We start from the raw sequence: 113,471 nt of genomic DNA on the forward strand, positions 1-113,471 counted from the left end.
CGCGCCGGGGACGCCGAACGCCTGGGTGACGCCTTCGCGCTTGAGGATCTCAACGGCCGCTGCGGCGGCGGTCATACGAGGCATGGGAGTGCTCCTGCTTCGGCCGGGCGGATCCAAGCCCACCGGTCGGCTCGGGGCCCCGGACGGCTTGTTTCCGTAATGCGGAAATACTGTTCTGCTATACGGAAGCAATGTAGGTCGGGCTCCGGAGAGCCGTCAAGAGAAGTCCGCGCTGCGGGATCACGGAAGTGGCCGAACACCCTCCCCCGGGGTGGCCGATGGGGGGACGATGGGGCGGAACGACAGGGGGTTGGTTGTGGCCGAGTCGGTACCCGTGCGCTGCCCGGAATGCCTGCGCACCCAGGCGTACGCGGCACCCGTCTTCCCCTGCGCGTGCGGGAGCCCCGTGGCGCCACCCGTGAAGGCGGGCGGGACGGGGGATCCGATCACGCGCCGGAACTGGGCGGACGAATGGGTCACCGTCCGCTGCGGCGCCTGCGGCCGCACGGACGACTGGCCCCACCCGGAACTGGGCTGCACGTGCGGGACGGTCCTGCGGGTCCCGGTTCTCCCGGCTTCCCCGGTGGACGCGGGCGCCGGCGGCGGGCCGGGGGTGGCGGCAGAGGGACCGGGAGGCGACGGCTCCGGGGCTTCCGGTACGGCTCCGGGGACCGGGCGGCGCGGCCGGGAATCGGCGCCGGGTGGCGCCGGCCGAGCCGACCTCCGGGGAGTCTCCGGTGCGGCACCGTCCCGGGCGGTCGAGCGCGGCGCGGAGTGGTTCGGTACGGGTCCCGCCCGGGGACGCGGCGGGGAAGCCGGTACGGGTGGGCGGGGCGCGGACGGCGCTGAGCCGTCCACAGGTACGGGCACGGATCCTGGTTCCGGCCCCGCCGCCGTGTCGGGTTCGGACACCCCGATACCCGGCACCGAAGCGCCCGCGGCCCCTGGCACTCCTTCCACGTCCGGCGCGAACGCGCCCGCGGCTCCCGCGGCCCCTGGCACTCCTTCCACGTCCGGCGCAGGCGCAGCCTCCCCAAGCCCGTCCGGTCAGCCCGGCCCGATCGGGCACCCCGGCCAGTCGGGCCACCCGGGTCACCCCGGTCTCTCCGGCCGAACTCGTCCAGAGGATCCGGGACACCCGGAAGGTCCGGGCCCTCACGATCCCGCCCGCCCCGGCGGTCCGAGCCGCCCCACGGATCCAGGCCACCCCGCCCTCCCCCGCCCCTTCGCCGAGCGCTATCCCCCGCACATACCGCTGCCGCCCACCGCCCCGCGCCCCGCTCCGGCGCGAGGGGCCTTCCGGCCCGTGACGATCCGGACCGCGCGGGACGCCGTCGCCGCGGCCGCCGGGTATCTGCGCTGGCTGGGGTTCCGGGACGTCGTCCAGCCGGAGGAGCGCCCCGCGTCCGGCGTGGACCTGCGGGCGCCGGGGCTCGTCGCGCAGGTCGACCCGAGCACCCGGCCCACGGGGCTGCGGGCCGTCGAGTGCCTGTGGCTCAACGGGCTGAGCGCCTCCGCGGTGAGCGTGTGCTTCTCGCTCGCGGGCTACACACCGGAGGCCCGTTCACGGGCCGCGGAGGTCCATCTCCCGCTGTTCGTCCTGGACCTGACCGGCACGCCGCAGCCGGTGAACAACGCCGCCGACGACCTGGCCGCGAGCGGCATCTAGGGGCCGGCCGCCGCACCTCGACAGAGGAATCCGGCCATTCACGCGTGACGATCACGGTCTCCCGGGCACAACACCCTCGGGGGTGGGTGTCATGCCGACGGGGATGTGGTGGTTCATCGGAGCGGTCTGCGGACAACTGCTGTTCGCCGCCGTGTTGTTGCGAACCCGCAGCCGGGGAAGCGGAGCGCCGGGTACGGACGTCGTGCCGCCGCCGCAGGCCCTGGCGCTGCTGCGGGGCGGGCGGCGGGCGGCCGTCACCGTGGCGCTGGTGGCGCTGCACCAGCGCGGGGCGGTCGCGGCGGGCCGCAAACATACGATTCGGGCCAACGGCGGGCCGGGACGCACCACGGACGCCGTACAGCTCGGGGTGCACCGGGCGCTGCACCGGGCCTTCGCGCTGCGGGACCTCGCGCTGCGTCCCGAGGCGCGGCGGGCGGTGGACACGCTGCGTGCCGAGCTGCGCGCGGCGGGGCTGCTCGAGTCGCCCGCGCGGCTGGGGACGGCCGGGGCGCTGCTCGGCTGCGTACCGCTCACGCTGGGGATCGGGGCGTATGTGACGGCGCCGTCCGGTGCGGCCCTGACCGTGGTGTTCGCCGCGGGCGCGCTGCCGTTGCTGGTGGCGGTGACACTGCTGCGGCTGCCGCCGGCCACGCGGGCGGCGCGGCAGCTGCTCGCCGGCCTGCGCGAGCGGTACCCGCTGCCCGCGCATCGGCGGGAGGTGACGGACGGGCGGCTTGTCCAGCTGTATGTGGCGCTGTACGGCGATCCGGCGCTCGCCATGTTCCTGCCGCGGTTCTCGCGGGAGGGCGGGTTGCTGGACCGGCCCCGGGAGGCGGACAGGAACCGGCCGCCGGCGGATCCGGGTCCAGCCGCCGGGTGACCGTCCGGGGTGAGGCCGCGCCATACTGTCGTATGCGCATCAGAGCGGCCGCCGCGGCCGAACTCCCGCTGCTCCAGGACATCGAACGGGCGGCGGGCGAGCCGTTCCGCTCGCTCGGCATGGCGGCGATCGCCGACGACGACCCGCTGCCCCTGGACGTCCTGGAGTCGTACCGCCTCGCGGGCCGGGCGTGGGTGGCGGTGGACACCGCCGACCGCCCGGTCGCGTACCTCCTCGCCGACCCGGTCGACGGTGCGGCCCACATCGAGCAGGTGTCGGTGCATCCGGACGCCGCGCGCCGGGGCGTGGGCCGGGCGCTGATCGAGCACCTGGCCGCGGCCGCCACGGAACAGGGCCTGGCGGCGCTGACCCTGACGACGTTCACCGAGGTGCCGTGGAACGCCCCGTACTACACGCGCCTCGGCTTCCGCCCGCTCACGGACTCGGACCCGGCACTGACGGAGGGCCTACGCGCCATCTGCCACGCGGAAGCAACCCACGGCCTCACCGCCTGGCCCCGCATCTGCATGCGCCGCGAGGTACGGCACACCTAGGGGCGCCTGAGTGGCGCGCCGTCCGCCCAGGAATCCGGGCGGACGGGCCGGCTCGTCTAGGCGGTGCCCCGTCGCTCCTCCCCGTAGCGCTGGCGCAGTTCCACCTTTCGTACCTTGCCGCTCACCGTCATCGGGAACTCCGTGAGGATCTCCACCCTGCGCGGGATCTTGTAGTGGGCGAGCCGGTCGCGGCAGAAGGCTGTGATGTCGGCGAGGGTGGGGGCGTCGGTCGGGTCGCGGGGGATGACGCAGGCCAGGATCTCCTCGCCGTAGCGGTCGTCGGGGACGCCGACGACCTGGACGTCGGCGATCTTCGGGTGTCCGTAGAGGAACTCCTCGATCTCGCGCGGGTACACGTTCTCGCCGCCGCGGATGATCATGTCCTTGATGCGGCCGACGATCTGCACGTAACCGTCGTCGCGCATCACCGCCAGGTCCCCGGTGTGCATCCAGCGGCCGCTGTCGATCGCCTCGGCGGTCTTCTCCGGTTCGTCCCAGTAGCCCAGCATCACGCTGTAGCCGCGGGTGCACAGCTCCCCCGCCGCGCCCCGCTCCACCGTGAGTCCGCTCGCCGGGTCGACGACCTTCACCTCGACGTGCGGCATGACCCGGCCGACCGTGCCCGTGCGGCGCTCCAGGTCGTCGTCGCGGCGGGTCTGAGTGGAGACGGGCGAGGTCTCCGTCATGCCGTAACAGATCGACACCTCCGCCATGTTCATCTCGGCGACGACCCGCTTCATCACCTCCACCGGGCACGGCGAGCCGGCCATGATGCCGGTGCGCAGGCTGGAGAGGTCGTACGAGGCGAAGTCGGGGAGGTTCAGCTCCGCGATGAACATCGTCGGGACGCCGTAGAGGGAGGTGCAGCGTTCCTGCTGCACCGCGCGGAGGGTGGCCGCGGGGTCGAAGGAGGGCGCGGGGATCACCATGCACGCGCCGTGCGAGGTGGCCGCCAGGTTCCCCATGACCATGCCGAAGCAGTGGTAGAAGGGCACCGGGACGCAGATCCGGTCCTGCTCGGTGTAGGCGATCATCTCGCCGACGAAGTAACCGTTGTTGAGGATGTTGTGGTGGGAGAGCGTGGCGCCCTTCGGGAAGCCCGTCGTCCCCGAGGTGTACTGGATGTTGACGGGCTCGTCGCAGGAGAGGGGTTCCGGGCGCAGCCCTCCGGGCGTACGGGTGAGGAACTCGTCCCAACCGGCGTCTCCGAAGTACACGGCCTCGCGCAGCTCCGGGCAGTCCGCGCGCACTTCATCGACCATCGCCCGGTAGTCGCTCGTCTTGTGGGCGAGCGAGGCGAAGAGGAGGCTGATCCCCGCCTGGCGCAGGACGTACGCCAACTCATGCGCGCGGTACGCGGGGTTGATGTTGACCATGACGGCGCCGATGCGGGCGGTGGCGTACTGGACGAGGACCCACTCGGCGCAGTTCACCGCCCAGATGCCGACCCGGTCGCCCTTGCGGACCCCGCTGCCGAGCAGGGACCCGGCGAGGCGGTCGACGTCCGCGCCGAACCGGGCGTACGTCCAGCGGCGTCCGGTGGCGACGTCGACGAGCGCCTCCCGGTCGGGCCACGCGGCGACGGCCCGGTCGAGGTTGGCGCCGATGGTCTCACCGAGAAGGGCGGTGGTCGACACCCCGTGGGCGTATGACAGGGTCATCCGAGCTCTCCCTCGACGTATTCCTTGCCGCCGCCCTCCGCCGTCAGCCGGCGCAGCTCCACACGCCGGATCTTGCCCGAGACGGTCTTGGGCAGCTCGGCGAACTCGACGCGCCGGATCCGCTTGTACGGGGCGAGCACCGCGCGCGAGTGGGCGAAGAGGGCCTTCGCGGTCTCGTCGTCCGGCTCCCAGCCCGCCGCGAGGACGACGTACGCCTTGGGGACGGCGAGCCGCAGCGGGTCGGGGGCGGGGACGACGGCCGCCTCGGCGACGGCCTCGTGCTCCAGGAGAGCGCTCTCCAGCTCGAAGGGGCTGATCTTGTAGTCGGAGGCCTTGAAGACGTCGTCACTTCGCCCGATATAGAAGATATATCCCTCTTCGTCCCGGGCGCCGATGTCGCCCGTGCGGTAGTAGCCGCCGGCCATCGCCTCCGCCGTCTTCTCGGGGTCGCCGTGGTACCCGGTCATCAGGCCCACCGGGTGGGCCGACAGGTCCAGACAGATCTCGCCCTCCTCCACGTCGGGCCGGCCGCTCACCGGGTCGACGAGGGTGACACGGAAGCCGGGGCTCGGGCGTCCCATGGAACCCTCCTTGAGTCGCTGACCAGGGCTGTTGGAGACCTGGACGGCGGTCTCCGTCTGGCCGAAACCGTCCCGGACGGTGACGCCCCAGGCGCGCCGCACCGACTCGATGACCTCCGGGTTGAGCGGTTCGCCGGCGGCGACGACCTCGCGCGGCGGTGTCTTCAGCCGGCTCAGGTCGGCCTGGATCAGCATCCGCCACACGGTCGGCGGGGCGCAGAAGCTGGTGACGCCGTGGCGCTCCATCTCGCGCAGCAGCCGGGCCGGGTCGAAGCGCGTGTAGTTGTGGATGAAGACGGTCGCCTCCGCGTTCCACGGGGCGAAGAGGTTGGACCAGGCGTGCTTGGCCCACCCCGGCGAGGAGATGTTGAGGTGCACGTCCCCGGGCCTGAGGCCGATCCAGTACATCGTCGAGAGGTGCCCGACCGGGTACGAGGTGTGGGTGTGCTCGACCAGCTTGGGCCGGGCGGTGGTGCCGGAGGTGAAGTACAGCATCAGGGTGTCGTCGGCGAGGGTGACCCCGTCGGGCTCGAACACGTCGGACGCGTGGTCGGCCTGCTCGTACCCCAGCCATTTCACCCCGTCGCCGCCGACCGCGATCCGGGTGTACGCACCGGGGACCTCGTCGAACTTGGCGGTGTCCTCGGCGCGCACGATCACATGGCGGGCGCGGCCCCGGTCGACGCGGTCGCGCAGGTCGGCGGGGCCGAGGAGCGGGGTGGCGGGGATGACGACGGCGCGCAGCTTCATCGCGGCCAGCACGGTCTCCCACAGCTCGACCTGGTTGCCGAGCATCACGATGATCCGGTCCCCGGCGCGGACGCCCTGGGCCCGCAGCCAGTTCGCGACCCGGTTGGAGCGGGCGGACATCGCGGCGAAGGACACCTTCGTCTCGGAGCCGTCCTCCTCGACGAGGTGGAGCGCGGTCCGGTCGTTCCCCTCCGCGATGACGTCGAACCATTCGAGCGCCCAGTTGAACCGCTCGGGCCGGGGCCAGACGAAGCCCTCGTAGGCCGTCTCGTAGTCCTCGCGGTGCTGGAGCAGGAAGTCCCGGGCGGCCCGGAACCTCTCCGTCGCGCCGGTCGCGCTCGTGGGCGTCATGTGTCCTCCTCATTGCGGGACCTGTCCCGGACATCGTGTAATCGGTGGCCCAGGTCTCACTACCCCCGTTCGGGGGTGAAGGAGTGGTTCCGTGCCCGAGCTGTCGGAAGCGGTGGAGTTGCGGACGGCGCTGCTGCGGCTGCGGCGCGGCAGCGGGCTGCCCGTGGTCTTCGGCGGACTGCTCCAGGAGGGCCGCACGCTGCGGATCGCCGAGCTGAGCGGAGCGGTGACGCCGGCGCTTCACGGTCTCGCGGTCTCGGCCGGTTCCGGGCTCGGCGGGAAGTGCCTGGCGCTTTCGCGGCCGTGCGCGGTCACCGACTATCCCTCCGCCCGGCACATCACCCACGAGTACGACGCCCCCGTCTCGGCGGAGGGCCTCCGCTCGGTCATCGCGGTCCCCGTCGTCGTACGGCGCAAGGTGCGCGGCGTGCTGTACGGGGCGCTGCGCGACGCCGTGCCGATCGGGGAGCGGGTCTTCGACGCGGCGATGGCGGCGGCCCGGGACGTGGAGCAGGCGCTCGCGGTACGGGACGAGGTGCGGCGGCTCCTCGCGCCGCCGCCCCCCGGGCCGTCCTGGGAGGAGGTCCGCCAGGCGTACGGGGAGCTGCGCGAACTGGCCCCCAAGGTGGTCGACCCCCGGCTGCGCGAGCGGCTCCTCGCCGTCTGCGGCCGCCTCGAAACGGCCTCCGGCACCGTCCCGGCCGCCCCCGACGTCGCCCTGACCCCGCGCGAGACGGACGTCCTCGCGGCGGTCGCCTCCGGCGCGACGAACGCCACGGCGGCCGAGCGCCTGGGCCTCCGCCCGGAGACGGTGAAGGGCTATCTCCGGTCGGCGATGGGCAAACTCGGCGCCCACACGCGTCTGGAGGCCGTGGTGGCGGCCAGACGGGCGGGGGCGCTGCCGTAGCCGGCCGGGCAGCGGTGGCCGGCTACGGGGGGATCAGGTCGCAGCGGACCAGGCGTCGAAGGCGGAGACGCAGGCGTCCACGAGAGTCGCCGTACGGCCGATCGAGGCGCCCGGGCCCGTGGAGAGGAGCAGGGCGAAGCCGTCGGTGCCGCCGAGCGTGACGCGGCAGTCGAGGCCCGCCGCGGGGGCCGGTGTGCCGGGCGGGGCCGGTACGGAGAGCACCAGTTCGCAGCCGGCGGCCCTCTGCGACAGGGCGGACAGGTCCGCCTCCATCGCCTCGACCAGGGGCAGCGCGCTGTCCTCCAGGGAGCCGGGGCGCAGTGGGAACGCGTGGTCGAGGACGGTCACCCCGATCCCCCGGAGCGTGGTGGCCCGGAGGTGGACGGTCCTGGCGTCGTACACGCCGTGGGTGTGCAGGACGTAGACGGCGACGAGCGCCGCGCGGACGCCGGCGGCGAGGTCGGCCGGTGCCGCCCGCAGCGGCCACTGCCACTCCCGCCCCCGCAGGCGTACGGGTCGCAGCCCCTCCGCCAGCGCGAGGAGCCCGTCGCGCACGGTCTCCCCGAGGAGCCAGGCACCTCCGGCGCCGAGGGAGAACAGCCGGCCCTCCTCGTCCACGGCCATCGGCGCGTCGGCGTCGGTGCGGCCGAACGGGAAGAGCCGGGTGCCGAGGGTGTCGGCGAGCCGGTGCAGCGGCGCGCCGGCGTACCGGGCTTCCTGGGGGTCGACGCGGCAGCCGGTCGCCGCGACCTCGCGGCCGCCGTGGGCGGCGGGTTCCAGCCGGAGGCCGTGGAACTCGCGGAGGGCGCGCTCGGCGGCGGGGAAGAAGGGCCAGGGCCCCAGGCCCGCCGTCTTCAGGACCGCGATCATGGCGGCCTCGCCGGCGTCCCGCCCGGGCTGCCAGCCGGCCCGCGTGAGGACGCGGTCGCCCTCGGCCCCGGGGATCTCCCCGCCCGACAGGGGCTCGACCGCCTCTTGACCGCTCTCGGCCGGCTCAGCCGTCACAGGCTCGGTCGTCACAGGCTCAGCCGTCACAGGCTCGGTCGTCTCGGACTCAGCCGTCTGAGGCTCGGTCGTCCCAGGCTCGGTCGTCGTCATCGCCACCCCTCGCGTCAGGAGTCCTGGAGGACGGTGATGCCCAGCGCCTCCGCCAGGGCCGCGCAGGAGCGGCAGAGGGGGGCCGGTGTGCCGTGCTCGGGGTCGCCGTGGGGGCGTACCCTGCGGGAGACGAGGGCCGCCCCCGAGAAGTGCGCCGGCGCCTCGGCGAGGCTCGTGGCCGTACCGTCCGCGCGCTCGGCGTCGACGGCGTACAGCCGGTCGGAGACGAGCGCGGACTCGGCGCAGTAGCCGAGGAACGGCTCGCGCAGGCCGGGCGGGAGTCCGTCGAAGAACTCCCTTACGGCGGGGTGGAGTCGGGGTTCGCCGTCCCCGGTCAGGTTCGTCTGACTGGTGATCGTCCCCTGGACGAGGAGCGAGGCGGCCGTTCCCGGAACGGTGTCAGACAAAGTAGTCCCGCGCTTCCTGCTGGGGGCCGCGCAGCAGGCAGCTGATGGCCTCGTAGGTGTTCGCTCCCAGGAAATAGGGACCGGTGTGGTGCATGAGGAAGAAACGCCCGGTCTCGTCGATGAGGATCATGGCCCCGTCGAACGACTCGTAGCCGACGGGAAAGAGCTTCTTGCCGAGGTTCGCGGCGAGTTCGGCCACGTCCTCGCCGCTCTCGTCGTAAATCCAGTGCGGGGTGAACCCGACGGAGTCCGGCGGGGTTCCCGGAATCTCCAGGCGCAGTTCGCCGAATTCCCTGACGAAGTCCTGGGCGGCCGGGAAGGGTTCGACCGGGTGGCCTTCCTCGGCGAAACGGTCGGTCACGAAGCTCAGCAGGTCGGGCAGCCGCGCACCGATGTCACGCCCCCGGGACCAGCCCGCCTCGGCGAGGGCCGCCTCGACTTCCTCCGCTGTCATTCTGGGCATTGCGTGCTCTCTCCCGGTGATGCTCGGTGACGCTCTCGGTGACGATCTCAGTGGTGCGCGATGACGCCGGCGAGGGGCAGCATTCTCTCACAGGACCTGCACGGCGGTTTGTACTCGCCGTGCAGCAACTGATCGTCTCCGGGGCGCATGTTGCCGATCTGGACGGAATAGACGAGCGATCCGTCCATGGCCTTCCGTACGTCCTCCGGTGTGACGATGGCCGTCCCGTTCGGATCGAGTTGGTGCAATCGGTCGGAGATCAGCGAGACCTCCGCGCATTTGCCGTGGCCGTTGCCCGCGTTCTGGTCGGCGGCCTTCATGTCGTTCTCCACCCGGTCCAGGATCTGCTTGAGGGCGGGGTGGGTGGACATCGAGGAGTCGCCGGTGGTGGAGCTGCTCGTGTGCGCGGTGAGGGTGCCGTCGTGGAGGAGGGTGCCGGCGCAGGCCGTCTTCAGCCGGTGCTTGCCCTCCGGGTACGGATTGCTGGGCGGCTGGTCCCTGGCGTCGTTGGCGAGACTCCCGGCCTCGTCGACGAGCAGCTTCCGCTGCTCCTCCTCGCTGAGGTGGCCGACGTCCAGCGCGTCACGGCGGTGGTTCTTCATGCCCTTGCCGGTCTGGCCGTGCCAGCCGGGCTGGGGGCTGATCGGGTTGCCCTTGGGGTTGTTCCCGCTGCCGCCGTTGGAGTTGCCGCCCCCGCCGGGCGGCTTGCCTCCGCCCCCGCCGCCGCCTCCGGTCGGGCCCTTGCCTCCCGTACCGCCGCCGGAGCCGTTCCCGGCGTCGTCGCCCTTGCGCTGGCGGGCGATGCGGGCGGCCGTGTCGTCGTCGTTGTTCTTGTGGTCCTTGGAGATCTGCTTGACGGCCCTGGGCAGCGTCTCGCCGATGTGGTCGCCCATGGTCTTGGCGGACTTCACGAGCGCGCCCATGGCCTTCTCGATGACCGGGTCGAGGGCGTCCGCGATGTCGTCCCGGCCCTTGTTGCGGCCCTGGTGCCCCTTCGCCTTGGCGAGCTTTCCCGCGGTCTTGCCGTGGATGGCGAGGCTGACACCGTTCAGCTTGGTGCTGGCCTCGTCGTGCTCGTCGTGCTCGATGTGGAAGCCCTTGCCCTTGGCTCCGCCGCCACCACCGCCTCCGCCGGCGGAGGCGAGGTTCAGCCCCTCCTTGGCGCCCTGCACGCCCTCGTCGAAGCCGTCCTTGCCGGCCTGCTTCGTCTGGTCGAGGTTCACGCCGTCCTGGACGCCGAGCGCGTCCATGCTCACCTGGACGACCAGGTCCGCGGCCATGTTCTCGAGAGCTGCCACGACCGGCTCGGTCATCACCCCGACGATATGACCGACCGCCTCCTCCATCGCGGCCGTGATCAGCTTCAGGAGCTGCTTCTTCGTGAAGGCGATGGCTCCCGCGCCGAGCAGCGCGGAGAGACCTCCGGTGACCGGGATGAGGGCGAGGGCGAGACCCGTCTGGCCGGCCAGGATGCCGAGCTCCGCGACGGCCTTCCACTTCATGGCCTCGATCGCGCCCGCCGCGAGGTCCAGGGCGTCCGCGATCGTGCGGGCCGCGGACACCATGTCCTTGAGATGCTTGTCCTTGACCTTGCCCCAGTGCCCGTTGAGCGCGTCGAGCGCCTCGCCGTGGCCCGAGGACAGCAGGCGCTGCACATGGTTGTTGGCGAGCTGGCCGTCGTCGGCGAGGTCGTCCGCGAACTCGCGGAGCGCGTCCGCCATGTCGCGGTAGGCGTCCTCGTCGACGTTGGGCCAGTTCACCCCCACCAGATCGAGGAGTGTGTCCGCCCAGTCCGGCACCGTGACAGCCATGATCCGTAAATCCCCCCGCGCGTACGGACGTTCGCAGAACGCAAGTGTAAACACGCCGCAGTGACAAGGGAATCGCCACCCACCCACCCGAGGCTCCCGGTCCTGCCCCCGGCGTCTCCGCCGGTCACTCCTCCGCGTGGACGATGTCGTACGGGATGCCCGCCGGCGTCATGAGCCGGAGGGTCCGCTCCGCCTCGGCGGTGAGCGCGGTGCGCTGACCTCGCGTCAGGCGCGTGAAGGGCTCGACGGTGAGCGTGGTGCGGTCCTTCGCCTCGTCGAGGCGCCAGATCCCGGCGAGGAAGCCGTCGAGGAGGAAGACGCGGTGCGCCTGGTTGCCGCTCCAGGTGCGGGAGCGGAACGCGGCGGGGACGACGCGGGTGCGGTCGGCGTGCGAGAGGAGCAGGTTGTCGAACTCGGGGAGGAAACGGTGCGGGGCGGGGGTGTCCTCGTCGGGGCGGGGCGCGCCGGGGAGGTCGAAGAGCTCGGTGCCGCGCTCGTCCTGGAAGACGAGGAGCCCGGGCCGCAGCCGCTCGAACGCCTCGGCGAGCCGCGTCAGACCGCACCAGGTCTGCATGTCCCTGACGGAGGCGGGCCCGAAGGCGCCGAGGTAGCGCAGCACGGTCTCGTCGAGGTCGGCGGCCCGGCCGTCGGCGACTGCGGCGTCATCGGGGTCTGCGGTGTCTGCGGCGGCTGCGCGGCCTGCGGTGTCTGCGGTGTCTGCGGCGTCGGCGGTGTCCGCGAACCAGGTGCCGGTGGTGGTGAGCGCGACCTGGCCGCCACGGCGCCAGAGTCCGCGCGGGGTGACCTGGACGAGGGGCAGGAGGCAGCGGGCGGCGACGGAGAGGGACTGCGGGTCGGCGTCGGGCCACTCCTCGAGGAGCTCCTCGCGCAGTTCCTTGGGGGTACGGGGCCGCTCCTCGACGAGGGCGCGGGAGCGGGCGGCCAGCCGGTCGAGGTCGACGCCGTCGAGCCCGCCGCGCGAGACGAAGAGGGCGAGTTCGCGGTCGATGGCCCCGGCCTGGACGAGCCCGCGCAGGGCGACCGCGTCCGCCGCGGTGTGGGTGTGCACGGTGGAGCGCATGGTCACGATGCGGGCGAGGGCCCGGGACTCCATCAGCGCGGACAACTGCTCGGGCCGGAACCCGTCGAGGCGGGCGGCGAGCGCGTAGTACGGCGGCTTGGGGTTCTGCGCCTGGAGGCCGAGGAGGTGGCCGACGGCCTCCGTGACGCCCATCGGGGCGAGGCTCAGAAGCAGCTGGCGGGCGAGGGTGGCGCGGTTCAGGGCACGGGGGCCGAGCACGGGGCGGGTCGTCTTGAGGGCCATGGCGGGCACGCTACTCGGGCTTGAGGACAGTTACGGTCCGCAAGTCGTCGGTGGGGCGGTGGGCGGATGGCGGTGTCCACGACCCCGGGTCTGGCGTGAAGTACTGAATCCTGGTTCACTTCTTCGACGCGAGGGCATGGCCGCCGGGCCGCCGGCGGGCCGGTGCCGCCACCACCACCGATCCCGGAGGACCCGTCCATGACCGCCACCGCCGACGTCCCGCCGCCGCGGAGCAACCCCACCGCGCGCACCCACGACGTGATCAACCAGGTGCCGCCCCTCGTCGGGCACGACATCGCCGACGACCCCGTCCTCCTCGAGGGCGTACGCCGCGAGGGCGCCGGCTGGTACCTCGACGACCTGCACCGCGTCGGCCGTCTCGCCGGCAGCGAGGAGACCCAGCGCTGGGCGGAGGAGGCGAACCGGTACGAACCCGTGCTCCGCACCCACGACCGCTACGGCAACCGTGTCGACGAGGTCGACTTCCACCCCGCCTACCACTCCCTGATGGACGTCGCGATCCGGGAGGGCCTCGGCGGCGCTCCCTGGGCCGACGACCGGCCCGGCGCCCATGTGGCCCGCGCCGCCGGGTTCATGGTGTGGAGCACCACGGAGGCCGGTCACGGCTGCCCGGTCTCCATGACGTACGCCGTCGTCCCGGCGCTGCGCTCCACGCCCGAACTGGCCAAGGAGTACGAGCCCCTGCTCACCAGCCGGGTGTACGACCCGGGGCTGCGTGCCCCCGCCGGCAAGCGCGGTCTCCTGGCCGGGATGGGCATGACGGAGAAGCAGGGCGGCACCGACGTCCGCGCCAACACCACCACGGCGGTGGAGACGGCGGACGGCACCTGGCGGCTGCGCGGCCACAAGTGGTTCACCAGCGCCCCGATGAACGACCTCTTCCTCGTCCTGGCCCAGGCGCCCGGAGGGCTGTCCTGCTTCCTGGTCCCGCGCGTGCTGCCCGACGGCGGCCGCAACACCTTCCGCATCCAGCGGCTGAAGGACAAGCTCGGCAACCGCAGCAACGCCAGCAGCGAGCCGGAGTTCGACGACACCGTCGCCTGGCTTGTCGGTACGGAGGGCCAGGGAGTGCGGACCATCATCGAGATGGTCACCATGACCCGCCTCGACTGTGTCCTCGGCTCCGCCTCCGGCACCCGCGCCGCGCTCGCCCAGGCCGCCCACCACATCCGCCACCGCTCGGTCCTCGGGGCCAAGCTCATCGACCAGCCGCTGATGCGCAACGTCATCGCCGACCTGGGCGTCGAGTCGGAGGCCGCGACCACCCTGGCCCTGCGGATCGCGGGCGCCGCCGACCGCGCCCAGCGGGGGGACGGCGGTGAGCGGGCGTTCCTGCGGCTCGCCACCGCGGTCGGCAAGTACTGGGTGTGCAAGCGCCAGCCCGCCGCCGTCGCCGAAGCGCTCGAATGCCTGGGCGGCAACGGCTACGACGAGGCCTCCGGCATGCCCCGCCTGTACCGCGAGGCCCCGCTGAACGGGATCTGGGAGGGCTCGGGCAACGTGAACGCCCTCGACGTCCTGCGCGCCCTGACCCGCGAACCGGAGTCCCTCGAGGCCTTCCGTACGGAGGTGGAGAGCGCGTCCGGAGCCGACGCCCGGCTGGACGCCGCCTGGCGCGAGCTGCGCGGCGAACTGGTCCTCACCGAGGACGCCCAGCTGCGTGCACGCCGTCTGGTGGAACGCATGGCGCTCGTCCTGCAGGGTTCGCTCCTCGTACGGCACGCGCCGCACGCCGTGGCCGACGCCTTCTGCTCCTCCCGCCTCGCCGGCGACCGCGGTCTGGCCTTCGGCACGCTGCCCGCCCGCACCGACCTCGGCGGGATCATCGACCGCCTCCCGGCCGCCTGAGAGAAGACGCGCGGCCGTGAGCGATGAGTTTCGAGGAGCCCGGCGGTCTGCCCCGCATGGACACCACGTCACACATGAAGCCGATCGATCTGGGGGCGGCCGCGGAGCGCGTCGCCCGGCTCGCGGAGGGCATCGAGGACAAGCGGCTCGGCGACCCGACGCCCTGCCCGGAGTACGCCGTGCGGGAGCTGCTCGCCCATGTCGCCGGGCTCAGCGTCGCCTTCCGCGACGCGGCCCGCAAGCGGTTCGGGCCGACGACCGGAACGCCGCCCGGCTCGTCCCGTCCGGTACTGGCGGACGACTGGCGGACGGCCCTGCCGAAGGCACTGCACGAGCTGGCCGCCGCCTGGCGGGAGCCGGGCGCCTGGGAGGGGGACACGCAGGCGGGCGGGGTCGACGCCCCGGCCGCCGTCATGGGCCGGATCGCCCTCGACGAGCTGCTGATCCACGGCTGGGACCTGGCGCGGGCGACCGGCCAGGAGTACGAGGTGAGCGAGGAGGAGCTGCTGGTCTCCGAGGCCCTGCTGACTCCGGCCGATGACGCCTCGGGCGAGGCCTTCTTCGGCCCCGTGGTCCCGGTGCCGGACGGCGCGCCGCTCCTGGACCGCGTGATCGGCCTCAGCGGCCGCCGACCCGACTGGCAGCCGGCCTGAGACCTCGGGACCGTCCGACGCGGCCGTTGTCCGCGCCGTGCGTGGGCCGGGCGGCCGACGGCACCGTGGTCGTCGGCCGCCCGGTGGCGGTCAGGTCTGTGCCTCGGGCGTGGTCGTCAGGCTCGGCAGTGGAGCATCTCCAGGGGCGGGTTGGCGTGGAAGTCCGCCCAGTGGTCCGCGCCGAACTCGCGTATGCCCGCTTCCGACACCGTCAGCGGGACCCAGGTCAGCTCGCTGAATCCGGCTGCCCGCAGGGACTTCTCGTAGACCTCGCGGCGCGGGCGGTTGGCGACGAACGAGACCGGCGGGTCGAGGAGCGCCGTCACGCGGACCTGGGGGCCGGTCTCGCCCTCCTCGCCGGTGAGTTCGCTGCGGAAGCCGTACCGGTCCGGGGGCGGTCCGTCGAAGCGGAAGTCGGGCGACTGGTTGAGCACGTAGAGGTCGCCGCCGGGCTTCAGGTTCCGGTGGATGGTGCGGCACATCCGCTCGGCGGTGGCGAGGTCCTTCGCGTACCCGAAGAGCTGCACCGCGAGGGCGATGTCGAACGGCTCGTCGAAGGCCCGCAGTTCGGCCACGTCTCCCACCTCGTAGCGCACTCCCAGGGGATCCTTCGCCTCCAACTCCTCGGCCACGGAGACCATCTCACCGGAGATGTCGACGCCGACGACGTCCGTGGCTCCGCGCCGCTTGAACTCCCTGCTGTAGAAGCCGGTCCCGGAGGCCAGGTCGAGGATCGACCTGCCCCGCACGTCCCCCACCATGGCCAGGAAGCTGGGCACCACCGCGTACTGCTCCAGCGGCAGGGACTTGAACCCCTCGTACGCCTCACCGATCTCGTCGTACTGCTGTACGCCCATCGTGTCGTCCTTCCCCGTACCGCGTCGGGCCGGAGCCCCCGGGCCGCTCCCGGGGCACGCCGTGCCCTGCTGCGGGCAGTCTCGCCGCGGCCCGGCGGACCTTCGTACTGACAGAAGCCACGAAGATGCGGGTTCCGTTCTGGTCGCGCGTACGGGCAGGCGTACGGTTTCAGCCATGATCACCGGTGCGTGCCGCGCACCGGATCCATCGGGCCAAGTCCCGTCCACAGACCGGAGAACCAGCCATGCGTGTCAAAGCCTTCGACCACCTGGTGCTCAATGTGACCGATGTCGACAAGGCGCTCGAGTTCTACACCGGCCCGCTCGGCCTCGCGCCCGAGCGGGTCGAGGAGTGGCGGGCCGGCAAGGTGCCGTTCCCGTCCGTGCGCATCGACGACAGCACCGTCATCGACCTCTTCTCCCGCCCGCGCGGCGAGTCCAACGTCGACCACATCTGTCTGGTCGTCGACCCCGTCGACTGGCAGGAGGTCATCGGCTCCGGGACGTTCGACGTCATCGAGGGGCCCGTCCCCCGCTGGGGTGCGCGCGGCTCGGCGCAGTCCGTCTACGTCAAGGACCCGGACGGCAACACGGTGGAACTGCGCTGGTACCCGCAGGACGCCGACAGCTGAGCCGCCGCCCGGCCCCGATGATCGTCCTCGTGCCATGAAGGGCCGATGACGTGGAAAGAGGGCCGGCGCGTGACGCTGGCGGCGGACCTCAGGGTGGGCGATGCCGTCACCCTGACCGAAGGCTCCCCGGCGGAGGCGGACGTCTCCGCCGGGACGCTGTTCCTGGCGGCGGGGACCGGAGGCACCGTCGAACGGGTCGACCGCCCGGAGCGGATCCCCACCCCGGAGGTACGGGAGTACGAACGGCTCACGTCGCTCCTCGCCGACTTCGGCCACCAGATGCCGCCGGCGAGCAGGCAGCGGCTCGTGGAGCAGGTGGCGTCGCTCGAACCGGCGTGGACCGCGTACGGACAGGAGCGGCCACGGGTGACGCTCCGCGTCCGCCTCGACAACGGGTTCCTCCTGGCGGACGCGCGCGAGGACGCCTTCACCGCAGATTGATAATGGGATCCGTTTTCATATAGCCTCGGTCGCGCCCCCATCGCACCGAGGAGATCCCTGATGGCCGTTCCCAAGCGGAAGATGTCCCGCAGCAACACCCGTCACCGCCGCGCCCAGTGGAAGGCGAGCACCACGCAGCTCGTCCCCTTCACCGTGGACGGCTCGGTGTACCTGGTGCCGCAGCGCCTGCTGAAGGCGTACGAGCGCGGCCTGCTCCGCCCGGAGGGCTGAGCCCTCATGACGCCCACCGACCGGCTGCCCGTGACCGTCCTGTCCGGGTTCCTGGGTGCCGGGAAGACCACCCTCCTCAACCACGTCCTGGGCAATCGCCGAGGACTGCGGGTCGCGGTCATCGTCAACGACATGAGCGAGGTCAACATCGACGCCGCGCTCGTGCGCGGCGGCGAGGCCGCCCTGTCCCGCACCGAGGAGCGGCTGGTCGAGATGACCAACGGGTGCATCTGCTGCACCCTCCGCGACGACCTCCTGGAGGAGGTCGACCGACTGGCCCGTGAGGGCCGCTTCGACCATCTCCTCATCGAGTCGAGCGGCATCTCGGAACCCCTGCCCGTCGCCGCCACCTTCTCCTTCCCCCGCGACGACGGGGCGACCCTCGGCGACCTCGCCCGTCTGGACACGATGGTGACCGTCGTCGACGCCGCGAACTTCCTGCCGGAACTCGACGGCGGGGACGAACTCGCCGAGCGCGGCCTCGCCCCGTACGAGGACGACGAGCGCACGGTCAGCGACCTCCTCGTCGACCAGGTGGAGTTCGCGAACGTCATCGTCCTCAACAAGCTCGACCTGGTCGGGCCCGATGAGGCCCGCCGGCTGCGGGCCACCCTCTCCCGGCTCAACCCGGAGGCACGCGTCGTCCCGGCCGTCCGCGGACAGGTCCCGCTCGAACTCGTCCTGGGCACGGGCCTGTTCGACGTCGAGCGGGCCCAGCAGGCCCCCGGCTGGGTCAAGGAGCTCAACGGCGACCACGTGCCGGAGACCGAGGAGTACGGCATCTCCTCGCTGGTGTTCCGCTCCGAGCTGCCGTTCCACCCCGGGCGGCTCTGGAACTTCGTCACCAAGGCGATGGACAGCGGGACCTTCGGGCGGGTGCTGCGCTCCAAGGGCTTCTTCCGGCTGGCCAGCCGGCCCCGGGTGACCGGACTGTGGTCGCAGGCCGGCGCCGTGGCCCGGTTCGAGCCGTCCGGCGCCCACGGCCCGGACACCGCGCAGGGCCAGGAACTGGTCTTCATCGGCACCGGGCTCCGCGCCGACGCCCTGCGCGCGGCCCTCGACGCCTGCCTCCTCGCGCCCGGCGAAGCCGTACCCGCCCACGACGACTTCCCCGCGTGGGAGACGTACGGCATCGAAGAGGCCTGCGCGCACGAGCCGGCGGCCTGACGGCGGGCCCGACACACTCCGGGCCGGACGGTGGTCGCAGCCACGGCACCGTCCGGCCCGGTACTGTCCCTGCTCGTCCGAGCCGGGCCGCCCGGGCGACCCGGTGGCGCCGAACGAGTGGACTCGCCGGAGGGAGTGCGGGACGGGGGGCCTCCGCCGCCGTGCGCCGGTGGTGATGTGGCCGTCCGCACCCTGACCTGGAAGAGGCGTCCCCCCATGCGACGTACCCCCTACCGAAGACTGTTCGCCGCGACGCTGCTCGTCGCGTCCGTCCTCGCGCCGACGGCATTCGTCCCCGGCGCTCCCGTACACGCCGCCACTGCCGGCCCGCACGGCGAGAGCGACTGCGGACCGGGCGGTCTCGGTCCCGGGCTCACGGCGCGGCTGGACAGGACGATCGAGGACGTCCGCAAGCAGGCGGCCATCCCCGGTGTCGTGGTCGGCCTGTGGATGCCGGGCAAGGGGTGCTACGTCCGCGCGACCGGTGTCGCCGACACCGTCACCCGGAAGCCGATGCCCGTCGACACCTTCGTCAGGATCGGCAGCGAGACCAAGACCTTCACGGTCACCGCGCTGCTCGAACTCGTCGACGAGGGAAAGATCGAGCTCGACGACCCGATCTCCGACTACATCCGGGGCGTCCCCGACGGGGACCGGATCACCCTGCGCCATCTCGCGGAGATGCGCAGCGGCCTCTTCCCGTACACCGCCGACCCCGAGTTCATCCGCGACCTGCAGACCCAGCCGGAGCGCGCCTTCAACCCGTGGGAGGTGCTCTCGTACGGCTACCGGCACCCGAACACCTTCGCGCCGGGCGCGCAGTTCCAGTACTCCAACTCCAACCTGATCCTGCTCGGCCTCGTCATCGAGAAGGTCAGCGGCAAGCGGCTCGCCGGCTTCATCCACGAGCGGGTGCTCCGCCCGGCCCGCCTGCACGACACGCTCTTCCCGAAGGGCGCCGAGTTCCCCGAGCCGCACGCGCGCGGATACACCGACCAGACGCTCAGCGGCGCGGTCGAGGACGTCACGGACTGGAACCCCAGCTGGGCCTGGGCGGCCGGGGCGATGATCTCCAACCTGCACGACCTGCGCCGCTGGGCCGAGATCCTCGCGACCGGAAAGCTGCTGAGCCCGGAGACCCAGGCGCAGCGGCTCAAGACGCTGCCGACCGGCTTCCCCGGGACGAGTTACGGCCTCGGGATCTTCGAGACCAACGGATGGATCGGGCACAACGGCTCGATCCCGGGATACGAGACCGTGACCGTCCATCTGCCCGAGCAGAAGGCCACGCTGGTCATCATGATCAACACGGATGTCACCAGCGGCGGCGAGGAACCGTCCACGCTCCTCGCGCGGGCGATCACTGCGGTCGCCACCCCGGACCACGTCTACGACGGCTCCGCCGTGCCGCGCTGATCCCGAAATGAAGTGAGGCGCGGGAAAGACCCCGCACGAAAAAGTGGCAAGGGGATCAACTCACCTCTTGCCACTCTCAACTTATAGCGCACAGGGGGGCTTGCGGCAAGGCCCCGGTCGTCCCGCAGAATCACTGGTCTCAGCCAGCCCCTGCAGAAATGGGAGTCCCCCTCCGTGCGTGTGCTTTCGTCGGTGGACCAGTCGTACGACACCAGCGCGTTCGACCTTCCCGACCGTCTCTCCCCCAAGGCCGACCCGGCGCTCATCGCCGGTGACGAGCGGCACTTCGCGGCGATCGCGGAGAGCCTCCGCGAGGCGATCGCCGACCTCTCGGAGCGTCTCGCCGCCGCGCGGAAGGCGCCCGGCGGCGCCGGCCGGGAGGCGATGGACCGGGACGCGGAGATCCACCGGCTGACCGGTCGGCTGCGTACCCTGCGCCGCTTCGGCCTGGACCTGTGCCTCGGACGCATCGTCGGCGAGGACGGCGCGGACCCCGTGTACGTCGGCCGTCTCGGCCTCACCGACAGCGCGGGACGCCGGCTGCTCATCGACTGGCGCTCCCCCGCCGCCGAGCCCTTCTTCGCGGCCACCCACGCCAACCCGATGGGCCTGGCGAGCCGCCGCAGGTACCGCTGGAGCGGCGGCCGGATCAGCGACTACTGGGACGAGGTGTTCACCGCCGACGGGCTCGCGGAGCACGCGGCCCTCGACGACCAGTCCGCGTTCATCGCCAGCCTCGGCGGCAGCCGGTCGCCCCGGATGCGCGATGTGCTCTCCACCATCCAGGCCGACCAGGACGCCATCATCCGGGCGGGCTCGCGCGGCACGCTCGTCGTCGACGGCGGCCCTGGTACGGGAAAGACCGTCGTGGCGCTGCACCGCTCCGCGCACCTCCTCTACGCGGACCCGCGCCTCGGCCACCGGCGGGGCGGCGTGCTGTTCGTCGGTCCGCACCAGCCCTATCTGGCGTACGTCGCCGACGTCCTGCCCAGCCTCGGCGAGGAGGGGGTACGGACCTGCACCGTGCGGGACCTCGTCGCCGAGGGCGCGCGGGCGGCGGCCGAGCGCGACCCGGAGGTGGCGCTCCTGAAGTCGTCCGCCGACATGGTGCGGGCGATCGAGGCGGCCGTCAGGTTCTACGAGGAGCCGCCCGCCAAGGGGATGACCGTCTCGACCGACTGGGCCGACGTCCGGCTGACCGCCGACGACTGGGCGGAGGCCTTCGAGGCACCGGAGGCCGGCACTCCGCACAACGAGGCGCGGGAGCAGATCTGGGAGGAGCTGGCCACCCTCCTGCTCGCCAAGCTCGACGGCGAGGTCCCCGAGGACCAGTTCCGCAGGGCGCTGCGGCAGGACGAGGAGCTCGCCGACGCCCTGCACGGCGCCTGGCCGCTGCTCGAGGCGGCCGACCTCGTCGGAGACCTGTGGTCGGTCCCCGCGTACCTGCGGAAGTGCGCTCCCTGGCTGAGCCGCGAGGACGTCCGGAAGCTCCAGCGCGCGGACGCCCAGGCCTGGACGGTGTCCGACCTGCCGCTCCTGGACGCGGCGCGGCAGCGGCTCGGCGACCCGGAGGCGGCGCGGCGCAAGCGGCGGCAGCAGGCCACGGTCGACGCCGAACGGGCGCGCATGGCCGACGTCATCGACAACGTGCTGGCGGCCGACGACGACGGTGAGGGCGCGGTGACGATGCTGCGCGGACAGGACCTCAAGGACAGTCTGGTCGACGAGGCCGCGCTGCCGGGCGCGGAGCCCGACCTGCTCGCCGGGCCGTTCGCGCACATCGTCGTGGACGAGGCGCAGGAACTGACGGACGCGGAGTGGCAGATGCTGCTGCTTCGCTGCCCGTCCCGGAGCTTCACCATCGTCGGGGACCGGGCCCAGGCCCGGCAGGGGTTCACGGAGACCTGGCAGGAGCGGCTCGAGCGGGTCGGTCTCGACCGGATCACCGTGGCGTCCCTGAGCATCAACTACCGCACGCCGGAAGAGGTCATGGCGGAGGCCGAGCCGGCCATCCGGGCCGCGCTCCCGGACGCCAACGTGCCGACGTCCGTCCGCAGCAGCGGCGTCCCCGTCGTCCACGGCTCCGTCGACGAACTCGACTCGGTCCTCGACGACCGGCTCGCCACCCATGCCGAGGGAACGGCCTGTGTCATCGGCGCCCCGTGGTTCCGGCCGGGTGACCGCGTCCGGTCGCTGACGCCCTCGCTGTCGAAGGGCCTCGAGTTCGACCTGGTCGTCCTCGTCGACCCGGAGTCGTTCGGCGAGGGGATCGAGGGGGCGGTCGACCGCTATGTCGCCATGACCCGCGCGACCCGCGAGCTCGTGGTGCTGAGGAGCTCCTGATCGGCAGGACGCCCCCTGGCTGACTCCGTGGGGCGAACCGGTGCCGCGCGTGGGCGCGCCACGGCCGATCCTGCGATCAGATGACGTATCGATGGGTGCATGACTCACATGTGCGAGCCCATCACGGCACCCGTTCCCGGCGACCCCGTCGCTCCCGGTGGGGAGTGCCCCGAGGTCGCGTCGCTCGTCGCGCCGTACCTGCGCATCATCCGTTCGGCACTGCCGCCCGGGGAGGCGGAACGATTCTTCGTACGGGCCCTCGACGCGCACGAGGAGGAGCGGCGCCGGGCGGGGGCGCTCCAGCTCGGCTTCAGCGCGTACCTCTGGGACGGTCTCGGCGAGAGCTGGGGCACGTCCCTGGCGCACACCTCCGCCTGGGAGGCCATGCAGGCGATCCGTCACCTCGTGCGCAAGGCCCCGCGCGCGGATCTCGCCGCGTATCTGCGGCTCGGGCTCGGGCACGACCGCGAGCTCGGCGCCGGGGCCCCGGGCCGGACCCCGGTGCCGGTGGGCGCCTGACGGCGCGTCCGAAACCGGGGGATGTCGGGGCCGGCCCGCTCCCGGACGCCCGGGGCGCGGGCCGGGCCCGGCCCCGTACGGTCGGCCTGCCTGGCGGGCCGACCCGCCGTTACGCGTACTGGGCGATCTGGATCAGGTTCCCGCAGGTGTCGTCCAGGATCGCGACGGTGACCGGGCCCATCTCCACCGGCTCCTGGGTGAAGCGGACTCCGAGTCCGCGCAGCCGCTCGTACTCCGCGCGCACGTCGTCCACGGCGAAGGAGGTGAGCGGGATGCCGGCCTCGACCAGGGCCTTCTTGTACGTCTTGGCGGCGGGGACGGCGGTGTCGGGCTCCAGGACCAGCTCGACGCCGTCGGGGTGCTCCGGCGAGACCACCGTCAGCCAGCGGTACTCGCCGAGGGGCACCTCCGTCTTCTTCACGAAGCCCAGCACGTCGGTGTAGAAGCGCAGCGCCCTTTCCTGGTCGTCGACGAGGAGGCTGGCCAGGTTGATCCTCATGTGTGCTCTCCGGTGAGGTGGGTTCGGTGTGGGGACCACGGAAGGTTCAGCATCCCTCCCGCGCCCGTGACGGCGGGACGCGCCGCGCCCGGGCGCACCGGGGGTCCCGGTCGGTGTGCCGGAGGTACGCGCGCGTAGCGTGATGGCGTCGGCTCCGTCGTCTCTCACACTGGAGATCCGCCTGTGTCCAGCGCTGCACCGACCCGTACCGCTGTCGTGGAATCCCTCATGGACCGCTTCCCCGGGATCCCTCCGGAGGCCGTGTTCAAGGAGGACCTGCTGCGCGGCGGGCTCGCCTTCGATCCCTCGGCACTGAGCGGCAACGAGGGGGGCGAGGTGAAGCCGAAGTCGTACTTCATCTTCTCCTTCGACCACCGCACCCTGCCGGAGCTCGGCGAGGCGGCGCTGAACCGCCCGCCGGAGGAGATCGTGCTCACCGGCGGGCCGTACGGCCTGCGCCGCACGGTGGTGTCGGTACGGGTCAACCCCTCGTCGCCGTACCGGGTGGCGCCCGACACCGACGGGACGCTCGCACTGTTCCTCGACGGGGTCCGGATCGCCGACGTCGGGCTGCCGCCGATGCCGGAGTACTACCGGCACCCGCTGGCGAACGGCAAGTCCGTGATGGAGGTCGCGCCGACGATCCAGTGGGGTTATCTGATCTACCTCACGGTGTTCCGGGTCTGCCAGTACTTCGGCGCCAAGGAGGAGTGCCAGTACTGCGACATCAACCACAACTGGCGCCAGCACAAGGCGGCCGGCCGCCCGTACACCGGGGTGAAGCCGGTCGACGAGGTCCTGGAGGCCCTGGAGATCATCGACCGCCACGACACCGCCCGCACCTCGACCGCGTACACCCTCACCGGCGGGGCGGTCACGTCCCAGGTCGGCGGGAAGGACGAGGCCGACTTCTACGGGCAGTACGCGCGCGCGATCGAGGAGCGTTTCCCCGGCCGCTGGATCGGCAAGGTCGTCGCCCAGGCGCTGCCGAAGGAGGACGTGCGGCGCTTCCACGACTACGGCATCCGGATCTACCACCCGAACTACGAGGTGTGGGACCGCCGGCTCTTCGAGCTGTACTGCCCCGGCAAGGAGCGGTACATCGGCCGGGACGAGTGGCACCGCCGGATCCTGGACTCGGCGGAGGTGTTCGGGCCGCGTAACGTCATCCCGAACTTCGTCGCCGGCGTCGAGATGGCCCGCCCGTCCGGCTTCCTGAGCGTGGACGAGGCGATCGCCTCCACGCGGGAGGGCCTGCGGTTCTTCATGTCGCGCGGGATCACCCCCCGTTTCACCACGTGGTGCCCGGAGCCGACGACCCCGCTCGGCCGCGAGAACCCGGACGGGGCGCCGCTGGAGTACCACCTGCGCCTCCTCGAGGCGTACACGGCGACGCTGGAGGAGTACGGGCTCACGGCGCCGCCCGGGTACGGGCCCGCGGGCCCGGGGCGCGCGGTGTTCTCGGTCAGCTCGTTCATGGACGCGCTCGCCCCCGCGCCGGGTGAGTGACGGACGGCCCGTCACGGCCGGGGCGTGTTCGTCGCGGGCGGTCCGTCTCCCGTGACCGGTCCGTCTCCGGACCCCGCTCCGGCCCCGGATCCCGCCCCGGATCCCGGTCCTTCGCGGGCCACAGGCGTGCCGCGGTCGCGGCTCCGACGAGGGCCACGACGGTGAGGACGGCCGCCGAGGCGGCCGGGCCCGCCGTCGCGGCGAGCCAGCCGGCGAGGGGATAGGCGAGCAGCCAGCAGGCGTGCGAGAGGGAGAAGCGGGCCGCGAAGGCGGCGGGCAGGTCCCCGCTCCGGACGGAGCCGCGCACCACCCGGCCGCCGGGGGTGAGGACCGCCGAGCCCGCGGCGCCGGTGACCAGCCAGACCGCGAGCAGGGCGGGCCAGGACCAGGGGCCCGGCGGGACGGCGAGCCCGAGGGCGAGCAGGCCCAGGGCCCCGGGCAGCACGCAGGCGGCCCGCAGCATGACCGCCCGGTCGCCGCCCCGCTCCAGGAGGCGCGGGAGCAGCAGGGCCACCGCCATCGAGCCGGCCCCGTACGCGCCGAGGGCGAGCGGTACGTCTCCGGCGGGGCGGCCGAGGGTGCCGCGGACCAGGAGCACGGTGTCGACCAGGACCACGGCCCCGGCCGCCGCGACGGCCAGGTCAAGGGCGAGGAGCGCCCGCAGGCGCGGGGTGGCGAGCACGAGCCGGATCCCGGAGGCCGCCTTGGCGTACGACTTCCCCTGGTCTTCGTCGGCGTCCGGGTCCGGGTCCGGGTCCGGCAGGGTGGTCGAGCGGACGAGGAGGGCGGAGGCGAGGAAGCCGACGGCGGTGGCGGTGAAGAGCCAGGTGTAGGGGACGACGGTGAGCAGCGCGGCGGCGAGCAGCGGGCTCGCCAGACTCTCCAGGTCGTAGGCGAGGCGGGCGAGGGAGAGGGCCTCCGTGTAGTCGCGTTCCTCGGGCAGGACCTGCGGGACGGTCGCCTGGAAGGCCGGGGTGAAGGCGGCCGACGCGGCCTGGAGCAGCAGGATCAGCACGTAGACCTGCCAGATCCGGCTGACGAACGGCAGGGCGAGGACGACCGTCGCCCGTGCCAGGTCCATGGAGACGAGCAGGGCCCGCCGGGGCACGCGGCCGGCGAGGGCGCCGACGAGCGGGGCGATCAGGACGTACGCGGCCATCTTGATCGCCAGGGCGGTGCCGAGCACGGCGGCCGCGTTCGCCCCCGCGAGGTCGTACGCGAGGAGGCTGAGCGCGACGGTCGCGAGGCCGGTGCCGGTGAGGGCGACGACCTGGGCGCCGAACAGGCGCTGGTAGGTGGGGTTGCGCAGCACGGACAGCATGAGGACGCCCCCGGTCGGCCCGGTGGACTGCGGACGTCTTCACCCTAGCGGACATGTGCATGAGTGCGCACATGACGATTTCCGGGAGGGTCGGGCGACTGTCTCAGTCGTGCCAGGGCTCCCCGCTGACCTGGTGATCGGCCCGGCTGATCGCCTCGACCACCAGCCGCTTCAGGTGCCCGTCCGGCATCGCGTACACGACCCGGCGCCCGTCCTTGCGGGACTGGACGAGCCCGGCGAGGCGCAGCTTGGCCAGATGCTGGCTGACCGCCGGGCGTGCGGCACCGCACGCCTCCGTCAGGGCGCTCACGTCGGCCTCACCCCGGGTGAGCAGCCACACGAGCTGGAGCCGGGTGGGGTCGGAGAGCAGCCCGAACACCTCCGCCGCCGCCGAGAGTTCGAGCGCTCCGGGCGTCCGCTCGTGCGGACGGGACGCGGCCGGGGGATCTACGCGCTCAGACATGGGCCCATGGTAGGCAGACCGGCCGCCGCCGACCGCCGGCCTGGTGTCCGGCGGAAACCGTACGGCGCGGGGCCGGGCGCCGGGCGGGTCGGACGTCCGCCCGGCGCGGGGCTCGTCGGGGCGGTACGGCGTCGGGCTCCGCGCCCGGCAGGCGTACGGCTCAGGACCCGGGCAGGGCCGTACCGCGTCAGGCCCCACGCCCAGCAGAGCCGTACGGCGTCAGACTCCGCGCCCGGCCGGCGTCGTGAGGCGTCAGGCTTCGCGTCCCGCCTCGGTCGTACGCCCTCAGGTCCCGTTTCGGTCGGGCCCGGGCGGGCTCGGCACCGTACCCAGGAAGCGGATGTGCGGAGGGCCTCCGGGGTCCGGGCGGGTCACGGACGACCGGACGCGGTAGACCTCGGCGATCAGCTCCTCGGTGAGCACGTCCCCCGGGGTGCCGGTGGCCACCACGTGTCCCCCCGCGAGGACCACGAGCCGGTCGCAGTACATCGCCGCCAGGTTCAGGTCGTGCAGCGCGACGACGGCGGTGAGGCGCAGTTCGGCGACGAGGGCCAGGAGGTCCAGCTGGTGCTGGATGTCGAGGTGGTTGGTGGGTTCGTCGAGGAGCAGCTCGCGCGGCTCCTGGGCGAGGGCGCGGGCGATCTGGACGCGCTGGCGTTCGCCGCCGGAGAGGGTGCGCCAGGGCTGCCGGGCCCGGTCGGTGAGGCCGGTGCGTGTGAGCGCGGAGAGGACGGCTGTCTCGTCGGCGGCCGAGGGGGGCGTCCAGGCCCTGCGGTGGGGCACGCGGCCGAGACGGACGACGTCGGTGACGGTCAGGTCGGTCTGGGTGTCGGCCTGTTGCTCGACCGTGGCGAGGCGCCGGGCGACCGTCCGGCGGCCGAGACCGGCCAGCGGGTCGCCGTCGAGGGTGACGACCCCGGAGTCCGGGGCCAGGACGCCCGCGAGGAGGCGCAGGAGGGTCGACTTCCCCGAGCCGTTGGGCCCGAGGAGACCGGTGACCGTGCCGGGGGCGAGGGTGACGCTGACCCCGTCGAGGACGAGGGTGCCGCCCGCGGTGCGCGAGACCCGGTCGGCGCGGAGCCCGAGGCCCGCCCCGGGGGCCGTGCCCGTTTCCGCGACCACGTCGGCGTGCGGGCTCGGGGTCATCGGGCGCTCCTGGTGCGGTACAGGACGAGGACGAAGGCCGGGACGCCGATCAGCGAGGTCACCACGCCCACCGGCACCTCCTGGGGGTCGAGGACCGTACGGGCGAGCGTGTCGGCCCAGACCAGGAACACCGCGCCGGCCAGGGCGGTGACCGGCAGCAGCCGGGCGTGCCCCGGGCCGGCCAGGGCGCGGGCGGCGTGCGGCAGGACCAGGCCGACGAAGCCGATCGCTCCTGCGGCGGAGACCAGGGCGGCGGTCAGGAGGGCGGTGACGCACAGCAGGACGAGCCGTGTCCGGGTGACGGCGACACCGAGCGCGGCGGCGGCCTCCTCGCCGAACGCGAACGCGTCCAGGGTCCTCGCGTACCCGCCGCAGATCAACAGGGCCGCCGCGAGCACCGCGCCGCACACCCCCACGTCACCCCAGCCGGCCCCGCCGAGCGAGCCGAGCAGCCAGAAGAGCACGCCCCGCGTGGTCTCGGCGTCGGCCGCCGTCATCACGACGAAGGAGGTGAGGGCGGAGAAGAGCTGCATCGCGGCGACGCCCGCGAGCACCACCCGGTCCGTCGAGCCGCCGAGGGTGTGGCTGAGCAGCAGGACGAGCGCGAAGGAGAGCACCGCTCCGAGGAACGCCCCTCCGGTGACGGAGAGGACGCCTCCGCCGACGCCGAGGACGACGACGGCGACCGCGCCGGTCGAGGCGCCCGAGGAGACGCCGAGGACGAAGGGGTCGGCGAGCGGATTGCGCAGCAGCGACTGCATCACCGCGCCGCAGACCGCGAGTCCGGCTCCGCAGACGGCGGCGAGGAGGGTGCGGGGCAGCCGGAGCTCCCACACGATGCCGTCCCTGATCGGCGAGACCTCAGGGGCCTCTCCGCCGAGATGGGCGGCGACCACGGACCAGACGTCGCCGACGCCGATGTCCGCCGGGCCGATGGTGATCGCGACGGCCACCGAAACGGCCAGGACGGCGAGGCCGGCCACCGTCCACAACAGCGCCGCGCCCCCTCCGCGTACGACGGCGGCCGCCCGACCGGCCGAGGCGACGCCCGCCGCCTTGCGGGGCGGCGGCACGGTCAGGTCGCGGGGCGGGGTGGGGGCCTCACCGGGCGGGGGCACGGTCACGACGCCGGGCGGGGGTTCGGCCTCACCGGGCGGCGGCACGGTCACGGCGCCGGGCGGGGGTTCGGCCTCACCGGACGGCGGCACGGTCACGGCGCCGGGCGGGTTCGGCGTCACTTCGTGAGACCGTACGTGCGGAGGGCCGCCGCCACCTTCTCGACGCCCTCGACGGTACGGATCGTGGGGTTCATGGCCTGCCCGCTGAGCAGCACGTACCGCTTCTTCCGTACCGCCGTCATGTTCCGGGTGACCGGGTCGGACTCCAGGAACTCGATCTTCTTCGCGGCGCTCTCGGCGGACTGCGAGCGGCGGGTCAGATCGCCGATGACGAGGACGTCGGGGTCGCGGTCGGCGACCGTCTCCCAGTTGATCTGCGGCCACTCCGCGCGCGTGTCGTCGAAGACGTTCTTCGCGCCGAGCGCGCGGGTGACGATGCCGGGCGCGCCGCAACACCCCGCCATGTAGGGCGATTCGGCGTTGGCGAACCAGTAGAGGACCGTGACGTCCCCGAAGTCGCCCCCGGCGGTGGCCTTCGTCACCCGGGACGAGAGCTCCGCGACCAGCTTCTCGCCGCGCTCCGGGACCGCGAACACCCGGGCCAGGTCGCGGATCTCGCCGTACACGGTCTCCATGGTCAGGGGCCGGGTGCGGATGCCGTCGCCGTCGCCGCTGTTGTCCTTGCCGACGCAGTCGGTGGGCGAGAGGTAGGTGGGGACGCCGAGCTCCTCGAACCGCTCGCGGGGAGCCACCCCGCCCTTGCCGAGGGTGTACGCGAAGGACGCGGCGGCGAAGTCGGGTTCGGCGTCGAGCACCTTCTCGAAGGAGGGGTAGCGGTCGGCGAGGCGCGGGACCTTCGCGTTCTGCTTCTCAAGGCCCTTGAGCACGGGGTCGGTCCAGGTGGCGGTGCCCACCATGCGGTCGGCCAGACCGAGGGAGAGCATGATCTCCGCCGTCCCCTGGTCGAGGGCGACGGCCCGCCGCGGCGGCCCCTCGACGGTGACCCGCCGGCCGCAGTTGTCGTCGATCGTCACCGGGTACCCCTGCCGCGGGCCGCCGGACGTGTTCTTCGAGGGCTGTACGGCGGATCCGCCGCCGCAACCGGTCACGGTCAGGAGCAGGGCGCCGGCCAGCAGGAGGGCGGCGGAGCGGGCGGGATGTGCGAAGGGCACGGGAATTTTCCTCTGCGGCCACGGCTCATACGCGGAGCCTGTCGTACGGAGCTCCCCGGCCGACAGCGTGCCTCCGGGGCCGCCAGCAGGTCTTCGGACTCGGGGTCATCCGGACGGAGCGCCTTCCCGGGCCGTCGTGCCGCCCAGTGGCCGATGCTCCGCCCGTCGCCCTCACCGCTGCGCGTCAGTTCCGGTCTCGCACCGGATTCCCTGACCCGTGCGCGTACCCCGTTCGGGTGCGTGCAAAGGTACGACTGGCCTCGGCACAGTACCACCGGCCCGCTCCCCCGCCCGGGGGCGCCACCGGTGGCACGTGTCCGCGCCGTTGGGACGTCAGACGCGCAGTTCCCTCGCCTCGAAGCGGCCGTCACCGAGGACGAGGACGAAGGAGACCTGCTGTCCCTCGGAGAGCGAGTGCTGCTCGCCCTCGATGTCCGCGGCGCTGAAGTAGACCTGTTCCTCGGAGCCCACGGGAAGGACGAATCCGTACCCGCCGGCGCGGTTGAAGGACTGGACGAACCCGTTGCTTCTGCCTTCCACGGCGGCCTCCTCGTCGTCATGGGCGACACGGCCGAGGGGAGAGGGCGCCCGTCCCGGCCGCATCCGCGTCTCAGGGGACTTGTACCCCGTCGGCGCGCTCTTCGCCCGTTGACCATGGCCCGGGCGGACGCTCTTCGGCCCTGGTGTGCGCGCCCCTCCCCCGAGTCTCGTACAATCTTCAACAGAGGCCCGGTGCCGGAGATCCCCCGTGTCCGACACCGGGCCTCACCCTGCCCTCACTCCATCCGTGGTGACTCCACTCCCACGGGCGCCCGAAAGATCCCGTGAGGCGCTGTTTCGTCCGGACGCCATCGGGCAGCAGCACCTCGTGCCACCGGCGGCCACCGGGGCGCGTGCGAGCGACGTCAGGGAGAGGACCATGAGCCACCACGACAGGCACGGCAGCGACCAGGACGCTCACCCCGAGCCTCCGCGGACCACACCGTCCGGCGCGGAGGGCGAGAGCGGTGACGCGGAGGCACGGCGCGAGGCGGAGGAGGCCGTGCTGGGCGGGCCGGAACCCGACGAGGACGACGCGCACGGCAGCACCGCCAAGCGACAGACCCCCGGGCTCGGCCGCGAGGAGCAGCGGAGACCGCACCCGTGAGCCCCACGAGCCCCCTACGTCCTGCCAGTCCCGTGGACGACATGCGTATCTCTCCCGTTCCGGGGAAGTCGCAGGGACGAGACAGAGCTCAGGAGGTGTCGCATGTCCGCCGGTAAGAAGGCGAAGAACGCCGCGCAGACCGCCAAGGGCAAGGCCAAGGAGACCGCCGGCAAGGCTGTGGGCAACGAGAGCCTGGAGATGCAGGGCAAGGCCGAGCAGGTCAAGGGCGATGCGAAGCAGGCGGGTGAGAAGGCCAAGGACGCGTTCAAGCACTGAGGAACGCGAACGGCCGGCGGACCGGGCACCCGGTCCGCCGGCCGTTCGCGTTCCCCGCCCGTGGAGACACCCGAACCACTCTTCCCGTTGCCGCCTGCCCGGCGAACCCCGAAGTCACCCGAAAAGCTCGTACAATACCAATCAGTCGGTTTGATGTCGGCCTGGTGCTACTGGAGCCATCGGTGACGAAACAAGAGCGGGCCGCACGGACCCGCGACGCGCTGATCAGGTCGGCGGCCAGGGAGTTCGACCAGCACGGCTACACCCTCGCCACGCTGACCGCGATCAGCGCGGGAGCCGGCGTGAGCCCCGGCGCGCTCCACTTCCACTTCGAGAACAAGGCGGCCGTCGCCGCCGCCGTCGAGGCCGACGCGTCCACCGCGCTGCGCCGGACCGCCAGGATCGTGTACGGCCGGCGGTCGAACGCCCTGCAGAACCTGGCCGACACCACGCACGCCCTCGCCCGGCTGCTCCGCGAGGACATCGTCGTGCGGGCGGGTTTCCGGCTCAGCTGCTCCCACGGCTGCCGTACGGACCTGAACCTGCGCCAGGAATGGCAGAGCTGTGTGCAGCAACGGCTCGCGGAGGCGGCCGACGAGGGTCTGCTCGCCGCCGGCGCCGGCCGTCAGCAGGACCTGGCCCGCACGATCGTGGCCGCGACCGTCGGTCTTGAGGCCCTCGGCGCGGACAACAGCGCCTGGCTGTCGCCGGCGACCGTCACCGGTCTGTGGCGCACGCTGCTGCCGCTCCTGGCGAGCCCCGAGACGCTCGCCGGCCTGGAACCCGCGGGCAGCCCCTCCGTCACCGGCCGCCGGGTGCCCGCACCGGTCGGCTGAGGCGCGGTCGGCCGAGCGAACCACGCGCCCTCGTGGTGGACGAACCCCGGAGACGCCTCAGAGCGCGCTCCCGCCCGTGACGTCCACGTACTGGCCGGTGATCCAGCGCGCGTCGTCGGAGACGAGGAAGCCCACCACGTCCGCGACGTCGGCCGGTGTCCCGATCCGGCCGAAGACCGAGAGGGCCGCGAGGGCGGCGCTCGCCTCGGGGGTGGCCCTGCGCCGGGCGTTCATGTCGGTCGCGATGTAACCGGGGGCCACCGCGTTGACCGTGATCCCCCGGGGTCCCAGTTCCTTGGCGAGGGCGAGGGTCATCGTGTCGACGGCGCCCTTGGTCATCGCGTACGTGACCGAGTCGGGGAACGCGTGCTTCGTCGCCGCCGAGGAGATGTTGACGATTCGGCCGCCGTCGCGCAGCCGGGCGAGCCCCCGCTGGATGAGGAAGAGCGGGGCCTTCACGTTGATGGTGAAGAGCCGGTCGAAGACCTCGGGGGTCAGTTCGTGGACGCGCCCCGAGCCGCTCGCGCCCGCGTTGTTGACGAGGATGTCGAACTCGGGCCCCGCGTCCCACTCGGCGAGACCGGCCTCCAGGGCCGTGTAGAAGGTGTCGACCGCGTCCGGCGCCTCCAGCTCCGCGCGGAACGGGAACGCCCGGCCGCCCTCCTCCTCGATGGTCTTCACGGTCTCGCGGGCGGCCGCCTCGTCGCGACCGTAGTGCACGGCGACCAGGGCTCCGTCCCTGGCGAGCCGCTGGGCGATGCCCCTTCCGATGCCACGGCTCGCCCCGGTGACGATCGCGGTCCTGCCGGCCAGCGCGGGCATGTCGGCCTCGCCTTCCTTCGTTTCAGGAGTGGTCGAGGAGGCTCCGGTACCACGCCCTGTGGTCCGCGAATCCCTCGGTGAAAGCGGGCCCCGGTGCACAGCCCGGCTCCCGCCAGGGGCGGTCGTCGGCGAACCAGTGGTCGGTGGCAAGCATGTCGAGATGGTGCTGCGCGACGGCATGACCCGCGAGCAGCGTACGGGCCTCCGCCACGTCCACCGCCGGCCCCCGGCGCACGCCCGTCCGGTGGGCGAGCAGGTCCTCCGCTGCCGCGAGGAGTTCGGTGACGGGCACCGGCTCGGGATGGTTCACGTAGTACGGACCGGTGTGGACGCGTGGGGAGAGCCCGGCGCCGAGGAGGGCGCGGGCCAGGCTGTCCACGTCGACGAGCGAGTGCAGCGAGTCACCGCCGGCGAGCGGGCCGGGCAGCGCCGCGAGCAGCCGGACAAGGCCGGGGATCAGCTGCCGGTCGCCCGTGCCGTACACGAGGTGCGGTCGCAGGACGGCGCCGCCCGCGTCGAGGACGTACCGCTCGCCCGCCGCCCGGGTGCGGCTCGTCGCGGAGACCGGGGCGAGCGGCAGGGTGCCGGGGGCGGCGGCCCGGAAGGGGCCGCGGCCGTGGACGGAGGCGGTGCTCAGGGCGACGATCCGGGGCACGCCCGCGCGTACGGCCGCGTCGACCAGGGCCCGGGTGCCCTCGTCGTTGACCGCGCGGGCGAGCTCCGGGTCCCCGCCGATCACCGAGGCGCAGTGGATCAGGACGTCCACGCCCTCGCAGGCACGGCGCAGGGAGGCGGGGTCGCGCAGGTCTCCCCGGACGGCTTCGGTACCGCCCTTCTCCTCCGTGGCGGGCGGCCGGCGGGCGAGCAGGCGTACGTGCGTCGGCCCGGGCAGTGCCGCCGCCGCGGCCGCCACCCGGCTGCCGATGAATCCGGTCGCGCCGGTGATCAGTATGCGAAGGTCCATCGTTCCGGTCCGGTTCAGCCCGCCCGCCGGCTGTCGAGGCCCGCTCCGGCCACCACCAGTTCCGGGGACGGGGAAGTGAGGTCACACACGAAGACCGTCGTGCCGTCCTGCCGGCCCGTGACCCGTACGACGGTCGTCGACTGGTCGGGGGCGGGCGCGACCTCGGCCTCGATCCAGCAGGGGCTGTCGAGTTCGGCGTAGCGCTCGAAGGAGATGTTCATGACGGTGGGCAGGAACACTCCCCCGCCGGCCGTCACCGTCGCGGCCTGCCGGGCGGCTTCGAGGAGCACCATCCCGGGCACGTGGTCGTTGGGGCGGCGGAAGAGCGTGGTGTGGCCGGTGTCGATGCGCAGCTGCCAGGTGTTCGCCCGGGGGCCGGGGCCGAGGACGACGTCCTGCGGCCGGCGGCGGCCGACGAGGTGGGGGGCCACTCCCTGGATCAGTGGCACGGGCCTTCCGAGCGCCTTCATCCGCTCGCCCCGCAGGCGGCGGTAGGCGGGGGTCGAGGTGCAGGCGGCCCGGCCGCCGCCGGTGGCGAGCAGCCGTCGTCCCCGGGTGAGCCGCACGCTGGTGGAGAGGTCCCGCGGCCTGCCGCGGCGGGTGTCGAGCCCGGGGAAGAAGACGTCGACGGTGATGTCCGACGGAAGGCCGTTGACGGCGAGCGCCTCGGAATCGGCGTCGTAGTGGAGGTCCCACATGACGAACTGATCGTCGACGGGTACCCCCAGTTCGGCATGAGCGGCGAGCATGGTCGCCTGGCGTATCGTCTCGGCCACCAAGACGGGGTCGTGCCGGTCGCCTGCCACGGGAGAGAAGAAGGGATGTGACGCGGGCCAGTGAGCGGAGACAGAGAATCGATTCTCCTGCAGCCGCGTCCACCCCGTGGGAAAGATGTCGGCGGGATCGGCCCGGTGTACGAACTCCCCGGGGACGTACGTCGTCGCTCCTCGGCGGTTCTGATCCATGGTTCCCCCTCGTCCCCGCGCACCCTGGGCGGTAAACCCGCCCGGCGTAGAATACGTACAGCCCGGTTTTCTTTTCAATGCTTCGCGTCACACGGCGAACACGGTCAGCGATACAGCAGGAGGCGCCTTGGCACAGCAAGCGCGTGCAATCCGAACCCGGCGGGCGATCCTGGAGTCGGCGGCGGCCGTCTTCGCGGAGCGCGGCTATGAGCGGACGACCATCGGGGAGATCTTGGTGCGCGCCGGGGTGACCAAGGGGGCGCTGTATTTCCACTTTGCTTCCAAGGAAGACCTGGCTCTCGGTGTGCTCGACGCCCAGATGCTCGACGAGCCGCTCACTCCCCAGCCCATCAAGCTCCAGGAGCTGGTGGACCAGGGCTTCCTCCTCGCTCACCGGCTGCAGCGTGACGCGCTGGTGCGCGCGAGCGTCGCCCTGGCCCTCGACAGTGGTGCCACGGGGGTGGACCGGGCCGCTCCGTTCCGGGCGTGGATCGATCAGGTCTCCGAGGTGCTGACGGTCGCGAAGGCCCGCGGGGAGCTCCTCGTCCATGTGAACGTGACGGACACGGCCGAGCTGTTCGCCGGCGCCTTCGCGGGAATCCAGACGATGTCCCAGATTCTTTGCGATCGCAATGATCTGACGCATCGGGTCCTTGTGCTTCTGCGGCATGTTCTGCCGACCATCTGCACCCCCGCCCTGCTGACCGATCTGGAGATCACCGAAGAGCGCGCCCGGCGCCTCGCCACCGAGTACGACGAGCGTCGGCTCCATCGAGGAGAGGGAAACCTCGCGGACATCTCCCGTTAAGAAAACCGACCGTCCGGTCCTCTTCGACCCCTGAAGCGCCCCGTCGCAGAACATGCGACGGGGCGCTCTGGCGTCATGGCACTGAGTGTGTTTTGCTGAGGGTACTCAGTGCCACTAGCGTCTAGGGGAGCTCCACATCATGGGCAAGGACTTCGACCTGTATCGGCCCTCCGAGGAGCACGACATGCTCCGGGAGTCGGTCCGTGCGCTCGCGGAGGCGAAGATCGTGCCGTTCGCCGCGGCGGTGGACGAGGAGGGCCGCTTCCCGCAGGAGGCCCTGGACGCGCTGGTCGCCAACGACCTGCACGCCGTGCACGTCCCGGAGACCTACGGCGGCGCCGGCGCGGACGCCCTCGCCACGGTGATCGTGATCGAGGAGGTCGCGCGCGCGTGCGGCAGCTCCTCGCTGATCCCGGCGGTCAACAAGCTGGGCTCGCTGCCGGTGATCCTCTCCGGCTCCGAGGAGCTCAAGCACCAGTACCTCGGCCCGCTCGCCAAGGGCGACGCGATGTTCTCCTACGCCCTCTCCGAGCCCGACGCGGGTTCGGACGCCGCGGGGATGAAGACGCGCGCGGTGCGCGACGGGGACTTCTGGGTGCTCAACGGCGTGAAGCGGTGGATCACCAACGCCGGCGTCTCCGAGTACTACACGGTGATGGCCGTCACCGACCCCGAGAAGCGCTCCAAGGGCATCAGCGCCTTCGTCGTGGAGAAGTCCGACGAGGGCGTCTCCTTCGGCGCGCCGGAGAAGAAGCTCGGCATCAAGGGCTCTCCGACCCGCGAGGTCTACCTCGACAACGTCCGCATCCCCGCGAGCCGGATGATCGGCGCCGAGGGCACCGGCTTCGCCACCGCGATGAAGACCCTCGACCACACCCGGGTCACCATCGCCGCCCAGGCCATCGGCATCGCCCAGGGCGCCCTCGACTACGCCAAGGGCTACGTCAAGGAGCGCAAGCAGTTCGGCAAGCCCATCGCCGACTTCCAGGGCGTGCAGTTCATGCTCGCCGACATGGCCATGAAGCTCGAGGCCGCCCGTCAGCTCACCTACGCCGCGGCGGCCAAGTCCGAGCGCGTCGACGGCGACCTCACCTTCTTCGGCGCGGCCGCGAAGTGCTTCGCGTCCGACGTCGCCATGGAGGTCACCACCGACGCCGTCCAGCTCCTCGGCGGCTACGGCTACACGCGTGACTACCCCGTCGAGCGCATGATGCGCGACGCCAAGATCACCCAGATCTACGAAGGCACCAACCAGGTCCAGCGGATCGTCATGGCCCGCAACCTCCCCTAACTCCCTGCCCGTTGAAAGGAGACAGGCCGTGACCCTGAAGATCGCTGTCTGTGTGAAGTACGTCCCCGACGCGACCGGCGACCGCGGTTTCGCCGATGACCTGACGACCGACCGCGAGGCCGTCGACGGTCTGCTCTCGGAGCTCGACGAGTACGCCGTCGAGCAGGCGCTGCGGATCTCGGAAGAGGCCGACGACGCCGAGGTCACCGTCGTCACCGTGGGCCCGGACGACGCCAAGGACGCGCTGCGCAAGGCGCTGTCGATGGGTGCCGACAAGGCCGTCCACGTCAACGACGAGGACATCCACGGCTCCGACGTGATCGCCACCTCCGCGATCCTGGCCAAGGCCCTGGAGAAGACCGGCTTCGACCTGGTCGTCTGCGGCATGGCCTCGACCGACGGCACGATGGGCGTGCTGCCCGCGCTGCTCGCCGAGCGTCTCTCCCTGCCCCAGGTGACGCTGCTCTCGGAGCTCTCCGTCGAGGACGGCCTGGTGAAGGGCCGCCGTGACGGCGACGCCGCCACCGAGCACCTGGAGGCCCCGCTGCCGGCCGTCGTCTCGGTCACCGACCAGTCCGGCGAGGCCCGTTACCCCTCCTTCAAGGGGATCATGGCCGCCAAGAAGAAGCCGGTCCAGGAGCTGGACCTGGACGACCTGGACATCGACGCCGACGAGGTGGGCCTCGCCGGGGCCTGGACGCTCGTCGACGCCGTGGCCGCGCGCCCGGCCCGTACGCAGGGCACGATCGTCACCGACGAGGGCGACGGCGGCAAGCAGCTCGCCGCCTTCCTCGCCACCCAGAAGTTCATCTGACCCGCCGCCGGCCAGACACCCACACAGGAGCAACGAATCATGGCTGAGATCCTGGTTCTCGTGGACCACGCCGACGGTGCGGTCCGCAAGCCGGCCCTCGAACTGCTGACCCTCGCCCGCCGCATCGGCGAGCCCACGGCGGTCGTCCTCGGCGCCGGCGAGGCCGCCGCCTCGATCGCCGCCACCGCCGGCGAGTACGGCGCCGCGACCGTGTACGTCGCGGACGGCGCCGAGTTCACCGAGCAGCTCGTCGTGCCGAAGGTCGACGCGCTCACCCAGCTCGCCCAGGAGAAGGGGGCGGCCGCCGTCCTGGTGACCTCCTCCGGCGAGGGCAAGGAGATCGCGGCCCGCGTCGCGCTCCGCCTCGGCTCCGGTCTCATCACCGACGCCGTGGAGCTCGAGGCCGGCGAGGACGGCCCGGTCGCCACCCAGTCGGTCTTCGCCGCCTCGTACCAGGTGAAGTCGCGGGTCTCGCACGGCGTACCGGTCATCACCGTCAAGCCGAACTCCGCCGCCCCGGAGGCCGCTCCGGCCGCCGGCACGGTCGAGAACGTCACCGTGGCCTTCACCGGCAACGCGGCGAAGGTCGTCTCGCGCACCGCGCGCGTCTCCACCGGCCGCCCCGAGCTCACCGAGTCCGCGATCGTGGTCTCCGGCGGTCGTGGTGTCGGCGCGGCCGAGGGCTTCGCGGTCGTCGAGAAGCTGGCCGACTCGCTCGGCGCGGCCGTCGGCGCCTCCCGCGCCGCCGTGGACGCCGGCTGGTACCCGCACGCCAACCAGGTCGGCCAGACCGGCAAGCAGGTCTCGCCGCAGCTGTACGTCGCGGCGGGCATCTCCGGCGCGATCCAGCACCGCGCCGGCATGCAGACGTCGAAGACGATCGTCGCGGTCAACAAGGACGCCGAGGCCCCGATCTTCGACCTGGTGGACTACGGCGTGGTCGGTGACCTCTTCGAGGTGCTGCCGCAGCTGACGGACGAGATCGGCGCCCGCTGACCGTTCCCCTCGCCCGACGAGGAAAAGGGCGGGTGGGTGGCACTCTGTGCCACCCACCCGCCCCTTTCCGCTGTGCCGTGTCAGATCCAGCCGTCGAGCGGGACCTCCTCGCAGAGCCGGACGACCGGCCTGCGGCCGGTCACGCCGACACCCGACGAGAGCTTGACCCGGACGCCGGGGCGCACCGCGTGCAGGGGTCCGTCGACGCGGCAGCGGACCGTGAAGCCCTCCGTCATGTACACCGGCCAGAGGTCGGCATCGGCCGCGGCCACCCCGCGCCGTACGGAGATCACGCCCTCGCCCTCGCTGAGTTGGGGGGTGAGCTCGGTCGACCCGCAGGTCGGACAGAGCAGTCGCTGGAACGTCGTGGTGTGGCACCAGCGGCAGCGCTGGAAGTAGAGCTCGGCGTCGGGGGCCGACTCCTCTGCGGCCCGGACGGCGGTCCCGCTCCTCATTCCCGTGTGGAACACGATGCCTTCTCCTTGCACTCGGCGGCTCGACCGTGCATGGAGCAAAGATATGGCACTGAGTGCCATCAAATAAAGACCTGAGTTCCCTCAATTAGAGATACCGGGAACCCCGGAGGAGATTTCTCCGTCCGCGCTCAGCCCTCGCCGAGGCTCGACTCCACCTCGCGCACCACCCGCCACATGGGGGTGGACCGCTTGGTGATCACCACCACGACGTCCTCGGCCTCCTCGGCCGGCGCGTCCACGACCGCGTCCGGGCTCCAGGTGGCGCGGACGAACTCCAGGGCCCGGTCCACCTCGGCCAGCGGGTCGCCCTCCCCGCCCGAGCGCAGCCAGTGCCGCAGGGCGTGGTTGTGGGCGGCGACCACGGCCGCGGCGGCCACGTTGGCGCGCAGGGTGCCGTCCCTGCGGTCGGCCCAGCGGGTGCGCAGATAGTCGCCGAGGGTCTTCTCGTACCGCCAGACGACCGAGAGTTCGTACGTGCGCAGTCCGGCCACCTCGCGGGTGAGCCGGTAGCGCTGGACGGAGAAGGTGGGGTTCTCGGCGTACATCCGCATGACGAGCCGGGCGGCGCCGCAGACCCGGACCATCGGGTCGTCGGAGTCGGCGCTCGCGGCGAGGAAGCGGGTCATGTCGGCGAGGCACTGTTCGTGGTCGGGGAAGACCACGTCCTCCTTCGACGGGAAGTACCGGAAGAAGGACCTGCGGCCGACGCCCGCGAGCGTGACGATGTCGTCGACCGTGGTCTGCTCGTAGCCCCGCTCGAGGAAGAGCCGGAAGGCGGCGGCGATGAGGGAGTCCCGCATCGCTGGCTTCGTGGAGTTCGTCGACGCTGTTCCCATGGGCCGAACCTAACATTGGGAACGGCTCGGCGCGGCACTAGGTGCCGGAGGAATCCGGCACCGAGTGCCGCTGGGAGGGTACGGAGGCCCAGCTGCCGCGCGGCAGCGGGCTCGTGTGCGGGCGGCGGCCTCAGCGGGCGGTCATGCGGAGGGCGCCGTCCATCCGGATCGTCTCGCCGTTGAGGTAGTCGTGCTCGGCGACCATCGTCACCAGGCGGGCGTACTCCTCCGGGCGGGCGAGGCGCTGCGGGAAGGTGACGCTCGCGGCGAGACCCGCCCTGACGTCCTCCCCGAACCCGGCCATCATCGGGGTGTCGACGATGCCGGGGGCGATGGTGACGACCCGGATGCCGAACTGCGCCAGGTCACGGGCGGCGGTGACGGTCATGCCCGCGACGCCGGCCTTGGACGCGGCGTAGGCGATCTGGCCGACCTGGCCCTCGAAGGCCGCGATCGAGGCGGTGTTGACCACGAGACCGCGCTGACCGTTCTCGTCGGGCTCGTGCCGGGCGATGGCCTCGGCGGCGAGCCGCATCACGTTGAACGTCCCGAGCAGGTTGACGTCCAGCACCGCCCGGAACAGGTCGAGGTCGTGCGGGCCCTTGCGGCCCAGGATGCGGGCGGAGGGGGCGATGCCCGCGCAGTTCACCGCGAGCCGCAGTTCGGCGCCGTCGGTGTCGATCGCGGCGAGGGCCTCGCGGACCTGACGCTCGTCGGTGACGTCGGCGGCGAACAGCCGGACGCCCTCGGGCAGCGTCCCCGCGGCGGCCACCGCCTTGTCGAGGTCGAGGCCGTAGACGCTGGCGCCCCGGGCGGCGAGCGCCGCGGCCGTGGCGGCGCCGAGACCGGAAGCGGCGCCGGTGACGAGAGCGGCGGAGCCGGCGATGTCCATGGAACTCCTCGTTCGTGTCGTGCGGGTGCGACCCTGCCGCCGGGTTGGCCGCCGGACCGGGCGCGTGCCCGCGGAGGACCGCGCGGTCCGCGCGGTCTGCGCCGCCCACCATAGAACCGCAGGCCGCGGCCCCGGAAGCGGAGGCTGTGCCTTCGCGGGGAAGCACGGCCCAGACCCTCCCATCGAAAGTACGACAATCGGCTGAATGCCTCGACGGAAGGCCCGCCGGTCGGCCAAACTGTCCTGAACAGGCCTTCACACAGGCCCCGTTGGCAACAACGGCATCAGGGTTATAGGTACGGGGGGAACATGGCAGGGACCATTCAGCGGTGGACGGGACGCATAGCGGGCACGACGGCCGCGGCGGTGCTGATCGTCGGGGGCACGACGGGCACCTCGTTCGCCATCGAGAACCCGCCCACGGTCGACATCACCGCGAACTTCGGCGTGGTCGCGACCACGCATCCGGACACGGTCGGCTGCAACGGCTACAAGGTGGCCGGGACGGGGACGGCCACCGGCAAGCCGGTCACGGGCACCTGGACGCAGACCGAGGACGCGTGCACCGCGACCGTCGCCGGCAAGTACGAGATCAAGGGCACGGCGATGGTCACCGAACCCGACGGTGACAAGTTCAAGATCAGCTACCACCTCACGGCGCCGCTGACCTCGGACACCATGGTCTATCCGACCGGCACGTTCTCGATCCTGCGCGGCGAGGGCACCTTCGAGGACGCGACCGGCGGCGGTCAGATGAGCGCCCAGGTCAATCTGCTCGACCACGATCACGTCACGGCCCGTCTGACGGGGTACATCCGCTTCTTCTGGCAGGTCTGACCCGAGGCCGAACGGCCACATGGTCGAACGGTCGGACAGCGGCGGGCGACGACACCCTGTCGTCGCCCGCCGCTACGCCTTGCTCACAGGGGCGGTCCGGGTGGCGGCCCGCCGCTGACGCCCTACTTCCCCGCGAGGGAGAGCCCCCGGCTGATGACCAGGCGCTGGATCTGGTTGGTGCCCTCGAAGATCTGGGTGATCTTGGCTTCGCGCATATAGCGCTCGACCGGGAAGTCACGGGTGTAGCCGTAGCCGCCGAGGACCTGGACGGCGTCCGTCGTGACCTTCATCGCCGTGTCGGTGGCGATGAGCTTGGCCGCGCTGGCCTGGCGGCTGAAGGGGCGGCCGAGGTCGCGACGGCGGGCCGCGTCCAGGTAGGTGGCGCGGGCCGCGTCGACGGCGGCGGCCATGTCGGCGAGGAGAAAGCCGAGGCCCTGGTGGTCGACGATCCGGCGGCCGAAGGTGGTGCGCTCGTTGGCGTAGGCGACGGCGGCGTCGAGGGCTGCCTGGGCGAGGCCCGTGGCGCACGCGGCGATGCCGAGCCGGCCGCTGTCGAGGGCACTGAAGGCGATCTGGAGGCCCTGGCCCTCGCTTCCGACGAGCCGGTCGGCTTCGAGGAGCGCTCCGTCCCAGTAGGCGGAGGTGGTCGGCACGGCCTGGAGGCCCATCTTCCGCTCGGGGGCGCCGAAGCTCAGGCCTTCGGTGGCGCCGGGGGCGAGGAAGCAGGAGACGCCGTGGCTGCCGGGCGCGGTACGGGCGAAGAGCGCGTAGAACCCGGCCTTGCCACCGTGGGTGATCCAGGCCTTGGTGCCGGTGACGCGGTAGCCGCCGTCGTCCTGGCGCTCCGCCTTGCAGGTGAGGGCGGCGGCGTCGGAGCCGGCCTGGGGCTCGGAGAGGCTGTAGCCGCCGACGGTCCGGCCCTCCAGCATCGCGGGCAGCCAGCGTTCCTTCTGCTCGGCGGTGCCGAAGGTGTGCAGCGGGTGGCAGGCGAGGGTGTGGACGCTGGTGGCGACGGCGACGGCGGCCCAGCGCGCGGCGAGCTCCTCCAGGACCTGGAGGTAGACCTCGTACGGCTGGCCTCCGCCGCCGTACTCCTCGGGGTAGGGCAGGCCGAGGAGCCCGGCCTCGCCGAGGGTGGCGAAGAGCCCTTCGGGATAGGTCTCGGTGGCCTCGTACTCGTCCACCCGCGGAGAGAGCTCCTTGTCGGCGATCTCCCGGGTGAGGGCGATGAGGTCCGCTGCCTCGGGGGTGGGAAGCAGGCGGTCGACATCCATGGCGACTCCAGCGGCGCGCAAAGTGGTACTGGGGGAGGTACTGCAGTACCGCTTAGCGTAGCGCAGAAGGAGGTCGCCGTAACCCCCCGAAGGGGCGGCCTGGAATACTGTTCGGGTGATCGAGACCCGAGCCGCCGACACCCCGAAACTCACGGGCCGCGGCGCGGCGCGTCGCTCCGCCCTCTTCGAGGAGCTGGTGGCCCTTCTGGTCGGCGAGGGCTTCGCCCGGCTGACGCTCGACGACCTCGCCGCGCGCCTGCACTGTTCGAAGCGGACCCTCTACGGGCTCGCCGGCAGCAAGGAGCAGCTGGTCCGGGCCGCGGTCGTGCACTTCTTCCGGCGCGCCACGGCCCGTGTCGAGGCGGGCCTCGCCGCCGCGACCGATCCGGCGGAGCGCCTCGCCGCCTATCTCCGGGCGGTTTCGGCCGAGCTGGCGCCGGTCTCGCCGCAGTTCTTCGACGACGTCGCCGCGTTCGAGCCGGCGGCGGAGGTGTACGAGCGGAACACGCGCGCGGCGGCCGGCCGGGTGCAGCAGCTCATCGAGGAGGGCGTGCGGGCCGGGGTCTTCCGGGAGGTCCATGTGACCTTCGCGGCCGACGTCATCTCCTCGGTGATGGTCCGCATCCAGCGGCGGCAGGTCGCGTCGGCGACGGGCCTGGCCGACGCCGAGGCGTACGAACAACTGGCCGAGCTGCTCCTCAGCGGCCTCCGCCGGGCCTGAGGGCGAGATCCGGCGGGGTTGCCCCTGCGGGGATGCCCTGACCGGCGCGCCTGCCCGGCCAAGCTGCCGGGCCAGCCGACCGACCTGCCACCCGCGGGCCAACCTGACCGGCCGGGCCCTCCTGACCGGGGCTGCGCCGACAGGCACGCCTGGCCGGATTCCGGCCGCTTTCGATCACCCTGCGCACCTGATCCACTACTGTGTGCCGCGCCAACGACCATCACCCCACCCCAGGGAGACCTCCGCGTGGAGCGCAGCCGTACCGTCCCGAGGATCCGTGCCGTACTCGCCGCCATGGGCGTCACCGCCGCCCTCGCCGCAGCCCCCGCGGCGCAGGCCGCGCCGGCCGAGGAGCCCGCCGCCGCTCCCCCGGCCCCCTGCACCGGGGAGTTCCAGGGCGACAAGCGGCTCGGCCCGAAGCACCTGCCGAAGAAGTGGCAGGAGCCGGTCGGGCCGCTGCTCAACCGCTACCACAGGACCGGGAGGCTCTCGTCCGAGGACTTCCTCAAGAAGTACTGGGAGGGTCCCGCCGACACCGGCGGCTGGAAGTACCCGCCGAACGACGGCTTCGGCGAGGTCAACGGCACCGTCGACAAGGCGCCCGAGCTCCTGACGGAGGGCGAGCGCCTGGACCGTTTCGGCTCCGAGTACGGCTCCTATCTGGCTCCCGCCGGTGACGCGTACGCCGAGCGGGCGCTGCCCCCGCAGAACCTCAACACGCGGGACGCGGCCTTCCCCTGCGACTACCACCTGTACGAGGTGACGCGGTCGTTCGTGGTCTGGGAGGGCTCGATCGCGCCCTGGTTCGAGCAGCCGGGGGGCGGCCGCCAGATCAAACTGGACCCGGCCTTCCTGAACCCGGGCGAGGGTCAGCGACTGAACGTGAAGTGGCTCCTCGACAACGGCTATCTGGTGCGCGTCCCCGCGTGACCGACCGCCGCGCGCTGGAACGGGCACTCCGGGAGACCGGGGTGCCCGCGGCGTACTACTGGATCGAGGGCGTCCACGAACCGGCGCCCACCCCGCCCGACTTCGTCTATCTGCGGACGGGTCCTGGCGGGGCCGGCTGGGAGACCGGGGTGTACGAGCGGGGCGCGTACGAACCGATCGCCACGCACGGCACCGAGGCGGACGCCTGCGCCCACCTCCGGACGCTCCTCGGCGCGTAGGCGTCCCCGCCCGCCCGAGACGCCGCCCGGTACTCGAAGGTCTGCGAGAGTGGAAGGAGCAAGCGTCCCGCGTTCAGACCCTGAAGGCCTCCCGGGCTTAATTCAGGATGTGACTTAAACCTCAAGAGAAGAGCGCCTCCAGGGTCCTGACAGCGGTATGTTGCGGTCAGGACTACTTCACCTGGGGGCCCAGTGACCATGCGGAACGGCCGCACCGTGCGGGACCTGCGACGCGAGAACCGCACCGCCGTCCTCCAACGCCTGTACTTCGACGGGCCGATGAGCCGCTTCTCGCTCGGCCCCGCCACCGGTCTCAGCTCCGGCTCGGTCAGCAACGTGGTCGCGGAGCTCGTCGCGGAGGGCCTGGTCGAGGAGGCCGGGAGCGTCGACTCGGCGGGCGGCCGCCCCCGCACCCTGCTCCGGGTCACCCCGGGCAGCGGCTGCATGATCGGCGTCGACGTCGGCGAGACCCGGGTCAGGATCGAGCTGTTCGACCTCACCCTCACCGAACTCGCGCGGACCGAGCGCCCCCTGGCGGTCGAGGGTCCCCACCCGCACGACCGGTACGAGGTCGGAGTGGTCGTCGGCCATGTCCGGGAGGGCATCGCCGAGGTGCTGCGGACCGCGGACGTGCCCGCGGAGCGCCTCCTCGGTGTCGGCGTGGGCGTGCCGGGGATCGTGGCCCGGGACTCCGGGGACGGCGGCGCGGTCGTTCACGGCCAGACGATCGGCTGGGACGCGGTCCCCTTCGAGCGTCTGCTGCGTGGGGCGGTCGAGCTGCCGGCCGAGGTGCCGTACTGGATCGACAACGGCGCCAAGACGCTCGGGCAGGCGGAGATGTGGTTCGGGGCGGGGCGGGGCGCGCAGAGCGCGGTGATCGTGCTGTTCGGCTCGGGCGTCGGCGCCTGTGTGGTCACCGATCCGCTGGGGCCGGGGCGGGCCGTGGAGTGGGGTCATCTGACGGTACGGGTGCGGGGCCGCCGCTGCCGTTGCGGGGCCCGGGGATGTCTGGAGGCGTACGCGGGCGCGGAAGCCCTCCTGGAACGGTGGCGGGAGGCCGGGGGCCGGCCACCGGCCGGGGCGGACGAGGAGACCGCCCTGACGGCGATGCTCGCCGCCGCGTACCCGGCGGACCCAGCGGCGGCCCCCGACGCGACCGCGCGCACGGTCCTTGAGGAGACGGCCGAGTATCTGGGCGCCGGCTTCGCCGACCTCATCAACCTCTTCCAGCCCGAACGCATCCTCGTCGGCGGCTGGGCCGGCCTCCAGCTCGGCACCCGCTTCCTGGAGACGGTCACCGGATACGCGAGGGAGTACGCCCTGACGTACCCGGCGGGCCGGGTCTCCATCGGCCTGGGCACGCTGGGCCCGGACGCGGTCACGGTCGGCGCGGCGATCCTGCCGCTCGCGGACTTCTTCGCCCGCGGCGGCCGCCGCGCCGAGACGGATCCCCCCGAGGAGCAGCCGGCCTGGGCCTCGACGGTACGGGAGAGGGCGGCGCACTGAGAGGGCGGCGCCGGAACCGCCGTACCGACGGCGTCAGGGGTGCTGCCCGGCCGAGCCCTTCCGTCCGGTCCGACGAGTGCTTTCCCAGGCAGCCGGCGCGGGACGAGCCGCGTCAGCCGCCGTTGCGGAAGACGAGCAGATAGCGCCAGAAGAGGAGCCTGCGGATGCCACAACCGGGCAGCAGCACCCCGGCCTCCCGGCGGATCCGCGGCAGAGGCATGACCGGCTGTCTCACCGGCGCCTTCACCCCTTCCCGACCGGTCGCGGTGGCGCCCGAGGCACGGCGGAGCCCGTCCCGCACGGCGACGGCCGATCCGGCGACCGCGTTGACGGGCACTGCTGCCAGGCTCCAGGCCCGGTCGGTCCAGGTCTTCTCCGGATAGCAGCCCAGGATCACGAGGACACCGCCGGGTGCGAGCGCGTCACGCAGAGCCGCGACCGTGCCGAACGGCATGTGATGCACACTGGCGAGGCACGAGATGAAGTCGTAGTGGCTCTTGGGCAGTTCGACTTCGGTGACGTCCGCGCGCCGGAAACTCGGGCCCCGGTGACCGGAGACCGGCCCGGACAGCGCGCGGGCCTCCGCGATGGCCTCCTCCGACGGATCGATCGCTTCGACGTCCACGCCCAGGCCAGCGAGCCGACGCGCGAACCGGCCGGTCCCGCAGCCGACGTCCAGTGCCGTACGGCAATGCGGCGGCACCTGGCGCAACAGCAGCCGGTGATAGCGGTCGTTGTGGTCGAAGGGCACGGTGCGACCCTGCCACAGCGCGCGCACCCCGCCGACATCGCCCGGGGGGCGGGCGCGCAGCCGCCCGGGCGCAGTCCGACGCCCGCGCGACCGGCGCCGACGAGACGGCGGTGCTCGCCGCCGTACGGGCCGTGCGCTCGATCAGTCGCGCTGAGGGGTCCGTCCCTACGCCACGGAACCTATGCGGCCGTCCGGTGCGCCGGAGCCGTCGTGGTGGATCGGGGTGTGGGCGCCGGTGAGGGAGACGCCGCTGCCGCCGCGACGGTTGGCGACGATCTCGGCGCCGATCGACAGGGCGGTCTCCTCGGGCGTACGGGCGCCGAGGTCGAGGCCGATCGGCGAGCGCAGGCGCGCGAGTTCGAGTTCGGTGACGCCGACCTCGCGGAGGCGCTTGTTGCGGTCCTCGTGGGTGCGGCGGGAGCCCATCGCGCCGATGTAGGCGACGGGGAGCGTCAGGGCGGCCTTGAGGAGGGGGACGTCGAACTTGGCGTCGTGGGTGAGGACGCACAGGACGGTCCGGCCGTCGGTCTCCGTGGACTCCAGATAGCGGTGGGGCCATTCGACGACGATCTCGTCGGCCTCGGGGAAGCGGGCCGGCGTCGCGAAGACGGGCCGCGCGTCGCAGACGGTGACGTGGTAGCCGAGGAACTTGCCGACCCGGACGAGGGCGGCGGCGAAGTCGATGGCTCCGAAGACGATCATGCGGGGGGCGGGGACGGAGGACTCGACCAGGAGGGTCAGCGGCCGTCCGCAGCGGCTGCCGTCCTCACCGATCTCCACGGTGCCGGTGCGGCCCGCGTCGAGCATCGCGCGGGCCTCGGCCGCCGCGGTGCGGTCCAGCTCGGGGTGGCCGCCGAGCCTTCCCTCGTACGCGCCGTCGGGGCGGACCAGGAGGGCCCGGCCCATCAGGTCCTCGGGGCCGGAGACGATCCGGGCCAGAGCCGCCGCCTCCCCCGTGGTGGCGGCGGCGAGCGCGGCGGGGAAGACCCCGCCGCGCACCGGGGTGACGAGGATGTCGATGACACCGCCGCAGGTCAGACCGACCGCGAAGGCGTCCTCGTCGCTGTAGCCGAAGCGCTCGACGACGGTCCTGCCGTCGTCGAGGGCCTGCGTGCACAGGTCGTAGACCGCGCCCTCCACACACCCTCCGGAGACCGAGCCGATCGCGGTGCCCTCGCTGTCGACGGCGAGTGCGGCGCCCGGCTGCCGGGGCGCGCTGCCGCCGACGGCCACCACGGTGGCCACGGCGAAGTCGCGTCCCTGCTCGACCCACCGGTTGAGCTCTTCGGCGATGTCCAGCATCTCGGTTCTCCTCTGGAAGGTGTGGGGAGGGCGGCGGTGGCGGCGTCAGCCGACGCCGAGCCAGCTCTCGAGCGGGTGGATCGCGAAGTACACGACGAAGATCGCGGTGAGGCCCCACATGAAGGCTCCCACCTCGCGGGCCTTGCCCTGCGCCACCTTGATGACGGCGTAGGAGATGACACCGGCCGCGACACCCGTGGTGATCGTGTACGTGAAGGGCATCAGGACCACGGTGAGGAACACCGGGATGGCGACGGAGCGGTCGCTCCAGTCGACGTGCTTGGCGTTCTGCATCATCATCGCGCCGATGACGACCAGGGCGGCGGAGGCGACCTCGGCCGGCACGATCGCGGTGAGCGGGGTGAAGAAGAGGCAGGCCGCGAAGAAGGCGCCGGTGACGACGGAGGACAGACCCGTGCGAGCCCCCTCGCCGACGCCGGTGGCGGACTCGACGAAGACGGTCTGGCCGGAGCCTCCACCGACACCACCGATGACACCGCCGGCGCCGTCGATGAACAGGGCCTTGGAGAGGCCCGGCATGCGGCCCTTGTCGTCGGCGAGGTTCGCCTCGGAGCCGACGCCGATGATGGTGGCCATGGCGTCGAAGAAGCCGGCGAGGACCAGGGTGAAGACGATCATGGTGATCGTGATGTAGCCGACGTCGCCCCAGCCGCTGAAGGACACCTCGCCGATGAGCGAGAAGTCCGGGGCGGAGACGGCGCTGCCCTTGAGCTCCGGCGCGCCGGAGAACCAGGCGCCCGCGCCCTTGGCCGGGATGTCGGCCACGGCGTTGACGATCATGGCGATGACGGTGCCCGCGACGATGCCGATGAGGATGGCGCCGGGGATGTTCCGGGCCTGCAGCGCGAAGATCAGCAGCAGGGTGACGGCGAAGATGAGGACGGGCCAGCCCATGAGCTCACCGGCCGGGCCGAGGGAGACGGGGCCGCCGCCCGGGGCGGGGTTCTCGTGGACGAAGCCGGCCTTGACGAAGCCGATGATCGCGATGAAGAGGCCGATGCCGATGGTGATCGCGTGCTTGATCGCCAGCGGGATCGCGTTCATGATCATCTCACGGAGGCCGGTGACGACCAGGAGACAGATGATCACACCGTAGGCCACACACATGGCCATCGCCTGCGGCCAGGTCATGACGGCGATGACCTGCGAGGAGAGCACACCGGAGACGCTGAGGCCCGCCGCGAGGGCGAGGGGGACCTTGCCCCAGAAGCCCATCAGGAGCGTGGTGACGGCGGCGGCGAGCGCGGTCGCGGTGATGAGGGCGGGCTGACTGAGGACGTTGCCCGCAACGTCCTTGCCGCCGAGGATCAGGGGGTTGAGCAGGAGAATGTACGCCATCGCCATGAAGGTGGTGACGCCGCCGCGGATCTCCGTCGCGACGGTGGATCCTCTCTCCGAGATGTGAAAGTACCGGTCGAGCCAAGAGCGGCCGGCGGGGACGTTGGAGCCGGAGCCCGCGTCCTCCGAAGCGGTCTTGGGCTCCACAGACGACTGGGTCATGGGGCCTACTCCCAAGGTTCAAAGGGGCACCCGCATCAGACTTCGAAGGAGTTCGGATCTGGTTGAAGCTGCGGGATTTGGGATGCTGCGTGGGCTGCACGACCCGGGGGACGGCCCGAGACGAACGAAATGAATCGGTACTGCGGTACTGCCGGTGATGCGGGTGCTGACGGCGTTACCGGGAGCTGCCGGTGGTGCCGGGGGGTTACTCCGGGCGGTGCGGGCGGGGGAAGTGTGACGTTCCTGGGGAGGCACGTACCGCCCGGAGAGTTCCTAGAGGGTGCCGGTGAGCGCCTCGGGGCGGACCGGCGTCTTGTTGAGCTCCAGGCCCGTCGCGTTCCGGATCGCCGCGAGGACGGCCGGGGTGGACGACAGGGTCGGGGCCTCACCGATGCCCCGCACGCCGTACGGCGCGTTGGGGTCGGCAAGCTCGAGGTAGTCGACCGGGATGGTCGGCGTGTCGAGGATCGTGGGGATCAGGTAGTCCGTGAAGGAGGGGTTGCGCACCTTCGCGGTCTTCGGGTCGACGATGATCTCCTCCATCACCGCGACGCCCAGGCCCTGGGTGGTGCCGCCCTGGATCTGGCCGACGACGGAGAGCGGGTTGACCGCCTTGCCGACGTCCTGGGCACAGGCCAGTTCGATGACCTTGACCAGGCCGAGCTCGGTGTCGACCTCCACCACCGCGCGGTGCGCGGCGAAGGCGTACTGGACGTGGCCGTCGCCCTGGCCCGTGACGAGGTCGAAGGCCTGCGTGGGGCGGTGCCGCCACTCCTCCTCGACCTCCACTGCCTGGTCCTCGAGGACGTCCACGATGGTGGCGAGGGCCTCGCCGCCGTCGGTGACGACCTTGCCGCCCTCCAGGAGGAGTTCGGCGGTGGCCCAGGCCGGGTGGTACGAGCCGAACTTGCGCCGGCCGAGCTCCAGGACGCGCTCGCGGACGAGCTCGCAGGAGTTCTTGATGGCGCCGCCGGTCATGTACGTCTGGCGGCCCGCGGAGGTCGAACCGGCCGAGCCGACCTGGGTGTCGGCGGGGACGATGGTGACCTGCTGGACGCCGAGCTCCGTGCGGGCGATCTGGGCGTGGATGGTGACACCGCCCTGGCCGACCTCGGCCGCCGCGGTGTGGACCGTCGCGACCGGCTCGCCGTTGATGACCTCCATGCGGATCCTGGCGGTCGAGTAGTCGTCGAAGCCCTCGGAGAAGCCGACGTTCTTGATGCCGACGGCGTAGCCGACACCGCGGACGACGCCCTCGCCGTGGGAGGTGTTGGAAAGACCGCCCGGCAGCGCGCGGACGTCCGCGCCCTCGCCGGCGGTCTCCCACTGGCGCTCCGGCGGCATCGGACGGGCCTTGACGATGCGCAGCAGCTCGGCGACCGGGGCCGGCGAGTCCACGACCTGGCCGGTCGGCATGATCGTGCCCTGCTCCATGGCGTTGAGCTGGCGCAGTTCCACCGGGTCCATGCCCAGCTTCGCCGCGAGCTTGTCCATCTGGGCCTCGTAGGCGAAGCACGCCTGGACCGCGCCGAAGCCGCGCATGGCGCCGCAGGGCGGGTTGTTGGTGTAGAGGCCGACCGCCTCGATCTCGACGTCCTCGACGACGTACGGACCGACGGAGAGGGAGGCGGCGTTGCCGACGACCGAGGCCGTTGACGACGCGTAGGCGCCGCCGTCGAGCACGATCTTGCACTTCAGGTGGGTGAGCTTGCCGTCCTTGGTGGCGCCGTGCTCGTAGTAGAGCTTCGCCGGGTGCCGGTGGACGTGCCCGAAGAAGGACTCGTAGCGGTTGTAGACCATCTTCACCGGCTTGCCCGTGCGCAGGGCGAGGACGGAGGCGAGGATCTGCATCGAGATGTCCTCGCGGCCGCCGAACGCGCCGCCGACGCCGGCCATGGTCATGCGGACCTTCTCCTCGGGCAGGCCGAGGCAGGGGGCGATCTGCTTGAGGTCCGAGTGCAGCCACTGGGTGGCGACGTACAGGTCGACGCCACCGTCCTCGGCCGGTACGGCGAGGCCGGACTCCGGGCCGAGGAAGGCCTGGTCCTGCATGCCGAAGGTGTACTCGCCCTTGACGATGACGTCGGCCCTCTTGGCGGCCTCCGCGGCGTTGCCGCGGATGATCGGCTGGCGGTGCACGATGTTCGGGTGCGGGACGTGACCGGAGTGGTGGTCGTCGCGGCCCTCGTGGACCAGGATCGCGTCCGGAGCGGTGGCCGAGGCCTCATCGGTGATGAGGGGCAGTTCCCGGTACTCGACCCGGATCTTCGCGGCGGCGCGGCGGGCGGTCTCCGGGTGGTCGGCGCCCACGAGGGCGACCGGCTCACCGTGGTGACGGACCTTGCCGTACGCGAGGACCGGGGTGTCCTGGAACTCCATGCCGTAGTTCTTCGCGGCCGGCAGGTCGTCGGCGGTCAGGACGGCGTAGACGCCGTCCATCGCGAGGGCCTCGGAGGTGTCGATGGACACGATCTCGGCGTGCGCGACCGTGGACCGCAGGATCTGGCCCCACAGCATGTCCTCGTGCCACATGTCCGAGGAGTAGGCGAACTCGCCGGTGACCTTGAGGGTGCCGTCGGGGCGGAGGGTGGACTCGCCGACGCCGCCCTTGACGTGCTTCTGGGTGACGTCGGTGGGCGTACCCGCCGGAACGGTGCGTGTGTTCTGAGCCATCGTCAGACCGCCTCTTCCTGACGCTCCTGGCGCGCGGCCGCGAGGCGGACCGCGTCGAGGATCTTCTCGTAACCCGTGCAGCGGCAGAGGTTGCCGGAGAGCGCCTCGCGGATGTCCGCGTCCGTCGGGGACGGGTTGCGCTCCAGCATCTCGTCGGCCGCGACCAGCAGACCGGGGGTGCAGAAGCCGCACTGGACGGCTCCGGCGTCGATGAACGCCTGCTGGATGGGGCTCAGTTCGACGCCCTCGCCGGTCTGCGAGTCCTGACCGGGCTTGGCCTCCCACCGCTTGGCGTGGTCGAGCGAGGTGCCGCAGGCGCCGGAGGCGCAACCGCCATGCTCTTCCCGCTGCTTGGCGTATTCGGCGAGACCCTCGACCGTGACGACCTCGCGGCCCTCGGCCTGACCGGCGGCGACCAGACAGGAACACACCGGCACCCCGTCGAGGCGGACCGTGCAGGAACCGCACTCGCCCTGCTCGCAGGCGTTCTTGGAGCCGGGCAGGCCCAGACGCTCACGCAGAACGTAGAGGAGGGACTCGCCCTCCCAGACGTCGTCGGCTTCCTGCGGACGACCGTTGACCGTGAAATTGACGCGCATGGTTATGCAGCTCCCTCAAGCGTGCGGCCGGCGCCGCGGTACTGCTCCCAGGTCCAGCCGAGCTGGCGGCGGGCCATGATGCCGACGGCGTGGCGGCGGTACTTGGCGGTGCCTCGGACATCGTCGATCGGATTGGCGGCGCCGGAGCAGAGGTCGGCGAACTGCTTCGCGATCGACGGGGTGATGATCTTTCCGTTGTCCCAGAAGCCGCCCTCCTCCAGAGCCGCGTTCAGGAAGGCCTCGGCCTCCTTGGCGCGGATCGGGGTCGGTGCGGCGGAGCCGATGCCGGTGCGCACGGTCCGGGTCTCCGGGTGGAGGGCCAGACCAAAGGCGCAGACGGCGATGACCATCGCGTTGCGGGTGCCGACCTTGGAGTACTGCTGGGGGCCGTCCGCCTTCTTGATGTGGACGGTCTTGATGAGTTCGTCGGGCTGGAGCGCGTTGCGCTTCACGCCGGTGTAGAACGCGTCGATCGGGATGAACCGGCTGCCGCGCACCGACTCGACCTCGACCTCGGCGCCCGCGGCGAGCAGGGCCGGGTGGGCGTCGCCGGCGGGCGATGCGGTGCCGAGGTTGCCGCCGACGCCGCCGCGGTTACGGATCTGCGGGGAGGCGACCGTGTGCGAGGCGAGGGCCAGACCGGGCAGCTCGGCCCGGAGGTTCTCCATGATCTGGGTGTACGGGACGGAGGCGCCGAGCCGTACGTTCTCCTCGCCGACCTCCCACTCGCGCAGAAGCTCGATGCGGTTCAGGTCCAGGAGGTACTCGGGGCGCCGGTGGTCGAAGTTGATCTCGACCATGACGTCGGTACCACCGGCGATGGGCACGGCCGTGGGGTGCTCGGCCTTGGCGGCGAGCGCCTCCTCCCAGCTGGCGGGGCGAAGGAAGTCCATGGTGGCTCTCTTCTAGTAATTCTGGTGACGGGGGTCGCGCAGGGTTCCGGGGGTACGGCCGGCCCTCGACTTCATGTTCATGTGCTGTTCACGCGGTGTGTGGCCTAGTACACAAGCCCACGATCGCCCGGGTGCAGTCACCGAAAACATGAAGGAGTTGGCTGGGTCCCGTTGTCGTCTTGTAGATTCGAACGAAAGGCGGGGAACAGAAACCTCGCTGTTTTCCCCTGGAAACGGTGGCACCACTGCACCGTCGACAACGCGACACCCTCCACCCACTGACGAAGGAACGGCGGCGACACGATGCGGCTGCGCGCACTGCTGGAGAACGACGCGCTCGGGCTGCGCCTGCTCGGCGGCGAGGACGAGCTGGACCGCACCGTCCGCGGCGTGATGACGACGGACCTGAAGGACCCGAGCCGGTACCTTTCGGGCGGTGAGCTGGTGCTCACCGGCCTCGCCTGGCTGCGGGAGCCGGCCGACGCCGAGCCCTTCGCCCGCATCCTGGCCTCGGCGGGGGTCGCGGCCCTCGCCGCCGGCGAGGCGGAGCTCGGCGACATCCCCGACGATCTCGTACAGGCGTGTTCACGCCATCGGCTGCCGCTCTTCGCGGTGAACGAGTCCGTTGCGTTCGCGACCATCACCGAGCACGTTGTTCGACAGGTGTCCGGCGAGCGGGCCGGCGACCTGGCGGCCGTCGTCGACCGGCACCGGCGGCTCATGACCTCGGGCCCGGCGGGCGGCGGCCCCGAGGTGGTCCTCGACCTGCTCGGCTCCGACCTGGACCTGCGGGCCTGGGTGCTCTCCCCCACCGGCCGCCAGATCGCGGGTGCGGGCGAGCCCCTCCCGGCCGCTCTCGCCGCCACCCTGGCCGGGGAGCACCTGGCCGCCACCCGGACGGGACGGCGCGGCCCGCACCGGCTGACCACCGGCGGAACGGCGTACTCGCTCTTCCCGATCCGCAATACCGGCCGGGGGGCCGTCCCCCCCGCCAAGGACGTCCGCGAGACGGTCCTCTCGGACTGGCTGCTCGCCGTCGAGGCGGACGCCGGGGACTGGCCCGCCGCCCGGCTCGACCTGCTCCAGGGCGTCACCCAGCTGATCGCCGTCGAGCGGGACCGGCGCGACGCGGCCCGCACGGTGCGGCGCCGGCTCGCCCAGGAGGTCCTCGAGCTGGTGCAGACGGGCGCGGCGCCCGCCGAGATCGCGGCGCGGCTGCGGGTCGCCGCCCCGGTGCTGCTGCCCGGTCTCGGCACGGCCCCGCACTGGCAGGTGGTCGTGGCCAGGGTCGAGTGGGAGCAGGAGGCCGGGCAGGGCACCGCCGTGGACGGCGGTCCGGTCGCCCAGGCGCTCCTGGAGGAGATCCTCGTCGACCCGGCGACCGTGGGCGCGGAGTCGGCCGACCGGATCGCCGTCGCGCACAGCGGAGACGAGGCCATCGCGCTCGTACCCCTGGCGGCGGGGCCGCTGCCGGAGAGCGAGGACGACGGCCCCGCGCCCGCCCTCGGCCTGCACGCGGACGCGCTGCTCGCCGCCGTACGGGCTCCGCTGTCGGCCGGTCTCGCCGACGACGGGCGGCTCACGCTTGGGGTCAGCGCGGCCGTGCACTCGGCGGAGGGCCTCCGTGGGGCCCTGGAGGAGGCCAGGCACGCCCGCAGGGTCGCCGCCGCCCGTCCGGGCCGGGTCTGCGCGGCCGGGCACCACGAGCTGGCCTCGCACGTGCTGCTGCTGCCGTTCGTCCCGGACGACGTCCGGCGGGCGTTCACGGCCCGGCTGCTCGACCCGCTGCGCGACTACGACCGGCGTCACCGCGCGGAGCTGATCCCGACCCTGGAGGCGTTCCTGGACTGCGACGGCTCCTGGACGCGCTGCGCGACCCGGCTGCACCTGCACGTGAACACGCTGCGCTACCGGGTGGGCCGGATCGAGCAGCTGACCGGACGCGATCTGTCGCGTCTCGAGGACAAGCTCGACTTCTTCCTCGCCCTGCGGATGAGCTGAGAGGTCCGTTCGGGATTCACCCCTTCGGGCGAGTCCGGTGGAGTGACGTCCGGGCCGGTGGCGGCCCGGACGCCGGGGCGGCCGAGGGGCCGCTCCGGCGCCTGATCACGGGCCTCGCGGTGATCTGACAGGCTGTCGGCCGCCCTCGCGGCAGCCGTACCCCGATCCGCCGGGCTCTTGTGAAATCTTTCACCTGACCCCTTGGCCAGGTACTCCCCTTCGTGCTCTGATGCGGGTCTTACTCAACAGCTCAATGGCGCGCTCGGGGAGGGCAATGTGGCGGATACCGCCATGTCTGGTTCCGAATCAAGGGGCGGCGAAGATCCGTCCCTCGCCTACGGCAAGGAGACCCCCGTGGAGACCGCCATATGGCGACTCCGGTCCCGGGGGTGCTGGACGGACGCGGCGGCACTGCTCGCGCCGCACGCGGCCGAACCGGCCGCCGCACTCGAACGGGCCGCGCTGCTGATCGAGCGCTGCCTCTACACGGAGAAGGGCTGGGCCGACGCGGAGGAGGCGCTCCGGGCGGCGGAGGCGGTGGCCCGTACGGACGAGGAACGCGGGGCGGCGGCCTGCGAACGCGGGTACCTGGCCTACGCGTCCACGCTTCTCGGCGAACGCGACCGGGCCGACGAGGCGCGGATGGCCCTCGGCAGGGCGGCCGCCCTGATCGCCCCTTCCGCCGAGGGCAGGCCGCTGCTCGACCTGCGGCGGGGGCTCATCGCGCAGAACCTCGGCGACTCCCCGCAGTCGGCGCGGGCCGCGTACCGCAGGGCGCACGCGGGTGCCGTCGCCCAGGGGGACTCGCTGCTGCTCTCCTCCACCTGGCGGCATCTCGCCGGACTCGCCCTGCGGGAGGGGGAGTTGGCGGAGGCCCGGCACGGCTTCGCGGAGTCGCTGCGCATCCGGGAGGAGCTGGGGTACCTGGTCGGTACGGCCCCGGCGCTCACCGCTCTCGCCACCACGGAGACGGAGCCGGAGGCGGGCCGTCTGCGCGCCGAGGCCCGTCGCCTCTTCCGTCTCCTGGGCGGGGTGCCGACCTGGCTCGCGAGCCAGCTGACTCCCCAGACGGCCACCTGAACAAGCTTTTGCTCACTGGCTTGTGACGAACGCTCAGCTCTTCGGTGCGAGACACACCAGGCTCTCGTCGGTGCCGATGAGCAGGGAGCCGGCGCCGGTGACGGCGACCGCGCGGACCGGGGGGCCCGGACGGAACGACAACGTCCGGCCCCCCTCGGGGCGGTGCAGACCTACCAGGCCGTCGGCCCAGGCCACGGCGACCAGCGGGCCGTGCGGGGTCTCCGTCGCGTGCAGGGAGACCACCGGCGAACGGCGTTCGACGAGGGGTTCGGGAAGCGGGTCGCGGCCCGGAGTCCAGATCCGTACGGTCCCGTCGGCGCCCCCGGAACAGACGAACGGCGTCTCGGACTCGACCGCCGAGACCGCCGTGACCCGGCCGCTGTGCGAGGCCGCCTGGTGCAGGCCCGTCAGACCGAAGGCGTGCACGGAACCGAGCCGGTCCCCGACCACGACCGAGCCCGCGATCGCCGCGAGGGCGGTGCCGGGATGGCGGGCCAGGGTCGCCGAGACCGCCTCCGTGAGGCGTTCCAGGTACGGGGCCCGGGGCGCCGCTCCCCGTACGGTGTGCAGCCTGCCCCGGTCGTCCAGGAGGAGCACCGTGCCGTCCGGCGCGGGCGCGAGCGCGGTGATCCGGCCGGGCACGGTGTGCGCGAGCCGTCCCGCGGGGCTCGCGTCGGCCTCGTGGAGCAGCCGTACGGTGCCGGTGCGGTCGCCGACCAGCAGGGTTCCCTCCAAGGGGCCGCCGGCCGCGCCGAGCACGGTGACGGGCCCCGGCCAGGGCGGAGTCAGGTCGCCGCGGTGACGGGCCCAGCGGAGCCGCCAGGGGGCGCCCTCCGCCAACTCGCGCAGGGCGGGGCGCAGTCGGGGGTCGGCGCCGTCGCCGAGCGCCGCGAGGAGCACCAACGCCCGTTCCGTCGGGGGCTGTTCACGGCAGAGGGACTGTCCGGCCCGCATCCAGGCGGCCCGCAGCCCGCCGTGGTCGCCGTCGGCGCTCTCGCCGGGGCGGGCGGGCGGCTCGGGGCCGTCGAGGGTGCCGGGGAGTCCGGCGGCGGCGGAACCGGTGACGTACGCCGTGGTGACGAGCAGCGGATCGGCGACGCAGACGGCCACCGGGTCGGAGAGGTCCGGCACCGGCCGGGCCGACCGCTCGGGTGCGGCCGCGGCGGGGTCCGGTTCGCCGTCGAGGTCCACGACGGTGACCCGGCGGCCGGCGCGGAGGGCGTCGGGGGCCGGGGTGTCGCTCCGGGCCTCGACGACGAGCCGGACCCGGCCCACGCCCGCGAGTTCGGCGATCAGCCGGGTGAGCGCGGCGGGTTCGGCGGCGGCGTGCAGATCGGTCAGGAGGAGGACGGTACGGCCGGCGGGGCGGGCCTCGCTGGTGGCGAGGGCCTGTACGAGGTCGCCGGGTGACCTGGCCACCACGCCGAGGCGGTCGGCGATCGTCCAGGTCGCGCCGAGCGCGCTCTGGCCGGCGAGCGGCACGGTCATCCGAGCCGCGCGGCGGCGCGGCCTGCCGGCCCGCGGCCCGTACGCGGCGAGCCAGCCGAGCAGGGCCGTCTTGCCGCTGCCGGCGGCGCCGGTGACGAGGCAGAGCCGGGGCGCCTCGGGATCGGTGAGCCAGCCGAGCAGGGCCGCGGCCCCGGCTTCCGTGCCGGTGGCGGGTCGGCGTCCGTCCCCTGCCGGGGACGGGCTCGCGGACGACATGGGACACCTCACGGGCGGCGCGGTACGGGCGGCTGACGTCAACGACCTTAGTGGTCCGGGGCGCTGGGAGGGGGCGTGCTGTCGATCAGTCCGGTCCGATCGACAGGACACCCCCGGAGAACCGCCCCGTCGCGGGGCCGGTCTCCCGGGCGCTTCCGCGGGTTCTCGGAGCGGGTCAGGCGTCGGGGTCGCCGCCCGCCGCGACGACCTGGAGCCGGCCGGGCTGGACCTGGGCTCCTGCTCGACTCCAGTGGGACGGCAGGGGGTCAGGCGTTCGAGCCGGTGAAGTGTTCGCGGACGAGGGATTCGACGACCTGGAGGTCCTGGGCGATCAGGGCGTCGAGCAGGGCCGTGTGTTCGGCGGCGTCGGCGACGAGTACGCCGTGGCGGAGGGTGGGGGCGCTGATCAGGGGCCACTGGGAGCGGCGGTGGAGGTCGTCGGCGACGGCGAGCAGCTGTCCGTTGCCCGCGAGGGAGAGGACGGCCCGGTGGAAGGCGCGGTCGGTCTCCGCGTAGTGGGCGCGGTCCCCCCGTGCGGCGGCGGCCGACGTGGCCTCGGCGAGCGGGCGGAGCGCGGCCCAGCGGGCGGCGGGGACCGTGCGGGCGAGCCGCAGCATGACGGGGACCTCGATCAGCGCGCGGACCTCGGCGAGTTCGGCGAGCTCGCGGGGGGTCCGCTCGGTGACGCGGAAGCCGCGGTTGGGCACGACCTCGACGGCGCCTTCGACAGCAAGCCGCTGCATGGCCTCGCGGACGGGGGTGGCGGAGACGCCGAAGCGCTCGCCGAGGGCGGGGGCGGAGTACACCTCGCCGGGGACGAGCTCGCCGTCGACGAGGGCGGCGCGGAGGGCGTCGAGGATCTGGCCCCGGACGGAGTGCCGCACGACGCGGGGTGCGGGGTGGCCGGTGGGGCCGGGGGCCGTCGGTTCGCCGTGGGTGTGCTCGCCCCGGGCGTGCGGGCCCTGTCCCGCCCCGCGGGCCTGCTCCGGGACCCGTACGGCGTCCGGGTGTGCGGCGTCGCCGAAGGGCGGGGACGGCCTCTCCGTCGCCCGCTCGCGCGCTGCGCCCTGCTCCACCCGGGTCCTCCTGCGGCCTCGTGCCGGGCCCGGCTCGCGTCGCCCGGGTCCTCTGTGCACCATAGGCGAACGGACCGACATCAGGGACGTGAGGGCTGCCCCGCTGGTGGGGGCGGTGGGCGGTGGTGAGAGGTGACCCCGAATCGGGTAAGGTAAGGCTAACCTGCCAACGCTCGCGATTCGGTGGTCCGCATGACCGTCCCCGCCCTGTTGCCCGCTCCTCCGGCCTCGCCCGTCGCGGCCGCCTACGCGCGCCTCGCCGAGGTCTTCCCCCATCTGCGGATAGAGGAACCCGCCCCGGGTGAGCGACTGCCGAGCGGCGCCGGTTGGGTCGGCGCGGAGGACCTCGCGGCCGGCGGCCCCGACCTCGACGCCTTCCTCGCCTGGGACAACGCGCAGGTGCTGCGCGACCACGGCACCCAGGCCCGACCCGACGTCGTCGCCAGCTTCGGACTGCACCGGTACGCCTGGCCTGCCTGCCTCCTCGTCACCGTCCCCTGGTTCCTGGACCGCAGGGTCCCCCGGCTGCCCGCGGGCAACGTGTCCTTCCAGCGGGCGCTCGGCCGCCTCGCGGTCAGGGTGGAGGAGTTCGCCTGCCTGCCGGGCGACCCCGCCGCCGCTCTCCCCGGCGCCCGGGTGGTCGCCGACGAGGACGCGCTGCGGGCCGAGGTGCGCGCCTCGCTCGCCGAGCACTTCGAGGCGATCCTCGACGGCTTCGGGCCCCGGATGCGGCGCGGCCGCCGGGCCCTGTGGGGGATGGCCACGGACGAGATCGTCGAGGGCCTCTGGTACATCGGGACGCTGCTCGGCGAGGAGCGGCGGGCGATGGACGAGCTCGAACTCCTGATGCCGGGCACGGCCAAGCCGTACAAGCCCTACGCGGGCTCCGCCGGCTTCCGCGAGCTGCCCGGCTCGGAGGGGCCGGACGGGGCTCCGCGCGCCACGCGCGACCGGGCGACCTGCTGCTTCTTCTACACGCTGCGGCCGGACGACACCTGTCTCACCTGCCCGCGCACCTGCGATGCCGACCGGGTCCGGCGGCTCGCCGCGACCGCCTGAGGCTCCCCGGCCGATTACGCCACCCTGACGGGTGACGTCGATCGAACGCAAACCCCTTCCCTTGTACGGGCGTTCGACCAGATCGCACCTATTCGTATGCCCTGGCGCCCCGATGGCGTGCTCTTGCCCGGAAACCCCTTGAGCACCCCGCGGGGTCGGCCAGTATGGGCCGCCAAACGCCCTACTGCGATGCAAGGGACACCGCATGAGACTGACCGACATATCGCTGGACTGGCTGCTTCCGGGCGGCGTGATGGTGGCCGGAGTCCTGACGGCGGTGGCGGTGCTCGCGCGCGGGAAGCGCGCCGGTGACCAGGCCGCGGCCGAGGACTCCTGGGAACGCAGCGAGGAGCGCCGCAGACGCAAGGAAGCCGTGTACGGCACCGCTTCCTACGTCCTCCTCTTCTGCTGTGCCGCGGTCGCCGCGGCGCTCTCCTTCCACGGACTCGTCGGCTTCGGCCGGCAGAACCTCAACCTCTCCGGCGGCTGGGAGTACCTCGTCCCCTTCGGCCTCGACGGCGCCGCCATGTTCTGTTCGGTGCTCGCGGTCCGCGAGGCCAGCCACGGCGACGCGGCCCTCGGCTCGCGCCTGCTCGTCTGGCTGTTCGCGGGCGCGGCCGCCTGGTTCAACTGGGTGCACGCACCGCGCGGCCTGGGCCACGACGGCGCCCCGCAGTTCTTCGCGGGGATGTCCCTGTCCGCGGCGGTCCTCTTCGACCGGGCCCTCAAGCAGACCCGCAGGGCCGCGCTGCGCGAGCAGGGGCTTGTGCCCCGTCCGCTGCCGCAGATCCGGATCGTCCGGTGGCTGAGGGCGCCCCGGGAGACCTTCGCCGCCTGGTCGCTGATGCTTCTGGAGGGCGTACGGACTCTGGACGAGGCCGTCGACGAGGTCCGGGAGGACCGGCGGGAGAAGGAGCAGAACCGCATCCGCCGGCGGGACCAGGTGAAGCTCGACCGGGCGCGGCTCAAGGCGATCAACCGCCAGCACCGGGCCTTCGGCAGGGGCGGCGGGCGGCAGGTCGAGATGGCCGCGCTCAACGCCTCACCCGGTGCCGGTTCGGGACCCGGCCCGGGTCCGGGGGCCGGCGGCGGCCAGGGTTCGGGTTCCGCCTCGGCGTCCGTGCAGGCCGCCGTCGCGGAACCCGCCATAGCGGACCCGGGACAACTGCCGCTTCGACCCCGGCCCTCCCTCCAAGCCGTCAGGGGCAGTGACTCCCGGACGGTGGACCTCACCGCGGAGGACGACACCCAGACGCTGCCCCGTCTCGACTCCCTCGAGCGCAAGCTCAAGGACCTGGAGCAGCAGTTCGGCTGACGCACCTCACCGTCAGCCGGGCACACCGTCCACCGCACACCGGCGGGGCCGCCTCTCAGGCGGCCCCGCCGTTCAGTTCGAACCACACCACCTTGCCGGCCCCGTGGTCCTCGACCCCCCAGGAGTCGGCCAGGGCCTCCACGAGCACCAGTCCCCTGCCGTGCGTACCGTCGTCGGCGGGCGGTACGTCCGGTGGGGCGAGTCCGGGGACGAAGTCACGGACCTCGACCCTCAGCTGCTCGGGCACGACCGTCGCGGTGACGACGGCTCCGTGCTCGGTGTGGACCAGGGCGTTGGTCACCAGTTCGCTGGTGAGCAGTTCCGCCACGTCGGACGCGCCCGGTTCGCCCCACCTCCGCAGCAGCTCACGCAAGGCGTGTCGCACCTCCGGCACCGCGGTGAGATCCGCGCATCCCACCTTTCTGAGCAGTTGAGTCGGCTGTCGTGACTCCCCGGCCATGTCCCCCCACCCACAGATCGCGTCGAACAGGCTCACGGGGATGCATGCCCCGCCAAATCGCCCGCATTCCCTCAGGGTCGAGGCACGTTGCGCAGGTTGGAGCGTGCCATCTGCAGCATCCGGCCGACTCCCCCGTCGAGGACGATCTTGCTGGCGGAGAGGGCGAAGCCGGTCACCATGTCGGCGCTGATCTTCGGGGGGATGGACAGCGCGTTGGGGTCGGTGACGACGTCGACGAGGGCCGGACCCTTGTGCTTGAAGGCGTCCTTGAGGGCGTTCGTCAGCTGCTTGGGCTTCTCGACGCGGACTCCGTAGGCGCCGGCGGCGCGGGCGATCGCCGCGAAGTCCGGGTTCTTGTTCGTGGTTCCGAACGAGGGCAGCCCGGCGACCAGCATCTCCAGTTCGACCATGCCGAGCGAGGAGTTGTTGAAGACGATCACCTTCACCGGCAGGTCGTACTGCACGAGCGTGAGGAAGTCGCCCATCAGCATGGAGAATCCGCCGTCGCCGGAGAGCGACACGACCTGGCGGTCGCGGTCGGTGAACTGGGCGCCGATGGCCTGGGGCAGGGCGTTCGCCATCGAGCCGTGGCTGAACGAGCCGATGATCCGGCGTCGCCCGTTGGGACTGAGGTAGCGGGCCGCCCAGACGTTGCACATCCCCGTATCGACCGTGAACACGGCGTCGCCGTCGGCCAGTTCGTCGATCACGGAGGCCACGTACTCGGGGTGGATGGGGACGTGCTTCTCGACCTTGCGGGTGTACGCCTTGACGACGCCTTCGAGGGCGTCGGCGTGCTTCTTGAGCATCTTGTCGAGGAAGCGGCGGTCGGTCTTGGCCCGGACGCGCGGGGTCACACAGCGGAGGGTCTCCCGGACGTCTCCCCAGACGGCGAGGTCGAGCCGGGAGCGGCGGCCGAGGTGCTCGGCCCTCACGTCCACCTGGACGATCTTCACGTCGTCGGGCAGGAAGGCGTTGTACGGGAAGTCGGTGCCGAGCAGGATCAGCAGATCGCACTCGTGGGTGGCCTCGTAGGCGGCGCCGTAGCCGAGGAGGCCGCTCATCCCGACGTCGTACGGATTGTCGTACTGGATCCACTCCTTGCCCCGTAGGGCGTGGCCGACCGGTGCCTTGAGCCGTTCCGCGAACTGCATCACCTCTGCGTGCGCCCCGGCGGTGCCGCTGCCGCAGAAGAGCGTCACCCTGCGCGCCTCGTCGATCATCCGTACCAGCGCGTCGATCTCGGCGTCCCCCGGACGGACGGTCGGCCGGGTGGTGACGAGCGCGGTCCCGGACGCCTTGTCCGGCGCCGGCTGGGAGGCGATGTCGCCGGGCAGCGAGACCACGCTGACGCCCCGGCGGCCCACGGCGTGCTGGATCGCCGTGTGGAGCAGCCGGGGCATCTGCTGCGGGTTGGAGATGAGTTCGCTGTAGTGGCTGCACTCCCGGAACAGCTGATCGGGGTGGGTCTCCTGGAAGTAGCCGAGGCCGATCTCGCTGGACGGGATCTGCGAGGCGAGGGCCAGGACGGGGGCCATCGAGCGGTGGGCGTCGTAGAGCCCGTTGATGAGGTGCAGATTGCCCGGCCCGCAGGAGCCCGCGCAGGCGGCGAGGCCGCCGGTGATCTGGGCCTCGGCGCCCGCGGCGAAGGCCGCGACCTCCTCGTGCCGCACCTGGATCCAGTCGATCGCGGGGGTACGGCGGATCGCGTCGACGACCGGGTTGAGGCTGTCACCGACGACGCCGTACAGGCGCCGGACGCCCGCGCGGACGAGGATGTCGACGAACTGTTCCGCCACGTTCTGTTTGGCCATGGCTCCATCAACACATGGCCCGGCGGGTTGCGCCCGGTGGGTTGCGCCCGGTGGATTACGCCTCCCAGACGCCCACCCCCGTACGGTCGTCGGCGTATCCGGTCACCCGCAGCTGGGTGTCCGCGAGGAACTCGGCGAGGCCGGGCGGCTCGGCGTCGGTCCAGCGGGCGGCGAGCTCGCGGGCGAGCGCGGGTTCGCCTCGCATGGGCTCCGCGAGGCCGGGTGAGGCGAGGAGCAGGGTGTCACCGGGGCGGGCGACGGAGGCGCGGAAGCGGAACGGCTCGGCGGGCGGCGGCACGGGTTCCTCGACGAGGGGGGCGGGAGCGGTGGTGATGCCGAGGTCCATGGTGAGCCGGTCGCCCTCCTCGGTCTCGGTGGCGGCGGCCTCCGGAGGCGGCGAGCCGAAGCCGACGACGGGGCCGCCGGCGACGGCGGCCGGTTCGGGCAGGAGCGGCTCGATGTCCTGCCAGGCGCCGTCGCGGAGCCGGAAGAGACCGCCGCCGCCGATGCCGAAGAAGACCCGGGTGCGGCAGCCGGGGTCGGCGGGGACGAGCAGGCAGCGGAGGGTGGCGGTGTACTCGTCGGGGGCGAGGCCCCGTTCGGCGGCGCGGGCCCTGAGCTTGCCGTAGGTACGGTCGGTGAGCCGGTGCAGTCCTGACTTGAGGTCGCCGCGGCGGCCGGACCTGATGTCCTCGGAGAGCCGGGCGTGGCTGCGGCAGACGGCCTCGGCGATCCACCGGCAGGCGTCGGCGGCGGCGAGGTGGGCGTCCTCGGCGGCGCGGGACCCGGCGGCGACGGCGACCAGGACGAGCGCGGTCTCGTCGTGGCCGAAGCGGGCGGTGAGCAGGGCGTCGCGGCGGGGTTCGCCGCGGTAGCGGGCGGAGTCACCGCGCACGGAGGCGGCCCGTACGGTGCAGGTGCCGTAGCGGGCTCCGTCGAGGACGGTGTCGGAGACGAGCTCGCCGAGCTCTCCCGGCCGGGCGACGGGCAGGGCGGTCGGCTCGGGCTCGTAGGTGGGCGGCCGGCTGCCGACGAATCCGGTACGGGGCCGGGGCACGGGGACCTCGACGGTGAGGCCGGGCCCGTCACCGGACGGGCCCTCGGACCGCGGCCCCTCGGGGTCGGGCTCCGGGGACGCCGGCACGCGCGCGGTGGCCGCCTCCACGGGCGGGGCGCCCGGGGGCGGCGGCGCGGGAAAGGTCCGGGGCCCCTCCGAGGGCACCTCCCAGGGCGCCGGGCCCGCCACGAAGGGCACGGGTGGCGGCACGGGGGCGGACGGCGGGGCGACCGGGAGCGGCTCGGCGGCCCGGGGCGGCGTGGGGGCCTGGCTCGGTGGAGGTGGCGACATCGGCCGCGGCGGCGGTGGCGGGCCGACCGCCGGAGCCGGGCCGGTCGGAGGAGCCGGTGGTGGTGGTGGACCGGCCGCCGGAGCCGGTGGCGGGTCGGTCGGTGGTGCTGACGGGTCGGCCGGTGACGGTGGGGCCGTCGTCGCGCGGGTGGCCGCGGCGAAGTGGTCGTCGAGTGTGTCACCCGAGACCGCCGGGGCCGTGTCCGGCGCCGACTCGTCGTAGAGCTTGTCCCACCAGTTGCTGTCCCCCTGCTGAGTCATGCCCTTATTGTCCACCGCGCACGGCGCCCGAAAACGGGACATCAGGAAAACCGTTGCTGCGAATGGGTGGTCCGCCGGGCGGCCCCACCCCCCACGGGAAGGACGCCCGGCGGACCGGCGTGGTCAGCGCACGTCGTAGGCGCGGACCACGGTCTGGGTGACGGAGTTGCCGTTGGCGTCCGTCAGTTCGGTCCTCAGGGTGACGGGCTTGCCGGACGCGCCCGCGTGGTTCACGGTCGCGGACCACGTACCGCCCTGCTGAGAGACCCGCGCTTCGGTCCAGGTCGTACCGCCGTCGTAGGAGTACGAGAGCCTGGCCGAGGTGAGCGCCGCGGGGGTGTGGCCCGCGTGACCCGTCGCGGTGAGGCCGATGTGCTGGCCGTCGTGCGCGGCGAGGGTCTTGAGTCCGTCCTCCGGAAGGTCGTACCGGGGGAAGAGAATGGGGATGCCCTGAGAATAGACGCTCTCGTCAAGCTTGGAGGTGAATTTCCAGACCGAGTTGACGGATGTGGAGCGGGCCCACACCTTGCTGCCTATCTTCATGGTGTTCTGTTCGAGCGTGTACGTCCCGGCTTCGGCCGGTACCTCGAAGACGCCGAACGGCCAGGCGTTCTCACCGATGAGCTCTCCGTCGCGCCGGAGGCGGAGGTTGCCGATGTCGCCGAAGGAGCCGGGCTCGGCGTGGTGGGTGCCGTCGCCCCACATCGCGTTCGCGAAGCCGATGAGGTTGCCCTGGCGCTCGGAGACGAGGACCGGCTTCCCGGTCGTGTCGCGCGGGGCGGTGGGGGCGATGACGCCGTCGTACCAGCGCTCGGTGCGCCGCTCGCCGGGTGTGTACGTGTGGCGGGCGCCGATCATGATCTCCCCGAACGGGAAGCTGCTGTTGACCATCTGGCTCCAGGCGGTGTCGCCCGCGGTGTAGTACTCGGTGCGGCTGCCGGGCGCCGGGACGGTCTCCAGCGAGCCGAAGGAGACGGAGAGGCCGTTCGGCCGGTGGGCGGCGGGGAAGTCCGTGAAGTCGGTGGTGATGCCGGCCGAGCCGTAGGTGGAGTCGGTGCGGCCGAGGTGTCCGTCGCGGACCCGGTAGTTCTTGTCGTCGCGCACCGCCCCGGTCTCGGGGAACGCGAGGTTGTAGAGGTACGGGGTCTTCGCGGTGGCCTGCCAGGTGAGGGTGACCTCGCCGGCCGCGAGCTCGCCCAGGAGGGCGGTCGCCTCCGTGGACGGGACGGAGAGGACCGGAAGGCCGAGACCGGTGAAGCCACCGGCCGGGTACCAGCGGCCGGGGACCGAGTGGTACGTGACGACGGCGACGGCGCCCGCGGTCCTGGCGTTACGGGCGAGGGTGCCGGCCGCGTTGGAGTCGTCGGGCAGTCGGACGAAGGCGACACGGCCCTGGACGCCGGCGGCCTTCAGCTCCTCCGGGGTGCCGGTGCCCGCGTCGACGAGCCGGGCGGAGCCGGTGCCGTCGAGGTTGTCGGAGCCGAGGGAGGCGGTGAGCGGGTGCAGGTTCAGGCCGCCGGAGGTGCGGAGCGAGGTGATCTGCGGGGCGGCGGCGCGCCAGTAGCTGCCGAACTCGAAGTCGCCCTCGTCGGCGGCGCCTTCGACCGAGGCGTAGTAGCCGCGGAGGGTGCGCGGTCCGGCGGCGGTGCCGGCGTGCGCCCAGACGTCGTCCCAGGAGCGGGCGAACGCGAGGGTGGCGCCCCGGAGTTCGGACGCCTTGTCGGTCTTCACCGAGAGCCGGTGGGCCCGGCGGGCGTCGAGGACGACGGTGGTGTCCTTCGTCAGCTCGAGCTGCGGGCGGCCGAGGTAGCTGAGCGAGTCGTTCAGCGTGGCGCCCTCCCCCGCGTCGGGCGTGGTGACGAAGGAGGAGAGGAAGTAGCTGCCGGGGCGCAGACGGTAGACCTGGTCGGCGGCGCCGTCGTTGAAGCGGCGCTCGCCGCTGGCGTCGTCGGTGCCGATGACGTCGAGGGAGGAGGCGCCGGAGGCCGGCTTGCCCTGACGGTCGATCAGCTTGACGCGGAGGGTGACGGTCTCGGGTTCGACGTACAGCGAGAACGGGGTGGAGACGTGGACGCCGCCGGGGCCGGTGGCGATGACGCGGCCGGTGACGTCGCCGTACTGGGCGCGTTCGAGGCGGGCCGTGGGGTCGAGGGCCAGCGGGACCCGGACGGTGGCGCCGGCCGGGACGGTGACGCTGCGCCCGCCGAGGCGGGCGACCGCGCTCCGGACGCGGGAGCCGTCGTTGCCGGTGACCTTCTCGACGGCCAGGTTCAGGGTGACGGGGGCGTCGGAGGTGTTGGTGTACGGGACGGAGACCGTGGTGCGGTCGGTCCTGTCCTGCGGCCAGCCGAACGTGCCGCCCTGGACCGCGGGCGAGCCGAGGACCGTCTGGTCGATGGCGGCCTTGACGTCGAGGCGACCGCCGCCGACCTCGCGGACGTCGCCGGGGACGGAGCTGTCGGCGGAGGCGACGAGCGCGGCCTTGACCTGCTGGGCGGTCCAGTCGGGGTGGCGCTGCCTGACGATGGCGGCGGCGCCCGCGACGTGCGGGGTGGCCATCGACGTACCGGACATGGACCGGTAGGCGTAGAGGCCCCGGCCGCCGGCCGCGGCGGCGGAGATGGCGACGCCGGGCGCGGCCATCTCGGGCTTGAGGGTGTGGTGGACGATCGTCGGGCCGCGGCTGGAGAACCACGCGGTGGAGTCGTCGCGGTCGGTGGCGCCGACGGTCAGCACGCTGGGCGCGCAGCCGGGCGACGAGACGGTGTTGAGGGTGGGGCCGGAGTTGCCCGCGGCGATGACGAACAGCGTGCCCTCGCTCCGGGCGAGTTCCTCGGCGGCGACGCTCATCGGGTCGGTGCAGTCGGTGGGGACGGGGCTGCCGAGGCTCATGGAGACGACGTCGGCGCCCTGGGCGACGGCCCACTCCATGCCCGCGATGATCCAGGAGGCGGCGCCGGAGCCGGAGTCGTTGAGGACCTTGCCGTTGAGGAGTTCGGCGCCGGGGGCGACGCCCTTGTTCTTGCCGCCGCTCGCCGCGCCCGAGCCACCGACGGTGGAGAGGGTGTGGGTGCCGTGACCCTGGCGGTCGTCGGCCGAGTCGGAGTCGGTGAAGTTCTCCGAGGCGGCGACGCGGCCCTTGAGGTCGGGGTGCTCGGTGTCGGCGCCGGTGTCGAGGACGGCGACCTTGGTCCCCGTGCCGTCGTATCCGGCGGCCCAGGCCTCGGGGGCGTGGACCTGCTTCGTCGAGCTCTCCAGGGTGGCCTGGACCTTGCGGTCGAGCCAGAGCTTCTTGATCCCGGAGGCGGAGCGTGCGGTGGGGGCGTTCAGTTCGGCCCAGAAGGTGGCGGCCTGCTTCTTCTCCGCCGTGAGCGCGACGCCGTCGACGGTCCTGAGGACCTGGCCGCGCCGGGCGCCGCGCGGGGCGGCGGGGACGGAGCGGGCGAGGTCGGTGCCGTAGACGGCGATGAGGGGCAGGGTGCCGGTGGCGGCGTCGTCGTAGCCCTGGCGGACGAGCCCGGTGACGTTGAAGAGTTCCTCGTCGACGCGTCCGGCGGCGAGCGCCGCGGTGGCGTCCTCGGGGTAGACGTACAGGTCCTGGCCGGAGCGGCGGGTCTGGATCAGGGGGACGGTGCCGTCCTCGCGGGGCAGGGCCGTGGCGGCGGGGGCGCCCTCGGCGTCGCGGGTGACGACGACCCGGTCTCCGGTGACCAGGGTCACCGTCGCCGGGCGGTCCCCCGCGCGGGCCGAGGCCTCGCTGCCTACCAGCGGTCGCTTGCCGGCCGTGTCGTCCTGCGGCTCGTTCGCCGTGGACGGCGCGACCGCGGTGACGGCCAGGACGGCGGCGGTCGCCGCCCCCAGGGCCGTACGCGAAATCGGGCGCATCGCTCTCCCCATCTGATTCCGGAAAATTGGCGCAAAGCACCCGTCTCCGGAGGCTGTTGGTGCTGCGGTGGCGCCACATTGGCAGAGGTGAGGGCGGTACAGGGATGATGGGGAAGGCGGGAATACGCCGTGGCCGTTTCCCGCCAGGTCACCAACGGAACGAATGCCTCCGGTGAACGTCCTGGAAAGATCCGGGACCCTCGCCGGAGGTACGGCGAGGGGTGGGGCATCCATGCTGGGAGCGATAGGACTCGACGAGCGCCAGGAGTCCGCGTACCGGGCGCTGGTCGCGCTGGGCGCCGCCGAGGTGACCGACCTCGCGCACCGGCTCGCGCTGCCCGAGCGGGACACCGAGCGGGCGCTGCGCCGGCTTGAGTCGCAGGGGCTGGCCGCCCAGTCCTCGGCGAGGACCGGGCGGTGGGTGGCGGCGCCGCCGGGCGTGGCGCTCGGCGCGCTCCTGACCCAGCAGCGCCATGAACTGGAGCAGGCGGAGCTGGCGGCTGCGCTGCTCGCCCAGGAGTACCGGGCGGAGGCGACGGAGGCGGCCGTGCACGACCTGGTGGAGGTGGTGACCGGCTCGAGCGCCGTCACCCACCGCTTCCTCCAGCTCCAGCTGGGCGCGCAGGAGGAGGTCTGCGCCCTGGTGACGGGGAAGCCGATCGCGGTCTCCGGCCTGGAGAACGACGCGGAGGAGCAGGCGGCGGGGCGGGGCGTGCGCTACCGGGTGGTGATCGAGCGCGAGGTGCTCACGCTCCCGTCCGGGCTCCTGGAACTCTCGGCGGCGCTCAGCCGTGACGAGCGGATCCGGGTCGCGGACCGGGTCCCCACGAAGCTGGTGATCGCCGACGGCAATCTGGCCATGGTGCCGCTGACGGGCCGGGGCGCCGAGCCGGCGGCGATCGTCGTACACGCGAGCGGACTGCTCGAATCGCTGATGGGCCTATTCGAGTCGGTGTGGCGGGAGGCGCTGCCGCTGCGGCTCGGCGCGAGCGCGCACATCACCGAGGACGAGGCGCCGGGCCCCGACGTCATGGACCTGGAGATCCTGTCGCTGCTGCTCGCGGGGATGACGGACGCGAGCGTGGCCAAGCAGCTGGACCTGGGGCTACGCACGGTGCAGCGGCGGGTGAAGGGCCTGATGGAGCTGACGGGGGTGACGACCCGGCTGCAGCTGGGCTGGCACGCGTACGAGAAGGGATGGGTGGCGCGGGGGTGAGGGAGGGCGGGGCCGGGTGCGACGCGCCGCTGGGACCCGCCGAGCCCGGGGCGGCGTGGGGCTGAGCGCGGCCCTTTCGGCGTCCGTGCGGTTCCGCACCCCCGTATGCCCGCCGCGACCTGCGCCGACGCCGAATGTGGGGGACGCTGGTCAGCGTGGGTGTGTGGCAGCTCCTGATGATCGCGACGGTGATGCTGCTCGGTCTGTTCGGGGTGCTGGCCCCCGGCGTACCGGGGACGTGGCTGGTGTGGGCGGCGATGCTGTGGTGGTCGCTCCACGAGCGGACGGACCTCGCCTGGATCCTCCTCGCCTCCACGACCGGTCTGCTGCTCCTCACGCAGGTGGTCGTCTGGCAACTGCCACCGCGCAGGTTCCGGGGCGTCGGCATCTCGCGCCGGATGGTGGCGTACGCCGGGGTGGGCGCGCTCGTGGGCTTCGTCCTGGTCCCGGTGGTCGGCGCGATCCCCGGTTTCGTCGGCGGGATCTACCTCGCGGAACGGCTCCGCCTCGGCGGCCACGGCCAGGCGAGGGCGGCGACGCGCACGGTGATGCGGGCGGCCGGGACGAGCGTGCTCGTCGAGCTCTTCGCCTGCCTGCTGATCGTGGGGGCGTGGGCGGGCGCGGTGCTCTGGGGCTGAGGCGCGGAAGGCTGGGAGGGCCGGAGGGCCAGGGGCCGCCGCCGGAGAGGTCAGCGAGCCGGAGTCCACAAGGGCGAGCCCCGGAGAAGTCAGCGAACCGGAGTCCACAAGGGCGAGCCCCGGAGAAGTCAGCGAGCCGGAGTCCGTGGGGCGAGCCCCGGGGAGCTCAGAGAGCCGGGGTCGCGGGGGCCGAGCCGAGGTAGCGCGCCGCGTACGAGCGCCAGGGGCGGCACTCCTCCGCCGGGTGGCCGGCCGTCGGGGGCACGTCCGGGTCGCCGAGGGATCGCATGCGGATCAGGGCGGCGGCCTCGGCGGTCACGCCGGGGACGGCGAGCAGGGCGCGCTCGGCCTCGTCGCGGTCGGCTCCGGGGTCGAGGCGTACGACTCCGCCGGCGAGGGCCCGGGCCAGCGGGCCGGCGACGGGGTGGCCGGTCAGAGCGGCCGGTTCGGGGAAGACATGGGTGAGGGTGCCGCAGGCCGTGGCCAGGGGGGTGCCGTACCGCTCGACGATCCGGGCGGACTCCTCGGCGCCGAGGACCGTCCGCAGCGCGAACTCCTCGGGTTCGGCCGTTCCCGGGGAGCGCACGCCCGGCCGTGCGGCGACCTCTGCGGCGAGCCCGGGGGCGGCTCCGAGGCGCTCGGCGACCGCGTACGGGTCGGCGTCCAGGTCGAAGAGGCGGCGCAGCCGGTGCACGGCGGTGGTCAGGTCGCGCAGTTCGGTGAGGTGGATGCGGGCGTCGAGCCAGCGTCCGGCCGAGCGTTCGTCGACGGAGACGACGCCGGTGCCGTACGGGAGGCGGAGCGTCCGCCGGTAGGTGCGGGAGCCGGGGGCGCCGACGACCTCCTCCACGCGCGGCACGGCCTCCGCGGCGAGCAGGTCGAAGACCTCCCCGGCCGCGTAGGGCCCACGGTGAGCGAGCCGCAGCGGGACCCCGGCGGCGAGCGCGGTACGGCCTCCGGCACCGCTGCCGGCCTCGGTGCGCAGGGCGGTGGGAGTGCGGGCGTAGACGGCACGGATCGTCTCGTTGAACTGGCGGACGCTGGCGAAGCCGGCCGCGAAGGCGATCTCGGTGACGGGCAGCGCGGTGGTCTGGAGCAGCAGGCGCGCGGTGTGGGCCCGCTGGGCGCGGGCGAGCGCGACGGGCCCGGCGCCGAGTTCGGCGGTGAGCTGGCGCTGGACCTGCCGGGTGCTGTAGCCGAGGCGTCCGGCGAGGCCGGGTACACCCTCGCGGTCGACGACGCCGTCGCCGATCATCCGCATGGCGCGCCCGACGACGTCCGCCCGTACGTTCCACTCGGCGGAGCCGGGCACGGCGTCCGGCCGGCAGCGGCGGCAGGCGCGGAAGCCGTGGCCCTGGGCGGCGGCGGCCGTCGGGAAGAACGCCACGTTCTGCCGTTTGGGGGTGACGGCGGGGCAGCTGGGACGGCAGTAGATCCCGGTGGTGCGGACGGCGAAGAAGAACTCTCCGTCGAACCGCGCGTCCCTGCTGCTGACCGCCTCGTAGCGGGTGTCGTCGTCCCTCATGACTCCCAGTGTGGGGCCCCCGACGGCACCGGGCTCGCGGTTTTCGGACACGGCGCTGCGGCGGGGGGACGGTCGTGCCGTCCCCCCGGCCGGGCGCGTGCCCCTACCGGCCGCTGTGCCCGCGCTTCAGCTCCAGGGCCTGCCGGCCCGCCGCGTGGCGGCGCTTCCAGGTCTTGAGCATCTCGGTGCGCAGCCGGGCGTCGGTCTTGGCGACGATCCGCTGGTTCTCGCGGAGCAGCTTGCGGTAGCTCTCGAGGCGGCGCACCGGCAGCGTGCCCTCCTCGATCGCCGCGGCGACCGCGCAGCCGGGCTCCGACTCGTGGCCGCAGTCCTGGAAGCGGCAGCCCCCGGCCAGCTCCTCGATCTCCGAGAAGACCTGGCCGACGCCGGTCTCGGCGTCCCAGAGGCCGACGCCGCGCAGCCCGGGGGTGTCGATGAGGACTCCCCCGCCCGGCAGGACGAAGAGGTTGCGGGTGGTCGTGGTGTGGCGGCCCTTGCCGTCGATGTCACGGGCGGCCTGGACGGTCATGACGTCCTCGCCGACGAGCGCGTTGGCGAGGGTCGACTTCCCGGCGCCGGAGACGCCGAGCAGCACGGTCGTGCCGCCCGCGACCACCGCGGCGAGCACGTCGAGGCCCTCTCCGGTGGCCGAGCTGACGGGCACGACCTGGACGCCGGGGGCGACCGTCTCGACGTCCTCGACGAGGTACGAGAGTCCGACCGGGTCGGGCACGAGGTCGGCCTTGCTGAGGACGACGGTCGGCTGGGCGCCGGACTCCCAGGCCAGGGCGAGGAAGCGTTCGATGCGGCCGAGGTCGAGCTCGACGGCAAGCGAGACGGTGATGACGGCGTGATCCACGTTGGCGGCGAGGATCTGCCCCTCGGACCGCTTGGAGGACGTGGACCGCGCGAAGGCCGTACGGCGCGGCAGACACGCCCGTACGTACCGGGGGTCGCGGACGCCCTCCGGGTCGACGGCGGCCCAGTCGCCGGTGCAGACGACCCGGAGCGGGTCGTGCGGCGTCACGAACGCCGTGTCGGCACGGACGACCCCTTCGGCGGTGGCGACGTCGCACTGACCGCGATCGACGCGGATGACACGCCCGGGAACGAGGCCCTGGGCGGCATAGGACGCGAAGGCCTTGGCCCAGCCGGAGTCCCAGCCGTACGCGGTGAGCGGGGAACGGGCATCAGAAGGGGACGACGTGTCGGAGGAGGACATGTCGAACGAAGCGTTGAACAAGGGAGACCCTTCGAAGGGCGGCCCCGGCGGCGCGCTCTGCGCGCGGAAGTGATGCGGATGTCAGCCGGAGGCCACGGGGGTGGGAACGATGAACTCCTGAATGCGGGCAGTGCCCGTCACCGTGACAGTCATCAATGTCCTCACCTCCTGCTTCTCCTCAACGAACCAACACCCGTCCCCTGAGGAACGGTTACGCGCCACCATAGCGCCGCCCCTGGGACAGCACCACCGATTAAATCCGAGACCTCGCCCACCTCCGGCGCTTCTCCGCCATGACAACTCTGCTCAGGAATCAAGCACGGCGGCGATGGCTTCGATCTCCACGAGCTGGCCGTCATAGCCGAGCACGGTGACACCCAACAACGTGCTGGGCACGTCGTGGTCACCGAACGCGTCCCGGACCACCTCCCACGCCGTCACCAGGTCCTCCCGCCGGTGAGAGGCGACGAGAACACGGGTGCTGATGACATCGTGCAGTGACGCGCCCGAGTCCGTCAGAGCGGTCCGCATGTTCTCCACAGCCCTGGCCGCCTGCCCCGCGACGTCCCCGATCGCCGCCGTGGAGCCATCCTCATGGAGAGGACACGCTCCGGCCAGGAAGATCAGCCGTGACTCGGCCGGGGCCGTGGCGGCGTAGGCGTACTCCGCAGCATCGGACAGGGAGGCAGAGCGAATCAATGTGACAGCGCGCGGCACGGGCTTCCTTTCGCAGCAGTTCCGGGACACTCAGGACCTTCTCAAAGGTCGACTCCGCGTTCGACACATTTTCCTGGCCCGGCTCGACGGGCGGGCGCCGCAGGTGGGGCATCGAACGGACCGTGTCGTGGCCGCCAGGCCAGGACCGACTGACGCCGGCCTTGATCCGCCGGACAAGGCCTGGCCGACAGCCGACTTCGGTACGCTCTCCGCGGCTTCGGGGCACGGGCAGGGGCCCGGTCGGGGAACAGCCGGCGACAAGGATGGTTCGACATGAGCGGCACACCTTCGGCAAGTCCCTTCCAGCCGTTGGCGGAAGACGACCCGGCCGTCGTGGGCGGATACCGCCTGGCGGCGGTGCTGGGCGCGGGCGGCATGGGCAAGGTGTACCTGTCGTACACGCCCGGAGGTCGGCCCGTCGCGCTGAAGGTGATCCGGTCCGAGTTCAGCGGAGACCCCGAGTTCCGGCGGCGATTCCAGCAGGAAGTGCACGCGGCCCAACGGGTGCAGGGCCTGTACACCGCGCCGGTCATCGACTTCGACACCGAGGGCCCGCAGCCGTGGCTCGCCACCTCCTACGTCCCCGGGCCCTCGCTCGCGCACGCGGTGGCCGAGCACGGCGCGCTGCCACCGCGCACCGTGCTCCTGCTGATGGTCGGAGTCGCCGAAGCCCTCCACGTCATCCACGCCGCCGGAATCGTGCACCGCGACCTGAAACCCGCCAACGTCCTGCTCGCCACGGACGGCCCGCGCGTCATCGACTTCGGCATCGCCCGTGCCGCCGACAGCACGGCCCTCACCGGCACCGGCGTCAGCGTCGGCACCCCGGCCTTCATGGCGCCCGAACAGGCGACGACCGGGACCGTCACGCAGGCCAGCGACATCTTCGCCCTCGGCCAGATCGCGGCCTTCGCCGGAATGGGGGCGTCCGCCTACGGCGACGGCCCCACCCACGCGGTGCTGTACCGGATCGTGCACGAGGATCCCGACCTCAGCCGGCTGCCCGCCGAGCTGCGGCCGCTGGTGGGCCGGTGCCTCAGCCGCGACCCGGCCGGGCGGCCCTCCCTGGCCGAGATCATCGAGCAGTGCCACGCGCTCTCACCCGATCCGCTGCGGCAGGGCGAGGACTGGCTGCCGCGGACCCTGGACGGAGCCCTCACCGAGCGCCGGCAGCTCCCCGAGCCCGCCCGCACTCCGCCGCCCGCCGCACCGACGCCCACCGAACGCTCCCCGCACGTGCCGCAGCCCGCCGCACCGACGCCCACCGCGCACTCCCCGCACATGCCGCCGGCCGGCTTCGGGCCCGCCTACGCGCCCACCCAGACCGCGCCGGGCGGGGCTCACGTCCCGCCTCCCCAGCCCGCGCCGGGCAGGCCTCACACCCCGTCCGCCCCGGCCACCCCGCCGCCGGTCGTCGGCGGGCCGCAGTCGCCCTGGGGTCCTCCGCCGGCGCCGAAGCGGGGCCGCAGGGGGCTGGTCGTGGCCGGGGCCGTGGTGGCCGCGATCGTGGGCCTCGCCGTCGTCAACTCCCTCCTGCCGAACGACCCCGACAAGGACCCGTCCAAGGGCACGTCCCAGTCGCCCGCCGCCGGAGGGTCCGGCGGAGCCTCCGGCGGCCAGCGGCCGGACCCGAAGCCCGTCTCGTACAAGGGCATCGACGTGACCGAGAACTACTTCCTGATGCTGGCCGACAACCCGCCGCGCCCGAAGGGGGACGACGAGCCGGGCTTCGCCACCGACGGCGACCTGTACTTCCAACCCAGAACGACCAACGTGGTGGAGAAGGACGAGATCGGCACGGGCAACGGCAGGCTGGTGCTGCTGAACAACGCGCAGAAGGGTTCGCTGGCGACCTGCCGCTCGGAGACCCGCTACAGCGAGACGATCACCCTCGACCAGCTCAGCGACGGCTCTCAGGTCTGCCTGCTGAGCAACGCCGGCCACATCGCGGTGGTGACGTACCGCGGCGTGTCGGGTGGGAACGAACCGAGCAAGTACATCACCCTCGACCTCACGATCTGGCGCAACGCCGAAGAACCCCAGAAGGAGGGGTGAGACACCCCCGGCACCGCGCCGGCACCCAGAAGGGCATATCCGGGTGCTGGACGGGCCGTTGCCGACGCGCCGGCCGAAGCAGGCGTTACAGTATGATTTCGGCCCGCACCCTCTCCTTCGGCGTTGCGATGTCCCAGTAGCGAGCGGTGCCCCGGGCGTGGCGGAAGTCGCCCGTACCGCCCGTGATGGCCATGTCGAGCGAGCTTGTTCCGCTCACCCAGAGCGATTGCATGGTCAGAGAGCCACGCTTGAGCTCCACCGTGATCAAGCATTGCGTCGTGAGTTCTTCACCATCGATGTGAATGACTTGGCACGAACCGCCCCCACGGCCGACACTGCGGCCGTCCTTCATCGCGGTGCCGGAGTAGACGTACGTATCACCCAGGCTCATCCCTTTCGCGCCGAGGTCGACATCCGCGTACTGATCGTTCCGAACCTCAAGTTCGAGGACCTCGACTCGGCCCCTTGCGGGGGCATCGGCGTCTGCGCTGCTTACAGCAAAGGCACCGGCCAGAACGATGGCCAGTGATACGGCGAGAAATCTGGTGCGCGATGCTTTCATATTGCTCTCTCCTCGCTCCTTCTGATGCGTGCCGACGAATCCCAGACTGCTTCTGACCACGGCGGATCCTCCATATTTCGAACCTCGCGAGATGGCGGCAGTCCATCGATAGGGGCCGCCGTCGAGCCCCACAGCCGGTTCTGGAATCCGATGGCCTTGCCGTGCCGAGGCCGGGTACCACCTTCTGCGCGCCGACGATCCGGAGCGGTCAACGCGGTAGCCGCCCGCTCCTGGCGCTGAGCGGGCGCCGGGCCGGTGAACGGCGTCGCCGGTACAAGGTGTTCATGAGGGGCCTCCTGTTCGCTGGGACGACGTGTTCGCCTCAGAAGGTTCGACAACGCAGCCCGCCGGAATGTCAGGCCAGCTGGCTGCGGGGATACGCGAATCCGACTGACCCGAGCGGGCTGTGCCTTCGTCGTCGTCGGCGTCCGCATGGCGGCGGCCGCGATCAGAGGGGGCGAAGGGGTCGCTCCAGGCCGGTCACGGGGAAACCGGACCCGGCCGCTACCCCGGATCCCGCGCCGGCCGGTCGAGCTTCTCCGCGACGCGGTCGCGGAGGAGCTCGTACTCCTGCCGGAGTCTGCGCCATTCGGTCACGGGAGGGCGCGGAATCACGATTCCTTCGGTGACGATCTCCTCCGGGCCGAACTGTTCGCGGGTGAGGTCGATCTCCATGCCCGTGCCCAGGCGGTTCCACCAGTGGTAGTCCACACGCTCTCCGTCGACGTGGACCTCGCCCCGGAGCAACTCGCCTCCCAGCAGGTCATGGAGCACCATGGCGGTCACTCCGCACTGGTCCCGGGCCGGGTTGTCCTCGGTCCAGCGCGCGCGGGTCTCGGGCGGGCGCGTCTCGGCGCTCCAACTGCTGCGTACGGCTCGTTCGATGTCGGTGAGAAGCAGCGGTGTCATGCCGGTGATTATGCCGGGGGCCACTGACAACGGCCGGACGCCGGTGTCGGGCGGACCAGGAATCCGCCCCGGCCGTCGAACCGCACCTCGTACACGGCGTCGAACCCGTCGCCGAGCGCGGGTCGGCGGAGCCTGGTGAAGGTGGCGTGGATGCCCACGTCGGGCACGCGCGCACGGCCCTCCCGTGCGGCGTTGCGCCGCTTGGAACCGGCGATGTCCGGCGGGAACCAGTACGCCGTCACCGTCGCCCCGTGGGCGTGCCCGGCGGCGACGAGCGGCTGCCACTCCTCGGGCGACGGATTGGTGTTGTCGACGGCCACGGACCGGCCCTCGGCGAGCTCGGCCCTCACCAGACGCATCTGCCGCTCCTGCTTGCGCCGGGCCGCGCGGGGGAAGAGGTCCTTGCTGATCAGTGCGTAGCGGCCCGCCAGGTGCTGTCCGTAGAAGGTGGACTTTCCGGATGCCTGCAGCCCGACGAGCACGGCCATGTCGAGGGCGCCCGCCGCGGGCGGTCCGCCGCGCGGCGGGGCCTCGGCGCCGCGGGGCTCCGGTGCCGCGGAATCCGGTCTTCTGGGCATGAGCCGCCGAACTCCTCACGTTCCCGGGTTCTCCTGGGTATGAGGCGCCTACCCCGTCGCGACCGCCCGTAACGGCCGGACCCGCCGCGGGCCTCTCGTCAGCGTGCCGGGGCGGAACGGGTCAGTTCGGTGTAGGCCTCGGACAGACTCTTCGTGATGCCTCCGACCTCGTAGGAACGGTCGTCCACGCCGGACACCGGCTGCACCTCGTAGGCCGTGCCGGTGAGGAAGAGCTCGTCCGCGGCCCGGAGTTCCTCGGGCTTGATGTGGCGCTCGTGGACGGGGATCCCCAGCTCCTCGGCGAGGGACAGGACCGTCTGCCGGGTGATGCCGTCGAGGAAGGTGTCCGCGGTCGGTGTGTGCAGGGCTCCGTCGATCACCAGGAAGAGGTTGGCCCCGGTGGCCTCGGCCAGGTAGCCGCGGAAGTCCAGCAGGAGGGCGTCGTCGAAGCCGGCCGCCTCCGCCTCGTCGCGGGCGAGGGTGCAGATGTTGTACAGCGACGCCGCCTTCGCCCGTACCGGCGCGGTGTCGGGGGAAGGGCGCCGCCACCGGGACGTGCGCAGCCGGATGCCGCGGTCGCGCGCGTCGCCGGAGAACACGTGCGGCCACTCCCACGCGGCGATCGCGACGTGGACGGACGTCCCCGCCCCGGACACGCTGATCTGCTCGCTGCCCCGCCAGGCCACCGGCCTGATGTATCCGTCGACGATGTCCTGGTGCCGGATGATCTCCCGCATGGCGGCGTCGAGCTCCGTGACACCGAAGGGCAGGCGGAAGTTCAGTTCCCGTGCCGAGGTGTGGAGACGCTCGAAGTGCTCGACGGACTTGAAGGCCCGGCCGTCGTAGACGCGGATTCCCTCGAAGATGCCGCCGCCGTAGTGCAGCCCGTGGGACAGGACGTGCAGGCGGGCTTCGCGCCACGGCACGAACGCCCCGTCGAGCCAGATCACGCCGTCACGGTCGTCGAACGCGGTGGTGGTCACGCCTGCCCCTCGTGGTGGTGGTCGGTGTCGTCGGCGTAGTCGATGCGGATGGACTCTTCCAGGAACCGGTGGAACTCCTCGGTCTCGGCGGTGCTCGGGTGCCGGGACAGGACGAAGGCCGGATAGCCGGTGAAGTCCGGGTAGGGCCGCACGACGTCACCGGGGAAGAGCATCTGCACGACGTGATCGACCCTGGGGTCGTCACGCAGTGCGTCCAGGCCGTGGATCGCGGTGATCCGTCCCGAACCGCCGCAGGGGACGATGTAGTTGGCCGCGGCGGCGACGGGCGTCGGCGGCGGGCCCGAGCCCAGGGGTTCGGTGGCGATCCCGGCGGCGATCCGCAGTGCCCGCGCCGCGAAGTCGACGCCGGTCACCCCGGAGGCGATGTAGTGGGACACCCCGGAGCCCCCGATCCGGGCCCCCATCTCCAGCAGGTACGGCGTCACACCGCCGCGCAGCCGCAGCTCCGTGTGGGTGGGGCCTTCCGTGATGCCGAGGGCCTTGTGCGCGGCGATCACCTCACGCCGGATGTCCTCCTGGACCGACTCGGGCAGGGCGGCCGGAGCGCGGTAGACGCCCTCTTCGAAGTGCGGTCCCTGAGGGTCGCCCTTGTAGCCGATGGTCAGGATCCGTACCTCACCGCCGTGGGCGAGGGACTCGACGGCGAACTCGGGGCCGTCCAGGTACTCCTCGACCACCAGGCCGTCCACCCGGCCGAGCTTGCTCGCGCTGGTCTGCCACACCTCGTCGACGACGCTCTTCAGGCTCTCCGGGGACTCCGCCTTGGTGACGCCGAGGCTGGAGAAGCCGAGTGCCGGCTTCACGACGACGGGGAAGACGAGCCCCGCCGCCCTCTCCCAGTCGGCGGGGTCGTCCAGCCTGACGAATCCCGGCACGTTGAGGCCCGCCGCGGCCAGGCGCTCCCTCATGACGCGCTTGTCCTGCGCACCGAGGGCTACGTCGCGGCCGATGCCGGGCAGGCCGAGGAGTTCGGCGGTCTCGGCGACGAAGGGCACGGCGGGGTCGAAGAGGGTGACGATGCCCTGGAAGGCCCGCTGCTCGTACCGCCGCCGCAGGGTGTCCAGCGCACCGGCCCGGTCGGCTTCGATGTCCAGCGGCAGTACCTCCACCACGGCGGGCGGCAACCGGTCCTCGGTCACCGCTTCGTCGGGCCGGGGAACCAGGACGAGGTCGATGCCGGCCCGCTCCGCGCTCTCGAAGACCCAGGGGAGCGCGAGGCGCTGGTAGACCAGCACGAGAGTGGGTCGGGGGCCGCCGGGACGGTCCGTCGTCATCACCGGGTCCGTCGTCCTCACCGGGTCCGCTGTCATCACCAGGTCCTTTGCCGTCACGATGTTCCTTGCTTGATGTGCACCCCGGTCCGCTGCCCGGTGTCCGCCTTGTCTCCGGCAGGGCGGGCACCGGCGACGGTGAGCCACACGCCGCCCGCGCACAGCAGGAGCAGCAGGAGTACGAGCGGTCCGGGCGCGGTCTCCCGCCCGAGGGCCCACTCTCCCAGTCGCACCAGGAACGGCACGACGAGCGCGAGGGCGGAGGTGAACAACGGCCCTTTGCGCAGGATGAGTTCGTGCGAGATGAGGAAGACAGGGGCGGTGAGGACCGCTCCGAGGGCGGCGATGCCGCCCCAGTCGGCCGGGGAGACGCCGCCGAGCGGGACGAACAGCACGACGGTGAGACCCAGCATGACGGTGCCCGCACCGGTGATGGCGGGCAGGGACGCGAGCGGGGAGAGATCCGCCATGCGCCGCCGGTAGACATAGCCGTACACCGCGTAGGTGACGGTGCCGGCGAGCGCGAGGAGTCCTCCGCTCAGCAGGGCCTCCCCGTCGACACCGGCGCTCGCGGAGGTGTCGGCCAGGGCGTATCCGCAGGCCGCCGCCACGGCCAGTACGGTGCCGAGGACCTTGCGGCGCGAGGAGGGCTCACGAAACGCGGCGACTCCGATCGCGAAGGTGAGGCAGGGCAGCAGGGAGACGATCAGGCCGACCCGGGACGCCCCGATGAAGCCGGTCCCGAGCAGCGTCCCGGCGTAGTACGCGAAGAAGCCGAGGAACGCCAGCAGGACGACGCTCCCGCCACGGCCGGCCGCGACCCGGGCCTCGGGCCGCGACCGCGCGTGCAGCAGGGCGATGACGGTGAGGACCAGGAAGCTGGTCGCCGTCCGCCCCGCGGCCACCACGAGCGGAGGGGCGCCGTCCACCAGATGCCCGGCGAGCAGCCAGCCGGCCGCGAGGAGCGTGACCATCAGCGCCGAGAGGGCGGGCACCACGAGGCGCCCGCCCCGGTGGGCGCCTCGTGGGGAGGTGTCCGTCACCATTCCGCGCGCTCGAACTCCAGCGCGGACATCCGGTCAAGACCCTGCTTGGCCCGCAGCAGGACCCGCTGGTCCTCGGTGAAGGCGTACCGCTGCCGCGGTGTGCCGGCGGGCGCGGGATCGGGGGCGGGGAGGTACCGGCGCACCAGTTCCCTGGCCGCCACGCGGTACTCGTCGTCGGTCGAGACCTCCGCTTCCAGCCTCTCGACCGTGGCGACGAACTCCCGCAGCGCGTCGACGGCTTTGGCCCGGTCGAAGTGCAGCAGCCCGCCGTCGGCCGGGGAGCCGGCCAGCGCGCCGTGCTCGCGCAGCCAGGAGTAGAGGAAGACCCCGGTGCCCGAGTCGAAGTTGCGGGTGGCGTCGTCCGCCTGCGGGTACCGGAAGATCCGCTCGAGCAGGATCATGTCGATCTGCTCCGCGGCGAACGGTACGACTCCGCTGTCCGCGCAGGCCAGCACGGTCTTGGCGTCGACCTTGATCTCCTCGAGGAGTCCGACGAACCAGTTCATCTTCAGCGAGATGTGCTCGTCGAACGGCCAGAGGCCCTGGTAGTGCATCGAGTCGTGCAGATAGCCCCAGATGGCGCGGGCCTCGAAGCACACCTCCGCGTCCAGGCCCGTGGACGCCCGGGGCAGGGACTCCGGGGTCAGGACGGCTTCCGCTCCGGTGAGGGCGTACGTCTCGTGGATCTTCCGCATCTTGTTGTAGAAGAACATGGCGTAGGGCTGCTCGGTGATCTTGTCGTGAGCGGCCACGTTCTCCGGGAAGAACACCAGACAGTTGCCCTGCCGGAAACCGGCGCTGCCGGTGATCAGGACGAGCGACTGGCAGTTGTTCTTGGGGTGCGGATACGAAAGGGCCAGCTCCGGCAGCGCGGCCGGCTCCTTGCGCAGGGCGAAGAAGCAGTCGAGGCGCTTGCCCACGGGGGGCGCGCTGTTGGTGCTCTGCAGCGGGGCGAGGAAGAAGACGGCCGAGCCGTCCTCGGGCACCGGCAGGGCGTCGCGCGAGCGCGCGAAGTGGGGCCGGGTGTCCAGGCCGGCCGCGAGCCAGCCGTCGACGTCGGCGGCCAGCGCGCTCGCCTGCCCGTCGCGTCCCCGTCGCTCGTACCAGGCACACGCCTCGTCGCGGATGCGACCGAGCAGGACGCGGTCCTCCTCGGTCGCTCCGGGGACGGAGCCGTCGTCCGCCTGACGCTCCCGGAAGCGGTCGACCTTCGGGATGAGCGATCCCGTCAGTTCGTCGGCGTCGGCCAGCAGGTCGGCGGCGACCGGCGCGGTGGTGGTGGTGGTGGTGGACACGGTCACAGCGCCGCTCCCGCCTCGACGAGCCGGTCGTTCTCGACGCCGACGGCGAGGACCTGGTGGACGGTGAACACCATGGGTACGGCGCCGAAGTCCCGGACCACACGTAGCCCGTGGTGGTCGGCCGCGACGATGGTGGTGATGCAGCCCTCGACGCGACCCTCGGCGCAGTCGATGGCCGCCTGGGAGTTGCTCAGCACTTCCCTGATCTCCGTGCCGGCGGGTATGAGCCTCGTCGGCGCGGGGTGCGAGGCGACCGTGGCGGGCCGGGCCGCGCCCGTGGTGGCGAGCACCATGTTGTGCGTCGGCATGATGAAGCTGTCGACCATGTGCAGGCGGTGCAGATTGCTGAACACCAGGGTGTGCAGCGCGGGGTAGACCGCGCACGCGACCAGGGCGTGCCGTCCGTCGTCGGGAACGGCGTCGAGCGCGGACTCGATGGAGGAGTGCAGTCGCACCGTTCCGTCGATGTCGCGCCGGCGAAGCCATTCGTGGGACGCGGCTTCCAGATTGGTGCCCTGCGGGCCGAGCGTGTGGAGATGCCGGATGTACTCCGACCCTTTCTTCGTACGACTCATGAGCTCCCCCGTGACAAACAGAATGTGATTGGTCGTATCAGGCGCGCCTCGATGCCCCCGTGCAGGCAATCACGCATCATGATGACGATCAAGGTCTCCTTTACACGATCTCGGATGGCGAGATTGTCAACTCTGTTGGCTTGATGGGTACTTGGCGCACCCCTCACGCCTGCCCTTATGTCCGATTCGGCGAACTTTGCAACCTTGGCGGCATTCCACTTCCGGCATCCGTCTCGCCATGTGAAATGGATCGGGCGGCTCCCCTCGAATCCCCTCCCGGGTGTGTTTCCATCATCGACGTTCACGCTGTCAATGAAATCCCCGCACACCCTGGGAGGGCCTTCTTGGTGGCAGACAAATCCGATGGCGCATTCGCCCGGAACTTCGACGACTGGCTTCGCCTCGCCGGTCTCGACCGGCCCCGTCTCGCCGCGCTCGTCGCCGGAACGGCCGGCGCGCCGGGCGCGGCCCCCGAGCGGCAGGACCTGGCACGTGCCGCGATGGTGTGGCTGTGCGCCCCGACCGACGGACGTGTCCCCCCGCTCCTTCTCGAGGTGCTGAAGGAGCACAGCCGCTCGGTGAGCGAGGCGGCCAGACGGTCCGTCGGCCATGCGGCGAGGCTCAGTCGGGCCACGTCGGACCTCGTCGCCCGCGCGCACGTCGGCGAGCGGCCCGACCCGGCCCGTCACCCGGCCAACCTGACCGAGCGCGAGTACGACATCCTCCGCCTCATCGGCAGCGCGCGGACCAACCGCCAGATCGCCACCCTTCTCCGCATCTCCGAGAAGACGGTGAAGAACCACATCACCTCGCTGTTCGCCAAGCTTCAGGTGTCCGACCGCACCGAGGCCCTCGTCATCGGTCTGCGCAGGGGCCTGCTCTCCGTACAGGACGCGCACGGCAGTCAGGACCAGGGTCCCAGCGGACCGGGCGGGAAGATCCGGGTCCTGGAGCCGAGAGCCGCCGACTGGGACTCCCGTCCCATGGCAGGCTGACGTGCCGCGCCAGCACACTGGGACCGCTCTGCGAACAGACCAGGAGGGGGACCGCGTGGCCCACGGGGAGCAGTACAAGGTCATGGTCAACGACGAACTGCAGTACGCGACCGTCCTGGCTTCCTGGCCTGTGTCCCGCGGCTGGCGCGCGGCCGGCCCGACCGGCACCGCGGAGGAGTGCGCCTCCCAGGTCGACGCCCTGTGGACGGACATGCGTCCACTGTCGCTCCGCCGCGCCATGGCCGAAGGCACGGCCGCCATGACCGAAGGCGCGCACGCCATGGCCGAAGGCACGGCCGCCGGGGACGAACGATGACGGTGACCGTCGTACCGGAGTTCGCCCAGGCCGACCTCACCGACCCGGTGGTGCACGCGGAGCAGGACCTGCGACCGCTGTGGCGGCACCTGCGGCGCCACCACCCGGTGGTGCGTCACCCCACGCCGGACGGCCGGGGCTTCTGGGTCGTGACCCCCCACCGGCTGGTCGAGGAGGTCTGCGTCTCCTCCGAGCGCTTCACCTCGGTCCGGGGCAACACCCTGGGGACGCTCCTCGCCGGCGGCGATCCGGCGGGAGGCGGGATGCTCGCCGTCTCGGACGGTCCCCGGCACCGCGTCGTCCACCGGGAGCTGATGCGCGCGTTCACCGCGCAGGCGCTCGCCCCCTACCGGGAACGGATCGTCTCCCGCATCGACCACCTGGTCCGCACCGCCGTGGCCCGGGGCCGGGTCGACTTCGCCAGGGACGTCGCCCGGCCCATCCCGATGGCCGCCGTCTGCGACATGCTGGGGGTGCCGGAGGAGGACCGGGAGGCGTTGTACGCGGACGCCAGTCACACCCTCGCCTCGGAGACGCCCGTCACGGACGACCTCTCGACCCGCCTGGCGCGCCAGCAGATCCTGCTGTACTTCGCGCGCCTCGTCCGTTCGCTGCGTGGCGAGCCCGGCGACGACCTGCTCGGCCTGCTGGTCCGGATGACCGACAGCGAGATCGGGCTCACCGGGGACGAGGTCCTCTACAACTGCTACAGCCTGCTCCTCGGCGGCGAGGAGACCACCCGCTACACCATGAGCGGCACCGTCCAGGCGCTCGCCGACCACCCCGACCAGTGGCAGCGGCTCGTACGCGGCGAGGTCGGTCTGGACACGGCCGTCGAGGAGCTGCTGCGCTGGACGACCGCGCCGATGCACGTGGGCCGCACCGCGGCGCGCGACACCGAACTCGGGGGCGTACGGATCGCCGAAGGGGACATCGTCACGGCCTGGATCAGCGCGGCCAACGACGACGAGACGCAGTTCGGCGACCCGCGGCGGCTGGATCTGGGACGCACACCCAACCGGCACCTCGCCTTCCTGCGCGGGCCGCACACCTGCCCGGGGGCCCGGCTGGTGCGGATCGAGATGACCGCGCTCCTCCAGGCGCTCCTCACCCACGCCGACGGCTGGGAGATCACGGGGAAGGGCGTTCCGGTCTATTCGACCTTCATGCGGGGGGTGAGCAGCCTGCCGGTGCGGTTCGTGCCGCGTGAAGGCCCGCGCCCCCGGCACCCGGACGACGTGGAGTGAGACCCATGACGACAGACAGCCTCCTGCTGCACGAACGGTTCGCGGCGGTGGCCGAGGCGCACCCCGACGCGCCGGCGCTCACCGCCGAGGGACAGACCCTCACCTACGCCCAGCTGAGTCGGCGGGTCCAGCGGCGTGCCGCCTGGCTGCGTTCGCTCGGCGCGGGTCCCGAACAGATCGTCGGCATCCATCTGGACCGGGGCATCGAGGCCGTGGTCAGCATGCTGGGCGTGGTGGAGGCGGGAGCCGCGTATCTGCCGCTGCCGCTCGACTACCCGGCGGCCCGGCTTGAGCTGATGGCCGAGCAGTGCGCGGTGCGGCTGGTCCTGAGCAGCGCCACGGGCCCGGCCGCCCCGTTCGCCGGCCCGATGAGCGTCCTGTGCGTCGAGGACGAACCCGCCGACGCCGTAGGGGAGTTCGCCACGCGTACGGCACCGCGTGCGCACCCCGACAACCTGGCGTACATCGTCTACACCTCCGGCAGCACCGGAACGCCCAAGGGTGTGGGCGTGACCCACCGAGGAGCCGTCAACCTCGTCGACCCACGGCAGACCTACGTCGACTTCGGGCCGGGGGAATCCTTCCTCCAACTCGCCCCGCTCGCCTTCGACGTGGCCGCCTTCGAGGTCTGGGGAGCCCTCGCCACCGGTGCCCGGCTCGTCGTCGCGGCCCCCTCGTACCAGGCCATCGAAGAGCTGCCCGACCTGCTGATCCGGGAGCGGATCACCACGGCGCTCATCACGACCACCCTGTTCCACGTCCTGTGGGACGCCCGTCCCGAGGCGTTCGACAGTGTGCGCCGCCTGATCGTCGGCGGCAGCGTCATGTCCATGGACCGGGCCCGCGCCTTCACGCGCCGGCACGCCGCACGCGGCGCGGACCATCTGCTCATCAACGGGTACGGCCCCTCGGAGGCCACCACCTGCGTCAGCGCCCACGCCATGGGCCCCATCCCCGACGACGAGACCAACCCCCCGCTCGGCACCGCGCTCGACGGCGTCACGCTGCGCCTGCTCGACGAGCGGGGCCGCCAGGTCGGTCCGGGCGAGGAGGGGCAGATCCACGCGGGAGGGGTGGCCGTCACCCGCGGCTATCTCGGACAACCCGGCGCGACGAGCCTGCGCTTCCTCCCCGACCCGTACGCCGAGGAGCCGGGCGCGCGCATGTACGCGACCGGAGACCGCGGGCGGATGCGTGCCGACGGCCTGATCGAGTACCTGGGCCGCTTCGACGACCAGGTGAAGGTCCGCGGCCACCGGGTGGAGCTGGGTGAGGTGGAGGCGGCCGTCAACAGCCACCCGGACGTGCGGGACGCGTGCGTGGTCCTCGTCCGTGAGGACTCCGGGGCCGAGCGTCTGGTCGCCCATCTCGTCCCGGCCGGCCGGCTCGGCGAACCCGCGAGGCGCGCGTCCCTGGCCGCACACCTCGCGCGGCGCCTCCCGGAGTACATGCGGCCCAGCGGCCATGTCGAGCACGAGGTCCTGCCCAGAGGACTGCACGGCAAGGTCGACCGGGAGGCCCTCGTCCTGCTCAGCCAGGTGCGGGCGACGGCCGAAGGGGAGCAGCCTGATGAGCCCTCGACGGGGGTCGAGTCCGTCATGGCGCAGGTCTGGAGCGATCTGCTCGGCGTGGCGCACATCTCGCGGGACGACGACTTCTTCCAGCTCGGCGGGGACTCGCTGCTCGCCGTGAAGACGGTGATGCTCGCCGAGGAACGCGGGCTTCCGCTGACACTGACGCTCGTTCTGACCCACCCCGTGCTCGGTGACCTCTGTGCGGCCCTCGAGAAGGAGCAGGCGGCCGGCGGCCTCGGAGCGGGGCATGGGCCGAGCGCCGGCTGAACCCGCCAGGCCGCAGCGCCCGGTGCCGAAGCCCGTCGCGCGGCTGCGGCGCGAGCTGGGGCTGCGGGACGCCCTCGCGATCGGCATCGGGGGCACGGTCGGCGGCGGCATCTTCACCCTGGTCAAGGTCGCCGCGGACGCCGCGGGCCCCGCCGCGCTCCTCGCCTTCGTCCTGGCGGCCGCCGTCTCCGTGCTCATCGCTCTTCCCTACGCCGAACTGGCCTGCCGGCTGCCCGTGGCCGGCGGTGGCTACGCCTTCGCGCGGGAAGTCCTCGGCGAACGCTGGGGGTTCGCCATGGGCTGGGTCTACTGGGGCGGCTATCTGCTCGCCTCGGGCTACGTCACCATCGGCTTCGGCGAGTATCTGCACGCCGCCAGTGGACTGCCGACGACCGTGGGCGCGGTCGGCCTCGTGACGCTGTGCACCGGGATCAACCTGCTGGGTGCGCGTCTCTCGGGATGGGCCCAGACCGGTGTGCTCCTCGTGGCGGTGACCGGCTTCGTCGCCTTCGCCGTGTGGGGGCTCGGCGACGTCGGCACGGAGACCCTCACCCCGTTCGCTCCCCACGGGGTGACCGGAGTCCTCCTCGCGACCCCGGTGGTGTTCCTGGCGTTCGGCGGGTTCGACATGGTCGCGGCGGCCGGTGAGGAGATCCGGCGCCCCGAGCGCAATCTGCCCCTGGCGATCCTCCTGACGCTCGCCGTCGTCCTCGCTCTCTACCTCCTGGTCGCCCTGGTCGCCTTCGGGACCACCTCGACGCAGGTGCTCGGATCCGCCGCCTCGCCGCTGGCGGAGGCGGCACGCGGCTTCGGCGGGGAGCCCGCTCGCTGGCTGATGCTCGGCTGCGCCCTGCTCACCCTGGCGGCGGCCACCAACTCCCTGCTCATGGTGACCTCCAGGGCCCTGTTCGCCATGGCGCGCGACGGGCTGCTCCCCCGCCGCCTCGCGGCCGTCGAGCCGCGCTCCGGCACACCGCGCACGGCGATCGTCGTCGACGGCGCGCTGCTCGCCGGCGTCGCCCTGACCGGCAGCGTCTCCCTCGCGGCGACGGCCGGTGGGTTCCTGTACGTCCTGCACTTCCTGCCGCCGCTGATCGCGCTGGTGCGGCTACGGCGCGACCCGGCGGCCCCCGCCCCCGCCTTCCGCACGCCGATGCCCCGTGTGCTGCTTCCCCTCGCCTTCCTCGCGGTCGTGGGCATGCTGGTGGCGACCGGTACGAGCGGAGCCGTCACCGGTCTGGCGTGGCTGGCGCTCGGGGCCTGCCTGTACGGGGCCCGCCACGCCCTGGCCGGCCGGGACCAAGGTCCCGGCTGAGGTTCCCGCTCGTCCCCGGCTTCCGCCGCCACCAGGGCGGCAGGGACCTGAGTCCCATGGCACGGCCCGTGCCCCGTCACGAGACTTGGCGGTGCGGTGCCCTGCCGCCCACGAGGCGGCGGAGCGGCTCCCCCTTACCCGATCAGAGCAGGCGTGAGACCTGCGGACCCTCAGGAGGCAGTGGAGTGCTCAACGCAATCCCGGATACGAGCACTCCCCGGCTCGAACCGCCGCCGCTCGTCCGCATGCTGGCCGAGCACGCGGTCCTGCGGCCCGGGAGCGTGGCGGTCAAGGACGCGACGGGCGAGGTGCGTTACGCCGATCTGTGGGCCCGCGCGGTCGCCGTCGCGGAACGGCTGCACTCGGCCCAGGTGGCGCGCGGGGACGTCGTCGCGGTGTGCCTGGAGCGCTCGGCCGACGCCGTGACGGCCTGCGCCGGTGTGCTCGCCTCGGGTGCCGCGTATCTGCTCCTCGACCCGGACCAGCCGCGGGAGCGGGTGAGGGACCTGCTGGCGCGGAGCTCGGCCACGACCCTCGTGAGCCGGCCGGAGCACGTACGGCGGCTGGGTCTCGAGGCGTACGACCCCGTGGACATCGGCGCGTTCCGTACCGTCGTCGGCACCGACACCGCCCCGCCCGCCCCTGCCGTGGAGACGACCGAGGACGACGCGTCGGCGGACGCGGGCGACTCCCTCGCCTATGTGAACTTCACCTCGGGGTCGTCCGGACGCCCCAAGGCCGTTCTGGTCGGTCACCGCGGGCTGCGCAATCTCGTCGACTGGTACCGGGACCGCTATCGGGTCGGGCCGGGCGACCGGACGACCCAGCTCGCCCGGCTTACGTTCGACGCGTTCGTCCTGGAGACCTGGACGGCGCTGGCGGCCGGCGCGTCCCTGCACGTCGTGCCGTCCGGGGTGATCCTCGACCCCGAACGGCTGCGCGACTGGTTCTGCGCCGAGGGGATCACCGTCGCCTTCGTCCCCACGGGACTCGCCGAGCAGCTGTTCACGCTGGCCTGGCCGCCTCGGGAGGGAGGCTGCGCACTGCGGGAGCTCCTGGTCGGTGGCGACCGGTTGACGCGTCGGCCGCCCGCCTCGCTGCCCTTCCGCGTGCACAACAACTACGGACCCACGGAGAACACCGTGGTCGCCACCGTCGGGCTCGTCGAGCCGGAACCCTGTCCCGGTCTGCCGGCCATCGGCGAACCGATCCCGGGTGTCACCGCCCATGTCCTGGACGCCTCGGGGGCGCCCGTCGCCGACGGGGAGCCCGGCCGGCTCCACCTCGGCGGCGTGGGGGTGGCCCTCGGCTATCTCCACGGTGACGACGCGGCTTCCCCCTTCCGGCCCGACCCGTGGGCCGGGACTCCCGGCGCCCGCGTGTACGACACCGGCGACCGGGTCGTCCGTGACCCCGACGGCCGGCTGCACTACCTGGGCAGAGAAGACGACCAGGTGCAGATCCGCGGCTTCCGCGTCGAACCGGCCGAGGTCGAGGCGGCGCTGTGCGCCCTCGATGCGGTCGACTCGGCGGTGGTGGTGGCCACGGCCGAGGAGGAGCCCCGGCTCATCGCGTACGTGGTCCTCGGTGACGACACCGCCGCACCACGGGCGATCCGCGCGCGGCTCGCGGAGCGGCTGCCCGACTATCTGGTGCCCGCTCAGATCACCTCGGTGGCCGCGTTCCCGCTGACCGAACGCGGCAAGGTGGACCGGGCGGCCCTCGCCGCGCGCCTGGCGACCACGGGAAGCACGGCGAGCACGGCGAGCACCACGGCGGCCACGGGCAGCACCGGGAGCCCGGCGACCACGGGCAGCACCGGCGCCGCACAGGTGCCCGAGCCGTCCGCGCCGCCCACTCCCCTGTCCCTGCTCTCCGCTCTCTGGGCCGACGTCCTCGGCGTGCCCTCGGTCGCCCCGGACGACGACTTCTTCGAGATCGGCGGCGACTCCCTCCGGCTCATCCGGCTCGTCGGCAAGGCCCGGCGCGAAGGCCTGAAGCTCGACGCCGAGGACGTCTACACCTACCCCGTCCTGTCCGACCTCGCCCGTGCCGTCTCCCCGACGGAGCCGGGCGCCCCGGACCCACAGACCTCCGTGGAGGAGACCGCCCGGTGAGCACCGCCACACGTACAAGCAAGGTGACCCTCGTCGAGCTCTCGGTGTACGAGAACACCGTCCCGCTCGTCTCCGGCTACCTCCAGGCGTACGCGGTCCAGGACCCCGCCGTCGCCGAGGGCTGCGACTTCTCCTTCTTCGCCCGGGGCCTGTCCGAGGACCCGGACACGCTCCTCGCCGACCTGCTGGCGTGCGACGCCGACGTGTACGCGTTCAGCTGCTACATCTGGAACGCCGGCCTGGTGCGGCGGCTGCTCGCCGGGCTCCTGGAGCGACGCCCGGACGCCTGGTTCGTCCTGGGCGGCGCCCAGGTCATCAACCACGGCGAGGAGTACATCCCGGCCGGGGCGCGGCGCGTCGTCGTCTGCAACGGGGAGGGCGAGCAGCCCTTCTACGAGTTCCTCCGCCAGGTCCTGCGGCCGGAGCCCGATCTCGCCGAGGTGTCCGGGGTGAGCTACCGCGCCCCGGACGGCGAGCTCGTGACCAATGAGAAGCCGCCCCGGATGAAGACCCTGGACGACGTGCCCTCGCCGTTCGCGACCGGTCTGTTCGACGACGGGGAGTACACCTTCACCGTCCTGGAGACCAACCGCGGTTGCCCGTTCCACTGCGGCTTCTGCTTCTGGGGCGCGGCCACCAACTCGAAGGTGAACAAGTTCGAAGAGGAGCGGGTGCTCGGCGACATCCGGTGGATCGCCGAGCACGGCGTGTCCAGCGTGTTCATCGCGGATGCCAACTGGGGTCTCTCGCCCCGCGATGTGGAGCTCAGCCGCCACATCGTGCGCTGCAAGGAGGAGTTCGGCTTCCCCACCTCGCTGGTGATCGCGGCGGCCAAGAACCGCCCCGAGCGGGTCGCGGAGATCACCGAGATCCTGGTCGGCGGCGGCCTGGTGACCAGCCAGCCGATCTCGCTGCAGACGGTCAACGACGAGGCACTGGGGCTCATCGACCGGAAGAACATCCGCGAGTCCACGTACACCGACCTCCAGTCGAAGCTCAACGCGAAGGGCATCAGCTCCTTCATCGAGCTGATCTGGCCGCTGCCGGGCGAGACCCTGGAGACCTTCAAGCAGGGTGTGGCGCGGTTGTGCCGCATGGAGGCCGACACCCTCACGGTCTATCCGCAGCTGCTCCTGCACAACACCGCGCTGTACGACCAGCGGGAGATCTTCGGCATCGAGACGGAGCGGGCCCCCGACCCCGTCGCCGAGGCGGACGTGGTCGTGGCCACCAAGTGGGTGAGCCGCGAGGAGTGCACGGCGGGAACCTGGTTCTACTACCTGGTGCAGAGCCTCTACAACGCCCGGGGCGCCTACTGGCTGGCGCGCCATCTCGACCGGTCGGGCATCCAGTCGTACGAGGACTTCTTCTCGGCGGCGACCGAGCACTGGCGGCGCTCGGAGAACGGGCTCAGCCGGTTCGTCGCCGATTCGGTGTCGACGGACGACCACTACGACCTGCTGAACATCGGCAAGGCGGCCCACCTCGTGCTGCACTCCCACCGTGAGGAGTTCGACCAGCTCCTCATCGACTTCGCCCGGAGCCAGGAGTGGTGGTCGGACCCCTCGGCACGGCTCGCCCTCGACCTGGACCTGGTCGCACGGCCGTACATCTACCGGGAGGCGGTACGGGCACCCGGTGTCCCGCTCAGCGAGGCGCGGGTGGTGGAGGTCACCGACACCTCGCTGACGATCGCCCTTCCGGAGGCGGGCCGGGCGCTGCCGGCGGAGCTCGGCCTGCTTCCGTCCGGTTCCGGCCCGGCCGCACATCTGCGGTTCGAGCACCCGGCCTACGGCAAGATGCCCGTCCCGCGCCGCCGGACGATGGAGCAGAACGCCGGCTACTGCCATGTGATGATCCAGCGGCTGCGCACGCTGCTGCCCGTCTGCCACGTCGGCGCCGGGGAGGGGGACGGGGGTGCGGCGTGAGATCTTCGGCCCGGACCACGAGGCCTTCCGCCGCACGGTCCGGGAGTTCGTCGCCCGCGAGATCACTCCTCACCTGGCGGCCTGGGAGGAGGCCGGAGTCGTCGATCCGGCCGTCTGGCGGGCCGCCGGCCGGCAGGGCCTGCTCGCCCCCGACATGGACGCCGAGCACGGGGGCGGCGGTGTCGACGACTACCTGTACCACGTGGTCCGCACCGAGGAGCTGGCCCGGGCCGGGACGCTCAGCCCGGCGTTCAACCTGCACAGCGAGGTGGCGGGCGGCTACTTCGCGCAGCTCGCCACCGCCGGGCAGAAGGCGCGCTGGCTTCCCGGGTTCTGCTCGGGAGAGCTGATCTCGACCGTCGCGATCAGCGAGCCGGAAGCGGGCAGTGACGTCGCCGCGATCCGTACGACCCTGAAGGAGGCGGCCGACGGCACGTTCCGTCTCTCCGGGCGCAAGAGCTTCGTCACCCACGGTCTGCTCGCCGGGCTTGTCATCGTCGCCGCGCTCGATCCGGCCGTCCGGAAACCCGAAGGGCCGCCCGTCGCGACGCTTGTCGTGCTGCGGCCGCCGGCGCCGGGACTCGAGGTCGGCCGTCCCATGCCCAAGATCGGCATCCATTCGCTCGACACGGTCGAGCTGTCCTTCGACGACGTCGTCGTCGAGCCGTCGGACATCCTCGGCCGGCGCGGACTCGGTTTCCTGTACCTGCTGCAGAACCTGCCGAGGGAACGCCTGTCCATCGCGGTCACCTCGCTGGCCCTCGCGGAGCGGGTCTTTGAGGAGACGCTGACGTACTGCGGGGACCGGGAGGCCTTCGGTCGTCCCATCGGCCAGTTCCAGCACAACCGCTTCCAGCTCGCGGAGATGGCGACCGCCCTGCGCGTGGCACGGGCCTTCACCGACCGCTGCGTGGTGGAACACAGCCGCGGGGACCTCGAGGTGGACGAGGCGTCCATGGCCAAGTGGTGGAACTCCGAGCTGTGCAACGACGTCATCGGGCGCTGTCTGCAACTGCACGGCGGCTACGGCTTCAGCTCCGAGTCGCTCGTCGGCCGGGCGTACACCCAGGCCAGGGTGCAGACGATCTACGGCGGTACCACGGAAATCATGAAAGAGATCATCGGCCAGTCGCTGCCCCTCTGAGGGCCGGGCCACGTCAGGAGTCAGTTGTGCTCACCGTCGACGCCGCCACCGTGCGCGCGCTGTATCCGATGGCCCTGGCCGTCGAGGACATGCGCCGCGCCTTCACCGCGTTCAGCTCCGGCAGGGTCCGTCAGCCGCAGCGCACCATCACCCCGGGCGACGGGGAGGGCGAGGTCCTCGCGACGATGCCCGCCCATGTCCCCCTGGGCGCGGGCTCGGGCCCCGGCGCGTTCGGGATCAAGGTGATCGCCGTCCAGCCCGGGAACATCGCCAAGGGACTCGATCCGCATGTCGGGGTCGTGCTGCTCCTCGACCCCGAGACCTGTGCGCCGATGGCGATGCTCGACGCCACGGTGATCACCGAGATCCGGACGGCCGCGGCTTCGGCGGTGGCGACCGACGTGCTCGCCCGGCCGGACGCGGAGGTGATCGCCGTCCTGGGCACCGGCGCCCAGGCACGGTCGCACATCGAGGCGGTGTCGCTCGTGCGTCGCCCCCGGGAGATCCGCGTATGGGGCCGCACGGAGGCACACGCCCGGATGCTCGCCGCCGAGTTCGCGGACCGGCTGCCCGTGACGGCGGTGTCCTCGGTGACGGAGGCGGTCGCCGACGCCGACGTGATCTCCACGGTCACCTCCAGCGCGGAGCCGGTCCTCGACGCGTCGCAGGTCCGGCCCGGAACCCACATCAACGCGGTGGGCGCGGTGTTCGCGGGACGGCGCGAACTCACGTCGGACCTGATCGAGCGGGCCCGGGTCCTGACGGACAGCCGGCGGTCGGCGCTCTCCGAAGCGGGCGACCTGCTGGTCCCGATGAGCGAGGGCCTCTTCGGCGAGGAGCACGTACGAGGCGAGATCGGCGAGGTGCTCATCGGGCGGTGCGCGGGCCGCACCACGGAGGACGACATCACGGTGTTCGAGTCGCTCGGGCTCGCGGTCCAGGATGTCGTCGCCGCCTGGAGCGTGTACGACCGCGCCGCGGCGGAAGGGCTCGGCACGCGGGTCCGCCTGACGGGAACGGAACACGGAGGGACGGGACGATGAGCGGGACGAAGGGACACGGTGGGCGAGCCACCCCGTGGCTGGTGTGCCGGCACCGGCGGCCGGAGGCGAGGATACGGCTCTACTGCTTCCCGCACAGCGGTGGTTCGCCGGGTGAGTACGTGCGCTGGGCCGACGAGCTTCCGGATGTCGAAGTGCTGGGGGTCCAGCTGCCCGGACGGGGATCCCAGCTGATGGCCGAACCGCTGACGTCCCTGCCCGACGTGCTCGGCCGGCTCCTGGACAGTGCGGAGTTCGAGCCGCCGTTCGCCTTCTTCGGGCACAGCATGGGGGGCCTCACCGCGTACGAGACGGCACGGCGTCTGGCCGGCCTCGGCAGGCCCGTACCGGAGTTCGTCATGGCCTCGGCCTGCACTCCGCCGGGTCACCCACGGGACAACGGCCTGCGTCTGCTCCCGGACGCGGAGCTCCTGGCCGCGGTCCACGGCCGGTTCGGCGGCGGACTGCCTCCGGACCTCGGCGAGGACGACACCCTCCGCGGTCTCGTCATGCGGTCCATGCGCGCCGACATCACCCTGTCCGAGACGTACGAGCCGCTCCCGGGCCCGCCCTGGACGGGTCCGCTGCACGCGATCGGCGGGCAGCAGGACCTGCCGGCGGAGGTCCTGGCCCGCTGGGAGGACGTCACGACCGGCCCGTTCTCGTTGACGATGCTCCCCGGCGACCACTTCTACTTCCGCGATCCGGCGCAGGGGCGCGCGCTCCTCGACCATCTGGGCGGGCTCCTTGCCGAGGCGGCCGGTGACCGTACCTCCCGGCTGCCCTGACCGGCGCCGGACGCCGGAGGCCGCGAGAGCCCCAGGTCGGGTGCCTGGGGCTCTCGCGGCGCCGCGTCAGCGCTGCAGGGTCAGCAGACCCGGCCGGTAGGGCCACAGGCCGTAGTCGCCCCCGGAGCTGGGGCTGCGTCCCTGGTAGAGGAACTGCAGCCGGCAGGGATCGACCGTGAAGGTCTGATCGGCGCTGGTGCGGAGCAGTTCGCCGTGGCTGATGTCGTTGGTCCAGGTGGCGCCGCTGTTGGCCTTGCCGGCGAAGGGGTTGCTCTCGGTCGCGGCCTGGGGCGTCCATGAACCGTTCAGGCTGGTGGCCGTGAACGAGCGGAAGTACCGGCCCTGCGCGCCGATCGCCTCCACGATCATGAGGTAGCGGTCCTGGCCCTGGAGCTTGTAGACCTGCGGGGCCTCGAACAGGTTGTTCTTCGTGTCGCTCATGATCGTCGTGTAGGTCGAGCCGAAGCTCCCCGGGAAGTTCCCGAGCGGCATGCTGGCCCGGTAGATCCTGCCGTTGTCACCGGCGAAGAACAGGTACATGTTCGTGCCGTCGGCGATGAGCGTCTGGTCGATGGGACCCGTGTCCGAGTCGGCGATGCTTCCGGAGAAGAGCTCCTGCTCCGCCGACCAGCCGTTCGGGTTGGTCGGGTCGCTCGACGTCCGGTAGGAGAAGGCGCTCCTGCCCCACTGGTAGGCGAGCACCCAGATGTTCTTCGGCGCGAAGTAGAAGAGCGTGGGCGCGACGACGGAGTTCGACATGGTGTTCTGGCCTGTCGAGGCCATCTCCGACCAGTTGGTGAACGGGGTGAAGTTCATCGAACCCCAGCCCGCTCCCGTTCCCGCGGCGCCGTGCGTCGTCGCGTAGACGAGGTGCTTGCCGTTGTGGGGGGCGACGGTGAAGTCCTTGAGCGAGGCCCAGCCCGCCTTGGGCTGCGCGAGGGCGCCCGTCGACGACCAGCGGTACGTCGAGGGGAGGGCGCACGTACCGGGGGTGCCGGCGCCGACCTTGACGAGCTGCCACTGCTGGTTGGTGCCGCCCCAGTCGTCGTACTGGACGATGTTCGCGTTGTCGGCGGTGGAGGCACCCTGCACTTCGAGGGCCTTGCCGCTGTGGCGCGCGATGAGCCGCACGTGACCGTCCGGGCTGTCGGCGAGCCGCCACTGCTGGTTGGTGCCGTTCAGGTCGGACCACTGGACGATCGCGCCGCCGTTGGCGGTGGAGAGGTTGTGGACGTCCAGGACCTTGCCGGAGTGGCGGGACTTGACGCGGTAGTAGCCGCCGCCGGAGTCGACGAACTGCCACTGCTGCTGGTTCTGGTCGTTCCTGGTCCACTGGGTGATGCGGGCGCCGTCGCCGGTCGCCAGGTTGTAGACGTCCAGGGCCTTGCCGCTGTTGCGGTTGACCAGTACGTACGAGGCGTTGGTGTCGACGGTCGCCGCGGCGGCGGGCGGGGCGCTGAAGAGGGTGACTCCGAGCAGCAGGGACGACAGGACCGCGAGTACGAGACTCAGGACCAGGGGTGGATGGCGAAACCGCATCAGAAGAGCTCCTTGGGGAGACGGAGGTGAGGTGACCCCGAGGGGTCGGGAACGGGATAGGTGTGAAGGCGGCCGCACATGCCGAAGAGCTGGTGCTCCGGGCGTTCCAGGCGTGCCACCGCGCCGTGGCCGAGGTGGGAGAGGTCTCCCGCCCGCAGCCGTTCCAGTTGACGGCCGGTCTCGAGGGCCGCGGCCAGGGGGCCGTCGCGCCAGCGGAGCCGCCAGGCGTCCAGGAGCTCCCTCTTCAGGTGGTGGGCCGCGGTGTGGAACTCCCGCAGCCCGCCTTCCCGCAGGGCCAGGAAACCTTCGAGTGCCAGGTCGCGGCGGCGCCGCGCCGCCACGGCATGGTCGCCGGTCAGGGCGGCCGCCTTCCGGTAGGCGGGTGGATCGGCCAGGACGCGAGCGGGGAAGGTGAAGACGGCGTCACCCGCCTCGGGCAGTCCGCTGTTCTGCATGAGCACCACGAGGCGCAGGCCGCCGGCGTTGACGAGGCGGTGGATCGTGCCGGGGGTGAACCAGACGACGTCGCCGGGGTGCAGCGGGGTGTCGGCGAAGCCGGAGGTGGTGAGGGTCTGGACGCTGCCGGCGCCGCCGATGACGACATACGCCTCGGAGCAGACAAGGTGCATGTGGGGTGTGCCGCCGCACAGTCCGTCGGCGGCCTCCCAGTCGTACACGGTCAGCCCGGAGATCCCCACACCGCCGGGGAGCGCGGTCACCACGGGTGCTCCGCGACGTGGCGGGCCAAGCGCGCGGGGGTCCACGCTCCGTCGCCCACGACGATCCGGTAGCGGCGCGACAGGGTGTCGCCCGGGGCGAGCGGCAGTTCCTCGTCGAACGCCAGGGACGGGTTGACGGCGGGGATGGGCTCGCTGCGGACGAACCAGTGGCAGGGGGCGTCCGGATCGTCGAGGAACAGGAGCGTGGAGGAGCGGTCGACCTCGTCGTGCCTGCCGACGAAGGCCAGCCAGTCGCCCTTCTCGCCCATCGCGGGGCCGATCACCTCGCCGCCGGTGAAGTCGCGCGGGCCGCGCCAGAACAGGCCGGAGTATCCGGCGAGCTCTCTGCCCTGGGTGCCCGGGCTGCCGAACACCAGAGGGGTGTCGAGGACGTTGGTCAGCGCGGTGGTGACCTCCAGGGTCCAGGAGTCGGCCCCGACGTCGCGGGCGGTCAGCGTGCGGCGCTCGTCGATCCAGTGCTCCCCCGCCATGGTGTGCCAGGCCAGGTCCTCGGTGATCAGGGCGCGACCGTGGCCCGTCTCGGCGGAGACGGTGAGGCTGCGCATCGTGCCGAGGTTCGGCAGGTCGACGTAGCCCTGGCCGCGCAGATAGGTGCCGCCGCCCCAGAAGTTCTGCCCCGACACCCACGACGCCGTGATCTGCACGCCCTTGTGCCAGCGGTGGTCGTGCGGCCGGTACCCGGTGACGACGTCGCCGGCGAGCGTGCGCACCGGATGCAGGTAGGGCTTCGGCGCCTCGAAGGGGTCCATGACCGGCCGGTGCACGTACCGGAAGAGGTCGACCCCGCGGGCCCTGACGGTCAACGAGTCCTCGTGGTGCAGGAGTTCGAGCGTCATCGGAACACCTCCGGGCGTCCCCCGTTGAGCGAGCCGTAGAACGGGTCGGCCGCGTCGATCTCTCCGCGCAGGACCGGCAGGCCGGTGATCGCGGCCTTGTACAGGGCGGTGACCAGTTCCATGGTGGATCTGCCGAGGTCGGGCCTGATGCCCGCCTCGTAGCCGTCCAGGAGGTCCGCGAGCTGGGCGGTGTGCGAGCTGGGCAGGTCCTCCGGCGGCTCCCACGTCACGCCGGGCGACCTGGTCGTGACCGTCCAGTCGGCGTTGGAGTAGCCGTACAGATGGCGCAGTTCGACGGTGGCGTCGGTGAGGTCGAACCGCAGATAGCTCTCCTCGCGTGGGGAGAGGACGCTGTTGACGACCGTCGCGATGGCTCCGTTCTCGAAGCGGACGAGGGCCGCGGACACGTCCTCGGTCTGGACGTCGCGCTCGAGACAGCCGGCCATCGCGCGCACCTCGGCCCACTCGCCGAGCACCGCGAGCATCAGGTCCATCTGGTGGATGCCGTGGCCCAGCGTCGGGCCGCCGCCCTCGCTCTCCCAGGTGCCGCGCCAGGGCACCTCGTAGTAGGCGTCGTCGCGGTACCAGGCCGTGACGCACTGCGCGACCAGCGGACGGCCGAGCGCCCCGGCCGCGATCCGGTCGCGCAGGTACCGGGCGCCGGAGCCGTACCTGTGCTGGAACACCGCGCCGGCGGCGGCGGTCCCTTCGGCGGCACGGATCCGGTCGAGCTCGGCCAGCGAGAGCGCCACCGGCTTCTCGCACCACACCCACGCCCCCGACTCCAGGCAGGCCACCGCCTGTTCGGCGTGCAGGAAGGGCGGCGTGCAGAGGTGGACGAGGTCCGGACCCTGCTCCTGGAGCATCGTGCGCAGGTCGGTGTAGACCGCGGGTACGCCGTGTTCGGCCGCGAACGCCTCGGCGCGCCCCGCGTCCACGTCGACGGCTGCCACGATCTCGGCGCGGTGGGCCTGCGCCCGGAGGGCGGGGACGTGGCAGATGCCCGCGATCCCGCCCGTTCCGACGATCGCCGTACGGATCATCCGCCCAGCACCTTCCTGATCGCGTGGTAGGCGGGCTTGGGCCGCAGGTTCTCGTCGTAGGGCAGCGCCGCGCCCTCGCCGGGGAAGACGGAGGGGATCCACGAGTACTTGTCCGTGTAGTCCCAGATGGTGACGCCGACGCACCTCTTGACCTCCAGGCAGGCCTTGACGTAGTCGGCGTACCAGGTGGCCTGGGTGGCGAGCTTCTCGGGGGTCGCCGGGAGCTCCATGCGGATGTCGAGTTCGGTGATCGCGACGTCGACCCCGAGGTCGGCGAAGCGCTGGATGTTCTCCTTGATGCCGGCGGGGTAGCCGTACTGGAGCGCCAGGTGGCCCTGGAGGCCGAAGCCCTCCACCGGGACGCCGTCGGCCTTGAGCTGCTTGATGAGGTGGTAGTAGGCGTCGCTCTTGGCGTTGACGCCGTCGACGTTGTAGTCGTTGAGGTAGAGCTTGGCGTGCGGGTCGGCCTCGTGGGCCCAGCGCAGGGAGTCGGCGATGTAGCCGGGACCGAGCGTCTTGTAGAAGACCGACTCGCGGTACGTGCCGTCCTCGTTGAAGGCCTCGTTGACGACGTCCCAGTGGATCACCTTGCCCTTGTAGTGGCGGGCCACCGTCTGGATGTGGTTCTTGAGGACGGCACGCAGCTCCTCGGCGGTCCAGCTGCGCTCGGTGAGCCAGGCGGGGAGCTGGCTGTGCCAGACGAGGGTGTGGCCGCGGACCTTCTGGTGGTGGTCCTTGGCGAAGGCCATGACCTCGTCGGCGGCGGAGAAGTCGAAGACGCCGCGCTCGGGTTCGGTGGCGTACCACTTCATGGCGTTGCCGGGGGTGGTCTGCCCGAACTCGCTGCCGAGCAGCTTCAGATAGGCGGCGTCGGTGAACTCGGGGTTGTCGGTGGCGGAGCCGAAGTACTTGTGGTGCTTCTTCGCCAGTTCGCCGAGTGTTCTGGGGCGGGGCTCGGCGGCCGCGGGCGCGGCGGCGAGGCCGGCCCCGACACAGAGGGCGGCGGCCAGGGCGATGAGGTTCCGGGACATGAGCATGAGGGACTCCTCGGGTGCGGGGCGGTTCGGTGGTTCGGCGGGGCGGTTCGGTGGTTCGGCCGGGCGGTTCGGTGGTTCGGCCGGGCGGTTCGGTGGTTCGGCCGGGCGGTTCGGTGGTTCGGCCGGGCGGTTCGGTGGTTCGGCCGGGCGGTTCAGTCGTCGGACAGGCCCTGGTCGAGGACGATCGTGGTCAGCGCGCGCGGGGCGAGTTTCGCGGTGAGGGTCGTGCCGTGCGTGGAGGCGATGTCGGCCGGGGTGATCGAGCGGGTCTCGTCGGTGACGTAGCCCTCGGGGTGCCGGTCGTGCCCGCCGCGAAGGGAGAACGCGGCGGAGCTCTCGGTGGCCGAGGTGTTGAGGATCTCGATGACGCGGCTGCCGTCGCTGTTGCGGAAGGCCGTGATCCGCAGGGCCGGGTCGGCGTTCGTGACCGGCACGCGGACGGCACCGGGGCGGATGAACCGGCTGAAGGCGGCAAGGGCCCAGTACCGCTTGGACACCCGGTAGTCGTCGCCGGGGTTGGCGAGCTGGATGAGCCCCCGGGTCGCGCCGAGGGACGCGCCGGTCCAGTAGACGTAGGCACTGGCGTTGCCGACGGTCAGGGTGTTCTGGATGTCGGCCGCGACGGTGAGTCCGTCGTAGCCGCTGCCGTCGTCCCAGTTCTCGTTCCAGGTGGTGCCGTCCGGCGACCATTCCGACATCCACACCCGCTTGTCGGTCGGCTGCGGGACGGAGGTCGGCCCGCTGTAGCGGTGGCCGCTGATGGTCCGCACGGCCTTGCCGGCCACGGGGTCCGCCTCGATGGCCTCGGTGTAGGCGACCTGCCGGTCCCAGCCGGCGGCGTCGCAGCAGACGAGGCCGGTCTTCAGTCCGGACGCGCGGACGGTCGGCCCGAGCACCTTGAGGAAGTCGACGGCCTGCTGCGGGGTGAACCGCATCGAGGCGTAGGTCGCCGTCCAGTCGGGTTCGTTGGTGAACCCCAGGTCGGTGATCCTGATGCCCTCGCGCTGGTAGAACTTGGCGTACTGGACGAGGTAGTTCGCGTAGGCCTGACGCCATTCGGGCCGTAGCTCGCCGCCGTCGTTCTCGCTGCCGTTGGTCTTCATGAAGGCCGGGGCGCTCCAGGCGTCGGCGAAGAACCGTTTGACCCCGTACGCCTTGGCCTCCTTGGCGAGCCAGACCTGGCCGCCGTCCCAGCCGTCCCAGACATACGTCGGCTTGGCGTCGGGACCGCCGGGATCGGCCGGCAGGATCGTCGGCATGTGGTCGTAGACCCGGTCGGTCGACGAGCCGATGCCCAGGCGCAGGATCGAGAGGCCCGCGCCCTTGTCCTTGCTGAGCAGCAGGTCGAGCACCTCGCGCTGCTTGGCCGGGCTGAGGCCGCGGGCGCCGTGGAGCAGGTCGGCCCGCTGGAAGGCCATCGAGAAGCCGAAACCGTCGATGGGCTGGAGTTCGGCGCGGAAGTCGATGGTGGGGCGCGCGGGGGCGGCGGCAGGTCGCGCGGGGTCGGCCGCGGCCTGCGATGTGAGCGCTAACAATAGGACGGCTGTCAGTGCGGTCATGCGTTTCACAAGGTCTCCTCGGGAAGGGAGGTCACGCGGAACGGGTCAGCCCTTGGTGGCGCCGGCGGTGAGGCCGCCGATCAACTGCCGTTCGGCGACGGCGTAGAAGGCGAGGGCGGGGATCATGGCGAGCACGATGTACGCGAGGACGAGCGCGTAGTCGGTCGAGTACTGGCCCTGGAACTGCTGGACACCGACCGGGATCGTCTGCCATTTCGGGTCGTTGAACACAAGGAGCGGCAGGAAGAAGTTGTTCCAGCTCGTGACGATCGCCAGGACCGAGACCGTTCCGAGTGCCGGACGCGCCATGGGCAGCAGGATCTTCCAGAAGAAGCGGAACTTGCCGCAGCCGTCCACGATGGCGGCCTCCTCGATCTCCGCCGGAATGGTCCGGAAGAAACCGCGCAGGATGATGATCGTCATGGGGAGTCCGAAAGCCGCCTGCGGGAGGATCACCCCGAGCGGATTGTCGAGCAGGTCGAAGGTGCGCAGCATGAGGAAGAGCGGCAGGACGGCCACCGCGAACGGGAACATCAGCCCGATCGTGAACAGCGTGTAGAACAACTCCCTGCCCCGGAAGGCGTAGCGGGCGAGTACGAACGCCGCCATCGCGGCGGCCGCCACCGTGCAGAAGGTCGTGCCGATCGCGATGCCCGCGCTGTTGGCGATCTGCCGCCAGAACATCCCGTCGCCGAGGATGCCGGTGTAGTTGCCGGTCTTCCACTGCCGCGGCAGCCCGAACGGGTTGGTCGTCAGCTCGCCGGTGCTCTTGAACCCGGAGATCACCGCGTAGATCAGCGGCACGACGACGAACGCGCCGATCAGCCAGATCACGGCGTGCAGCGAGATTCCGCGTGCCGTCCCGCGGGCGTTCATCGGCCACCTCCTGTGGTGACGGCCCCGCTCAGGTCACGGCGGAGCACGTACCGCTGGTAGAAGAGGGAGAAGACCATGCTGATCATGAACAGCACCACGCTGATCGCACTGGCGTAGCCGACCTGGTACCGCTTGAACCCGAACTGGAACATCGAGATCGCCATCGTCTCGGAGGAGTGGTTGGGTCCGCCCGCGGTCATGACCCAGACGAGGTCGAAGAGCTGGATGGAGCCGATGACCGAAAGGAAGACGCTGATCCTGATCGTCGGGCCGAGCAGCGGCAGCGTCACGTGCCGGAAGCGCTGCCAGGCGCCGGCGCCGTCGATGGAGGCGGCCTCGAGGACCTCGGCCGGGATGCTCTGCAGGCCGGCGAGGAAGAGCATCATGTGGAAGCCGAAGTACTTCCAGATCATGACCACGAACAGGGTCGGCATGACCGTCGAGGGATCGGCGAGCCACCTGCCCTGCAAGCCCTCGAGACCGAGGAGGCCGACGAGATGGTCGGCCATGCCGTCGCCCGGCAGGAAGATCATCGTGAAGAGGACCGCCGTGACGACCTCGGACAGGATGTACGGCGCGAAGAACAGCATCCGGTAGACGGCCCGGCCGCGCAGCCGCTGGTTGAGCAGGACCGCGGTGAAGAGCGCGAACGGCAACTGCACCGTGACCGACAGGACGATCAGGTAGAGCCCGCGTCCCAGATCGCCGAGGAAGACCTGGTCGTCGAAGAGTCTGGTGTAGTTCCCGAAGCCGACGAAGTCGTCCAGGGGGCCGATCCCGCCCCACTTGAAGAAGCCGGTGTAGACGGCGACGACGATCGGGGCGAGGACGAAGACGAGGAAGAGGACCAGGGCCGGGACGAGGAACCAGGCGACCGACGCCCAGCTGCCCCACCCGCGCAGGAGCGACCGGGCCGGAGCGGGCGGGCGCACGGGGACGGCGTCCTCCGGCCGATCCTCGGTCGGACCTTCGGCCGGGCCCTTGGCCGGGGTCGCCACGGAGTTAGGCACCCTTCGCAGCCTCGGTGATCGACGCGGTGACCTGCTCGGGCGTCTTCTTGCCCGCGATGAGGTCGGCGACGCTGTCGTTGACCTCCTGGCCGACCGCCGGCGGGTAGGCCTGGTCGAGGAAGAGCTGGAAGCCCGTCGCCTTCACCAGGCTGTCGGCCACCACCTTCTTGTTGGCGTCGGTGAGCTCTCTCTCCGCTCCCTTGACCACCGGCAGGTAGCCGTTGGAGGCAAGGAGCTTGGACTGGTTCTCCAGGACGAAGAACTTCAGGAAGTCCAGTGCCTCCTTGGGGGCGCCCTTGCGCAGGGCGAAGCCGCCGCCCCCGCCGAACACCTCGGTGGCCCGGCCGGCGCCGCCGTCCACTGTCGGGAAGGGGAAGAAGCCCAGGTCCGCACCGAGGTCGGCGCCCGCGTCCTTCTGCACCGACGGCGCCCACTGGCCCATCAGCTCCATGGCGGCCTTGCCGTTGCCCATGGTCGCGGCCTGGCCGCCGGGGGTGGCGTAGCCGGCGCCGAGGAAGGCCGTCTGGAAGGGCTGGAGGTCGACCAGCTCCTTGAGGTGGGCGCCTGCCTGGACGAAGCCGTCGCCGGTGAAGTCCTTGGTGGTCGCGGCCTCCTGCAGCGCGGGGAGGCCGGCGACGCGCATCGCGAGGTAGGCCCAGTAGTAGTGGCCCGGCCACTTCTCCTTGCCCGCGAGGGCGATCGGCGTGACGCCCGCGGCCTTGAGCTTCCGGACGTCTTCGAGGAGTTCGGCCCAGGTGGCCGGCGGAGCGGTGATCCCGGCCTTGGCGAAGAGCTTCTTGTTGTACCAGAAGCCGACCATGCCGATGTCGTAGGGCACCCCGTACGTCCGGCCCCCGAGCTGGTAGGCGCCGAGGGAGACCGGGGTGAGGTCGGACGACCAGTCGAACGCCTCGGTGAGGTCCTCGACGAGACCCGCGTCGACCTGCTGCTGGAGCACACCGCCGCCCCAGGTCTGGAAGACGTCGGGGAGCTTTCCCGAAGAAGTGGTGGCGGTCAGCTTGGACTTGAACGCCTCGTTCTCCAACGAGGTCGTCTTGATGACGATGTTCGGGTGGGCGGACATGAACGCCGAGGAGATCTCCGGGAAGAGGGACCTGCCCGGCTCCGTCGTGGCGATGTTCCACCACGCGAACGTCACCTTCCCGTCAGCAGTCGGCGTGCCGCCGGAATCGTCAACTCCGCAGGCCGTGGCCATGGAGACGGACAGTGCGGTCAAGCCCGTGAGCGCCAGGAAGCTTCGTCGGCTCGGGGGAGTGCTGGCCATGGGACCTCCGGGGGTGGGGAATGCCGGTTCGCGCCCGAAAATGTTTCGAAATACTCTCGAATTCTGTGCTGCCACAAACTAGGAACGGGAGGCTTCTCGGTCAAGACCTGTTGCAGATTTACTTGAGAACAGCGGCTGTTCACAGGGTTGACAAGGGCATCACGGCGACCAGAAACTCTTCGAAAGTTTGCGATACATGTCGCCGGACGGCGGCCGCGCAGAGGAGAGAAGTTGAGCGAGCAGCGTCCGACCCTGGCCGTCATCGCCGCGGAGGCGGGGGTCTCGCAGGCCACCGTGTCCAAGGTGATCAACGGCCGCTCCGATGTCGCACCCTCGACGCGGGAACGCATCGAGGGGCTGCTGCGGTCGCACAACTACCTCCAGCCGGGCAGGCACGGCAGGGCGCGCAGATCGGGCCTCGTCGACCTGATCATCGGAGGCCTGGACAGCGCGTGGGCGGTGGAGATACTGCGCGGCGTCGAGGCCGAGTGCGCCCCGCGGAGCGTCGGCACCGTCGTGTCGCTCGTCCCGCCGGGCGAGGCCACGCCGTCGAGCTGGGCCGCACTGCCGGTCCTGCACCACAGCGACGGCGTCATCCTCGTCACCACCTCGGTCACGCAGGCCCAGCGCGACCAGGTCGAGCGGGCGGGGGTGGCGCTCGTCGTCATCGACCCGATCGACCTGCCGGGCAACGGTGTGCCGAGCATCGGAGCGACCAACTGGGCGGGCGGCCTCGCCGCCACCGAGCACCTGCTCGAACTGGGGCACCGCCGGATCGCGGCGATCGGCGGGCGCAAGGACATGCTCTGCAGCCAGGCCCGCATCGACGGGTACCGGGCCGCGCTCGAGCGGGCCGGGATCGAGGTGGACCGCGACCTCATCCGGTTCGGCGACTTCCAGCACGAGGGCGGGTTCCTGCGCGCCCAGGAACTGCTCGCCCTGCCGGAGCCGCCGACCGCCGTCTTCGCCGGCAGCGACCAGCAGGCGATGGGCGTCTACGAAGCCGCCCGGCAGGCCGGACTGAGCATCCCGCGGGACCTCAGCGTGGTCGGCTTCGACGACCTGCCGATGTGCGACTGGCTGTCACCTCCGCTGACGACGGTGCGTCAGCCGCTGGAGGAGATGGGCCGGCTCGCCGCCCGCACCCTGTTCCAGCTTCTGGAGGACCAGCCCCTGGTCAGCCCCCGGATGGAGCTCTCGACCGAACTCAAGGTCCGGCTCTCCACCGCCCCGCCCCGCCCCTAGGGGGCTCTCTTGACCGGCCGGTGGCGTGATCCCGTACTCCCCGGGTTCCGGCCCGACCCGCGCCCTCGCGCGGCCTGTTCGCGCCGACGGTCCGGCACCATGACGGGGTCTTCCCTCTCGTCTGCACGCTGATGGACGGCCCCGGCCATGTCGTCGTCACGGCGACCGACCCGGCGGGACCGTGGTCGGAACCGCACTGGCTGGAGGGAACCCCGCGGCAGGTGGCTCGACCTCACGTATCCACGCCGGCAGGACCGGTGGCCGACCGCTCATCGAAATTATTTCGGTGAGAGACGCGTGCGATAAACCCGCTATTCGGTCCGCTCCGAGCGCATGAATCTCGAAAGCCTTTCGAAACTCTTGACATGTATCTGCCGTGTTTCCAGACTGAATCCCGAGGCGGCGTCACCCCTCTGCCCGAGTGCCGGGTGCCGGTCCTCGAAACATCACGCCCTGATGGTGCGCGCCCTTTCGCTCAATGGACGCGGACGCCGCCGACGCGGATTCATTCCGCCGCGCTCACATCCTTCCGTGATTTCTCCCCTGGAGGTTCAGTCATGCGCTCACGCGCCATTCCCCCAACCACCGTCCGCCGGAAGATCGGCGGCCTGTGTGCGGCGCTGATCGTCGGCGTCCTCGGTTCGGCCACCGTGCTCGTGGCGCCGCTGACCTCACACGCCGCCGAGAACACGCTCGGCAGCGCGGCGGCGCAGAGCGGCCGCTACTTCGGCACCGCCATCGCCTCGGGCCGGCTGGGCGACTCGGCGTACACGACGATCGCGAACCGCGAGTTCAACTCGGTGACGGCCGAGAACGAGATGAAGATCGACGCCACCGAACCCCAGCAGGGGCAGTTCAACTTCGCCGCCGGTGACCGCGTCTACAACTGGGCGGTGCAGAACGGCAAGCAGGTGCGCGGCCACACCCTGGCCTGGCACTCCCAGCAGCCCGGCTGGATGCAGAGCCTCAGCGGCAGCGCGCTGCGCCAGGCGATGATCAACCACATCAACGGCGTGATGGCCCACTACAAGGGCAAGATCGTCCAGTGGGACGTCGTGAACGAGGCCTTCGTCGACGGCACCTCGGGGGCCCGGCGCGACTCCAACCTGCAGCGCACCGGCAACGACTGGATCGAGGTCGCCTTCCGCGCCGCACGCGCCGCCGACCCGGCCGCCAAGCTCTGCTACAACGACTACAACGTCGAGAACTGGACCTGGGCCAAGACCCAGGCCATGTACGCCATGGTCCGGGACTTCAAGCAGCGCGGCGTGCCCATCGACTGCGTCGGCTTCCAGTCGCACTTCAACAACGACAGCCCGTACAACAGCAACTTCCGCACCACCCTGCAGAACTTCGCCGCCCTCGGCGTCGACGTGGCCATCACCGAACTCGACATCCAGGGCGCCTCGGGCACGACCTACGCCAACGTGACCAACGACTGCCTGGCCGTCCCGCGCTGCGTCGGCATCACCGTCTGGGGTGTGCGCGACACGGACTCCTGGCGAGCGGAGCACACACCGCTGCTGTTCAACGGCGACGGCAGCAAGAAGCCCGCCTACACCTCCGTCCTCAACGCGCTCAACGCCGTCTCCCCCACGCCCACCCCGCCCCCGTCCTCCGGTGCCGGACAGATCAAGGGCGTCGCCTCGGGCCGCTGCCTGGACGTGCCGAGCTCCAGCACCACCGACGGCACCCAGCTCCAGCTGTGGGACTGCAACAACCGCACCAACCAGCAGTGGACCCACACCGCCGCGGGTGAGCTCAGGGTCTACGGCGACAAGTGCCTGGACGCCGCCGGCACCGCCAACGGCGCCAAGGTGCAGATCTACAGCTGCTGGGGTGGCGACAACCAGAAGTGGCGCCTCAACTCCGACGGATCCATCGTCGGCGTCCAGTCCGGCCTCTGCCTCGACGCCGCGGGCAACGGCACCGCGAACGGCACCCTGATCCAGCTCTACTCCTGCTGGAACGGCGCCAACCAGCACTGGACCCGCACCTGACCCGCGGCGACGGCGGCCGTGAGAACGGCCGCCGTCGTCATCTTCGCAGAGGCCGTTCGAGGCCGGATGAAACACGAGTCGGATCCGCCCCGATGTCGCCGGTGCCGGTGAAATTCCGATGCCCGGCGCAAGCGAAGGGACGGAAACTCCCGCCCCCATTCCGGACGGCACTCGCGCGCTCTTCCACGCGGGGAAAGGCGCGCCACCGGTGTGACAGCCGGAAATTGTCGTCATCCCCACGGCGCGGGACACCGCCTCCGCCGTATGGCTCAGTCCTTCTCCCAGCCCGAGTGGAGGCGGGCCTTGACGTCGTCCGGGGGCAGGAACCTGGACCAGCGTTCGGGGAACTCGGAGGGCATGTCGGGGTCGTCCTCGTCGACGTCCTCCTCCTCGGCCCGCACGCGTGCCACGAGCTCCGCGGCCTGGACGGCGCGGGCCCGTTCGTTGGCCTCGCGGGCCGCGGCCGTGGCGACGGAGGGCCACACGCGGTCGATGGCGGCGTTCACGGCGGCGCCGACCAGGACGGCGAAGGCCGAGATGCCGATCCAGAGGAGGACGGCGATGGGGGCCGCGAGGGAGCCGTAGATCGTCGGGCCCTCGACCTGGCTGGTGAGGTAGATGCGCAGCAGGAAGCTGCCGAGGACCCACATGCCGAGTGCGACGAGGGCGCCGGGGATGTCCTCGATCCACGGCGATCTGACGGGCACGGACACGTGGTAGAGCGTGGTGAGGAAGGCGATGGAGAGCAGGATGACGGCCGGCCAGTAGAGGACGGCGACGACCTCCGTGCCGAAGGGGACGAGCTCGACGACCCGGTCGGGGCCGACGACCGCGAGGGGCAGCACGACGGCTCCGATGAGGAGGGCCACGAGGTAGAGCAGGAAGGCGAGGAGCCGGGTCTTCACGATGCCGCGGTGGCCGTCGAGGCCGTACATGACGGTGATGGTGTCGATGAAGACGTTCACGGCGCGCGAGCCGGACCAGAGGGCGATGGCGAAGCCGAGGGAGATCAGGTCGGCGCGTTTGCCCTGGGTCACGTCGTCCAGGATCGGTTTCGCGATGTCGTCGACGCCCCGGTCGGAGAGGACCGTTCCGGCGGCGCGGAGGATGTTCTCCTGGATGCTCGCGACGGTGTCCGTGTTCGTCCAGTCGTCGGCGTAGCCGAGGAGGGCGATCAGACCGAGGAGCAGCGGCGGCAGGGACAGCAGGGTGAAGAACGCGGCCTCGGCGGCGAGGCCGAGGATCCGGTACTCGATGCACGAGTTGACGGTGTCCTTGAGGAGCAGCCAGACCATCTTCCGCTTCGAGACGTTGCGGTAGAGGACGCGCGCACGGTGGAGCCTGCTCCAGGGCCGCCGCTCGGGCCGTTCGGGTGTTTCGCTTGCTGCCTGCACCTGCTTACCGTATCGGCATGACAGCGACCACCCACACCGTGACCAACCAGGCTCCGCCCCTGGTCGGGCATGACGTCTTCGACAGCGACCGGGTGCTGGCGGAGGCGGTCGAGCGGCATCTCGCGCCGGAGCTCCTCGACGAGGCCCGCGGCGACCTCGGTGTCCTCGGCAAGGCGGCCGGTTCGGGGCAGATGGCGAAGTGGGGCGAGCGGGCGAACGCGAACCCGCCGCGGCTCCTCACCCACGACCGGTACGGCCACCGGATCGACGAGGTCGAGTTCGATCCGGCCTGGCACCGGCTCCTCGGCAAGTCGGTGGGTGCGGGGCTCACCGACGCGTGGGGCCGTCCGGGTGGACATGTGCGACGGGCCGCCGGGTTCTTCGTGGTGTCCCAGGTGGAGGCGGGGCACGGCTGCCCGCTGTCGATGACGCACGCCGCGGTGCCCGCGCTGCGCGCCGAGCCGGAGCTCGCGGAGGTCTGGGAGCCCGCGGCGACCTCCCATGTGTACGAGTGGGGGCTCCGTCCGGTCGCCGAGAAGGCCGGGGTCCTGCTCGGGATGGGCATGACGGAGAAGCAGGGCGGCAGCGACGTCCGGACGAACACGACGGAGGCGCGCCCGCTCGCGGCCGAAGGGGAGTACGTCCTCACCGGGCACAAGTGGTTCTGCTCGGCGCCGATGTCCGACGCCTTCCTCGTCCTGGCGCAGGCCCCGGGGGGTCTCACCTGCTTCCTGGTGCCGCGGGTGCTCGCGGACGGCTCGCGGAACGCGTTCGCGCTCCAGCGCCTCAAGGACAAACTGGGCAACCGTTCGAACGCCTCCGCCGAGGTGGAGTTCGACGGGACGACCTGGGCGCGCCGGGTCGGCGAGGAGGGGCGGGGGCTGCGCTCGATCATGGGCATGGTGGCGGCGACCCGGCTGGACTGCGTCCTCGGCTCCGCCGCGCTGATGCGGCAGGCGGTGGCACAGGCCGTGCACCACTGCGCGTACCGCAGGGCCTTCGGCGGGCTGCTCATCGAGAAGCCGCTGATGCGGAACGTGCTGGCCGATCTCGCACTGGAGTCGGAGGCGGCGACGGTCCTGGGGATGCGGCTCGCGGCGGCCTGCGACGCCGACACACCGGAGGAGCGGGCCCTGCTCCGTATCGCCGTTCCGGCGGCGAAGTACTGGGTGACGAAGCGGTGCACGCCGATGGTGGCGGAGGCGCTGGAGTGCCTGGGCGGCAACGGGTACGTGGAGGAGTCGGGGATGCCCCGGCTGCTGCGGGAGTCTCCGCTCAACTCTGTCTGGGAGGGCTCGGGGAACGTCCAGGCGCTCGACCTGGTCCGGGTGCTGCGGACCGAGCCCGCCGCCCTCGACGCGTTCCTGCGCGAG

General features: G+C 72.1%; 102 protein-coding genes, 1 pseudogene and 1 riboswitch (2 of these 104 only partly in view). Of the genes and pseudogenes, 46 read left to right on the forward strand and 57 right to left on the reverse strand.

What is annotated here, in order from left to right:
* On the reverse strand, positions 1-75 hold the beginning of the coding sequence (gene gcl, locus ACZ4VK_RS12820; RefSeq protein WP_468352036.1) for a glyoxylate carboligase. The gene continues 1,704 nt to the left of window position 1, outside the view; only the first 75 of its 1,779 coding nucleotides appear in the window; the start codon lies at positions 73-75; its stop codon lies beyond the left edge, outside the window.
* An 841-nt stretch (positions 76-916) separates the two neighbouring features.
* Between gcl and ACZ4VK_RS12825 the strand changes: the two genes are divergently transcribed.
* The 3 genes from ACZ4VK_RS12825 (at position 917) to ACZ4VK_RS12835 (ending at position 3,103) form a co-directional block, all read left to right on the forward strand.
* Positions 917-1,669, forward strand: coding sequence for a hypothetical protein (locus ACZ4VK_RS12825; protein WP_468352038.1), 753 nt, complete (start codon positions 917-919; stop codon positions 1,667-1,669).
* Between the two features lie 91 nt (positions 1,670-1,760).
* Positions 1,761-2,549: a TIGR04222 domain-containing membrane protein gene (locus ACZ4VK_RS12830; protein ID WP_468351435.1), complete on the forward strand. Its 789-nt coding sequence runs from the start codon at positions 1,761-1,763 to the stop codon at positions 2,547-2,549.
* Positions 2,550-2,581: 32 nt separating this feature from the next.
* Positions 2,582-3,103, forward strand: coding sequence for a GNAT family N-acetyltransferase (locus ACZ4VK_RS12835; RefSeq protein WP_468351437.1), 522 nt, complete (start codon positions 2,582-2,584; stop codon positions 3,101-3,103).
* A gap of 56 nt (positions 3,104-3,159) precedes the next feature.
* Here ACZ4VK_RS12835 and ACZ4VK_RS12840 read toward each other — a convergent pair whose 3' ends face one another.
* Both ACZ4VK_RS12840 and ACZ4VK_RS12845 read right to left on the reverse strand, forming a co-directional pair.
* Positions 3,160-4,764: an AMP-binding protein gene (locus tag ACZ4VK_RS12840; RefSeq protein WP_468351439.1), complete on the reverse strand. Its 1,605-nt coding sequence runs from the start codon at positions 4,762-4,764 to the stop codon at positions 3,160-3,162.
* Positions 4,761-6,446: an AMP-binding protein gene (locus ACZ4VK_RS12845; protein WP_468351441.1), complete on the reverse strand. Its 1,686-nt coding sequence runs from the start codon at positions 6,444-6,446 to the stop codon at positions 4,761-4,763. Before ACZ4VK_RS12845 ends, ACZ4VK_RS12840 begins: the two co-directional genes overlap by 4 nt.
* A 91-nt stretch (positions 6,447-6,537) precedes the next feature.
* Between ACZ4VK_RS12845 and ACZ4VK_RS12850 the strand changes: the two genes are divergently transcribed.
* Positions 6,538-7,353 (forward strand): response regulator transcription factor, encoded by an 816-nt coding sequence (locus ACZ4VK_RS12850; protein WP_468351443.1) that lies wholly within the window; start codon positions 6,538-6,540, stop codon positions 7,351-7,353.
* Between the two features lie 33 nt (positions 7,354-7,386).
* Here the strand turns inward: ACZ4VK_RS12850 and ACZ4VK_RS12855 are convergent, their stop codons facing one another.
* The 6 genes and pseudogenes from ACZ4VK_RS12855 to ACZ4VK_RS12880 form a co-directional block, all read right to left on the reverse strand.
* On the reverse strand, positions 7,387-8,358 hold the full coding sequence (locus ACZ4VK_RS12855; RefSeq protein WP_468351445.1) for an SUKH-3 domain-containing protein: 972 nt from the start codon (positions 8,356-8,358) through the stop codon (positions 7,387-7,389).
* A 107-nt stretch (positions 8,359-8,465) separates the two neighbouring features.
* Positions 8,466-8,858 carry a YwqJ-related putative deaminase gene (locus tag ACZ4VK_RS12860; RefSeq protein ID WP_468351447.1) on the reverse strand — a complete coding sequence of 131 codons (393 nt, stop codon included), beginning with the start codon at positions 8,856-8,858 and terminating at the stop codon, positions 8,466-8,468.
* Complete coding sequence (locus tag ACZ4VK_RS12865; protein WP_468351450.1) at positions 8,851-9,312, reverse strand: SUKH-3 domain-containing protein; 462 nt, start codon at positions 9,310-9,312, stop codon at positions 8,851-8,853. Before ACZ4VK_RS12865 ends, ACZ4VK_RS12860 begins: the two co-directional genes overlap by 8 nt.
* 56 nt (positions 9,313-9,368) lie before the next feature.
* Positions 9,369-9,923, reverse strand: a complete 555-nt coding sequence (locus ACZ4VK_RS12870; protein WP_468352040.1) for a YwqJ-related putative deaminase — start codon at positions 9,921-9,923, stop codon at positions 9,369-9,371.
* 117 nt (positions 9,924-10,040) lie between these two features.
* A pseudogene (locus tag ACZ4VK_RS12875) lies at positions 10,041-11,132 on the reverse strand (WXG100-like domain-containing protein); the annotation flags it as partial.
* A gap of 124 nt (positions 11,133-11,256) precedes the next feature.
* Entirely contained in the window at positions 11,257-12,456 is a 1,200-nt protein-coding gene (locus tag ACZ4VK_RS12880; protein ID WP_468351452.1) for a winged helix DNA-binding domain-containing protein, read from the reverse strand.
* A gap of 198 nt (positions 12,457-12,654) precedes the next feature.
* Between ACZ4VK_RS12880 and ACZ4VK_RS12885 the strand changes: the two genes are divergently transcribed.
* A complete protein-coding gene (locus ACZ4VK_RS12885) occupies positions 12,655-14,325 on the forward strand; it encodes an acyl-CoA dehydrogenase family protein (protein WP_468351454.1) in 1,671 nt (556 codons plus the stop codon).
* Between the two features lie 74 nt (positions 14,326-14,399).
* The gene (locus ACZ4VK_RS12890) at positions 14,400-14,978 is read left to right on the forward strand and encodes a TIGR03086 family metal-binding protein (protein WP_468351456.1); all 579 of its coding nucleotides are present in this window, start codon (positions 14,400-14,402) and stop codon (positions 14,976-14,978) included.
* 116 nt (positions 14,979-15,094) lie between these two features.
* On the opposite strand, the gene ACZ4VK_RS12895 is transcribed toward ACZ4VK_RS12890, so the two are convergent.
* A complete protein-coding gene (locus tag ACZ4VK_RS12895; RefSeq protein WP_468351458.1) occupies positions 15,095-15,835 on the reverse strand; it encodes a class I SAM-dependent methyltransferase in 741 nt (246 codons plus the stop codon).
* A gap of 245 nt (positions 15,836-16,080) precedes the next feature.
* Between ACZ4VK_RS12895 and ACZ4VK_RS12900 the strand changes: the two genes are divergently transcribed.
* The 7 genes from ACZ4VK_RS12900 to ACZ4VK_RS12930 all read left to right on the forward strand — a co-directional run bounded on the left by ACZ4VK_RS12900 (position 16,081) and on the right by ACZ4VK_RS12930 (position 22,584).
* The gene (locus tag ACZ4VK_RS12900) at positions 16,081-16,467 is read left to right on the forward strand and encodes a VOC family protein (protein ID WP_468351460.1); all 387 of its coding nucleotides are present in this window, start codon (positions 16,081-16,083) and stop codon (positions 16,465-16,467) included.
* A 45-nt stretch (positions 16,468-16,512) separates the two neighbouring features.
* Positions 16,513-16,908, forward strand: coding sequence for a hypothetical protein (locus tag ACZ4VK_RS12905; protein WP_468351462.1), 396 nt, complete (start codon positions 16,513-16,515; stop codon positions 16,906-16,908).
* Positions 16,909-16,968: 60 nt separating this feature from the next.
* A complete protein-coding gene (gene rpmF / locus ACZ4VK_RS12910; protein WP_468351464.1) occupies positions 16,969-17,139 on the forward strand; it encodes a 50S ribosomal protein L32 in 171 nt (56 codons plus the stop codon).
* A gap of 6 nt (positions 17,140-17,145) precedes the next feature.
* On the forward strand, positions 17,146-18,306 hold the full coding sequence (locus ACZ4VK_RS12915; protein ID WP_468351466.1) for a GTP-binding protein: 1,161 nt from the start codon (positions 17,146-17,148) through the stop codon (positions 18,304-18,306).
* 216 nt (positions 18,307-18,522) lie between these two features.
* A complete protein-coding gene (locus ACZ4VK_RS12920; RefSeq protein ID WP_468351469.1) occupies positions 18,523-19,722 on the forward strand; it encodes a serine hydrolase domain-containing protein in 1,200 nt (399 codons plus the stop codon).
* Positions 19,723-19,896: 174 nt separating this feature from the next.
* Positions 19,897-22,065, forward strand: coding sequence for an RNA polymerase recycling motor ATPase HelR (helR, locus tag ACZ4VK_RS12925; RefSeq protein WP_468351471.1), 2,169 nt, complete (start codon positions 19,897-19,899; stop codon positions 22,063-22,065).
* Positions 22,066-22,164: 99 nt separating this feature from the next.
* Positions 22,165-22,584 carry a hypothetical protein gene (locus ACZ4VK_RS12930; RefSeq protein WP_468351472.1) on the forward strand — a complete coding sequence of 140 codons (420 nt, stop codon included), beginning with the start codon at positions 22,165-22,167 and terminating at the stop codon, positions 22,582-22,584.
* Between the two features lie 109 nt (positions 22,585-22,693).
* On the opposite strand, the gene ACZ4VK_RS12935 is transcribed toward ACZ4VK_RS12930, so the two are convergent.
* Positions 22,694-23,083 carry a VOC family protein gene (locus tag ACZ4VK_RS12935; protein WP_468351474.1) on the reverse strand — a complete coding sequence of 130 codons (390 nt, stop codon included), beginning with the start codon at positions 23,081-23,083 and terminating at the stop codon, positions 22,694-22,696.
* 228 nt (positions 23,084-23,311) lie between these two features.
* Between ACZ4VK_RS12935 and ACZ4VK_RS12940 the strand changes: the two genes are divergently transcribed.
* A complete protein-coding gene (locus ACZ4VK_RS12940) occupies positions 23,312-24,592 on the forward strand; it encodes a radical SAM protein (RefSeq protein ID WP_468352042.1) in 1,281 nt (426 codons plus the stop codon).
* Here the strand turns inward: ACZ4VK_RS12940 and ACZ4VK_RS12945 are convergent.
* The 6 genes from ACZ4VK_RS12945 to ACZ4VK_RS12970 form a co-directional block, all read right to left on the reverse strand.
* Entirely contained in the window at positions 24,558-25,913 is a 1,356-nt protein-coding gene (locus tag ACZ4VK_RS12945) for an MFS transporter (RefSeq protein WP_468351476.1), read from the reverse strand. The two genes, ACZ4VK_RS12940 and ACZ4VK_RS12945, sit on opposite strands and share 35 nt — an antisense overlap.
* A 103-nt stretch (positions 25,914-26,016) precedes the next feature.
* Entirely contained in the window at positions 26,017-26,376 is a 360-nt protein-coding gene (locus ACZ4VK_RS12950) for an ArsR/SmtB family transcription factor (RefSeq protein WP_468351478.1), read from the reverse strand.
* Positions 26,377-26,661: 285 nt separating this feature from the next.
* Entirely contained in the window at positions 26,662-27,522 is an 861-nt protein-coding gene (locus ACZ4VK_RS12955; RefSeq protein WP_468351480.1) for an ABC transporter ATP-binding protein, read from the reverse strand.
* On the reverse strand, positions 27,519-28,640 hold the full coding sequence (locus ACZ4VK_RS12960) for a FecCD family ABC transporter permease (protein ID WP_468352044.1): 1,122 nt from the start codon (positions 28,638-28,640) through the stop codon (positions 27,519-27,521). The genes ACZ4VK_RS12955 and ACZ4VK_RS12960 overlap by 4 nt, the downstream gene beginning before the upstream one ends.
* 116 nt (positions 28,641-28,756) lie before the next feature.
* Entirely contained in the window at positions 28,757-29,812 is a 1,056-nt protein-coding gene (locus tag ACZ4VK_RS12965; protein ID WP_468351482.1) for an ABC transporter substrate-binding protein, read from the reverse strand.
* 87 nt (positions 29,813-29,899) lie between these two features.
* Positions 29,900-30,024, reverse strand: a riboswitch (cobalamin riboswitch).
* A 121-nt stretch (positions 30,025-30,145) separates the two neighbouring features.
* Positions 30,146-30,352, reverse strand: a complete 207-nt coding sequence (locus ACZ4VK_RS12970; protein WP_468351484.1) for a cold-shock protein — start codon at positions 30,350-30,352, stop codon at positions 30,146-30,148.
* Between the two features lie 379 nt (positions 30,353-30,731).
* Here ACZ4VK_RS12970 and ACZ4VK_RS12975 point away from each other — a divergent pair, with 379 nt between their 5' ends.
* From ACZ4VK_RS12975 to ACZ4VK_RS12985, 3 genes are all read left to right on the forward strand, one after another.
* The gene (locus tag ACZ4VK_RS12975) at positions 30,732-30,959 is read left to right on the forward strand and encodes a hypothetical protein (protein WP_468351486.1); all 228 of its coding nucleotides are present in this window, start codon (positions 30,732-30,734) and stop codon (positions 30,957-30,959) included.
* Between the two features lie 102 nt (positions 30,960-31,061).
* Positions 31,062-31,235: a CsbD family protein gene (locus tag ACZ4VK_RS12980; RefSeq protein WP_468351488.1), complete on the forward strand. Its 174-nt coding sequence runs from the start codon at positions 31,062-31,064 to the stop codon at positions 31,233-31,235.
* Positions 31,236-31,417: 182 nt separating this feature from the next.
* The gene (locus tag ACZ4VK_RS12985; protein ID WP_468351490.1) at positions 31,418-32,071 is read left to right on the forward strand and encodes a ScbR family autoregulator-binding transcription factor; all 654 of its coding nucleotides are present in this window, start codon (positions 31,418-31,420) and stop codon (positions 32,069-32,071) included.
* Positions 32,072-32,128: 57 nt separating this feature from the next.
* Here the strand turns inward: ACZ4VK_RS12985 and ACZ4VK_RS12990 are convergent, their stop codons facing one another.
* From ACZ4VK_RS12990 to ACZ4VK_RS13000, 3 genes are read right to left on the reverse strand one after another with little or no spacing between them, the layout of a single operon-like run.
* Positions 32,129-32,893 carry a glucose 1-dehydrogenase gene (locus tag ACZ4VK_RS12990; RefSeq protein WP_468351492.1) on the reverse strand — a complete coding sequence of 255 codons (765 nt, stop codon included), beginning with the start codon at positions 32,891-32,893 and terminating at the stop codon, positions 32,129-32,131.
* A gap of 22 nt (positions 32,894-32,915) precedes the next feature.
* Positions 32,916-33,857: an NAD-dependent epimerase/dehydratase family protein gene (locus ACZ4VK_RS12995; protein WP_468351494.1), complete on the reverse strand. Its 942-nt coding sequence runs from the start codon at positions 33,855-33,857 to the stop codon at positions 32,916-32,918.
* 14 nt (positions 33,858-33,871) lie between these two features.
* Complete coding sequence (locus tag ACZ4VK_RS13000; RefSeq protein WP_468351496.1) at positions 33,872-34,822, reverse strand: ScbA/BarX family gamma-butyrolactone biosynthesis protein; 951 nt, start codon at positions 34,820-34,822, stop codon at positions 33,872-33,874.
* Positions 34,823-34,949: 127 nt separating this feature from the next.
* Between ACZ4VK_RS13000 and ACZ4VK_RS13005 the strand changes: the two genes are divergently transcribed.
* The 4 genes from ACZ4VK_RS13005 (at position 34,950) to ACZ4VK_RS13020 (ending at position 38,731) form a co-directional block, all read left to right on the forward strand.
* On the forward strand, positions 34,950-35,630 hold the full coding sequence (locus ACZ4VK_RS13005) for a ScbR family autoregulator-binding transcription factor (RefSeq protein ID WP_468351498.1): 681 nt from the start codon (positions 34,950-34,952) through the stop codon (positions 35,628-35,630).
* A 139-nt stretch (positions 35,631-35,769) separates the two neighbouring features.
* Entirely contained in the window at positions 35,770-36,921 is a 1,152-nt protein-coding gene (locus ACZ4VK_RS13010) for an acyl-CoA dehydrogenase family protein (RefSeq protein ID WP_468351500.1), read from the forward strand.
* Between the two features lie 28 nt (positions 36,922-36,949).
* On the forward strand, positions 36,950-37,735 hold the full coding sequence (locus ACZ4VK_RS13015; RefSeq protein ID WP_468351502.1) for an electron transfer flavoprotein subunit beta/FixA family protein: 786 nt from the start codon (positions 36,950-36,952) through the stop codon (positions 37,733-37,735).
* 39 nt (positions 37,736-37,774) lie between these two features.
* Positions 37,775-38,731, forward strand: a complete 957-nt coding sequence (locus ACZ4VK_RS13020; RefSeq protein ID WP_468351504.1) for an electron transfer flavoprotein subunit alpha/FixB family protein — start codon at positions 37,775-37,777, stop codon at positions 38,729-38,731.
* 80 nt (positions 38,732-38,811) lie between these two features.
* Here the strand turns inward: ACZ4VK_RS13020 and ACZ4VK_RS13025 are convergent, their stop codons facing one another.
* The 3 genes from ACZ4VK_RS13025 to ACZ4VK_RS13035 all read right to left on the reverse strand — a co-directional run bounded on the left by ACZ4VK_RS13025 (position 38,812) and on the right by ACZ4VK_RS13035 (position 40,935).
* A complete protein-coding gene (locus ACZ4VK_RS13025; RefSeq protein WP_073817269.1) occupies positions 38,812-39,201 on the reverse strand; it encodes a zinc ribbon domain-containing protein in 390 nt (129 codons plus the stop codon).
* Between the two features lie 134 nt (positions 39,202-39,335).
* Positions 39,336-40,043, reverse strand: coding sequence for a TetR family transcriptional regulator (locus tag ACZ4VK_RS13030; protein ID WP_468351506.1), 708 nt, complete (start codon positions 40,041-40,043; stop codon positions 39,336-39,338).
* Positions 40,044-40,173: 130 nt separating this feature from the next.
* A complete protein-coding gene (locus tag ACZ4VK_RS13035) occupies positions 40,174-40,935 on the reverse strand; it encodes an SDR family NAD(P)-dependent oxidoreductase (protein ID WP_468351508.1) in 762 nt (253 codons plus the stop codon).
* Positions 40,936-41,244: 309 nt separating this feature from the next.
* Here ACZ4VK_RS13035 and ACZ4VK_RS13040 point away from each other — a divergent pair, with 309 nt between their 5' ends.
* Positions 41,245-41,772, forward strand: coding sequence for a hypothetical protein (locus ACZ4VK_RS13040; protein WP_468351510.1), 528 nt, complete (start codon positions 41,245-41,247; stop codon positions 41,770-41,772).
* Positions 41,773-41,894: 122 nt separating this feature from the next.
* Here ACZ4VK_RS13040 and ACZ4VK_RS13045 read toward each other — a convergent pair whose 3' ends face one another.
* Positions 41,895-43,046: an acyl-CoA dehydrogenase family protein gene (locus ACZ4VK_RS13045; protein WP_468351512.1), complete on the reverse strand. Its 1,152-nt coding sequence runs from the start codon at positions 43,044-43,046 to the stop codon at positions 41,895-41,897.
* Between the two features lie 115 nt (positions 43,047-43,161).
* On the opposite strand from ACZ4VK_RS13045, the gene ACZ4VK_RS13050 reads away from it, so the two are divergent.
* The 4 genes from ACZ4VK_RS13050 to ACZ4VK_RS13065 all read left to right on the forward strand — a co-directional run bounded on the left by ACZ4VK_RS13050 (position 43,162) and on the right by ACZ4VK_RS13065 (position 46,442).
* Positions 43,162-43,767 carry a TetR/AcrR family transcriptional regulator gene (locus ACZ4VK_RS13050; protein ID WP_468351514.1) on the forward strand — a complete coding sequence of 202 codons (606 nt, stop codon included), beginning with the start codon at positions 43,162-43,164 and terminating at the stop codon, positions 43,765-43,767.
* 294 nt (positions 43,768-44,061) lie between these two features.
* A complete protein-coding gene (locus tag ACZ4VK_RS13055; RefSeq protein WP_468352046.1) occupies positions 44,062-44,697 on the forward strand; it encodes a TNT domain-containing protein in 636 nt (211 codons plus the stop codon).
* Positions 44,694-44,936, forward strand: a complete 243-nt coding sequence (locus ACZ4VK_RS13060) for a hypothetical protein (RefSeq protein ID WP_468351516.1) — start codon at positions 44,694-44,696, stop codon at positions 44,934-44,936. Before ACZ4VK_RS13055 ends, ACZ4VK_RS13060 begins: the two co-directional genes overlap by 4 nt.
* 192 nt (positions 44,937-45,128) lie before the next feature.
* On the forward strand, positions 45,129-46,442 hold the full coding sequence (locus ACZ4VK_RS13065) for an ROK family transcriptional regulator (RefSeq protein WP_468351518.1): 1,314 nt from the start codon (positions 45,129-45,131) through the stop codon (positions 46,440-46,442).
* Positions 46,443-46,554: 112 nt separating this feature from the next.
* Here ACZ4VK_RS13065 and ACZ4VK_RS13070 read toward each other — a convergent pair whose 3' ends face one another.
* The 6 genes from ACZ4VK_RS13070 to ACZ4VK_RS13095 form a co-directional block, all read right to left on the reverse strand.
* Positions 46,555-47,193 (reverse strand): class I SAM-dependent methyltransferase, encoded by a 639-nt coding sequence (locus tag ACZ4VK_RS13070; protein WP_468351520.1) that lies wholly within the window; start codon positions 47,191-47,193, stop codon positions 46,555-46,557.
* A gap of 165 nt (positions 47,194-47,358) precedes the next feature.
* Complete coding sequence (locus tag ACZ4VK_RS13075; RefSeq protein ID WP_468351522.1) at positions 47,359-48,495, reverse strand: XdhC family protein; 1,137 nt, start codon at positions 48,493-48,495, stop codon at positions 47,359-47,361.
* A 45-nt stretch (positions 48,496-48,540) separates the two neighbouring features.
* A complete protein-coding gene (locus ACZ4VK_RS13080) occupies positions 48,541-50,016 on the reverse strand; it encodes an NCS2 family permease (RefSeq protein ID WP_389681134.1) in 1,476 nt (491 codons plus the stop codon).
* A gap of 273 nt (positions 50,017-50,289) precedes the next feature.
* Positions 50,290-52,689, reverse strand: coding sequence for a xanthine dehydrogenase family protein molybdopterin-binding subunit (locus tag ACZ4VK_RS13085; protein ID WP_468351524.1), 2,400 nt, complete (start codon positions 52,687-52,689; stop codon positions 50,290-50,292).
* Between the two features lie 2 nt (positions 52,690-52,691).
* Entirely contained in the window at positions 52,692-53,288 is a 597-nt protein-coding gene (locus tag ACZ4VK_RS13090) for a (2Fe-2S)-binding protein (protein WP_389681136.1), read from the reverse strand.
* A 2-nt stretch (positions 53,289-53,290) separates the two neighbouring features.
* Positions 53,291-54,181: an FAD binding domain-containing protein gene (locus ACZ4VK_RS13095; RefSeq protein WP_468351526.1), complete on the reverse strand. Its 891-nt coding sequence runs from the start codon at positions 54,179-54,181 to the stop codon at positions 53,291-53,293.
* 303 nt (positions 54,182-54,484) lie between these two features.
* Between ACZ4VK_RS13095 and ACZ4VK_RS13100 the strand changes: the two genes are divergently transcribed.
* Both ACZ4VK_RS13100 and ACZ4VK_RS13105 read left to right on the forward strand, forming a co-directional pair.
* Positions 54,485-56,182 (forward strand): PucR family transcriptional regulator, encoded by a 1,698-nt coding sequence (locus ACZ4VK_RS13100; RefSeq protein WP_468351528.1) that lies wholly within the window; start codon positions 54,485-54,487, stop codon positions 56,180-56,182.
* A 291-nt stretch (positions 56,183-56,473) separates the two neighbouring features.
* Complete coding sequence (locus tag ACZ4VK_RS13105) at positions 56,474-57,262, forward strand: hypothetical protein (protein WP_468351530.1); 789 nt, start codon at positions 56,474-56,476, stop codon at positions 57,260-57,262.
* Positions 57,263-57,295: 33 nt separating this feature from the next.
* On the opposite strand, the gene ACZ4VK_RS13110 is transcribed toward ACZ4VK_RS13105, so the two are convergent.
* Positions 57,296-58,966 carry a hypothetical protein gene (locus ACZ4VK_RS13110; protein WP_468351532.1) on the reverse strand — a complete coding sequence of 557 codons (1,671 nt, stop codon included), beginning with the start codon at positions 58,964-58,966 and terminating at the stop codon, positions 57,296-57,298.
* Between the two features lie 266 nt (positions 58,967-59,232).
* Positions 59,233-60,042, reverse strand: a complete 810-nt coding sequence (locus ACZ4VK_RS13115) for a GntR family transcriptional regulator (RefSeq protein WP_468351534.1) — start codon at positions 60,040-60,042, stop codon at positions 59,233-59,235.
* Between the two features lie 192 nt (positions 60,043-60,234).
* On the opposite strand from ACZ4VK_RS13115, the gene ACZ4VK_RS13120 reads away from it, so the two are divergent.
* A complete protein-coding gene (locus ACZ4VK_RS13120; protein ID WP_468351536.1) occupies positions 60,235-61,101 on the forward strand; it encodes a (2Fe-2S)-binding protein in 867 nt (288 codons plus the stop codon).
* 205 nt (positions 61,102-61,306) lie between these two features.
* On the forward strand, positions 61,307-62,416 hold the full coding sequence (locus ACZ4VK_RS13125; protein ID WP_468351538.1) for a DUF2637 domain-containing protein: 1,110 nt from the start codon (positions 61,307-61,309) through the stop codon (positions 62,414-62,416).
* Positions 62,417-62,471: 55 nt separating this feature from the next.
* Here the strand turns inward: ACZ4VK_RS13125 and ACZ4VK_RS13130 are convergent, their stop codons facing one another.
* From ACZ4VK_RS13130 to ACZ4VK_RS13145, 4 genes are all read right to left on the reverse strand, one after another.
* Positions 62,472-62,876: an ATP-binding protein gene (locus ACZ4VK_RS13130; protein WP_468351540.1), complete on the reverse strand. Its 405-nt coding sequence runs from the start codon at positions 62,874-62,876 to the stop codon at positions 62,472-62,474.
* A 71-nt stretch (positions 62,877-62,947) separates the two neighbouring features.
* Positions 62,948-64,690 carry a pyruvate dehydrogenase gene (locus ACZ4VK_RS13135; protein WP_468351542.1) on the reverse strand — a complete coding sequence of 581 codons (1,743 nt, stop codon included), beginning with the start codon at positions 64,688-64,690 and terminating at the stop codon, positions 62,948-62,950.
* Between the two features lie 55 nt (positions 64,691-64,745).
* Positions 64,746-66,299 (reverse strand): protein phosphatase 2C domain-containing protein, encoded by a 1,554-nt coding sequence (locus tag ACZ4VK_RS13140; protein WP_468351544.1) that lies wholly within the window; start codon positions 66,297-66,299, stop codon positions 64,746-64,748.
* Positions 66,300-66,422: 123 nt separating this feature from the next.
* Positions 66,423-70,184: a S8 family peptidase gene (locus ACZ4VK_RS13145; RefSeq protein WP_468351546.1), complete on the reverse strand. Its 3,762-nt coding sequence runs from the start codon at positions 70,182-70,184 to the stop codon at positions 66,423-66,425.
* A gap of 232 nt (positions 70,185-70,416) precedes the next feature.
* Here ACZ4VK_RS13145 and ACZ4VK_RS13150 point away from each other — a divergent pair, with 232 nt between their 5' ends.
* Both ACZ4VK_RS13150 and ACZ4VK_RS13155 read left to right on the forward strand, forming a co-directional pair.
* On the forward strand, positions 70,417-71,400 hold the full coding sequence (locus ACZ4VK_RS13150; RefSeq protein ID WP_468351548.1) for a helix-turn-helix domain-containing protein: 984 nt from the start codon (positions 70,417-70,419) through the stop codon (positions 71,398-71,400).
* A gap of 155 nt (positions 71,401-71,555) precedes the next feature.
* Entirely contained in the window at positions 71,556-72,038 is a 483-nt protein-coding gene (locus ACZ4VK_RS13155) for a DUF456 domain-containing protein (RefSeq protein ID WP_468351551.1), read from the forward strand.
* Between the two features lie 166 nt (positions 72,039-72,204).
* Here the strand turns inward: ACZ4VK_RS13155 and ACZ4VK_RS13160 are convergent, their stop codons facing one another.
* The 3 genes from ACZ4VK_RS13160 to ACZ4VK_RS13170 form a co-directional block, all read right to left on the reverse strand.
* On the reverse strand, positions 72,205-73,563 hold the full coding sequence (locus ACZ4VK_RS13160; RefSeq protein WP_468351553.1) for a DNA-3-methyladenine glycosylase 2 family protein: 1,359 nt from the start codon (positions 73,561-73,563) through the stop codon (positions 72,205-72,207).
* Between the two features lie 103 nt (positions 73,564-73,666).
* Positions 73,667-74,785, reverse strand: a complete 1,119-nt coding sequence (gene rsgA, locus ACZ4VK_RS13165; protein ID WP_468352048.1) for a ribosome small subunit-dependent GTPase A — start codon at positions 74,783-74,785, stop codon at positions 73,667-73,669.
* A gap of 306 nt (positions 74,786-75,091) precedes the next feature.
* Positions 75,092-75,502 (reverse strand): RidA family protein, encoded by a 411-nt coding sequence (locus tag ACZ4VK_RS13170; protein WP_468351555.1) that lies wholly within the window; start codon positions 75,500-75,502, stop codon positions 75,092-75,094.
* Between the two features lie 273 nt (positions 75,503-75,775).
* Here ACZ4VK_RS13170 and ACZ4VK_RS13175 point away from each other — a divergent pair, with 273 nt between their 5' ends.
* Positions 75,776-77,557: a serine/threonine-protein kinase gene (locus ACZ4VK_RS13175; protein ID WP_468351557.1), complete on the forward strand. Its 1,782-nt coding sequence runs from the start codon at positions 75,776-75,778 to the stop codon at positions 77,555-77,557.
* Positions 77,558-77,642: 85 nt separating this feature from the next.
* Here the strand turns inward: ACZ4VK_RS13175 and ACZ4VK_RS13180 are convergent, their stop codons facing one another.
* The 8 genes from ACZ4VK_RS13180 to ACZ4VK_RS13215 all read right to left on the reverse strand — a co-directional run bounded on the left by ACZ4VK_RS13180 (position 77,643) and on the right by ACZ4VK_RS13215 (position 84,803).
* Positions 77,643-78,179 carry a dirigent protein gene (locus tag ACZ4VK_RS13180; protein WP_468351559.1) on the reverse strand — a complete coding sequence of 179 codons (537 nt, stop codon included), beginning with the start codon at positions 78,177-78,179 and terminating at the stop codon, positions 77,643-77,645.
* A 444-nt stretch (positions 78,180-78,623) separates the two neighbouring features.
* Positions 78,624-79,028 (reverse strand): YunG family protein, encoded by a 405-nt coding sequence (locus ACZ4VK_RS13185; protein ID WP_468351561.1) that lies wholly within the window; start codon positions 79,026-79,028, stop codon positions 78,624-78,626.
* Positions 79,029-79,036: 8 nt separating this feature from the next.
* On the reverse strand, positions 79,037-79,606 hold the full coding sequence (locus ACZ4VK_RS13190) for an AAA family ATPase (RefSeq protein WP_468351563.1): 570 nt from the start codon (positions 79,604-79,606) through the stop codon (positions 79,037-79,039).
* A 98-nt stretch (positions 79,607-79,704) separates the two neighbouring features.
* A complete protein-coding gene (locus ACZ4VK_RS13195) occupies positions 79,705-80,589 on the reverse strand; it encodes a branched-chain amino acid aminotransferase (protein WP_468351565.1) in 885 nt (294 codons plus the stop codon).
* The gene (locus ACZ4VK_RS13200; RefSeq protein ID WP_468351567.1) at positions 80,586-81,941 is read right to left on the reverse strand and encodes an ATP-grasp domain-containing protein; all 1,356 of its coding nucleotides are present in this window, start codon (positions 81,939-81,941) and stop codon (positions 80,586-80,588) included. The genes ACZ4VK_RS13195 and ACZ4VK_RS13200 overlap by 4 nt, the downstream gene beginning before the upstream one ends.
* Positions 81,938-82,927 (reverse strand): DMT family transporter, encoded by a 990-nt coding sequence (locus ACZ4VK_RS13205; protein WP_468351569.1) that lies wholly within the window; start codon positions 82,925-82,927, stop codon positions 81,938-81,940. Before ACZ4VK_RS13205 ends, ACZ4VK_RS13200 begins: the two co-directional genes overlap by 4 nt.
* Positions 82,921-84,228, reverse strand: a complete 1,308-nt coding sequence (locus tag ACZ4VK_RS13210) for a DUF6421 family protein (protein WP_468351571.1) — start codon at positions 84,226-84,228, stop codon at positions 82,921-82,923. Before ACZ4VK_RS13210 ends, ACZ4VK_RS13205 begins: the two co-directional genes overlap by 7 nt.
* Positions 84,225-84,803 carry a type 2 periplasmic-binding domain-containing protein gene (locus ACZ4VK_RS13215; RefSeq protein WP_468351573.1) on the reverse strand — a complete coding sequence of 193 codons (579 nt, stop codon included), beginning with the start codon at positions 84,801-84,803 and terminating at the stop codon, positions 84,225-84,227. Before ACZ4VK_RS13215 ends, ACZ4VK_RS13210 begins: the two co-directional genes overlap by 4 nt.
* Before the next feature lie 347 nt (positions 84,804-85,150).
* On the opposite strand from ACZ4VK_RS13215, the gene ACZ4VK_RS13220 reads away from it, so the two are divergent.
* The 10 genes from ACZ4VK_RS13220 to ACZ4VK_RS13265 all read left to right on the forward strand — a co-directional run bounded on the left by ACZ4VK_RS13220 (position 85,151) and on the right by ACZ4VK_RS13265 (position 97,534).
* Positions 85,151-85,798, forward strand: coding sequence for a helix-turn-helix transcriptional regulator (locus tag ACZ4VK_RS13220; RefSeq protein WP_468351576.1), 648 nt, complete (start codon positions 85,151-85,153; stop codon positions 85,796-85,798).
* Positions 85,799-85,853: 55 nt separating this feature from the next.
* Positions 85,854-86,114 carry an MbtH family NRPS accessory protein gene (locus ACZ4VK_RS13225; RefSeq protein ID WP_468351579.1) on the forward strand — a complete coding sequence of 87 codons (261 nt, stop codon included), beginning with the start codon at positions 85,854-85,856 and terminating at the stop codon, positions 86,112-86,114.
* On the forward strand, positions 86,111-87,361 hold the full coding sequence (locus tag ACZ4VK_RS13230) for a cytochrome P450 (RefSeq protein ID WP_468351581.1): 1,251 nt from the start codon (positions 86,111-86,113) through the stop codon (positions 87,359-87,361). The genes ACZ4VK_RS13225 and ACZ4VK_RS13230 overlap by 4 nt, the downstream gene beginning before the upstream one ends.
* 5 nt (positions 87,362-87,366) lie before the next feature.
* Positions 87,367-89,202, forward strand: coding sequence for a non-ribosomal peptide synthetase (locus tag ACZ4VK_RS13235; protein WP_468351583.1), 1,836 nt, complete (start codon positions 87,367-87,369; stop codon positions 89,200-89,202).
* A 22-nt stretch (positions 89,203-89,224) separates the two neighbouring features.
* Positions 89,225-90,517, forward strand: a complete 1,293-nt coding sequence (locus ACZ4VK_RS13240; RefSeq protein ID WP_468351585.1) for an APC family permease — start codon at positions 89,225-89,227, stop codon at positions 90,515-90,517.
* Positions 90,518-90,702: 185 nt separating this feature from the next.
* Positions 90,703-92,634 (forward strand): non-ribosomal peptide synthetase, encoded by a 1,932-nt coding sequence (locus ACZ4VK_RS13245; RefSeq protein WP_468351587.1) that lies wholly within the window; start codon positions 90,703-90,705, stop codon positions 92,632-92,634.
* Positions 92,631-94,562: a B12-binding domain-containing radical SAM protein gene (locus ACZ4VK_RS13250; RefSeq protein ID WP_468351589.1), complete on the forward strand. Its 1,932-nt coding sequence runs from the start codon at positions 92,631-92,633 to the stop codon at positions 94,560-94,562. The genes ACZ4VK_RS13245 and ACZ4VK_RS13250 overlap by 4 nt, the downstream gene beginning before the upstream one ends.
* On the forward strand, positions 94,552-95,706 hold the full coding sequence (locus ACZ4VK_RS13255; RefSeq protein WP_468351591.1) for an acyl-CoA dehydrogenase family protein: 1,155 nt from the start codon (positions 94,552-94,554) through the stop codon (positions 95,704-95,706). Before ACZ4VK_RS13250 ends, ACZ4VK_RS13255 begins: the two co-directional genes overlap by 11 nt.
* A 26-nt stretch (positions 95,707-95,732) precedes the next feature.
* Complete coding sequence (locus ACZ4VK_RS13260) at positions 95,733-96,749, forward strand: ornithine cyclodeaminase family protein (protein WP_468351593.1); 1,017 nt, start codon at positions 95,733-95,735, stop codon at positions 96,747-96,749.
* Positions 96,746-97,534: a thioesterase II family protein gene (locus ACZ4VK_RS13265; protein WP_468351595.1), complete on the forward strand. Its 789-nt coding sequence runs from the start codon at positions 96,746-96,748 to the stop codon at positions 97,532-97,534. The genes ACZ4VK_RS13260 and ACZ4VK_RS13265 overlap by 4 nt, the downstream gene beginning before the upstream one ends.
* 66 nt (positions 97,535-97,600) lie before the next feature.
* Here the strand turns inward: ACZ4VK_RS13265 and ACZ4VK_RS13270 are convergent, their stop codons facing one another.
* The 9 genes from ACZ4VK_RS13270 to ACZ4VK_RS13310 form a co-directional block, all read right to left on the reverse strand.
* Positions 97,601-99,073, reverse strand: a complete 1,473-nt coding sequence (locus ACZ4VK_RS13270; RefSeq protein ID WP_468351597.1) for a non-reducing end alpha-L-arabinofuranosidase family hydrolase — start codon at positions 99,071-99,073, stop codon at positions 97,601-97,603.
* Positions 99,073-99,792 (reverse strand): cupin domain-containing protein, encoded by a 720-nt coding sequence (locus ACZ4VK_RS13275; protein WP_468352050.1) that lies wholly within the window; start codon positions 99,790-99,792, stop codon positions 99,073-99,075. Before ACZ4VK_RS13275 ends, ACZ4VK_RS13270 begins: the two co-directional genes overlap by 1 nt.
* On the reverse strand, positions 99,789-100,649 hold the full coding sequence (locus ACZ4VK_RS13280) for a DUF6807 domain-containing protein (RefSeq protein ID WP_468351599.1): 861 nt from the start codon (positions 100,647-100,649) through the stop codon (positions 99,789-99,791). The genes ACZ4VK_RS13275 and ACZ4VK_RS13280 overlap by 4 nt, the downstream gene beginning before the upstream one ends.
* Positions 100,646-101,692 carry a Gfo/Idh/MocA family protein gene (locus tag ACZ4VK_RS13285; RefSeq protein ID WP_468351601.1) on the reverse strand — a complete coding sequence of 349 codons (1,047 nt, stop codon included), beginning with the start codon at positions 101,690-101,692 and terminating at the stop codon, positions 100,646-100,648. Before ACZ4VK_RS13285 ends, ACZ4VK_RS13280 begins: the two co-directional genes overlap by 4 nt.
* Positions 101,689-102,723 carry an endo-1,4-beta-xylanase gene (locus ACZ4VK_RS13290; protein ID WP_468352052.1) on the reverse strand — a complete coding sequence of 345 codons (1,035 nt, stop codon included), beginning with the start codon at positions 102,721-102,723 and terminating at the stop codon, positions 101,689-101,691. The genes ACZ4VK_RS13285 and ACZ4VK_RS13290 overlap by 4 nt, the downstream gene beginning before the upstream one ends.
* 158 nt (positions 102,724-102,881) lie before the next feature.
* Entirely contained in the window at positions 102,882-104,288 is a 1,407-nt protein-coding gene (locus ACZ4VK_RS13295) for a glycoside hydrolase family 30 protein (protein ID WP_468351603.1), read from the reverse strand.
* A 45-nt stretch (positions 104,289-104,333) separates the two neighbouring features.
* Positions 104,334-105,164, reverse strand: a complete 831-nt coding sequence (locus ACZ4VK_RS13300; RefSeq protein ID WP_468351605.1) for a carbohydrate ABC transporter permease — start codon at positions 105,162-105,164, stop codon at positions 104,334-104,336.
* A complete protein-coding gene (locus tag ACZ4VK_RS13305) occupies positions 105,161-106,066 on the reverse strand; it encodes a carbohydrate ABC transporter permease (protein ID WP_468352054.1) in 906 nt (301 codons plus the stop codon). The genes ACZ4VK_RS13300 and ACZ4VK_RS13305 overlap by 4 nt, the downstream gene beginning before the upstream one ends.
* Before the next feature lie 100 nt (positions 106,067-106,166).
* Positions 106,167-107,459 carry an extracellular solute-binding protein gene (locus tag ACZ4VK_RS13310; protein ID WP_468351608.1) on the reverse strand — a complete coding sequence of 431 codons (1,293 nt, stop codon included), beginning with the start codon at positions 107,457-107,459 and terminating at the stop codon, positions 106,167-106,169.
* Positions 107,460-107,690: 231 nt separating this feature from the next.
* Between ACZ4VK_RS13310 and ACZ4VK_RS13315 the strand changes: the two genes are divergently transcribed.
* Complete coding sequence (locus ACZ4VK_RS13315; protein WP_468351610.1) at positions 107,691-108,704, forward strand: LacI family DNA-binding transcriptional regulator; 1,014 nt, start codon at positions 107,691-107,693, stop codon at positions 108,702-108,704.
* Positions 108,705-109,261: 557 nt separating this feature from the next.
* The gene (locus tag ACZ4VK_RS13320; protein ID WP_468351612.1) at positions 109,262-110,704 is read left to right on the forward strand and encodes an endo-1,4-beta-xylanase; all 1,443 of its coding nucleotides are present in this window, start codon (positions 109,262-109,264) and stop codon (positions 110,702-110,704) included.
* Between the two features lie 269 nt (positions 110,705-110,973).
* Here ACZ4VK_RS13320 and ACZ4VK_RS13325 read toward each other — a convergent pair whose 3' ends face one another.
* Entirely contained in the window at positions 110,974-112,098 is a 1,125-nt protein-coding gene (locus tag ACZ4VK_RS13325) for a YihY/virulence factor BrkB family protein (RefSeq protein WP_468351614.1), read from the reverse strand.
* Positions 112,099-112,115: 17 nt separating this feature from the next.
* On the opposite strand from ACZ4VK_RS13325, the gene ACZ4VK_RS13330 reads away from it, so the two are divergent.
* On the forward strand, positions 112,116-113,471 hold the 5' portion of the coding sequence (locus tag ACZ4VK_RS13330) for an acyl-CoA dehydrogenase family protein (protein WP_468351616.1). It continues 282 nt past the right edge of the window; only the first 1,356 of its 1,638 coding nucleotides appear in the window; the start codon lies at positions 112,116-112,118; its stop codon lies beyond the right edge, outside the window.

It is taken from the genome of Streptomyces sp. NPDC028711 (assembly GCF_055565415.1).

Coding starts and splice junctions, on each gene's coding strand:
- ACZ4VK_RS13055 (WP_468352046.1), top strand. CDS start 44,062: ATGGGCGTCACCGCCGCCCTCGCCGCAGCCCCCGCGGCGCAGGCCGCG.
- ACZ4VK_RS12890 (WP_468351456.1), top strand. CDS start 14,400: ATGAAGCCGATCGATCTGGGGGCGGCCGCGGAGCGCGTCGCCCGGCTC.
- ACZ4VK_RS13040 (WP_468351510.1), top strand. CDS start 41,245: ATGGCAGGGACCATTCAGCGGTGGACGGGACGCATAGCGGGCACGACG.
- ACZ4VK_RS12840 (WP_468351439.1), bottom strand. CDS start 4,764: ATGACCCTGTCATACGCCCACGGGGTGTCGACCACCGCCCTTCTCGGT.
- ACZ4VK_RS13095 (WP_468351526.1), bottom strand. CDS start 54,181: ATGGACTTCCTTCGCCCCGCCAGCTGGGAGGAGGCGCTCGCCGCCAAG.
- ACZ4VK_RS12870 (WP_468352040.1), bottom strand. CDS start 9,923: ATGAAGAACCACCGCCGTGACGCGCTGGACGTCGGCCACCTCAGCGAG.
- ACZ4VK_RS13045 (WP_468351512.1), bottom strand. CDS start 43,046: ATGGATGTCGACCGCCTGCTTCCCACCCCCGAGGCAGCGGACCTCATC.
- ACZ4VK_RS13310 (WP_468351608.1), bottom strand. CDS start 107,459: ATGGCCAGCACTCCCCCGAGCCGACGAAGCTTCCTGGCGCTCACGGGC.
- rsgA (WP_468352048.1), bottom strand. CDS start 74,785: ATGTCCTCCTCCGACACGTCGTCCCCTTCTGATGCCCGTTCCCCGCTC.
- ACZ4VK_RS12990 (WP_468351492.1), bottom strand. CDS start 32,893: ATGCCCGCGCTGGCCGGCAGGACCGCGATCGTCACCGGGGCGAGCCGT.
- ACZ4VK_RS13020 (WP_468351504.1), top strand. CDS start 37,775: ATGGCTGAGATCCTGGTTCTCGTGGACCACGCCGACGGTGCGGTCCGC.
- ACZ4VK_RS12920 (WP_468351469.1), top strand. CDS start 18,523: ATGCGACGTACCCCCTACCGAAGACTGTTCGCCGCGACGCTGCTCGTC.
- ACZ4VK_RS13120 (WP_468351536.1), top strand. CDS start 60,235: ATGACCGTCCCCGCCCTGTTGCCCGCTCCTCCGGCCTCGCCCGTCGCG.
- ACZ4VK_RS13135 (WP_468351542.1), bottom strand. CDS start 64,690: ATGGCCAAACAGAACGTGGCGGAACAGTTCGTCGACATCCTCGTCCGC.
- ACZ4VK_RS13075 (WP_468351522.1), bottom strand. CDS start 48,495: ATGCTGGACATCGCCGAAGAGCTCAACCGGTGGGTCGAGCAGGGACGC.
- ACZ4VK_RS13130 (WP_468351540.1), bottom strand. CDS start 62,876: ATGGCCGGGGAGTCACGACAGCCGACTCAACTGCTCAGAAAGGTGGGA.
- ACZ4VK_RS13300 (WP_468351605.1), bottom strand. CDS start 105,164: ATGAACGCCCGCGGGACGGCACGCGGAATCTCGCTGCACGCCGTGATC.
- ACZ4VK_RS13000 (WP_468351496.1), bottom strand. CDS start 34,822: ATGGATCAGAACCGCCGAGGAGCGACGACGTACGTCCCCGGGGAGTTC.
- ACZ4VK_RS13215 (WP_468351573.1), bottom strand. CDS start 84,803: ATGAGTCGTACGAAGAAAGGGTCGGAGTACATCCGGCATCTCCACACG.
- rpmF (WP_468351464.1), top strand. CDS start 16,969: ATGGCCGTTCCCAAGCGGAAGATGTCCCGCAGCAACACCCGTCACCGC.
- ACZ4VK_RS13105 (WP_468351530.1), top strand. CDS start 56,474: ATGTCTGGTTCCGAATCAAGGGGCGGCGAAGATCCGTCCCTCGCCTAC.
- ACZ4VK_RS12900 (WP_468351460.1), top strand. CDS start 16,081: ATGCGTGTCAAAGCCTTCGACCACCTGGTGCTCAATGTGACCGATGTC.
- ACZ4VK_RS12930 (WP_468351472.1), top strand. CDS start 22,165: ATGACTCACATGTGCGAGCCCATCACGGCACCCGTTCCCGGCGACCCC.
- ACZ4VK_RS12895 (WP_468351458.1), bottom strand. CDS start 15,835: ATGGGCGTACAGCAGTACGACGAGATCGGTGAGGCGTACGAGGGGTTC.
- ACZ4VK_RS13270 (WP_468351597.1), bottom strand. CDS start 99,073: ATGCGGTTTCGCCATCCACCCCTGGTCCTGAGTCTCGTACTCGCGGTC.
- ACZ4VK_RS13010 (WP_468351500.1), top strand. CDS start 35,770: ATGGGCAAGGACTTCGACCTGTATCGGCCCTCCGAGGAGCACGACATG.
- ACZ4VK_RS12835 (WP_468351437.1), top strand. CDS start 2,582: ATGCGCATCAGAGCGGCCGCCGCGGCCGAACTCCCGCTGCTCCAGGAC.
- ACZ4VK_RS13140 (WP_468351544.1), bottom strand. CDS start 66,299: ATGACTCAGCAGGGGGACAGCAACTGGTGGGACAAGCTCTACGACGAG.
- ACZ4VK_RS13190 (WP_468351563.1), bottom strand. CDS start 79,606: ATGCCCAGAAGACCGGATTCCGCGGCACCGGAGCCCCGCGGCGCCGAG.
- ACZ4VK_RS13085 (WP_468351524.1), bottom strand. CDS start 52,689: ATGGCTCAGAACACACGCACCGTTCCGGCGGGTACGCCCACCGACGTC.
- ACZ4VK_RS13160 (WP_468351553.1), bottom strand. CDS start 73,563: ATGAGGGACGACGACACCCGCTACGAGGCGGTCAGCAGCAGGGACGCG.
- ACZ4VK_RS13285 (WP_468351601.1), bottom strand. CDS start 101,692: ATGATCCGTACGGCGATCGTCGGAACGGGCGGGATCGCGGGCATCTGC.
- ACZ4VK_RS13265 (WP_468351595.1), top strand. CDS start 96,746: ATGAGCGGGACGAAGGGACACGGTGGGCGAGCCACCCCGTGGCTGGTG.
- ACZ4VK_RS13080 (WP_389681134.1), bottom strand. CDS start 50,016: ATGACCCAGTCGTCTGTGGAGCCCAAGACCGCTTCGGAGGACGCGGGC.
- ACZ4VK_RS12880 (WP_468351452.1), bottom strand. CDS start 12,456: ATGGCCCTCAAGACGACCCGCCCCGTGCTCGGCCCCCGTGCCCTGAAC.
- ACZ4VK_RS13175 (WP_468351557.1), top strand. CDS start 75,776: ATGAGCGGCACACCTTCGGCAAGTCCCTTCCAGCCGTTGGCGGAAGAC.
- ACZ4VK_RS13280 (WP_468351599.1), bottom strand. CDS start 100,649: ATGACGCTCGAACTCCTGCACCACGAGGACTCGTTGACCGTCAGGGCC.
- ACZ4VK_RS12940 (WP_468352042.1), top strand. CDS start 23,312: ATGGACCGCTTCCCCGGGATCCCTCCGGAGGCCGTGTTCAAGGAGGAC.
- ACZ4VK_RS12935 (WP_468351474.1), bottom strand. CDS start 23,083: ATGAGGATCAACCTGGCCAGCCTCCTCGTCGACGACCAGGAAAGGGCG.
- ACZ4VK_RS13150 (WP_468351548.1), top strand. CDS start 70,417: ATGCTGGGAGCGATAGGACTCGACGAGCGCCAGGAGTCCGCGTACCGG.
- ACZ4VK_RS12915 (WP_468351466.1), top strand. CDS start 17,146: ATGACGCCCACCGACCGGCTGCCCGTGACCGTCCTGTCCGGGTTCCTG.
- ACZ4VK_RS13125 (WP_468351538.1), top strand. CDS start 61,307: ATGAGACTGACCGACATATCGCTGGACTGGCTGCTTCCGGGCGGCGTG.
- ACZ4VK_RS13230 (WP_468351581.1), top strand. CDS start 86,111: ATGACGGTGACCGTCGTACCGGAGTTCGCCCAGGCCGACCTCACCGAC.
- ACZ4VK_RS13185 (WP_468351561.1), bottom strand. CDS start 79,028: ATGACACCGCTGCTTCTCACCGACATCGAACGAGCCGTACGCAGCAGT.
- ACZ4VK_RS13035 (WP_468351508.1), bottom strand. CDS start 40,935: ATGGACATCGCCGGCTCCGCCGCTCTCGTCACCGGCGCCGCTTCCGGT.
- ACZ4VK_RS13110 (WP_468351532.1), bottom strand. CDS start 58,966: ATGTCGTCCGCGAGCCCGTCCCCGGCAGGGGACGGACGCCGACCCGCC.
- ACZ4VK_RS12905 (WP_468351462.1), top strand. CDS start 16,513: ATGACGTGGAAAGAGGGCCGGCGCGTGACGCTGGCGGCGGACCTCAGG.
- ACZ4VK_RS13320 (WP_468351612.1), top strand. CDS start 109,262: ATGCGCTCACGCGCCATTCCCCCAACCACCGTCCGCCGGAAGATCGGC.
- ACZ4VK_RS13290 (WP_468352052.1), bottom strand. CDS start 102,723: ATGTCCCGGAACCTCATCGCCCTGGCCGCCGCCCTCTGTGTCGGGGCC.
- ACZ4VK_RS13205 (WP_468351569.1), bottom strand. CDS start 82,927: ATGGTGACGGACACCTCCCCACGAGGCGCCCACCGGGGCGGGCGCCTC.
- ACZ4VK_RS12975 (WP_468351486.1), top strand. CDS start 30,732: ATGAGCCACCACGACAGGCACGGCAGCGACCAGGACGCTCACCCCGAG.
- ACZ4VK_RS13090 (WP_389681136.1), bottom strand. CDS start 53,288: ATGCGCGTCAATTTCACGGTCAACGGTCGTCCGCAGGAAGCCGACGAC.
- ACZ4VK_RS12995 (WP_468351494.1), bottom strand. CDS start 33,857: ATGGACCTTCGCATACTGATCACCGGCGCGACCGGATTCATCGGCAGC.
- ACZ4VK_RS12955 (WP_468351480.1), bottom strand. CDS start 27,522: ATGACCCCGAGCCCGCACGCCGACGTGGTCGCGGAAACGGGCACGGCC.
- ACZ4VK_RS12865 (WP_468351450.1), bottom strand. CDS start 9,312: ATGACAGCGGAGGAAGTCGAGGCGGCCCTCGCCGAGGCGGGCTGGTCC.
- ACZ4VK_RS12980 (WP_468351488.1), top strand. CDS start 31,062: ATGTCCGCCGGTAAGAAGGCGAAGAACGCCGCGCAGACCGCCAAGGGC.
- ACZ4VK_RS12945 (WP_468351476.1), bottom strand. CDS start 25,913: ATGCTGTCCGTGCTGCGCAACCCCACCTACCAGCGCCTGTTCGGCGCC.
- ACZ4VK_RS12830 (WP_468351435.1), top strand. CDS start 1,761: ATGCCGACGGGGATGTGGTGGTTCATCGGAGCGGTCTGCGGACAACTG.
- ACZ4VK_RS12885 (WP_468351454.1), top strand. CDS start 12,655: ATGACCGCCACCGCCGACGTCCCGCCGCCGCGGAGCAACCCCACCGCG.
- ACZ4VK_RS12950 (WP_468351478.1), bottom strand. CDS start 26,376: ATGTCTGAGCGCGTAGATCCCCCGGCCGCGTCCCGTCCGCACGAGCGG.
- ACZ4VK_RS13295 (WP_468351603.1), bottom strand. CDS start 104,288: ATGACCGCACTGACAGCCGTCCTATTGTTAGCGCTCACATCGCAGGCC.
- ACZ4VK_RS13145 (WP_468351546.1), bottom strand. CDS start 70,184: ATGCGCCCGATTTCGCGTACGGCCCTGGGGGCGGCGACCGCCGCCGTC.
- ACZ4VK_RS12845 (WP_468351441.1), bottom strand. CDS start 6,446: ATGACGCCCACGAGCGCGACCGGCGCGACGGAGAGGTTCCGGGCCGCC.
- ACZ4VK_RS13235 (WP_468351583.1), top strand. CDS start 87,367: ATGACGACAGACAGCCTCCTGCTGCACGAACGGTTCGCGGCGGTGGCC.
- ACZ4VK_RS13100 (WP_468351528.1), top strand. CDS start 54,485: ATGCGGCTGCGCGCACTGCTGGAGAACGACGCGCTCGGGCTGCGCCTG.
- ACZ4VK_RS13030 (WP_468351506.1), bottom strand. CDS start 40,043: ATGGGAACAGCGTCGACGAACTCCACGAAGCCAGCGATGCGGGACTCC.